Annotated in this window: 76 protein-coding genes and 1 pseudogene (2 of these 77 running past the window's edge); 39 read left to right on the top strand and 38 right to left on the bottom strand. The window is 70.1% G+C overall.

Going from position 1 to position 115,343, the window contains the following annotated elements; all coding sequences use genetic code 11:
- On the top strand, nt 1-6,340 hold the end of the coding sequence (locus DN051_RS03550) for a WXG100-like domain-containing protein (protein WP_246040903.1). Its footprint begins 11,063 nt before the window's first position; only the last 6,340 of its 17,403 coding nucleotides appear in the window; its start codon lies beyond the left edge, outside the window; its stop codon occupies nt 6,338-6,340.
- A gap of 106 nt (nt 6,341-6,446) precedes the next feature.
- On the opposite strand, the gene DN051_RS03555 is transcribed toward DN051_RS03550, so the two are convergent.
- The 8 genes from DN051_RS03555 to DN051_RS44865 all read right to left on the bottom strand — a co-directional run bounded on the left by DN051_RS03555 (nt 6,447) and on the right by DN051_RS44865 (nt 16,496).
- The gene (locus DN051_RS03555; RefSeq protein WP_112437949.1) at nt 6,447-7,658 is read right to left on the bottom strand and encodes a serine hydrolase domain-containing protein; all 1,212 of its coding nucleotides are present in this window, start codon (nt 7,656-7,658) and stop codon (nt 6,447-6,449) included.
- Between the two features lie 346 nt (nt 7,659-8,004).
- Entirely contained in the window at nt 8,005-8,925 is a 921-nt protein-coding gene (locus DN051_RS03560) for an NAD(P)-dependent oxidoreductase (RefSeq protein WP_162624829.1), read from the bottom strand.
- An 82-nt stretch (nt 8,926-9,007) separates the two neighbouring features.
- Entirely contained in the window at nt 9,008-9,547 is a 540-nt protein-coding gene (locus DN051_RS03565) for a flavin reductase family protein (RefSeq protein WP_112437951.1), read from the bottom strand.
- 100 nt (nt 9,548-9,647) lie between these two features.
- A complete protein-coding gene (locus DN051_RS03570) occupies nt 9,648-12,620 on the bottom strand; it encodes an AfsR/SARP family transcriptional regulator (RefSeq protein WP_234389074.1) in 2,973 nt (990 codons plus the stop codon).
- A gap of 107 nt (nt 12,621-12,727) precedes the next feature.
- Nucleotides 12,728-13,588 (bottom strand): cupin domain-containing protein, encoded by an 861-nt coding sequence (locus DN051_RS03575; protein WP_053763329.1) that lies wholly within the window; start codon nt 13,586-13,588, stop codon nt 12,728-12,730.
- A gap of 150 nt (nt 13,589-13,738) precedes the next feature.
- Entirely contained in the window at nt 13,739-15,271 is a 1,533-nt protein-coding gene (locus DN051_RS03580) for a 4-hydroxyphenylacetate 3-hydroxylase N-terminal domain-containing protein (protein WP_053763328.1), read from the bottom strand.
- A gap of 314 nt (nt 15,272-15,585) precedes the next feature.
- Nucleotides 15,586-16,170 (bottom strand): carboxymuconolactone decarboxylase family protein, encoded by a 585-nt coding sequence (locus DN051_RS44860; RefSeq protein ID WP_053763327.1) that lies wholly within the window; start codon nt 16,168-16,170, stop codon nt 15,586-15,588.
- Nucleotides 16,171-16,232: 62 nt separating this feature from the next.
- Nucleotides 16,233-16,496 (bottom strand): hypothetical protein, encoded by a 264-nt coding sequence (locus DN051_RS44865; protein WP_162624830.1) that lies wholly within the window; start codon nt 16,494-16,496, stop codon nt 16,233-16,235.
- Nucleotides 16,497-16,959: 463 nt separating this feature from the next.
- Here DN051_RS44865 and DN051_RS03590 point away from each other — a divergent pair, with 463 nt between their 5' ends.
- The 4 genes from DN051_RS03590 to DN051_RS03605 all read left to right on the top strand — a co-directional run bounded on the left by DN051_RS03590 (nt 16,960) and on the right by DN051_RS03605 (nt 22,444).
- A complete protein-coding gene (locus DN051_RS03590) occupies nt 16,960-17,766 on the top strand; it encodes an SDR family NAD(P)-dependent oxidoreductase (protein ID WP_053763325.1) in 807 nt (268 codons plus the stop codon).
- Nucleotides 17,767-17,884: 118 nt separating this feature from the next.
- Nucleotides 17,885-19,441 carry a Re/Si-specific NAD(P)(+) transhydrogenase subunit alpha gene (locus DN051_RS03595; RefSeq protein WP_112437953.1) on the top strand — a complete coding sequence of 519 codons (1,557 nt, stop codon included), beginning with the start codon at nt 17,885-17,887 and terminating at the stop codon, nt 19,439-19,441.
- 23 nt (nt 19,442-19,464) lie between these two features.
- Entirely contained in the window at nt 19,465-20,892 is a 1,428-nt protein-coding gene (pntB, locus tag DN051_RS03600) for a Re/Si-specific NAD(P)(+) transhydrogenase subunit beta (protein ID WP_199314972.1), read from the top strand.
- Between the two features lie 133 nt (nt 20,893-21,025).
- Nucleotides 21,026-22,444 carry an FAD-binding oxidoreductase gene (locus DN051_RS03605; RefSeq protein WP_112437954.1) on the top strand — a complete coding sequence of 473 codons (1,419 nt, stop codon included), beginning with the start codon at nt 21,026-21,028 and terminating at the stop codon, nt 22,442-22,444.
- 166 nt (nt 22,445-22,610) lie between these two features.
- On the opposite strand, the gene DN051_RS03610 is transcribed toward DN051_RS03605, so the two are convergent.
- The 4 genes from DN051_RS03610 to DN051_RS03625 form a co-directional block, all read right to left on the bottom strand.
- On the bottom strand, nt 22,611-23,906 hold the full coding sequence (locus tag DN051_RS03610; RefSeq protein ID WP_199314877.1) for an MFS transporter: 1,296 nt from the start codon (nt 23,904-23,906) through the stop codon (nt 22,611-22,613).
- A gap of 253 nt (nt 23,907-24,159) precedes the next feature.
- The gene (locus tag DN051_RS03615; RefSeq protein WP_162624832.1) at nt 24,160-25,536 is read right to left on the bottom strand and encodes an NADP-dependent succinic semialdehyde dehydrogenase; all 1,377 of its coding nucleotides are present in this window, start codon (nt 25,534-25,536) and stop codon (nt 24,160-24,162) included.
- A gap of 274 nt (nt 25,537-25,810) precedes the next feature.
- The gene (locus tag DN051_RS03620) at nt 25,811-26,521 is read right to left on the bottom strand and encodes a GntR family transcriptional regulator (protein ID WP_053763321.1); all 711 of its coding nucleotides are present in this window, start codon (nt 26,519-26,521) and stop codon (nt 25,811-25,813) included.
- 6 nt (nt 26,522-26,527) lie between these two features.
- A complete protein-coding gene (locus tag DN051_RS03625; protein WP_112437956.1) occupies nt 26,528-27,031 on the bottom strand; it encodes a VOC family protein in 504 nt (167 codons plus the stop codon).
- A gap of 131 nt (nt 27,032-27,162) precedes the next feature.
- On the opposite strand from DN051_RS03625, the gene DN051_RS03630 reads away from it, so the two are divergent.
- The 6 genes from DN051_RS03630 (at nt 27,163) to DN051_RS03655 (ending at nt 35,117) form a co-directional block, all read left to right on the top strand.
- Nucleotides 27,163-29,352: an alpha-ketoacid dehydrogenase subunit alpha/beta gene (locus DN051_RS03630; protein WP_053763319.1), complete on the top strand. Its 2,190-nt coding sequence runs from the start codon at nt 27,163-27,165 to the stop codon at nt 29,350-29,352.
- Nucleotides 29,345-30,664: a dihydrolipoamide acetyltransferase family protein gene (locus DN051_RS03635; protein WP_112437957.1), complete on the top strand. Its 1,320-nt coding sequence runs from the start codon at nt 29,345-29,347 to the stop codon at nt 30,662-30,664. Before DN051_RS03630 ends, DN051_RS03635 begins: the two co-directional genes overlap by 8 nt.
- Nucleotides 30,665-30,824: 160 nt before the next feature.
- Nucleotides 30,825-31,577 (top strand): helix-turn-helix domain-containing protein, encoded by a 753-nt coding sequence (locus DN051_RS03640; protein ID WP_112437958.1) that lies wholly within the window; start codon nt 30,825-30,827, stop codon nt 31,575-31,577.
- Between the two features lie 145 nt (nt 31,578-31,722).
- Nucleotides 31,723-32,487, top strand: a complete 765-nt coding sequence (locus tag DN051_RS03645; RefSeq protein ID WP_112437959.1) for an FAD synthetase family protein — start codon at nt 31,723-31,725, stop codon at nt 32,485-32,487.
- Between the two features lie 234 nt (nt 32,488-32,721).
- Nucleotides 32,722-34,122, top strand: coding sequence for a M24 family metallopeptidase (locus tag DN051_RS03650; RefSeq protein ID WP_053763315.1), 1,401 nt, complete (start codon nt 32,722-32,724; stop codon nt 34,120-34,122).
- Between the two features lie 266 nt (nt 34,123-34,388).
- Complete coding sequence (locus tag DN051_RS03655; RefSeq protein WP_112437960.1) at nt 34,389-35,117, top strand: isochorismatase family protein; 729 nt, start codon at nt 34,389-34,391, stop codon at nt 35,115-35,117.
- A gap of 234 nt (nt 35,118-35,351) precedes the next feature.
- Here DN051_RS03655 and DN051_RS03660 read toward each other — a convergent pair whose 3' ends face one another.
- The 3 genes from DN051_RS03660 to DN051_RS03670 form a co-directional block, all read right to left on the bottom strand.
- Nucleotides 35,352-37,292 carry an FHA domain-containing protein gene (locus tag DN051_RS03660; protein ID WP_053763314.1) on the bottom strand — a complete coding sequence of 647 codons (1,941 nt, stop codon included), beginning with the start codon at nt 37,290-37,292 and terminating at the stop codon, nt 35,352-35,354.
- A 227-nt stretch (nt 37,293-37,519) separates the two neighbouring features.
- The gene (locus tag DN051_RS03665) at nt 37,520-39,481 is read right to left on the bottom strand and encodes a serine/threonine-protein kinase (RefSeq protein WP_112437961.1); all 1,962 of its coding nucleotides are present in this window, start codon (nt 39,479-39,481) and stop codon (nt 37,520-37,522) included.
- Nucleotides 39,482-39,957: 476 nt separating this feature from the next.
- On the bottom strand, nt 39,958-42,069 hold the full coding sequence (locus DN051_RS03670; protein WP_162624836.1) for a SpoIIE family protein phosphatase: 2,112 nt from the start codon (nt 42,067-42,069) through the stop codon (nt 39,958-39,960).
- A gap of 525 nt (nt 42,070-42,594) precedes the next feature.
- Here DN051_RS03670 and DN051_RS03675 point away from each other — a divergent pair.
- The 3 genes from DN051_RS03675 (at nt 42,595) to DN051_RS03685 (ending at nt 46,309) form a co-directional block, all read left to right on the top strand.
- Complete coding sequence (locus DN051_RS03675) at nt 42,595-44,271, top strand: FAD-dependent oxidoreductase (protein WP_112437963.1); 1,677 nt, start codon at nt 42,595-42,597, stop codon at nt 44,269-44,271.
- Nucleotides 44,272-44,843: 572 nt separating this feature from the next.
- A complete protein-coding gene (locus tag DN051_RS03680; protein ID WP_053763193.1) occupies nt 44,844-45,746 on the top strand; it encodes a scabin-related ADP-ribosyltransferase in 903 nt (300 codons plus the stop codon).
- A 95-nt stretch (nt 45,747-45,841) separates the two neighbouring features.
- Nucleotides 45,842-46,309, top strand: a complete 468-nt coding sequence (locus DN051_RS03685; RefSeq protein WP_162624838.1) for a hypothetical protein — start codon at nt 45,842-45,844, stop codon at nt 46,307-46,309.
- Here DN051_RS03685 and DN051_RS03690 read toward each other — a convergent pair.
- Nucleotides 46,304-48,757 (bottom strand): SpoIIE family protein phosphatase, encoded by a 2,454-nt coding sequence (locus tag DN051_RS03690; RefSeq protein ID WP_112442026.1) that lies wholly within the window; start codon nt 48,755-48,757, stop codon nt 46,304-46,306. The two genes, DN051_RS03685 and DN051_RS03690, sit on opposite strands and share 6 nt — an antisense overlap.
- An 841-nt stretch (nt 48,758-49,598) precedes the next feature.
- Between DN051_RS03690 and DN051_RS47735 the strand changes: the two genes are divergently transcribed.
- A complete protein-coding gene (locus tag DN051_RS47735; protein WP_425471722.1) occupies nt 49,599-51,434 on the top strand; it encodes an eCIS core domain-containing protein in 1,836 nt (611 codons plus the stop codon).
- 75 nt (nt 51,435-51,509) lie between these two features.
- Here DN051_RS47735 and DN051_RS03700 read toward each other — a convergent pair whose 3' ends face one another.
- Nucleotides 51,510-54,347: an AfsR/SARP family transcriptional regulator gene (locus DN051_RS03700; protein ID WP_246040904.1), complete on the bottom strand. Its 2,838-nt coding sequence runs from the start codon at nt 54,345-54,347 to the stop codon at nt 51,510-51,512.
- Nucleotides 54,348-55,302: 955 nt separating this feature from the next.
- Between DN051_RS03700 and DN051_RS03705 the strand changes: the two genes are divergently transcribed.
- Complete coding sequence (locus DN051_RS03705; RefSeq protein ID WP_053763189.1) at nt 55,303-55,800, top strand: sigma-70 family RNA polymerase sigma factor; 498 nt, start codon at nt 55,303-55,305, stop codon at nt 55,798-55,800.
- 122 nt (nt 55,801-55,922) lie between these two features.
- Here DN051_RS03705 and DN051_RS03710 read toward each other — a convergent pair whose 3' ends face one another.
- The 12 genes from DN051_RS03710 to DN051_RS03765 all read right to left on the bottom strand — a co-directional run bounded on the left by DN051_RS03710 (nt 55,923) and on the right by DN051_RS03765 (nt 69,742).
- Nucleotides 55,923-57,206, bottom strand: a complete 1,284-nt coding sequence (locus DN051_RS03710) for an NADase-type glycan-binding domain-containing protein (protein WP_112437966.1) — start codon at nt 57,204-57,206, stop codon at nt 55,923-55,925.
- A complete protein-coding gene (locus tag DN051_RS03715) occupies nt 57,203-57,754 on the bottom strand; it encodes a phage tail protein (protein WP_053763187.1) in 552 nt (183 codons plus the stop codon). Before DN051_RS03715 ends, DN051_RS03710 begins: the two co-directional genes overlap by 4 nt.
- Nucleotides 57,751-59,703 carry a putative baseplate assembly protein gene (locus DN051_RS03720; RefSeq protein ID WP_053763186.1) on the bottom strand — a complete coding sequence of 651 codons (1,953 nt, stop codon included), beginning with the start codon at nt 59,701-59,703 and terminating at the stop codon, nt 57,751-57,753. The genes DN051_RS03715 and DN051_RS03720 overlap by 4 nt, the downstream gene beginning before the upstream one ends.
- 5 nt (nt 59,704-59,708) lie before the next feature.
- Nucleotides 59,709-60,116: a GPW/gp25 family protein gene (locus DN051_RS03725; RefSeq protein ID WP_053763185.1), complete on the bottom strand. Its 408-nt coding sequence runs from the start codon at nt 60,114-60,116 to the stop codon at nt 59,709-59,711.
- On the bottom strand, nt 60,116-61,969 hold the full coding sequence (locus tag DN051_RS03730) for a VgrG-related protein (RefSeq protein ID WP_112437967.1): 1,854 nt from the start codon (nt 61,967-61,969) through the stop codon (nt 60,116-60,118). The genes DN051_RS03725 and DN051_RS03730 overlap by 1 nt, the downstream gene beginning before the upstream one ends.
- Nucleotides 61,970-62,006: 37 nt before the next feature.
- On the bottom strand, nt 62,007-62,744 hold the full coding sequence (locus tag DN051_RS03735; protein ID WP_053763183.1) for a CIS tube protein: 738 nt from the start codon (nt 62,742-62,744) through the stop codon (nt 62,007-62,009).
- Nucleotides 62,744-63,181, bottom strand: a complete 438-nt coding sequence (locus DN051_RS03740) for a phage tail protein (RefSeq protein ID WP_112437968.1) — start codon at nt 63,179-63,181, stop codon at nt 62,744-62,746. The genes DN051_RS03735 and DN051_RS03740 overlap by 1 nt, the downstream gene beginning before the upstream one ends.
- A gap of 51 nt (nt 63,182-63,232) precedes the next feature.
- On the bottom strand, nt 63,233-63,364 hold the full coding sequence (locus DN051_RS47230; RefSeq protein ID WP_281289056.1) for a hypothetical protein: 132 nt from the start codon (nt 63,362-63,364) through the stop codon (nt 63,233-63,235).
- Nucleotides 63,365-67,024: 3,660 nt separating this feature from the next.
- A complete protein-coding gene (locus DN051_RS47520; protein ID WP_324612397.1) occupies nt 67,025-67,180 on the bottom strand; it encodes a DUF6760 family protein in 156 nt (51 codons plus the stop codon).
- Complete coding sequence (locus DN051_RS03755) at nt 67,177-67,641, bottom strand: hypothetical protein (protein WP_053763180.1); 465 nt, start codon at nt 67,639-67,641, stop codon at nt 67,177-67,179. Before DN051_RS03755 ends, DN051_RS47520 begins: the two co-directional genes overlap by 4 nt.
- Nucleotides 67,641-68,084 (bottom strand): phage tail protein, encoded by a 444-nt coding sequence (locus tag DN051_RS03760; protein WP_053763179.1) that lies wholly within the window; start codon nt 68,082-68,084, stop codon nt 67,641-67,643. The genes DN051_RS03755 and DN051_RS03760 overlap by 1 nt, the downstream gene beginning before the upstream one ends.
- 113 nt (nt 68,085-68,197) lie before the next feature.
- Entirely contained in the window at nt 68,198-69,742 is a 1,545-nt protein-coding gene (locus tag DN051_RS03765; RefSeq protein WP_053763178.1) for a phage tail sheath family protein, read from the bottom strand.
- Nucleotides 69,743-70,009: 267 nt separating this feature from the next.
- Here DN051_RS03765 and DN051_RS03770 point away from each other — a divergent pair, with 267 nt between their 5' ends.
- Nucleotides 70,010-71,434 (top strand): RICIN domain-containing protein, encoded by a 1,425-nt coding sequence (locus DN051_RS03770; protein WP_112437970.1) that lies wholly within the window; start codon nt 70,010-70,012, stop codon nt 71,432-71,434.
- Nucleotides 71,435-71,594: 160 nt separating this feature from the next.
- On the opposite strand, the gene DN051_RS03775 is transcribed toward DN051_RS03770, so the two are convergent.
- Entirely contained in the window at nt 71,595-72,044 is a 450-nt protein-coding gene (locus tag DN051_RS03775; protein ID WP_112437971.1) for an MEKHLA domain-containing protein, read from the bottom strand.
- A gap of 244 nt (nt 72,045-72,288) precedes the next feature.
- On the bottom strand, nt 72,289-73,986 hold the full coding sequence (locus tag DN051_RS03785; RefSeq protein ID WP_112437973.1) for a DUF885 domain-containing protein: 1,698 nt from the start codon (nt 73,984-73,986) through the stop codon (nt 72,289-72,291).
- Nucleotides 73,987-74,145: 159 nt separating this feature from the next.
- Between DN051_RS03785 and DN051_RS03790 the strand changes: the two genes are divergently transcribed.
- The gene (locus DN051_RS03790; RefSeq protein ID WP_112437974.1) at nt 74,146-74,916 is read left to right on the top strand and encodes a GNAT family N-acetyltransferase; all 771 of its coding nucleotides are present in this window, start codon (nt 74,146-74,148) and stop codon (nt 74,914-74,916) included.
- Between the two features lie 61 nt (nt 74,917-74,977).
- Here DN051_RS03790 and DN051_RS03795 read toward each other — a convergent pair whose 3' ends face one another.
- The 4 genes from DN051_RS03795 to DN051_RS46360 form a co-directional block, all read right to left on the bottom strand.
- The gene (locus DN051_RS03795; protein ID WP_112442028.1) at nt 74,978-77,104 is read right to left on the bottom strand and encodes an ATP-binding protein; all 2,127 of its coding nucleotides are present in this window, start codon (nt 77,102-77,104) and stop codon (nt 74,978-74,980) included.
- An 11-nt stretch (nt 77,105-77,115) separates the two neighbouring features.
- Nucleotides 77,116-77,739, bottom strand: a complete 624-nt coding sequence (locus DN051_RS03800) for a Pvc16 family protein (protein ID WP_112437975.1) — start codon at nt 77,737-77,739, stop codon at nt 77,116-77,118.
- A gap of 52 nt (nt 77,740-77,791) precedes the next feature.
- Nucleotides 77,792-78,421 carry a response regulator transcription factor gene (locus DN051_RS03805; RefSeq protein WP_234388695.1) on the bottom strand — a complete coding sequence of 210 codons (630 nt, stop codon included), beginning with the start codon at nt 78,419-78,421 and terminating at the stop codon, nt 77,792-77,794.
- 77 nt (nt 78,422-78,498) lie between these two features.
- Nucleotides 78,499-79,146: a hypothetical protein gene (locus tag DN051_RS46360; protein WP_079000535.1), complete on the bottom strand. Its 648-nt coding sequence runs from the start codon at nt 79,144-79,146 to the stop codon at nt 78,499-78,501.
- A 534-nt stretch (nt 79,147-79,680) separates the two neighbouring features.
- Between DN051_RS46360 and DN051_RS03815 the strand changes: the two genes are divergently transcribed.
- Nucleotides 79,681-80,694 (top strand): aldo/keto reductase, encoded by a 1,014-nt coding sequence (locus DN051_RS03815; protein ID WP_053757455.1) that lies wholly within the window; start codon nt 79,681-79,683, stop codon nt 80,692-80,694.
- Nucleotides 80,695-80,761: 67 nt separating this feature from the next.
- Nucleotides 80,762-81,178 (top strand): SRPBCC family protein, encoded by a 417-nt coding sequence (locus tag DN051_RS03820; RefSeq protein WP_053757456.1) that lies wholly within the window; start codon nt 80,762-80,764, stop codon nt 81,176-81,178.
- A gap of 18 nt (nt 81,179-81,196) precedes the next feature.
- Here the strand turns inward: DN051_RS03820 and DN051_RS03825 are convergent, their stop codons facing one another.
- Nucleotides 81,197-81,961: a GNAT family N-acetyltransferase gene (locus DN051_RS03825; RefSeq protein WP_112437976.1), complete on the bottom strand. Its 765-nt coding sequence runs from the start codon at nt 81,959-81,961 to the stop codon at nt 81,197-81,199.
- Nucleotides 81,962-82,664: 703 nt separating this feature from the next.
- Here DN051_RS03825 and DN051_RS03830 point away from each other — a divergent pair.
- The 8 genes from DN051_RS03830 (at nt 82,665) to DN051_RS03860 (ending at nt 90,562) form a co-directional block, all read left to right on the top strand.
- The gene (locus DN051_RS03830) at nt 82,665-83,357 is read left to right on the top strand and encodes a type 1 glutamine amidotransferase domain-containing protein (RefSeq protein ID WP_112437977.1); all 693 of its coding nucleotides are present in this window, start codon (nt 82,665-82,667) and stop codon (nt 83,355-83,357) included.
- 180 nt (nt 83,358-83,537) lie between these two features.
- On the top strand, nt 83,538-84,917 hold the full coding sequence (locus tag DN051_RS03835; protein WP_053757730.1) for an NADP-dependent succinic semialdehyde dehydrogenase: 1,380 nt from the start codon (nt 83,538-83,540) through the stop codon (nt 84,915-84,917).
- A gap of 268 nt (nt 84,918-85,185) precedes the next feature.
- Nucleotides 85,186-86,214 carry a helix-turn-helix domain-containing protein gene (locus tag DN051_RS03840; protein ID WP_079000599.1) on the top strand — a complete coding sequence of 343 codons (1,029 nt, stop codon included), beginning with the start codon at nt 85,186-85,188 and terminating at the stop codon, nt 86,212-86,214.
- A 195-nt stretch (nt 86,215-86,409) separates the two neighbouring features.
- Nucleotides 86,410-86,997 carry a TetR/AcrR family transcriptional regulator gene (locus DN051_RS03845; RefSeq protein WP_246040906.1) on the top strand — a complete coding sequence of 196 codons (588 nt, stop codon included), beginning with the start codon at nt 86,410-86,412 and terminating at the stop codon, nt 86,995-86,997.
- A gap of 220 nt (nt 86,998-87,217) precedes the next feature.
- The gene (locus tag DN051_RS03850) at nt 87,218-88,042 is read left to right on the top strand and encodes an alpha/beta hydrolase (RefSeq protein ID WP_246040908.1); all 825 of its coding nucleotides are present in this window, start codon (nt 87,218-87,220) and stop codon (nt 88,040-88,042) included.
- Between the two features lie 185 nt (nt 88,043-88,227).
- Nucleotides 88,228-88,749, top strand: coding sequence for a helix-turn-helix domain-containing protein (locus DN051_RS03855; protein ID WP_112437979.1), 522 nt, complete (start codon nt 88,228-88,230; stop codon nt 88,747-88,749).
- 191 nt (nt 88,750-88,940) lie between these two features.
- Nucleotides 88,941-89,096, top strand: coding sequence for a hypothetical protein (locus DN051_RS44870; protein WP_159053975.1), 156 nt, complete (start codon nt 88,941-88,943; stop codon nt 89,094-89,096).
- Nucleotides 89,093-90,562 (top strand): FGGY-family carbohydrate kinase, encoded by a 1,470-nt coding sequence (locus DN051_RS03860; protein ID WP_053757733.1) that lies wholly within the window; start codon nt 89,093-89,095, stop codon nt 90,560-90,562. Before DN051_RS44870 ends, DN051_RS03860 begins: the two co-directional genes overlap by 4 nt.
- A gap of 73 nt (nt 90,563-90,635) precedes the next feature.
- Here the strand turns inward: DN051_RS03860 and DN051_RS03865 are convergent, their stop codons facing one another.
- Nucleotides 90,636-91,658, bottom strand: a complete 1,023-nt coding sequence (locus DN051_RS03865) for an alcohol dehydrogenase catalytic domain-containing protein (protein WP_234388710.1) — start codon at nt 91,656-91,658, stop codon at nt 90,636-90,638.
- Between the two features lie 929 nt (nt 91,659-92,587).
- Between DN051_RS03865 and DN051_RS03870 the strand changes: the two genes are divergently transcribed.
- The 8 genes and pseudogenes from DN051_RS03870 to DN051_RS03905 all read left to right on the top strand — a co-directional run bounded on the left by DN051_RS03870 (nt 92,588) and on the right by DN051_RS03905 (nt 106,153).
- Entirely contained in the window at nt 92,588-96,154 is a 3,567-nt protein-coding gene (locus DN051_RS03870; RefSeq protein ID WP_246040911.1) for a S8 family serine peptidase, read from the top strand.
- Nucleotides 96,155-96,556: 402 nt separating this feature from the next.
- Complete coding sequence (locus tag DN051_RS03875; protein WP_053757734.1) at nt 96,557-97,300, top strand: 3-oxoacyl-ACP reductase family protein; 744 nt, start codon at nt 96,557-96,559, stop codon at nt 97,298-97,300.
- Between the two features lie 101 nt (nt 97,301-97,401).
- A complete protein-coding gene (locus DN051_RS03880) occupies nt 97,402-97,845 on the top strand; it encodes a GntR family transcriptional regulator (protein ID WP_053757735.1) in 444 nt (147 codons plus the stop codon).
- Nucleotides 97,842-98,351: pseudogene (locus DN051_RS47740) on the top strand (ATP-binding cassette domain-containing protein); the annotation flags it as partial. The gene DN051_RS03880 and the pseudogene DN051_RS47740, both read left to right, overlap by 4 nt.
- A gap of 392 nt (nt 98,352-98,743) precedes the next feature.
- On the top strand, nt 98,744-99,700 hold the full coding sequence (locus DN051_RS03890; protein ID WP_053757737.1) for a transporter: 957 nt from the start codon (nt 98,744-98,746) through the stop codon (nt 99,698-99,700).
- A gap of 100 nt (nt 99,701-99,800) precedes the next feature.
- Entirely contained in the window at nt 99,801-100,604 is an 804-nt protein-coding gene (locus tag DN051_RS03895; protein WP_112437980.1) for a class I SAM-dependent methyltransferase, read from the top strand.
- An 18-nt stretch (nt 100,605-100,622) separates the two neighbouring features.
- The gene (locus DN051_RS03900) at nt 100,623-102,269 is read left to right on the top strand and encodes a glycosyltransferase family 39 protein (protein WP_112437981.1); all 1,647 of its coding nucleotides are present in this window, start codon (nt 100,623-100,625) and stop codon (nt 102,267-102,269) included.
- Nucleotides 102,270-102,403: 134 nt separating this feature from the next.
- Complete coding sequence (locus tag DN051_RS03905) at nt 102,404-106,153, top strand: S8 family serine peptidase (protein WP_162624840.1); 3,750 nt, start codon at nt 102,404-102,406, stop codon at nt 106,151-106,153.
- 89 nt (nt 106,154-106,242) lie between these two features.
- On the opposite strand, the gene DN051_RS03910 is transcribed toward DN051_RS03905, so the two are convergent.
- A complete protein-coding gene (locus DN051_RS03910; protein WP_053757740.1) occupies nt 106,243-107,223 on the bottom strand; it encodes a TrmB family transcriptional regulator in 981 nt (326 codons plus the stop codon).
- A 144-nt stretch (nt 107,224-107,367) separates the two neighbouring features.
- On the opposite strand from DN051_RS03910, the gene DN051_RS03915 reads away from it, so the two are divergent.
- From DN051_RS03915 to DN051_RS03925, 3 genes are all read left to right on the top strand, one after another.
- Nucleotides 107,368-107,724: a hypothetical protein gene (locus DN051_RS03915; protein ID WP_112437983.1), complete on the top strand. Its 357-nt coding sequence runs from the start codon at nt 107,368-107,370 to the stop codon at nt 107,722-107,724.
- 709 nt (nt 107,725-108,433) lie between these two features.
- Nucleotides 108,434-112,405 carry a non-ribosomal peptide synthetase gene (locus tag DN051_RS03920; protein ID WP_425471723.1) on the top strand — a complete coding sequence of 1,324 codons (3,972 nt, stop codon included), beginning with the start codon at nt 108,434-108,436 and terminating at the stop codon, nt 112,403-112,405.
- Nucleotides 112,405-115,343, top strand: partial view of a non-ribosomal peptide synthetase gene (locus DN051_RS03925; RefSeq protein WP_112437984.1) — the 5' portion only. 6,151 nt of this gene lie beyond the right edge of the window; the window shows 2,939 of its 9,090 coding nt (coding positions 1-2,939); it begins with the start codon at nt 112,405-112,407; its stop codon lies off the right edge, out of view. The genes DN051_RS03920 and DN051_RS03925 overlap by 1 nt, the downstream gene beginning before the upstream one ends.

Raw genomic sequence — 115,343 nt, forward strand, 5'->3', positions numbered from 1 at the left:
CAACGAGAAAGTCACCGCCGAGGCCATCGACGCGGTCCGCGGGAGCCTCGCCCGTGCGCTGCTCCACGACCGCAACGAGGACCTCCTCGACGCCCTCGCCCTGGACGCCGCGGACACCTTCACCAAGGAAGAACTGGTCCGCGCTGGGGTCGAGTTGACTCCCGAGCAGCAGGCCGAGTTCGAGGCCTTCGGCCGACTGCCGCAGACCTTCTGGCCGTCCCCGGCGCAGCGGGTGGCGCTGGCCGGCATCGCCCTGGCCCGCCCCTTCGCGAGCGAGCCGCGCCAGGACGGTACCGCGGCGGACCCGAGCAGCCCCGCCCCGCCCGAGCGCCGCGCGGGCGACCACGGCGGCGCCGACCTGCTGCCCGCACTCGCCGCTCGGGTCCTCGGTACCCCGCTCACCGTGGTGACCGGACAGGGCCACGAACAGATCTTTCTGCCGCACGGGGGCGACCCCGCCACCGTCGATCGGGCCGCCGACCCGGTCCTGTTCGCCGCCGACGGCTTCTTCCACGCCGCCCTGCCGCCGGGCACGCCGCCCCCCGTCGCCACCCCGCTGCGGCCTCCGACGACCACCTCCGACACCGGCTCGAAGGGCAGGGAGGGTTCGGACGGTACGGACGCCGGAACGTCGGGCACGGCCACCCTGCCCCTCGTCTCCCGCCAGGAGACCACGAGACACGCCGCCCGCCGCAGCCACGCCGCCCCGCCGTGGTTCCCGCCGACGGACAGCGGCGTCCCGCGCTACCGTCTCGCCGGGGACGGCGTCCTCACCGCACCCGACGGCGCCACCTACACCCAGGGCGCGCACACCGGCCGCGGCAACGGCTTCTTCGGCGCGCTCTCCACGGCCCTGCGGCACGCCGCCGAACAACCCGGACTGGAAAGCCGTACAGCATCAAGGCTCCGCCTTCGCGCCGGAACGTCACCCACACAACTGATGCGCCTCAACGGCCTTCCCGGCGCCCCGGCCCAGCGCGACTCACTCTTCACGCCCCCTCCCCTGCCGCGCCGCCCCGGCGCGCCCGCGCCGAGCCGCGAAGCCCGTGACATCCATCTGCGCCGCCACCTCTCGGCAGCCCCGTGGGGCCCTGAGGCCGACCGCGCCGTGGCCGAGTGGGCAGCCGCCGCGACCGGCGTCACCGTCACCCTGATCGAGGAGAACGGCACCGCCCACACCTACCCGGGCCCCTCCGGGGACACCGGCCCTCACCTCAGACTCCGGCGCCGCGGCAGCGACTTCGTGCCGCTGATCCTCCGCCGCCCGGCACCCGAGCCGAAGACGCCGCAGACGAAGGACACAGCGGAGCAGAAGCCGGCCCCGCCACCCCAGACCAACGAGCAGCAGGCCACGGAAAGCCTGCTCGACGCCCCCGTCGACACCGCTCTGCCGGTTCCGACCGTGGCGCAGCAGAACCCGGTGGCCGTTCCCCTGTCCCCGTCCCCGGCATCGCCGACCGGCAGCGCTCTTCCGGGCCTCCCGGGCGAGGAGGAGGCGTACGAGCTGAGCACGCTGTCCGGGGCCGGCACCACGATGGACACCGGATCGGATTCGGACGTCGAGATGGACCTGGTCTCCGACACCGAGGGTGATCACGCGGACGTACCGACCGACCCGGAGGAGGAGTTCGCGGCCGAGTTCGCCCGCCTGTTGAGCGAGCTCGAGCCGCGGGCCGACGCGCTGCTGGACGTGGTCCGACGACGCAACGCCAGGCTGGGCGGCTTCCCGGACACGGCGTTCGACGGCGCCTTCACCGAGCACGCCGGCATCGGCCTGCCCGAAGCCCTGGACCAGGCGGAGCGGGACAACCGGCTCCAGCCCGATGACTACGAGGCGTTGCGCGAGGCGCTCGGCCTGGGCACCGGAGGCCCCTTCACGCAGACACGTCCGACCGGCACCTCGCAACGGGACCGCGAGGTGACGCTGCGGATGCTGGACCGGGTGGCCCGCCTGGTGAAGGAAGCCCTGCGGAAACCGGACCGCGCCGCGGACGCCCAGGTGACCCCGCACATCGCCGTGGGCCTGCTGCCGGACGGTTCCCTCGGTATCGCCGGCAACACCGGCACGAAGGCGCTCACCCCGGCGGAGGCCGACCTGGTGCGCGAGGAACTGGCCTGGTTCGTATCGGGTCAGGAGCCGGGAGGCACACGACGGCAGCAGGAACTGGAGAAGTGGTCCCGCGACGAGGAGTCGCACCGACAGTGGTCGGCACATCTGGCGGAGCGGCAGCGCGAACTCGAACACCGGTCCGAGGAACAGGCCGAGCTGCACACCCGGCTGAATGAGCAGTACGAGTCAGGTGTCTGGAACGACCGGTTCCAGCAGCAGTGGGACGCCCTGCTGCTGGACGAAACGGCAGCCGATCAGGACTGGCACAGCTTGGCGCAGGAACAGCGGCAATGGCAGAGCGACGAGCGGTGGCTGGCGAATCGCCGCCCCGGAGTCGCGCGTGAACTGCGGGACCACACGAAACTGCGGGCCCTGGCCACCGGCTGGTACCGGCTCTACCACCCCGACTCCCCTGAACTCGAAGTCGTCCAGCGGGCGTTGGCCAACCCGCGCATCCTCAACGTCGCCGGCCAGGACGGGAACCTCACCGCCGCACCGTACGGCTCCGAGCACGGCGAGCTCACCCTGCTCGGGCACTGGGTCGCGCACTGGGAGAACCACCCCGGCGACCCGAATGCCCCCCAGACGCTCCAGCTGGGCGGGTTCAAGATGGCCTGCGCCGCCTGCGACCTCGCCTATCAAGCGGTCAACCAGCACCTCGGAAGCACACTCGGCTACCGGGTCGAGGCGTCCGGCACCCACGGAATCTTCTTCCCCGGCTGGCGCATGCCGCAGTGGATGCGCCTGCGGCCCGCGCTGAGCGACCACATCAGCGACAACGCGGAGAGCATCGGCGCGTACCTCGACGAAAACGCAGTGCTCCGAGGTGAGACGACGCCGAACGAGAACGCGCAGTATCCCGACACTTCCTCCTCGGAGTACGAATCCGGCGAGGAAGAACTCGACACGGACGACATGGCCGACTCCTCAGCGTCCGCCACGGGCGCGGTGGGGCCGCGGCTGCCACAGCCGGCTCCCGCCGAACCGTCCCCCGAGGCGGAGACGGACCCGGGGACGGCGACACCCGAGCCCCAGGACGCGGAGCCCCCCAAGCCGGTCCTGAAGGGCCCGAGGGACACCCGGCCTCGGTTCGTGGTGCGGTCGGGCTTCGACGCCCGGCGATTCATCTACGACGGAAAGCCGGTCACCGACCTCACGGTACGCATCGCGATACGGGGCCCTGAGGGAGACGCCGCCCGGGTCCGCCAACAACTCGACGCGGGTGTCCTGCAGTTCCTCAACGACCCCGGACACCGGCTGCCGAACGGCGACCGTCTGCACGTCACCGTCGAACACGTCGCCCTCTCCGACTCCCCGCACCTCACCGTGGACCTCGCCGACCGCGACCGGGCGATGGACCAGAACACCTGGTGGACCGACGCGGACCCCGTCGAACTGGTCCACGAACTCACCCACCAACTCGGCCTGCGCGACGAATACCGCGACACCACCTCCCCCCACCGCCCCCACATCCCCGGCAGCCTCCTCGGCGCCCTCCACGACAACCCCGAAGACCCCACCCTCACCCCCGCCGGCCTCCGCGAACGACACCTCGCCCTGCTCGCCACCCTCATCGGCGACCTCACCCCCACCCCACAACACAGCCAGACCTGGGACACAGCACGCACCACCACCACACCCGTCACCCGCCGATCCCTCTGGATCGACCCCATCTCCCTCCCCCAACCGACCGACAACACCACCACCGAGATCCCCGCCCGCACGCGGCAGAACCCCGACACCACACCCACCACCACACCGGAACCGACCCTCACCCCCTTCAAATCCGGCAACTTCGAATTCACCAACCTCAACCACACCAACGAGAAGTACCGCGACAAGGCCGTCCGCATCATCGATCTGCTCCGCAGGCACGACACCATCCGGGACTACATCGGCACACGCCCCTGCCGCATCACCCTGCATCTCCGCACGACCGAGACCCCGGCCGACGTCACGGACCTGCTCCAGGACGGCGTACAGATCAACCTGGCCAGCTACTACTTCGAGAAGTACGACATCGGCTACATCATGGGCATGCTGGCCCACGAAATCGGCCTGCACCCCCTCGCCACCCGGAACTCCGAGATCCTCGACGAGGAGGCCATGTTCCAGGACACGCCGCTGGCCGTTCCGGGGCTGTCCGACCTTCAGGACCCGCGCTTCATGAACACCACGGGAGCCGGTCAGGCCGACCACATCATGGCCGCCTACACCAGCAGCTCAAGGCACCGCATCTACCGCAACATCGTCCTGGACATGGCCCACACCCTCGCCGAGGACGCACAGTCCCACGAAGAAGGCGCCAAGGCCCAAGACGTCACCGACCTGATCGACTGCTACCTGATGGACCTGGCCACGATCGCCGTCAGCAACGACAGACGCAAGGACGCCGCCTGGGAGCCCAACTACACCGCCAAGGTGTACAACGCCTACAAGGAGCTGTTCGCCGCCCGGTTGGCGCAGAACAGCCCGGTGCGAAGTCTGCTGCCGTCGGACAAGAGCTGGTACAACGTCACCCGCAATTTCGTCGGACTCGGCAGCAGCCTGGTCTTCAAGAACCGGGGCGACAGCATCCAGCGACCGACGTCGCAACAACAGACCAGTGGCAGCACCGGCGAAGCCCGGCCTCGGCTGCCCCAGCCCGACACCGCCTCGGTGGCGCACACCCCGCCTCCCGGCGAGCCGCGGCCTCGGCGTCCACGCGACCGCCGCCCCAGGTTCGTGGTGCGGTCGGGCTTCGACGCCCGGCGGTTCACCTATGCCGGTGAGCCGGTCACCGACCTCACCGTCCGTGTCGCGATACGCGGCACGGACGCACAGGCCACGCAGACCTTCGACAAACTCGAAACAGGCGTCTTCGCACACCTCAACGACCCCGGACACCGGCTGCCGAACGGTGACCGTCTGCACGTCACCGTCGAACACGTCGCGCTCTCCGACTCCCCGCACCTCACCGTGGACCTCGCCGACCGCGACCGGGCGATGGACCAGAACACCTGGTGGACCGACGCGGACCCCGTCGAACTGGTCCACGAACTCACCCACCAACTCGGCCTGCGCGACGAATACCGCGACACCACCTCCCCCCACCGCCCCCACATCCCCGGCAGCCTCCTCGGCGCCCTCCACGACAACCCCGAAGACCCCACCCTCACCCCCGCCGGCCTCCGCGAACGACACCTCGCCCTGCTCGCCACCCTCATCGGCGACCTCACCCCCACCCCACAACACAGCCAGACCTGGGACACAGCACGCACCACCACCACACCCGTCACCCGCCGATCCCTCTGGATCGACCCCATCTCCCTCCCCCAACCGACCGACAACACCACCACCGAGATCCCCGCCCGCACGCGGCAGGACCCCGACACCACACCCACCACCACACCGGAACCGACCCTCACCCCCTTCAAATCCGGCAACTTCGAATTCACCAACCTCAACCACACCAACACGACCTACCGCGACAAAGCAGTCCGCATCATCGAGTTGCTGGGTGAACACCCGACGATCCGCGACTACATCGGTAGACGTCCGTGTCGCATCACACTCCATGTCCGTACCAGGGAAACCCCCGCCGACGTACGCGATCTGGACGCCGACGGTGTGCAGATCAACCTGGCCAGCTACTACTTCGAGAAGTACGACATCGGTTTCGTGATGGGCATGCTCGCGCATGAGATCGGTCTGCATCCTCTGGCCTCCCGGAACACGGACATCACCGTCGAGGAGCGAGGGCTGGAGGACATGCCGCTGCCGGTGCCGGGCCTGCTGAACCTCAGCACACCGCGCACCATGAGCACGGAAGGCGCCGGCCAGGCCGACCACATCATGGCTGCTTTCCCGAGCACCACGAGGCACCAGATCTACCGCCGGATCGTCGTGGAGATGGCCGAGGTACTCGCGCGCGAGGCGCGGAGCGGGGCGGGGAGCACGAAACTCGCAGACGTCACCGACCTGTTCGACTGCTACCTCATGGACCTCGCGTCCATCGCGGTCACCAACGACCACCGGATGAGCGCGGCGGCGGAGCCCGGCTACACGGCCAGGGTCTACAACGCCTACAAGGACCTGCTCCACGCCGAACTGTCGGCGGCCCCGGCGCTGCGGGCCCTGCTCCCCTCGAACAAGAGCATGTTCGGCGTGATCAACGATTTCCGGCGCATCGGTACCTACATCGCGATCAACAACCGCGGCGACAGCATCCAGTCGGTGCCGACGGCCTGAACACAGAGACGCGCCCCCGCCCACCGCGGGAGGAGTGCGGTGTGCGGGGGCGCGGGCACATCGGCCAGTGACCGGAGTACGATCACTCACCCATCAGGGTGGCCGATCAGGGGCGGACCACCTGAGGAGCTATGTCCTCGGTGAAGCCCTCGCCACCGGACGGCGCGAACTTGTCGGCCTTGGCCACGCCCTTGCCGCAGAACGAGGCTTCCAGCGTGCCGGCGAGGACCGTGTTCACGGTCCCGTTGTTGGAGGTGTTCGCCATGGACGTCATGCTGCGCTTGCCGTCGGCGGTGGTGAATGCGTACGTGTAGTAGCCCTGGACGGTGCCCGTGTGGCCATACACCGTCACGCCGCAGGAGAGCTTGCGTCCGCGCAGGCCGAGCCCGTACGACTGGGTGCCGTCCGAGTTGACCGGAACCATGCTCATCATCTCCTGCAACTGCGTCTGCGGCACGAGCTTGCCGGAGACGAGGGCGGAGAAGAAGCGGTTGAGGTCGACGGAGTTGGAGATGACCGCTCCGGCCGACTGCGCCCACGACACGGTCTGCTCCGTGGAGTCCACCAGCGGCAGCGTGGTGTCGTCCTGGCGCAGGTAACCACGCGCGTAGGAACCCGAGATGGTGATGTTCGGGTGCACGTACGAGGTGTTCTTCAGCTTCAGCGGCTCGAAGATGCGCTGCTGGTACTGAGTGGCCATCGGCACGCCGGTGAGGTGCTCGATCAGCTGGCCCAGCACCACGAAGTTGGTGTTGGAGTAGCTGTAGGCCGCTCCCGGCTCGTTGTTCACCTTGTGGGCTGTCGACAGGTCGATCAGCTCCTGGTAGGTGAACACCTTGTTCCGCACGGACTCGAAGCCCGGAACGGTGTAGTAGAACATGTCGTTGGTGTAGTCCCACAGACCACTGCGGTGACTGAGCAGGTGCCGCACGGTGATGCGGTCGTCCGGCAGCGCCTTCGGCAGGTAGTCGTTCGCGGAGGCGTCGAGGTCGATACGCCCCTCGGCGACCAGCTGCATGAGCACCACGGTGGTGAAGCTCTTGCTGACGCTGCCGACCCGGAACCGGCGGTCGGCGTCCATCCCGGTGCCGGCGGCGGTGTCCGCGCGTCCCGTCGAGATGCGGTAGCTGGAGTTGCCGGAGTCGATCCGGGTCAGGGCGCCGGGCGCCCCGAGTGCCAGAGCCTGCTTCTGCACGTCGAGGACTGCGGTGACAGAAGGGTTGGGAAGGGAAGAGGTGGCTGCGCCGGCCGGTGAAGCGGCCAAGGTGGCCAACGCGGCGGAGCCTGCGAGCACGATGCTCACGGTCTTGATGCGCATCCGATTCTTTCTGGTATGAGATCGGTTCAGCGCCGCCCGGCCCGATGACGTCGCGAACGACCGTCACTGCGAAGGGAACCGAGCGACCGTCGTACAGAGCCTCTGCGTTCACTCGTGCAAGGGCGCTGCGGCGGCACCGACTCCAGGCGGCGCTTGATGCATCGTAATACTGTGACACCGTGTTGCTTGTAAATGGCACCCACATCGCGTGGAGTTCCACCCGGCCGGGTCTCTGAACGATCCAGGGAACGTGACCTCTTCCGTCCCGATACAGGATGATTCGGGATGCGGAGCCGAAACGCGCCCCGGGGCACGGGGATTACCGCTCGGTGACCGAGCGATGCCGTCAGACGGACGCCTGGCCCGCCTCCCGCTGAAGCCGGATGAGGAGAGCCATGAAGTCCAGCTCGCCCAGTCCGGTCGACATGCACGCCTGAAGCAGTTGCTGGACGACACCGGTGACCGGAAGCGGGACGCCACCGGCCGACGCCGCGTCGAGGGCCATGTCCAGGTCCTTGCGCATCAGCCGCGAACTGAACGTCGAGGTGTAGTCGTCCGCGAGAAGAGGAGCGATCTTGTACTTGACCAGCGGCGACGCGACGGCCGAGGCTCCGACGACCTCCAGCAGCTTGTCCCGCCGTACGTCGTGGGCCTCGGCCAGGGCGACGCACTCGGCCAGCAGTTCGGCCGTCCCGGCGACCATGAGGTTGAGCGCCAGCTTGATGATCCTGGCTTCGTCGCCCTCACCTACGTAGAACAAATGGGGACCGATGTCGCGAAGGAGGCTCTCGTTGGACGTGAAGACGTCCTGATCCCCCGAGGCGACGATGGTGAGATTGCCGGCCCGCACCACACCCGGGTTTCCGCTCACCGGAGCGCGCAGGTAACCGACGCCGCCGGCCGCCGCGGCGGCGGCCACGTGACCGGACACCTCCGCCGAGACGGTGCTCATGTCGATGAGGGTCTTCCCCCGGCCGTCCGCCGAGTGCACAAGCCCGCCGTGCGGTGCGAGCGCGACCTCGGCCAGGGCGCGGGAGTCGGCGAGCATCGTGATACACACGTCGGACCGGGCCCACGCGTCGGACAGCGCGTCCAGCTCGAACGCGCCGGAGGCCACCAGACCGTCGGCCCTGCCCTTCGACCGATTCCACACGCTGACCTTGTGGCCCGCGCCGATGAGCCGTTCGGCAATGGCGAATCCCATCTGACCGAGACCCAGCACGGATACGTCCACGTTCTTCTCCTGGGGGGTGAGGGTGCGCGACATGCGCACGGGATTGTTGATGGCGACCGGACCGTCAGCGCGCAGTGACACGGACGACCGGCCCGGGTGCCGGGACGGGGCTCCGTTACAGCGATGCCGCCAACTGCCAGTCGTACGCGAGCTGTGCGTGGGAACTGAGATCGCAGAGGCTGCCGAACTTCCCGCCGAAGTACACGAGCGGGTCCGCGTCGACGGAATAGCCGCAGCTGACGACCTGGCCGACGAATATGGTGTGGTCGCCCCCGGCGAACTCTTCCGTCACATCGCAGGCGAAGTGGGCGACGGCGTCCTCCAGCACCGGAAGGTCGTGGTCGGTGCGCAGCCCCAGACCGGCGAACTTGTCGTCGCACCGGCTCGCGAACCGGAGCGCGTGGCCCTCCTGGCCCTGGGAAAGGACGCTGACCGCGAAGACTCCGGAGTCGGAGATCGCGTTCCGCGTCGCCAGGGTGTTACCGACGCACACCAGCAGCATCAGCGGATCCAGCGACACGGACGCGACAGCGCTGGCCGTCATCCCCGCGGGTCCGTCGGGAGTCCTGGTGGTGATGATCGTGACGCCGGTCGTGAACCGCGACATTGCTCCGCGAAAGATGGTCTGCATCTCCAACGCGCTCGATGCACTCATGATGCCCTCCGTTGCCTGTAACGAGATGGCTGAGCATTTCCTGTCACCAGGTGGTCGAGTGTGTCCGACGACGTGTTTACCGACGGGAAATCGGCCGGTGCTAACGGCGCAGCTGCATGACCAGCCGGCGGACCTCGTCCGACGGCGGCACTCCGAGGTCCCGCATCCGCGCGATGTACCGCTGGTAGAGCGCGAGCACCCCGTCATCGCTGCCGCTGGCGTGCGCCAGCCGGATGGCGAGCTGCCAGGCCTGCTCGCGATACGGATCCTCGCGCAGCACGATGTCGACCAGTCCCTTCGCCTCGCGATAGCGGTTCATGCGATACGCGAGCTTGGCTGCGTCGATACGGGCCGACAGGAAGGTCTCGGCCAGGGCCACGCGCCGTTCGGTCACCCACTCACCCGACATCGTCGCCAGATAGGGACCCCGCTCGGCACTGCTGAGGGCGCGTGACAGCGTCTGGAGACGGACCTCCCCGTCCTGTCTCCCGGCCTGCGCGATGAGGTCGACCGCCCGTTGCGCCGACCCCATGGCCACCGCGGGTCCGACCAGTTGAAAGACGTCCCCGTCCTGTGCCGGGCTCAGTCCCTCGGGCAGCACCTCCCGGAGCCGGTAGAGCGCCTGCCGCAGATAGCTGCGGCCGGCCGCGTCGTTGCGGCCCCCGAAGAGCGCCCCGAGAAGGTCCTCTCGGGTCGCTCGGCGATGGGGTGTCCAGAGCAGGTAGCTGAGGAGTTCGAGACTCTTCGTCAGCCGGGGCTGGGACACGTTTCCGTCGACGGTGAGGACCGGCTCACCGAACTCCTCCAGGACGAGCCGGGGCGTGCTGACGTTCACCCGGATCGGATGCTGGCCCGAGAGGGCCGCGAGGACTTCGTGCCAGGGCGACATGCGGCTGGACTTGGTGTCCGCGGCCCTCGCCGCGACCGAGGGTACGTCCGACAGGGCCGTCAGCAACAGGTGCTGTGTGCCGTGCGTCGTGGCGGAGACCATCGCGAGGTCGGCCGTGGCGTCGGACTCGTCCTCGAGGCCGAGACGCCACTGCGCCTCGGAGAGGTAGACGGCGGCCGTCGGCAGATCGAGATGGCGGTCTCCCGACTGCATGCTCCGAAGGCATTCCGTGAGGTGCTGGTACCCCTCGGCGTCCCGGTTCTGGAACAACAGCGACAGGCCCGTCCACAGCTGCCACGACTCCCGTGTCAGGGTGTAGTCCGAGGCTCCGTTGGCGACCGCCTCCGCCAGCACGCGGTCGGCCCGTCGGGTGTCACCTTCGAGGCGCAACCACGTCTTGGCTTCGACGAGCAGGCTCATGTTCTTGTAGACCTTCGAGCCCGTCGACGCGATGAGTTCCCGCCCCCGCTGGATGGACGCGCAGGCCTCCTCCCCGCGGCCCAGGTCCAGCATGAGGTCGACGGCGTCGACGGCGTGCAACCAGACCGGCTGCGACGAGCCGCGGCGAGGCTCGAACATCGACATCGCGGCATCCAGCCGCCCCGTGACCCGCAGCGCGGCCACGACCCAGGGACCGCCGAGTATCGTGCGCCACGGATCGAACGACCCCGGATCGTCGAGCCCTTCGAGGCGACCACGCAGGAACGCCAGCCGCATCAGCAGCCCGTCGAGCGGGCTGGACGGAGTGGTCGAATACTCGGGGAAGGGCGGCGGCTCCTCACCGGTGGCCAGCGCCACCAGCGTCTGCGCGATGTTCCTGTTCCGGCCGGGCGGCAGCTGCTGGGCGATGGAGCGCGCCTCCTGGATCCGCCCGTGGTGCCAGAGGCACCAACAGGCCAGGACGTGGGCTTCCTCGCATTCGGGGGTCTCCGGCTCGGGAAGCCAGTCGTATCCATGGCGATCGACGAGCTCCACGCCGCGGTCGCACTGCTCGAGCGCGAACGCGACGCGCAGGATGACCGATCCGATCTCCGGAGTCGGGGTCCTGGCCAGTGCTCCCAGAGCATCGAGCCAGCGTGCCGCCGGCGCGAAGTCCATCCGCGCGACAAGGCTGGGCAGGGTCGCGGCGGCCAGCCGGCCGGCGGCCTCCAGGTCGCCCAGCCGGAGCAACTCGTCCACGGCTTCCTCGTGCGCGCCGCTGGCGATCAGGACCTCGGCGTACCTTCGACGGACCGCGTCGAGCGTCCTGGCGTCCTCCCGTTCCAGGGCCTCCAGCAGGAAGTCGCGGAACACCGGGTGCGGGGTCATACGGGTGCCGTCCGCGGACCACGTCACCGGCAGATGCCGGGCACGCAGGCCTGCCATGACCTGCGCCGCGTTCTCCTGGCCCAGGGCTCGGGCGCCCTGGGCCGACACCTCCACCATCAGACTGGTGTGGAGGAGGAAGGTGCGCTCGACCAGCGAGAGCGAGTTGAAGATGTTCGCGGCGACGTACGAGCGCAGCGAGTCGGGGTCCAGCTCGTGGGACCGGGCGTGCCGCCAGCCCTCGAACAGCACACCGGTGACCCAGCCGCCCGTCGCCGCGACCGCCTGAGCCGGGTGCACGTCGTCGCGCCCCACGTTCCGCAGGGCCGCGGCGGCTTCCTGCGCGTCGAAGGAGAGATCGCCCTCGACCAGCTCGCCCACCCGGTCGCGCTCACTCGTCGAGCCCGGGTCGAGGCGGACGTCGACGCGTGAGACCAGTACCAGGTTCACTCCGGGCGGCAGGTAGCGGGCGAAGGACGACAGCACCGCGATGCAGGTCTCGTCGGGCGCGATGCGTTCCACGTTGTCGCACACGACGATGAGCCGGCTGCCCTGGAGGCTCTCGGCCAGCAGGCCGGCCGCCTCACCGATGTGGAGACTGCTGCTCAGGGCATCGGACGCCACGTCCGCCGCCCCTGGGACGGCGCCCTCGACTGCCGCCTCCAGGTACACGAGCAGGCGGCCCGCCGCCTGCTCCGTACCGTCGAGTGACAGCCAGGCCACGGGCCTGTCGAGGTCGCGGACGGCCAGTGCCACCGCCGTGGTCTTGCCGGCGCCGGCGGTCGCGAAGACATTCACCACGGTGTGACGGTCGAGCAACGCCTGCAACCGTTGGCTGAGCCTGTCGCGTACGACGATGTCCTTCGCCGGCTCCGGCATGGCCAGCTTCCGTCTGATGATCGCCCGATGCTGTCGAACCGGCGCCGTCGAGTCGCTCGGTCGATCGGGAGGGGAGTCACCCATCGATCGTCGCGCCTCCGTGATCCTCAGTGCTCCTCCGGGAGCTTACGCCAATCGTCCGGGAAGAAGAATGCGTCTGACGTGGGAGGAATCGGCGATTGGACCTCGACCCAACGCGCGGGTTCGTCCCGCTCGTTGACGAAGCCGTGCGTGCCGTCGGTGCCCACCCACACGAGGTCCCCCGTCTGGATGACCTCGTCCTTGCCGTCCAGGGTGCCCCGCATCCCACCCGAGGTGAAGTAGTAGATCTCCTCGAACGGGTGGTAGTGGACCTTGGCGGCCCGGCCCGGACCGGACTTCGGCGCGATCTCGCACACGAACACGGTGTGATGCTGGGCCCCCAGGAGCTGGTCCACCATCATCCTGACGCTGATGTTCTTGATGTTGGGGCCGTGGTAGCCGGGCATCGACAGCTGCGCGTAGGGCGCCATGTCGGAGTCGTCGAAGTGCCCGACGAAGCGGTGCCGGGGATCCGTCTCGGACGGGCGCCCCAGGTTCTCACCCGGGGAGGCTTTGGCGGAGATGCGGCTGCGGGCTCCGTCGAACGTCGGCGGCTTCGGTGCGCGCACCCCGATCCACGTCAGTCCCTCGTCGCCGGCGGACAGCGCGTGGGCGACGCCGACGGGTGCCACACCGTAGTCACCGGAGCCGAGCTCGTAGCGCACTCCGGCATAGGCGGCCTCGCCGGTTCCGCCGGTGATGACCCACGACTCCTCGAACGGGCAGCGGGTCCAGCCCGTCGTCGCTCCCGGAGCCAGCTGGTAGAGGCTCACTTCGAGGTGAGCGGCTCCGTGCTCGTGTCCGACCAGCAGCGCCTGCTGAAGACCCGGTATGCCCGGGACGTCGGAGAACTTCCGCTCCGACGCGCGTGAAATGTAGTAAGCCATGCCGGCCTCTCCGTCCTCCCGCAAAGGTGCCCCGTCGGCATCCTTTGCCCGGTGTCTGCTGATCGTCTTCGGGACTCGGCCCGAGGGAACGCTGAGGACGGGCGGTTCGTGACCGATCGCGGGCACGAACCGCCCTGCGCCGCGGAGGGCTCAGCGGACCAGTGAACCGCCCTCGGTGCGAGCGCCGTCGAGGCGCCGCGCGTACTCGGCCTGCTCGGTGTAGGCGGTGACCTCGGGGGCCTTGGCCTCTCCGAGTCCGCAGACCTTCCGGGCGAGCTGGGTGAGCGGCCCGGAGGGCGACAGCTCCGACCGCTTCATGGTGAGCATCCGGGTGCCGAGCATCGGCGTGCCGTTGAACTGCTCGAAGGTGCTGATCCGGTCGCCGAAGTCGGTGAGGAAGAGGTCACGGATGACGCGCGAGATGCGCATGCGGTCGTAGGGGTCGCCGACCGCGCCCGACTGCAGCGGCGCGAGCCAGTCGTGCAGCTCGGGGTTGTTCCACTGCTCCTCGGTGGGGAACAGCAGCGAGGCACGACCGGCGAGGTCGATCACCTCGTTCCGCATCTCCGAGTACCTCTCCAGGTAGTACGACCGGCCGAAGTCGAAGAGCAGGACGTTCGGCTTGTAGAGCCCGGCCGGCGAGATGAACCCTTCGGTCTCGGAGGCGATCACGTGGGCTCGGATCGTCTGGTAGAACTCGACGAGACGCGCCAGGCGTGCCTGGACCGGCGGAAGCTGGTAGGTGCCGAGGTGCTCGGTCATCAGCATCGCGACGCCGGCCATGAGCTCGGCCCGCACCATCGTCCGGATGAGCGCCTCGTAGTGCACCCAGTCGAAGATGCGCTGCGGGTACAGCGAGGCGTGCTCGGGGCTGCCGATGTGGAAGACGTGCTCCCACGGGAGGAAGACGTGGTCGAAGATGACGGTGCACTCGAGCTCGTCACCGGCCGACGCCAGCGGGTGGTTCTCGGGGTCGTCGCGGACCGTCGCCTCGCGGGAGACCATCGTGACGCCCGGGGCGTTGGCCGGACACGCGGCGTAGATGACCTGTTCGCTCTCGATACCCGGGCGGAAGAAGACGCCGATGTGGATGTAGTCGGCGAACGGCGTACCGGTGCTGACGGCCTTGACACCGTTGACCACGATGCCGTCGTCACGGGTCTCCACGACGCGCAGCGCGGTCTTCGCCGCCTCCTGCCTGGACCGGTCGACCTGGGGGTCGATGAAGGCGAATGCGCAGTTGAGGTCGCCCTCCTTCACGAGCTCCAGGAAGCTCTTGATGCCCACGGTCAGGTCACGCCCGCCGGTGCCCACGGACTGCTCGCTCCACGGCGTCGGGTCCTCCTCGTAGGTGACCAGGCCGTAGTTGTTCGCGCACGGGGTCCGCCCCGAGGAGCCGGCGTCGAGTTCACGGACGATCGTCTCGAGGTAGATGCGCTTGCGGCGCAGACCCTCGGCGTCCGTGTGCTTGAACCACATCATCGAGCGACGCTCTCCGTCGTCGTCGACGAACGTCATGACGTCCTGGAACTCGGGGGCGTGGTGCAGGTCGTAGAACTTCGCGATACGCTGTGCTTGCGCTCTGGTTTTCGGGTGCGTCGTCACGTCGTCGACGCGGTCACCTCCGACCCAGACAACGCGCCCATCCCTGAGAGACTCCAAGTAGTGGTCGCCAGTTCGCATTAAATTCCACCTTTTCCTGTTCACCGAAGACCGTGATGCACGGCCTGTTCTGGCCGGGCCGTCAGTCAAGTTCCATTCGACGGAATGTCTCTGGGAAGCTGCCACGAACCCGTTTGTGACTTGCCCTCAAGGCGTTGGAAGCCGGGAAATCGGAGCCACGATCGGCCGACCGATCGGAAATGGCTCAATTCGAATCGACGAAAGCGCATCGTGCCCAGAAAGTGGGGCTCGCTTCGTGGTTGATTCCTTCGAGGTTAGCCGCGCGTTGTTAGTGGGGCGTTAACCGCGGCGTAACGCCCCTGTCGGCCCGGCCTTCAGATCCGGGAGTCCACCGGTGCGGGCGGCGCCGGCATGTCGAGCTCGAAGGCCATGACACGGTGGAAGCGCGAGAGGGCGTTCCACATGCTGATGCACATGACGAGCTCGACCAGCTCCGCGTCGCTGAACACCCGCTGCGCCTCGTCGCGGACTCCCGTCGACACACCGGTCGGGCCGTCCGCCACGGGGACCTTCGGAAGCTCGATCGTCATTTCCTCGGCCAGCTGCAGAGCCAGCCGCTCCCGCTCGGTGAAGCCCTTGAACTCCCCGTCGGCGACGGCCGCGAGTTCGTCCACCTCCACTCCCTTGGCCAGGGCGGAGGTGCTGCGGTGGCTCGCCGTGTAGCGGCAGTGGTTGAGCACGGCGATGCGTACGGCGACCAGGTCCTTCACCCGGCCGTCCAGGGCGCCGGCCCCGTTGAGCCGCCCCAGGAAGGGCAGGTAGGTGGCGAGCAGTCCGGGGCTGTTCCCGATGCCCGCCCACGTGTTCAGCACTTCCCCGTACGTTTTCACGGCCTGTTCGAGAACGGGCTGGTCGGCCGCGGAGAACTGCTCGGCCGTGAGGAGGGGCACCAGTGACATGAGTTGCCTTTCGACGGGTCCTGCCTGGAAGTGGCCGGCTCGATGTGGGGTGCGGGGACGGACTACTGAGAAGTGGCGGTGTCCGCGCGTTCGGTCCGGTGCCGTGGTGGTGCGCCGGCCCTCCGCAGGCCGATCGCGAGCCCCAGCGTCGCGTTGAGCCACGGCACCAGGAACGTCAGCGCGATCCGGACGGCGAGCACCCAGGTGAACGGGCCCTCCCGGACCTGCGAGAACAGGTTGACCATGAACAGAACCGACCCGACGGTCAGGGCGGCGGCCATCGTCTGCGCCAGCGCCCTGCCGCGTACGGCACCGCGCAGCGCCACGCTCCATGCGACGGCAGGAGACTGAGGCCGAGGGTCTTGCCCCGGCCGGCTCGTCGCGTCCTTCACCGCCCCGGACGTCATGTGACGATCCGTCTCGGGGCGTCGATACTGCGGACGCGCTCCCGGATCGGCTGGTCCGCGGCCTCGCCGTGCGCGGGTCGATGACTCCGCGGTCGGGGTGGGACCGAGCGTGAACCCGGCCGCGTCCCCGCGGCCGTGATCAACTGCCCGCGTCCGCCATGGAATACTTCGAGGTCCCGGACCTCCATCACCCATCCCCCTTCGCCCTCGGAGCCGGCTGAGTGCAGGCAAGTGTGCGACGGGGACCGTTAACCGCCGGGAAGGCCCGAAGTAGCCGAACAGCCCGCTTGTGAACCCTCCGTTAACCGCGCTTGCCGTGGTCTCGCCGCGTCGGATCGACTCTCCGCAGCAACGAATGAACCGCTGACTGGAGGAGCCGAACATGGCTGGTTGGAACTTGGAGGGCCGCACGGCTTTCGTGACCGGTGGCAGTCGGGGCCTGGGCTTCGCCATCGCCCAGGCGCTGCTGGACCGTGGCGCCAAGGTGGCGATCGCGGCCCGGGACGAGGCCGCCGTGAAGGCCGCGGCCGGTCGTCTGACCGCCGGGACCCGAGCGGAGAACGTGCTCCCCGTCGTCGCGGACGTCACGGACGCGGACTCCGTCAACAGCGTGCTGGCCGAGGTGCACGCGTGGCAGGGCGCCCTCGACATCGTCGTGAACAACGCGGGGCCGCAGCTCACGCCCTCGCCGCTGGAGACGATCGACGAGAAGAACATCGCGTCGGCCTTCGACACCAAGCTGATCGGGTACGTTCGCGTCGCTCAGGCGGCTCTGCCGCTGCTGAGCCGCACCGGCAGCGGCAGCATCGTCAACGTCGTCGGCGCGACGGCGCACATGCTGATCCCCAACGCCGGTGCCACCGGCATCGTGAACGCCGGCGTGGTCGCGCTCACCAGCTACCTGGCGTCCGAGGGCGCTGCCAACAACATCCGGGTCAACGCGATCTCGCCCGGAATGACGAAGACCGAGGGCTGGCTCACCAAGACCGAGGCCATGGGCCAGCAGCAGGGCAAGAGCCCCGAAGAGGTCCGGGCCGGCATGGCCCAGGGGCTCGGCATCCGCCTCAACCGCTGGGCCGACCCGGCCGAGATCGGCGCCGTGGCCGCGTTCCTGGCGTCCGACGACGCCTCCTACGTGACCGGTCAGGTCCTGCGCGTCGACGGCGGGATGACCAAGCCCGTCGCCTGATCGCAGGCCGCCCGGCGAGCGCCATCCAGGCACGCAGTCGCCTCGGATGGCGCTCCTGGTTTGCCCACCTGGGCATCCGCCGAGTGCTCTGGAACATAGACAGCCTGGAGTGTTGGGAATGCTGATCGGAATCGTGAGCGAAGCCCGCAGTGGCGAGACGCGGGTTGCCGCGACTCCCGCCACGGTGGTCCAGCTGGTGAAGCTGGGGTACGAGGTCGTGGTCGAGCCGGGTGCTGGTGTGTTGTCGAGCTTCCCGGACGACGCGTATGCCGAGGCCGGCGCGAGGGTGGGAGACCCGCTGGCGGCGGACGTCGTGCTCGGCGTGAACGCCCTGACGACATCGCAGTTGGACGAGTTGAAGCCGGGTACGACGGTCATGGGCATCATGAGCCCGGCGTTCGACCCCGAGTTGGTCGAGGATCTGGCGACGCGGCCGATCACGGCGCTGGCGATGGACGCGGTGCCCCGTATCTCCCGCGCGCAGTCCTTGGACGTGCTGTCCTCGATGGCGAACATCGCCGGATACCGCGCGGTGGTGGAGGCGGCCCATGTCTTCGGCCGCTTCTTCACCGGCCAGGTGACCGCCGCGGGCAAGGTGCCGCCGGCCAAGGTGCTCGTCTGCGGCGCCGGGGTGGCGGGTCTGGCCGCGATCGGAGCGGCGGGGAGCCTGGGCGCCGTCGTGTACGCGACCGATCCGCGGCCGGAGGTCGCCGACCAGGTCAGGTCGCTGGGCGGCGAGTACCTCTCGGCCGAGGCCGCGGACTCCGCCGAGGTGGAGGTGTCGGCGACGGGTTACGCCAAGGAGATGTCGGACGACTACAACACCCGTGCGGCGCAGCTGTACCGCGACCGGATCACGGAGATGGACATCGTGATCACGACAGCGCAGATCCCGGGCCGGTCGGCGCCCACGCTGATCACGGCGGACATGGTGGCGTCGATGCGACCGGGCAGCGTGATCGTGGACATGGCCGCCGCGACCGGCGGCAACGTCGAGGGCACGGTCCGGGACGAGGCCGTGGTCACCGCCAACGGCGTGACGGTCATCGGGTACACCGACCTTCCCGGCCGCCTGCCCGCGCAGGCCTCCCAGCTCTACGGCACCAATCTGGTCAACCTGATCAAGCTGATGACGCCGGACAAGGACGGCCTGCTGGTGCTGGACTTCGACGACGTGGTGCAGCGGTCGATGACCGTGGTGCGCGACGGCGAGTCGACCTGGCCGCCACCGCCCGTCCAGGTGTCGGCCGCTCCGGCGGCCGCCCCCGCGACGGCATCGCCCGCCGTGAAGCCGGTGGCCGCGCAGGCGCAGCCCATGTCGACCCGGCGACGGTCCACGATGGTCGGCATCGGTGCCACCGTGCTGTTCCTGTGCGCGGCCCTGTCCCCGGCGGCGCTCCTCGGGCATCTGACGGTGTTCGCGCTGGCGATAGTGATCGGCTACTACGTGATCGGGCACGTGCACCACGCCCTGCACACGCCGCTGATGAGCGTGACCAACGCGATCTCGGGGATCATCGTCGTCGGTGCCCTGCTCCAGATCGGGCACGATGACACGCCGAACGGCACGGTGGTCATGGTGCTGTCGGCCTTCGCGATCCTGCTGGCCTCGGTCAACATCGTCGGTGGTTTCGCAGTGACCCGCCGGATGCTCTCCATGTTCTCGAGAAGCTGAGGCGACCCCTGATGACTGAACTGATGACTGTCGAGACCACCGCGGCTGCCGCGTACATCGTCGCCGCCCTGCTGTTCATCCTGGCGCTGGCCGGGCTGTCCCGGCACGAGAGCGCCAAGGCCGGCAAGACCTTCGGTATCGGCGGCATGGCGGTGGCCTTGGCCGCGACCATCGCGCTGGCAATCCACCAGGACATCTCCGGACTCGGTCTGGCGCTGATGATCGGTGCCATGGCGGTCGGTGCCGCGATCGGGCTGTGGCGGGCACGCGTCGTCGAGATGACCGGCATGCCCGAGCTGATCGCGCTGCTGCACTCCTTCGTGGGTCTGGCCGCGGTCCTGGTGGGCTGGAACGGCTACCTGCACGTGGAAGCGACGCTGAACGGCCCGGTCAGCGCCGAGGTCGAACTCCTCGAAGCCCAGCAACTGCTCGGGATCCATTCCGCCGAGGTGTTCATCGGCGTCTTCATCGGCGCCGTCACCTTCACCGGCTCGATCGTGGCGTTCCTCAAGCTCTCGGCGCGGATCAAGTCCGCCCCGCTGATGCTGCCCGGCAAGAACCACCTCAACCTCGGTGCCCTGGCCGCGTTCGCGGTGCTGACCACATGGTTCGTCGTCGACCCCGCGCTGTGGCTGCTGATCGCCGTCACGGTCGTCGCGCTGCTCCTTGGGTGGCACCTGGTCGCCTCGATCGGCGGCGGCGACATGCCGGTCGTCGTCTCCATGCTGAACTCGTACTCCGGCTGGGCGGCCGCCGCGTCGGGATTCCTGCTGGAGAACGACCTGCTGATCATCACCGGCGCCCTGGTCGGCTCCTCGGGCGCCTACCTGTCCGCCGTCATGTGCAAGGCGATGAACCGTTCCTTCATCTCCGTGATCGCCGGCGGATTCGGCATCGAGGCCGCCGCGGCCGACGACAAGGACTACGGCGAGCACCGCGAGATCACCGCCGAGGGGGTGGCCGAGCTCCTCGGGACGGCCAACTCGGTGATCATCACTCCCGGCTACGGCATGGCCGTCGCCCAGGCCCAGTACGGCATCGCCGAGCTGACCCGCAAGCTCCGGGACCGTGACGTCGACGTGCGCTTCGGCATCCACCCCGTGGCGGGCCGGCTGCCGGGCCACATGAACGTCCTGCTCGCCGAGGCCAAGGTCCCCTACGACATCGTGCTGGAGATGGACGAGATCAACGACGACTTCGACGACACCGCCGTCGTCCTCGTGATCGGCGCCAACGACACCGTCAACCCCGCCGCAGCCGAGGACCCCGGCTCACCCATCGCCGGCATGCCCGTCCTCCAGGTCTGGAACGCCGAGAACGTCATCGTCTTCAAACGCTCCATGGCCTCCGGATACGCCGGCGTCCAGAACCCTCTCTTCTACCGCGAGAACTCCGCCATGCTCTTCGGCGACGCCAAGGACCGCGTCGAAGACATCCTCCGGGTCCTCTGACACCGGCCCCGCCGGATTCGGCGATCATCCCCCCCCCAGTCCCCATTCACCCCGTACGTCCCCTTGCACCTGTCGTACATCTCATTGCACCTCTCGTACATCCCTTTGTACGTCGCTGAAAAGGAGTCCCCCCATGAGCGCGTCCACCGAACCCCGCACTCACTCCGACTTCCCCGCCGATTTCCGCGGCACGATCCTGCGGCCCGGCGACGACGAGTACGACACGGCGCGTGCCCTGTACCAGGGCCGCGCCGCGGACGAGGGCCCCGCGCTGATCGCGCGGTGCTCCGACGAGGACGACGTCGCGGCCGTGCTCCGCTACGCCTCGGCCCACAACGTCCCGGTGGCCGTGCGCGGCGGCGGGCACGGCTCGGACGGCTACGCGATGCCCGGTGGCGCGCTGGTCGTCGACCTCTCGGGAATGCGGTCGGTCACGGTCGACCCGCAGACCCGGGTGGTACGGGCCCAACCGGGCGTCAAGCTCGGCGAGATGGACGCCGCAGCGCAGGAACACGGCCTGGCCGTACCCGCCGGGACGGTCAGCAGCACCGGCGTCGCCGGGCTGACCCTGGGCGGCGGCATCGGCTACCTGATGCGGCGCTACGGCGCCACCGTCGACAATCTGCTGGCCTGCGACATGATCACCGTGGACGGGCGCAAGGTCCGCGCCGACGCGACCGAGAACCCCGAGCTGTTCTGGGCGCTGCGCGGCGGAGGCGGCAACTTCGGGGTCGTCACCTCGCTCGAGTACCGGGCCCACCCGGTCGGTCCCGAGGTCGTCGCCGGAAAGCTGATCTTCCCCATCGACCAGGCCGCCGAGGTCCTCGGCAAGCTCGCGGTGCACGGTGCCACCGCCCCGCGGGAGTTGGGCCTGCTGGTCGCGATCGCCGACGCTCCCCCGCTGCCGATGCTGCCGGAGGACGTGCACGGCAAGCCGGTGCTGATTCTCGTCGTGGTCTACACCGGGGAACCGGACACGGCCGACGAGGTCGTCCGGCCGCTCGCCGAGCTCGGCCGGCCGCTGGCCGACCTGGTGGGGAGGACCACGTGGGTCCAGGCGAACAGCATGCTCGACGCCGTCGCCCCGTACGGCATGCGGATGAACCTGCGCGGCGGCTACCTGCCGGCACTGACCGACGACGCCGTCGACGTACTGCTGGAGCACGTGGCCACCCTGCCGGCGAACCCCGGTGACATCTACTCCATCAACATCTCGTTCATGGGCGGGGCGATCTCCGAGGACGTCGACGAGGACGCCACGGCCTTCTCCCGCGCGGGAGCGGCCTGGCTGTGGGAAGCCATCTGCAAGTGGGACGCCCCCGAGTCCGACGCGTCGTACGACCAGTGGGCGACGACACTCACCGAGGCGATGCAGCCGCACGCGCTGACGAACGGCTACGCCAACCTCTCCGACGACCTGGGCGAGGAGTGGCGGCGCGGAGTGCACGGCAGCGAGGCCAAGCACCAGCGGCTGCGTGCGGTCAAGGCCGCCTTTGACCCGCAGAACCTGCTCCGCTTCAACAAGAACATCGCGCCCGCGACCTCCGACTGACCGCACACCGACCGGCCACACCCTGAAGGGGCGTCACACGAGCGGCTCGCCGTGTGGCGCCCTTCTGCACGTCGCCGTCCGGTTCCCGGGGGTTGCGGGCCCGGTGCGCACAACCGCCGCAGGAGTACCTGCCGGTGCGCCCGGGCTCCGCACACGTGGTCCGGATCTACGCGATCTGCCGGCCCCGGGTCTCGGGGAGAGCCAGCACGCCGACGATCACCAGGACGTACCCCAGGGCGCCGATTCCCATGGCCGCCTTCAGTCCGAAGACCGCGGAGAGCACACCGACGAGGTAGGGGAAGAACGCGGCGACGCCGCGGCCGAAGTTGTGGGCGACGCCGACACCGGCGCCGCGCACACGGCTGGGGAACAACTCACTGAAGAACAGCCCCGAACCGGCCAGCAGACCGCACGCCGCCATCCCCAACGGCACGCCCAGCACCAGCAGCAGGCCGTTGGCCCCCTCCGGTATCCAGGTGTACGCGACCACGCACACCACACCGCTGACCGCGCACAGGACGTACGTCTTGCGGCGGCCGATCCAGTCGTGCAGGTACCCGGCGCCGGCGTAGCCGAGGAAGCAGCCGACGATGATCACCGAGAGGTAGCCGCTCGTGCCGACGACCGTGAGGCCGCGTTCGGTGCGCAGGTAGGACGGCAGCCAGGTGAAGATGGCGAAGTAGCCGCCCTGTGCCCCGATCCCGACCAGCAGGGTCAGAAGCGTAGTGCGCCGCAGGTCGCTGCGGAACAGCGCGACCAGTCCGCTCCACGCGGAAGCGGCGGTGTCCTCCTTGGCACGTCGCCGGTTCTCCTTCGAGGCGTCGGAGTCCTTGACGTTGCGCCGGATGAAGATCAGCGCGAAGGCCGGGAGGATGCCGAGGACGAACAGGTAGCGCCAGGCGTCCGGGCCGGCATGGCTGAAGATGACGGAGTAGGCGAGGACGGCCAGGGCCCAGCCGACCGCGTAGGAACTGGCGACGAATCCCATGATCCGGCCGCGGTGCCGGGCGGGGGCGATCTCGGCGATCAGGACCGCGCCGGCCGCGAACTCACCACCGAAGCCGAGGCCCTGGAGCCCTTTGAACAGCAGCATCTGACCGTAGTTCTGGGCCAGTCCGGACAGGGCGGTGAAGACGGCGAAGGTCGCGATGGTGATCATCAGGACCCGCACGCGCCCCACCCGGTCGGCCAGCATGCCCGCCAGGGCTCCGCCCACCGCCGAGGCCAGCACGGTCACCGTCACGATCAGGCCCGACTCGGTCGCGGTGAGCGCGAACGCCGCGGCGATGGACCCGAGGGCCAACGGCAGGGTCATGAAGTCGAAGGCGTCCAGGCCCCATCCGGCGGATCCGGCCCAGAACGCGGGCCGGTGCTCACGCGGGATGGCGCGGTACCAACCGGGACGGGTCGGTTCCGGGGACGCGCTCTTCGTCGGCACGGCGGACGGCGGTGCTTCGGTCACAGGGTTCTCCTGAGGTCGTTCGCGAACGGACGGGAATCCCATGAGGGCTCTGCCGTGAACGGGCGGCGAGCCGGGGGTGTCGAGGCATCGGGCCCGTTCGCAGCCGCCCGGCGCCCTCGAACCAGATAGTCATGGGCACGACAAGCCGGGGCCTACGGCGCCCCGGTTCGGAGGATGGCGGGACGGCGGCGCGCCGGGAGCCGATCGGCGGCTCAGCCCGGCGCGCCGCGTCCGAGAAGACGGACGGTGTGCGTCAGCGCTTCCAGACCGTCTTGAGGTTGCAGAACTCCCGGATGCCTTCCGCGGCGAGCTCACGGCCGATGCCGGAGTCCTTCACACCGCCGAAGGGCAGTTCGGGGTAGGAGACGCTCATGCCGTTGACGAAGACGGCACCGGCCTCGAGACGGCCGATCAGGTGACGCTCCTCGTCGGGGTCCGCGGTCCACACCGACGAGCTGAGGCCGAAGGTGGTGTCGTTGGCGAGCTCCGCGGCCTGCTCGACGCTGTCGACCCGGTGGACCACCGCCAGCGGCCCGAAGGCCTCCTCGCCGTACACCCGCATCGCCGGGGTGACCTCCTCCAGCACCGCCGGCTCGAAGAACCACCCCTCGGTGCCCACCGCGGACCCACCGCACCGCAGGACGGCGCCCTTCGCCACGGCGTCCTCGACCAGCTCGACGAGCTCGCGCCGGCCGGACTTCGTGGCGATCGGACCGATGTCGGTCTCCTCGTCGAGCGGATCACCGACGGTCAGCGCCTTGGTGTCCGCGACAAAGGCCTCGACGAACTCGTCGTACACGTCCGTGTGGACGATGAACCGCTTGGCCGCGATGCAGGACTGACCGTTGTTGATGGTGCGCGCGGTCACGGCGGTGCGGGCCGCGGCGCGGACATCGGCCGAGGGCAGCACGATGAACGGGTCGGACCCGCCCAGCTCCAGCACCACCTTCTTCACCTCGGAGCCCGCGACCGCCGCGACCGACCGGCCGGCCGGCTCGGAGCCGGTCAGGGTGGCCGCGGCCACGCGCCGGTCACGGAGCACCGACTCGACACCGGCCGCGCCGATGAGCAGGCTCTGGAACGATCCGGCGGGGAAGCCCGCCCGTTCGAAGAGGGTGTCGAGGTACATCGCGGACTGCGGCACGTTCGAGGCGTGCTTGAGCAGGCCGACATTGCCGGCCATCAGCGCCGGTGCGGCGAAGCGGATCACCTGCCACATCGGGTAGTTCCACGGCATCACGGCGAGAACGACGCCGAGCGGCGCGTACGTGGTGTAGGCGGCCGAAGCGTTGACCTTGCCCGGGTCGGCGAGCGGCTGGTCGGCGAGCAGGCTTTCGGCGTTGTCGGCGTAGAACCTCATCGCGTGCGCGCACTTGAGGACCTCGGCGCGGGCCTGCGCGATCGGCTTTCCCATCTCGATCGTGAGCATGCGCGCCGTCCGGCCGGCGTCGGCCTCGACGAGGTCGGCGGCCGCCTGCATCCACCGGGCGCGGGTGGCGAAGTCGGTGGCCCGGAGCGTCGCGGCCGCGGCTTCCGCCCGCGAAAGCCGCTCTTCGACCTGTTCCTTCGTGAGGGCGGTGAACTCTTCGATGAGCTCACCGGTGGCGGGGTTTACGGTGGCGATGGGCACGGCGCTCTCCTCGTGGCGTGGGCACCAATGAGTCTCGATTGGATCCATCGTAGGGTTCACACTGAGTGTGCACTAGGGTCCATCGGCGCAAACACTGTTCATGGGCGCCCAGTTGGATACATTTCAGTTTCTTGTCGCTCGGAACCAGAGCGACGCGTTCAGCACTTCGGCCGTACGGAGGAAGTCCCGGACCGGTGCGGCGGAGGTGTCCGACAGGGCCCCGGACCTGGCCGCCGGGATTCCCGTCCCGGCCGACGGAGTTCCGGACGTCCGCTCAGGAGGTTGCGGACTTCCCGCCCGCTTCGTCGACTGCGACGAACAGCTCCGGGTGGGCGGTGAGTTCGACTCGGGTGCGGCGGATGTGGCCCGCGAGGTAGCGCTCACAGTCCTCGGGATCGCGCCGCCGCACGGCGTCGAGGATCAGCCGGTGCTCGGCGTTGACGATCATCGCCCGGTCAGGATCGGCCAGGATCATGAACGCCCGGCGATAGTGCTGGGTGGAGTTCCACAGACGCTCCGTCATGGCCAGCAGATGGACGCTCGGGCAACCCGAGTAGGACGTCATGTGGAAGTCGCGGTCCAGCAGCAGGAACCGATTGACGTCGCTCTGGTTCTCGATCTCGTCCTGGATGCGCTCCAGGCGGGTCAGCTGCTCCTCGGAGAGATGGGACAGGCTCTCGGTCAGAGTCAGCGGCTCCAGCCGCTCGCGCATCCGGTAATAGGTGTTGACCTCCTCGAGGCTGAGCACGGGAACCCGCGCCCCGCGATTCGGGAACGACTCGGTCAGCCCCTCGGACTCCAGGATCCGCAGCGCTTCACGGACCGGAATCCGGCTCGCACCGAGGCGCGCCGCGAGTTCGTCCTGACGCAACCAGGTGCCGGGCTTCAGATCACCGGCGAGGATCTCACCGCGGAGGATGCCGGCGATGTGCTGACTCCTGACACTGTCCGACCCGCGCGGATCGCGAGCGTGCGCAGGACTCAAGTGCGGTCACCTCTGGAACTCTGACGGAGCGCGGTCGTATGCCTTGCCGTCAGGATAGGACACCAGCTCAAACTGCATCCCCCAAGGTGAGAGGAAGTAGACCCACCGCTGTCCCTCCGACGGCCCCGCGCTCACGGTCGGCTCCCCCAGAACGGGGACACCCTTCGCCCTCAGGTACGACACGGCGTCGTCCAGGTCCTCGACGTACAGCGCGACATGGTGGCCGCCGACGTCGCTGTTGCGCGGGACGGCGGTCTGCTGCTCCTCCGCCTGGTACTCGAAGACCTCGAAGACGGCCTGCTCCCCGCACCGGTAGAACCGCAGCTGACGCATCACGGTGCGCGCGTCGACGTTCAGGTGCTCGGCCATCCAGTCGCCCGCGGAGCCGAACGGGCCCAGTGCGTACATGTACTCACACCCCAGGACGTCCACGAGCCACGCGTGCGCCTGTTCCAGGTCCGGCACGGTGAATCCGATGTGGTCGAGGCGCTTGAGACCGGGTAGAGCCATGACTTCCCTCCTTTGGATCCAAAGTGTCTTCATAGTGGCGCCATCTCCGCGGAAAGTCGAGCTGCATCTTGTTATTGGATCCAATCTTGTGGCAGGGTCGTCGCACTCCGGTTGATTGAAGGGGGCTCCCGATGCCTGCCGAACACACACTTGAACCCAAGGCCGCATGGTCGGAGTTCGTCGTCACCCGGGACGACTGGGACGCCGCGGCTCCGGACCTCCTGACAGGTATGTACAGCCAACTGGTGCTGATCCGGGCCTTCGAGGAATACGTCCTGGAGCTCGCCGCGGACGGGCTCATCCACGGCCCCGCGCACTCCAGCATCGGACAGGAGGGCGGCGCTGTCGGCGCGTGCTTCGCGCTGACGTCCGACGACACCGTGAACGGGTCTCATCGTGGCCATCACCAGTTCCTGGCCAAGGCACTGGCCCATCTGTATCCGAAGGGCCTCGACCCGACCAAGCCCTTCCCCGAGGACGTCCGGGCCCTGCTGCTGCGCACCCTGCGCGAGATCTGCGGACTGGACCAGGGCTTCAGCCACGGACGGGGCGGCAGCATGCACCTCCAGTGGCACGAGGCCGGCGCCATCGGGACCAACGCGATCGTCGGCGGCGGCGTACCGCTGGCGGCCGGGTCCGCGTGGGCCCACAAGAACGCCGGTACCGACGCGGTGTCCTTCACCTTCTTCGGCGACGGCGCGATCAACATCGGATCCACGCTGGAGACCCTGAATCTCGCGGCGGCGTGGTCGCTGCCCGTGTGCTTCTTCGTCGAGAACAACCTGTACGCCGTCTCCACCCACGTGTCCGAGGTCACCGGCGAACCCCGGCTGTCCGGCCGCGGTCCGGGCTTCGGCATCCGGAGCTGGAAGGTCGACGGCATGGATCCGCTGGCCGTGCACCTCGTGACGCAGCAGGCCCTCGCGCACATGCGCAGCGGCAAGGGTCCGACGGTGATCGAGGCCGACGTGTACCGCTACTTCCACCAGAACGGGCCCTTCCCCGGCTCGGCGTTCCGGTACCGCACCAAGGAAGAGGAAGCCCAGTGGCGGGCCCGCGACCCGATCGACACGCTGGCGGGACACCTGGTGCGGCGCAGGATCCTCACCAAGAAGGCGGTCACGGAGGCGGTCAAGCGCGCCACGACCCTGATGTCCGAACTCGGCGACGTCCTGCTGGAACCGCGGCCGGACGGCAAGCCGGGTGAGCGGCGCATCGTGCCTGCGGAGTGGCCGGACCCGGCGTTCGTCGACGAAGGCATCCGCGGGGACCTGTCGGAACTTGCCGGGATCGAGTTCACCGACACCGAGGACTTCGACGGTGCCCTGACCGACGTCAAGTTCGTCGGCGCCGTCGCCGGTGTGATGGGGCGCCGCCTGGAGACCGATCCTCGCGTGGTGGTGATGGGCGAGGACGTGCACAAGCTGAACGGCGGAACCAACGGCGCCACCCGCGGCCTCAGCGAGGCCTTCCCCGACCGGGTGATCGGGACCCCCATCTCGGAGAACGCGTTCGCCGGCCTCGGCGGCGGCATGGCGCTGGACGGCCGGTTCCGACCGATCGTCGAGTTCATGTACGCCGACTTCATGTGGGTGGCGGCGGACCAGTTGTTCAACCAGATCGGCAAGGCCCGCCACATGTTCGGCGGTGAGGGCAAGGTGCCGTTCGTGCTGCGCAGCAAGGTCGCCATGGGGACCGGGTACGGATCACAACACTCGATGGACCCGGCCGGCATCTTCGCGACCGCACCCGGCTGGCGCATCGTCGCGCCGTCCACGCCGTTCGACTACGTGGGCCTGATGAACACGGCCCTGGCCTGTGACGACCCGGTCGTCGTTCTCGAACACGTGGATCTGTACAACTCGACGGGTCCCGGACTGCCGGACGACTACGACCACCACCTCCCCGTCGGCAAGGCGGCCGTACGCCGCGAAGGCTCGGCACTGACCATCCTGTCGTACCTGGCGATGACCCCGGCCGTGCTGGAAGCCGTCGCGGAGACCGGGGTGGACGCCGAGGTCGTCGACCTGCGCTGGCTGGACCGGGCCAGCCTGGACTGGGACACCATCGCCGGATCGGTCCGGAAGACCAACAACGTGCTCATCGCGGAGCAGGGCGCCGTCGGCACCTCCTACGGCGGCTGGCTGGCGGACGAGATCCAGCGCCGGCTCTTCGACTGGCTCGACGCCCCGATCGAGCGGGTGACGGGTGGCGAGGCGTCGCCGAGCATCAGCAAGGTCCTGGAGCGCGCGGCGTTCGCCTCCACGGAGGAAGTCGTCGCCAAGCTGCGCGAGATCTCCCGGGAGCAGAACAATGGCTGAGATCCTGCGCATGCCCGAAGTGGCCGCCAACACCCCCGAGGCGGTGCTGCAAGCCTGGAACGTCGGTGTGAACACCCCTTATGCGGCGGGCGAACCGATCGTCACGGTGGAGACCGAGAAGGCCGTGGTCGAGGTGGAGGCCGAGAGCGACGGTGTGCTCCTGCGGCTCCTGGTGGACGCGGGCTCGACGGTGGCGGTGGGTGAACCGATCGCCGTCTGGGGGAAGACGGACGAGCCCGCGACCGAGGTGGACGCCGTGGTGGCCTCGCTCGGCGCCGGACCGGCGCCGGCCGCCACCGCCTCGGCACCGGTGCAGGAAGCACCGGCGACGCCGCCGGTCACGGCCGCCGCCGCGTCCGCCGAGACGGCGGCGCCCCACGCGGCCCGACCCGCCACGACGCCGGCCGACACGGCACCCGACCGGAGCGAGCGCATCTTCGCCAGCCCCCTGGCGCGCCGTCTCGCCCGCGAGTCCGGCGTCGATCTGAGCTCGGTGGTGGGCAGCGGCCCGCACGGACGCATCCGGCGCTCCGACATCGAAGCGGCCATCGTCAGGGCGCCCGAGCCGGAGGAAACCTCATCCGCCGAAGCCCCCGCCGAGATCGGGAACGTCGGGACACCGGCAGCGGCTGCGCGCTACGTGGACGTGCCCAACACACGGATGCGGGCCGCCATCGCCAGGCGGCTGACGGAGAGCAAGCAGAACACGCCGCACTTCTATCTGCGCGCCGGCGCACGTGTCGACGCCCTGCTGGAACTGCGGAAGCAGATCAACGCCGACCACGGCGTGAAGGTGTCGGTCAACGACATGCTCGTCAAGGCGATCGCGTCGGCCCACGCACTCGTCCCCGCGATGAACGTGCAGTGGAACGACACCTCCGTCCGGCACTTCTCGGACGTCGACATCTCCGTGGCCGTGGCCACCGAGGGCGGTCTGGTCACCCCGGTGATCCGCGGCGTGGACTCCCTGTCGATGGGCGGTGTCGCCACCGCGACGAAGGACGTGATCGCCCGCGCGAAGGAACGCCGGCTCCGGCAGGACGAACTCGAAGGCGGCACGATCACGATCACCAACCTCGGCATGTACGGCACCGAGGACTTCGCGGCGATCATCAACCCGCCGCAGGCCGCGATTCTCGCCGTCGGCGCCGCGCGGCAGGAGGCGGTCGTCGAGGAGGGTGCGGTCACCGTCGCGTCCGTCCTGCGTCTGACTCTCGCTGTCGACCACCGCTCGGTGGACGGCGCCACCGCGGCCGAATGGATGCGGGCGTTCGTCAACGTACTCGAACATCCCCTCCGAATCCTGGTGTGAGCGGCGACGAAACCGCAGGAGAGGTCGGGTCGGCGGACACGACCGGGCAGGGCCCTGTGCCCCCGGTCGGTGTCCGCGGGCCTGTCCGCGGTGTTCGCCTACACTGAACACGCACGAGGGCTTCTTCCGAAGCACGGACCGCAGGACCGACGGAGGTGGCGTGAGCAGCGCCGAGGACAGATCGCCATCGCAGTCCGCTCCGGCCGCCGACCTGATCGGACCGACGGTCCGTGCGGCCCGTGAGGCCCAGGGCATGTCGCTGCGGGAACTCGCCCGCAGGATCGGTGTGTCACCCAGCTTCGTCTCCCAGTTGGAGCGCAACAAGGCGAATGCGAGCGTCAGCACGCTGTACGCACTCGTCGATACGCTCGGCCTCTCCCTGGACCAGCTGATGGTGAAGGAGCCGGCTTCGACGGCCGGCTCCGGCTCCGGCGAGACGAGGACGCCGGGCACCGCTCCGCTCGACCGCATGCGGGACACCGGGCGTGTGGCGCTGTGGCCCGCGGTGGAAACGCCGATGCAACCGGCGGGCACCCGCGCCCGGATCCAGTTTCCAGGAGTGGTCTGGGAGCGCCTGACGCAGGCGTCGGATCCTCTCGTCGACTTCCTGCACGTGGAGTACGCGCCGGGCAGTTCTTCCTGCGCCCCCGACAACATGATGCGTCACGGGGGCCGGGAGTACGGCTATGTGATCGCCGGACGCATCATGGTGCAGATCGGCTTCGACCACTACGAACTCTCCTCCGGCGACGCCGTCACGTTCGACTCGATGACACCTCATCGCCTGAGCAATCCGTTCAGCGAGCCGTGCCAGGCCGTCTGGGTGGTCGTGGGGCGGCGCGGCGACGAGCGCGGCCACGACGCGCCCGCGCCGCCTCCCGACATCACCCACCTGCCGTCGATGCCGGCCTGACCCGGCCGCGGCGCGACGGACCGGGTCGACGCCCGCTGCACACCGCCACCACCCTGTCCCGCCTGGCGCTTTCCCCTTGGTTAACGGTGCGGGGCGCACACTGCCCTGCGCTCAACCTGCTCTCAGGGTGAAGGAGGAACGGGTGATGGAGGTCGTCAACCTCGAAGTGCCCCATGGGAGCGGGGGTGTCGGTGGTCGCCGCCGCGCCTCTGGGGCCCGCCCGCCCGCCAAGGTCGCGATCGGGACCTTCGACGGCGTTCACCTCGGTCACCGGCAGGTCCTCCACGAGTGCGACACGGTGCTGACGTTCGATCCCCACCCGATGTACGTGCTCGAACCACGCCGGGTGCCGAGTCTGCTGAGCGATCGACGCCACAAGCTCCACAAGCTCGGTGCCCTGGGGGTCCGGCGGGTGGCGATCGTCCCGTTCGACCGCGCCTGGTCGCGTGTCCCGGCCGAGGAGTTCGTCGAACGCGTCCTGATCGACCGGCTCGGCGCGGAGTTCGTCAGTGTCGGCGAAGGCTTTCGATTCGGTGCCCGGGGGTCGGGGACGACAGCCACCTTCGACCGGTACCCCGGGCTGACCACCCGGGTCGTCCCCCTGGTCACGCGGGGCCCGGCGGGGGAGCCGATCTCGTCGACGCGCATCCGCCGGCTGATCCTCGACGGCGAAGTCGAGCTGGCCGCCGAGTTGCTGGGGGGCTGCCTCACCCTGCCCGCGATCGTCGGCGACGAGGGCCGGTTGCTGATCTCGTCCCGATTCGCGCGCCCCGGACCCGGCTTCTATTTCGGGTACGTGGACGGCCGCTACTGCGGGATCCGAGTGCGCCAGGACCACACGGTCGCATTCCTCGGGACGACGCGGACCGGCACGCCCGTCGACGTGACGTTCGTGAAGCGGGCCCGGTAGGCGGAACCGAAGCCTCTTCCCCCCTGTTCAGCATCACTGCACGACTGTCAGGACTCCACCGGTGGCACTCCACAGGAACCCCACCCATAACGACCGAGCGGTGCCGCACAGTTGACGTGGCGCACCCTCGGGTGTTCAGTAGCACTGAACGTTCTGTTTCACGCGCGGATCGGATGAACTCGGCGCGCGTGCCCCTCCATTACCCGCGGCTGTCCGCTTGGCAAAGGACTTGTGATGGCGATTCCGACGTTTGGGCCCAACGCGGTCGACTGGGAAACCCGCATCGACATGAACAGGCTCCGCGACGAGCGGCTGGCCCGCCTCCGCGCGTCGCTGGAGCAGTCCGACGTCGGTGCCGTCCTGGCATTCGACTTCTCCAACATCCGCTACATGACGTCGACACACATCGGCACCTGGGGCATCGACAAGATGATCCGGTTCTCCCTGCTGGTCAGGGGAGGCGAGCCGATCGTCTGGGACTTCGGCTCGGCCGCCAAGCACCACCAGCTCTACAACCCCTGGCTGGACTACTCGAACGCCCACGCGGACGGCGATCCGCACGGAGCGCACCACGGAGCCGATCCCCGCAACCCGAGCGGCGCCCGCGCCGGCATCTCGACCTTGCGCGGCGCCATCAACCCGCTGGTGGGAATGGCCGACTCCGTCGCCCAGAAGATCAAGCGCGAGCTCGAACTCTACGGCCTTCTCGGTGAGCCCCTCGGCGTCGACGTGATCGAGCTGCCGGTCCTGGCGGCCCTCCAGAACGCGGGCATCACGGTGGTCGACGGCCAGCAGGTGTTCCTGGAGGCCCGGCGCATCAAGACCCGCGACGAGATCAGCCTGCTCACCCACGCCTGCTCGATGGTCGACGCCGCCTACGAGAACCTCTACGAGTTCCTGCGGCCGGGCGTGCGCGAGAACGAGTGCGTGGGTGTGGTGGCCAAGACCCTCTACGACCTCGGCTCGGAGTTCGTCGAAGGCGTCAACGCGATCTCCGGCGAACGGTGCGCGCCCCACCCCCACGTCTTCTCGGACCGGATCGTACGGCCCGGAGACCCGGCGTTCTTCGACATCCTGCACAGCTACAACGGCTACCGCACCTGCTACTACCGCACGTTCGCCGTCGGCAGCGCCTCCTCCGCCCAGCGCGACGCCTACACGCGGTGCCGTGAGTACATGGACGAGGCGATCAGCCTCGTCCGGCCCGGGGCCACGACCGCGGACATCGTGTCGGTGTGGCCGACGGCGCAGGAGTTCGGATTCGCCGACGAGGAAGCCGCCTTCGCGCTTCAGTACGGTCATGGCGTCGGCCTGTCGATCTGGGAGAAGCCGGTGTTCTCCAGGCTGGTCTCCCTCGAGCACCCCGAAGTGATCGAGGAGGGCATGGTCTTCGCGCTGGAGACGTACTGGCCGTCGAAGGACGGCTGGGGCGCGGCCCGGATCGAGGAGGAGCTCGTCGTGACCGCGGACGGCTGCGAGGTGATCACGAAGTTCCCGGCGGAGGAGCTTCTCGTCGCCGGCCGGCGCTACTTCACCGTCTCGGGGCCGTTGTCGACCGAGCGCGACTCGCAGTCGCATCTCAACACGGTCGCCGGGACCAAGTCCCTCCAGCACGACGCGTCCGCCGGCATCTGACCGGACCCCGGCCCGCGTTGTCACCCTCAGGGGCTGCCCGGTCCGGCCGTCGGCGGACGGCCGGACCGCTCCCGCGGCACGTACCGCCCGGCGTTCGGGACGGTGAGTGCCATGGACCCCAACACCCCCTGAAACAGCTGTATGTCACATCTTCATGGGCTGCCCGGTCTCTCCGTACGAGACCCATCTCCACACGGAGTTGCGCCTGCTTCCACGCGCTGCCGACAGCGCAGTGCCCGAGCAGCCGAAGAAGAGGAGTGACCGCGGTGCATTCGCCCAACGCCGGCCCCCACGACGCGCTGACCCCGGAGAACGCCGTCGTACTGCTCGTCGACCACCAGCTCGGGTTGATGCAGCTCATCGACGACATGTCTCCGGAGACTGCGAAGAACAACGTCCTCGGGCTGGCCCGCGCGACCAGGACTCTCGGCCTGCCGGTCCTCCTCACCACCAACCGCGACGAAGGTCCGAACGGGCCGCTGCTGCCCGAGCTGGCCGCCCTGTTCCATGACAGCGAGGTCATCCGCCGCCCCGGTGTCGTCAACGCCTACCGCTGGCCCGCTCTCCGCGAGGCCCTGGAGGCCACCGGCCGCAAGAAGGTCGTCGTCGCGGGCGTCACGGACGCGACGTGCCTGATCGCCTCCGTCGACCTGGTCCAGGACGGCTACGAGGTGCACGCGGTCATCGACGCGTCCGGCACCGAGGCCTCCGGCCAGACCGTCCGGGAGACGGTCGTGGCGAATCTTTCGCAGGCCGGAGTGAACATCAAGACATGGTTCGGTGTGGTGGCCGAACTGATCGCCGCCCGGCACCGCGACGAGGCCCAGGGACGGCAGGTCGCCACCGACGCCGTGCACGACCACCTGCCCGGCGGGGACCGTCTCCTGGACACCGACATGGCGCATGTGACCGGGCGGACGGCCGTGCCCGCGTGGTTCGAGGACGGCGAGTCCGAGCCCACCGGCCGTACGCAGGCCCTGGGTCCTCAGAAGTGACCGGGTGACGTGGGCCCGTCAGGCTCCTCCGACCGATGGCCCGCGCGAGGCGCTCCTCGCGCGGGCGGCACGCGTCCGGTCGCGAGGGGCGGAGCTGCGCGCGGGCCGGGCACTGCGGCGGCTTCGCGCCCGGCTGCGGGGCCGGGCCTTCGTACCGCCCCGCAGCCTTCCTCACTCCACCGGCCCGGTGTCCGGCCCCGCCGGACCTCCGGTCACGAGCGGGGGTCCCCCGGGTCACGCCGGGTCGAGGGCCTCCGGCTGCCGCGGTCCGGTCCCCTGGCCGCTCACGCGCGGATCCGTGGGACGGGCGACGAAGACCGGCGACTCCGACTGGTAGAAGATGTCGATGTCGGCCTCCTCACCGCTGACGATCAGCGTGTCCCAGGCACCGCTCTCCTGCAGGGTCCGCAGGGTGGACGGAGCGAGGGTGGACAGATGGCTGTACAGCTCCTCGTCGTCGGGCATTCCGGGCAGACGGGGAGCGAGTCGTTCGCGGATGGCGCGCATCCGGTCCATCAGGAGGTCCAAGTCGGGTCGGCCGACCTCGGCTTCGGCGGCGGCCCCGTCCTCGCCCATGCTGCGGGCGATGATGTCCTTGATGGCACGGGTCACGCCGACTTCGTCGGTGGTGACCATGGCGTTCCAGGCCCGGCTCTTGTGGCGGTACTGCAGCATGGACATCGCCGCCTCGTGGCGGATGAAGTCGGCGTCGCGCAGTGGGCGGCCCCGCCAGACCCGGCTCAGCGAGCGGGCGAGCGAAGCGGCCGAGGCGAGACCGCTGTTGAGGCCGCGTCCGGGCCAGAAGTGAATCGCGTTCGCCGCGTCGCCCAGCAGGAAGCCGTAGGTTCCCGGGGTCGTGGCGGTGGGGCGGGTCAGCTGGGCCGTGAACCGGGGCCGCTGCACCATGTCCAGCCGGAACGACGTGATGGCGGTGAGGTCGTTCTCGGGGACGCCGAACAGCCGCAGCCCCTCCAGGATCCGCTTCCACAGCGGCGAACCGCGCAGCAGGGCCGGCAGGAACAGGGTGCCGTGGGTCGGGCAGACGAACTCGTTGTCCTCGTGGCGGCTCATCAGGCAGGGCCGGGCGGCGATGCACTCCTCGAAGACCTGCCGGACGGGGTCGATGCCGATGACGTTGTGCGCTTCCTCGCGGGTCAGGCGCATGTTGAGGAAGCCCTCGCCGCGCAGCGAGTTGAGCAGGAACCGGTTCTGCGCCACGGTCAGCAGGACGCTCATCGGATCCGACAGCCGGGACTTGACCCGCAGTCCCAGCACCACGTCCTGGAGGTGCTCCCCGTCCAGGGAGTAGATCGAGGCGTCGGCCGAGCCGAACCGGTCGGCGAAGTGCTCGCGGGTTCGGGACCTGCCGCCCTCGCTGATCACCAGCACGTGATCCTGCGCGAGCCGGTGCTCGTGCTCCTTGGGGTCGAAGTGCTTGGGCACGAGGTGGATCGCGGACTTGGCGTTCGCCAGTTCCAGCAGCTTGTCCTCGATGTAGGCGATCCGGATGTTGCGAGGCGGGCGGCCGTCCACGGAGTCCGGTCCCACGGGCCACATCTCGGAGTATCCGCCCGCGGTGAACAGCGTCGACTGCATCTCCTCGGTCAGCGCGAGGTACTGCCGGCTCTGGACGGTGACGACCTGCTGACGGCGGACGTTGCCGTGCGACTCGTCCTTCCAGACGACGGTGGAGCCGTTCCTGATCCACCGGCCGTCGTAGACGGTGATGGACACCTTGCCCGGCAGCGCGCTCTCCAGCAGCAGGGCGAAGGCGAGGCCCACGGGACCGCCGCCGGTCACGGTCACCCGCAGATCGCCGGGGTTGGCCGAGTTGTCGGCGCGCAGCATTTCCAGCTGGGAGAGGTCCATGACCGTCTCCATGGCCTCCTGCGTCTCGAACAGAAAGGTCTCGTCGCCGATGCGTATCGAATCGCCGGTCGCGAGAACGTGCCGCGTGACGCGCCGTTCGTTGACGAAGGTTCCGTTCCTGCTGTTGCGGTCGTAGAGGACGAACGCGCCGTCCTCCGGAAGGATCTCGGCGTGGAGACGAGAGGCGCTGGTGCTGATGATGATGACGTCGTTGTCACTTTTGCGTCCGAATCGAATCGGAGCGCCGCCCAGAACCACACTCTGACCGGTGAAGGGACCCGTGCGTCCCACGATGACCGACGACACAGAAACTCCTCGCGAAAGTCTCGGGTACCGGAGGAATCTCCGCACCCTGCGGTTGACCCGCTGCAGAAGTGACTCATGTGCCACCCCTCAGAACACCGATGCCGCGGGTTCACTTGACCGGTGATGCCCGAGTCCGACCATGACTGGTCGGACTCGTACTGGTGGAAGTATGACGGATGCAGGGGCTTGGCACTGCCGTGCTGTACCAAGCCCCGACTTCCGGTGAATTAGTGGCCTTTCGCCGCGTCACACGTCACCGAGAACGGCACGGAGTTGGACACCGCGTCGAAGGGCGACTTGATCTCCACAGCCATGTCGCTGCTCAGCGTTCCCTCCCGTGCGTACGTCGACAGCCGCACGGTCTCCTTGTGGGTCGGAGAGCTGTCCTCCCGGAACGCCAAGGTCCGCCACTGCCGGTCGATCACGGTCCCGTTCGACGAGACCCACCGGTAGGAGAACTGGACGGGCAGTTCGGAGACCTTGAAGGTCGCGGTGAACACGGGGGCCTGCGAGTCCGCCGGAGGGCAGTCGCCGACGTAAGTGGTCGCCGAGCCCGTCACGGTGACCGAGACAGGCTCCTCGTTCTTGTCGTCCGGACCGCTGCCGGCCGCTTCCGTGGCGGTGTCCCGGGCCTGCCCCGTGGGCGTGGGTGAGGCGTCGCCCTTCTCGCCGTCGCCGCGGTCCATCAGCGCGTAGCCGATGCCTCCGGCGAGCACGACGACCGCGGCTGCTGCCGCCGCGATCACATAGCCGGTGCGCCGGCCCTTCCGGGCGGGGCCGGAACCCGGCTCTCCGGCACCGATCACCTGCTCGGGTGCCGCCGGGGAGTGGAACGCCGGGGCGGCGACCGTCGGTTCGGACATCGACGGCGGCGCCCCGAAAGCGGAGGGCGACTGCGCGGTGGCCTCCGCCGGGTGATGCGGCGCGGTGGAAGAGGAGGGCGCGCCGGGGGCGGCAGGGCCCTGCGCGGTGGGCGCGTTCGAGGTCTCCGCCGGAGCGCCCGGAGTCGGGGAGCCCGACTCCGCCGTGGCCGTCTGTGCGATGCCGGGGACTCGGGGCTGTCCCGGGGCGGTGTCGCCCGCTGTGGGCCTGGCTCCGTCGGCCGTGGGCGCCTCGGCCTTCGACGTCGTCTCGGGTTCCGGGACGGGCAGGCGCGGATCGCGGATGACCGTACCCGCGGCTGCGGCGGTGGGTGCCTCGGCCGATGCCGGGGGGACGGTCTCGTCGAGCGGCGACACAGCGGTGGGCTGCCCGACCGCGGTCTGCTGCACGGTGGGCCGTACTTCCTCGGTCGGCGAGGGCAGTCCGACGGTCGGCGAGGGCACGGTGGAACCGGAGGCAGCGATGTCGGCCGCGGCCAGGCGCAGTTCCTCCCCGGCCTGTTCGGCTGTCATCCGAACGACGGGGTCCTTGTGCATCAGACCCTTGATCACGGAGGCGAGGGGTCCGGCCCGGTGCGGCTCGGGCAACTCGTCGTCGACCACCGCGCGCAGGGTGGCCAGAGCACTGGTCCGCCGGAAGGGCGAACGGCCCTCCACGGTTGCGTAGAGGAGCGCGCCGAGGGACCACAGGTCCGATGCGGCGCCGGGGTTCTGGCCCAGGGCCCGCTCCGGTGCCAGGTACTCGGGGGAGCCGACGACCTCGCCGGTCATCGTCAGCGCGGTATCCCCCTCCACGGCGGCGATGCCGAAGTCGGTGAGCACGACCCGGCCGTCGTCGGAGAGCAGGACGTTGCCCGGTTTCACATCGCGGTGCAGCACTCCCGCGTCATGCGCCGCGCGCAGCGCGGCCAGCACCTCGGCACCTATGCGCGCGGCTTCCCGCGGTGGGAGGGCACCCTGGGAGACGATCGCGTCGGCCAGCGAGCGGCCGCGGACGAACTCCATGATGATCCAGGGCCGGCCGTCATGGGTGGCCACGTCGTGGACGGTCACCACACCGCGGGAGCTGATGCGCGCCGCCGCCCATGCCTCCCGCTCCAGGCGGGTGTACATCCGCTCGACCTGCACCTCGGCCAGCCCGACGGGAGCACGTACCTCCTTGACGGCGACCTCGCGATGCAGTGACTCGTCGCGGGCGCGCCAGACGACGCCCATTCCGCCCTCGCCGAGCCGGGACAGCAAGCGGTAACGACCGGCGACCAGTCGTTCGTCACCCGAGTCCGGCGACGCCTTGTCCTGGTGGTCCATTGGGGCCCTACTCCCTGTCTTCCATGACCGGCTGAGGAGTGGCGACTCCCGTCCAGGTGGCCTGCCGGGCCGTCCCCCGCCCCAATCTTCTTGCTGTCTGCGCCGTTCGCCGACTTCACCAGCGGCCCAACGACGTTTCCGACCGCCGGGACACAAACGAAGTCGCCGAACCTTCCTGCCGAGGTGGGCTTCCTTCGGTCCACGGACGACAGGACAACGCGCACCGGACCTCACCTGCCGCCCCTGAGTACTGTCCGGAAGGGCAGACGAAGTGTCCGTGCGGCTGTCCACGAAGGCAACACACCGCGCAACAGTATGATCAAAGGCCTGATGTTCGTAAAATCCGCGCCGGGTGCCCGTACTTGACCACACCTCTCGGAAAGCCGTCGCACGACGGCCGGCCCGGGGCGGGGCGGGACACCCGCCGGGTGCAAACGCCCGAGGGCAGCGCCGCACGACGAGAGCCTGACCGCGGCTCACGTCGCCGTGTGGATCAGGAGCATGGCGATGTCGTCGGTACGCGGGACGCTGCGCAGGCCGTGGTGCAGGAGCGTGTCGATGAGCGCTTCCAGGTCGTCGTCCCGCGCCCGGGCGAATCGGTCGGCGAGGGACACGATGGCACGGTTGATATCGGCGCCGGGTACTTCGACGAGGCCATCGGTGTACAGGGCGATCGTGGTGCCCGGGGGCAGCGGGATCTCCACGGTGGAGTACTCCGCGTCCGCGGTGACGCCGAGCAGCGGGCCCGCGGGAAGTTCGAGGATCTCGGTGCGGCGGTCGGGGTGGCGCAGCAGGGGTGGCAGGTGGCCGGCCGTGGCCAGACGGGCGCTGCCGCCGGCCAGGTCGAGATGTACGTAGAGGCAGCTCGCAAACAGTCCCGAATCGAAGTCGTACATCACCTGGTTGGTGCGGGCCAGGAGTTCGTCGGGCCGCATGCCCGCCATGGCCTGTGTGTGGACGGCGGTGCGGAGTTGGCCCATGAGGGCGGCGGCCTGGACGTTGTGGCCCTGGACGTCGCCGATGGCCGCCGCGGCACTGGCGGGGCCGCAGCGGATGAGGTCGTAGAAGTCACCGCCGACATCCATGCCGTGTCCGGCGGGGAGATAGCGGGCGGCGGTCCTCAGTCCTGGGACGTCGGGCAGCCTGTGGGGCAGAAGTCCGTTCTGAAGGGTGCGCGCCAGATTGTCCTTGGCGTCGTAGAGGCGGGCCCTGTCCAGCGCCTGGGCGATCAGTCCCGCCACGGACACGAGGAGGTTGCGCTCCGTCGGCGGGAAGTGCCGCGCCTGATCGTAGGACAGCACCAGGATCCCGACGGGACGACCGCAGATGAGCAGCGGCAGGAACGCCCACGCGTCCCTGTCGCCGTAACGGACGGCGTCCGGGTAGGCGCGCTTGAACTCGGCGAAGCTGGTGAAGAACAGGGGCCTGTGACTGGTCAGCGCTCGCGCGGGCGGACTGCCGGCCGCCAGGGACTCGCCGTCGAAGCGGGCCATGAAGGCCGCGCTGTATCCCTGGTGGCCGACGACCCGCAGCCGTCCGTCGTCCGCCGTCATCAGGGCGAGGCCCGCCGCGCCGAAGGCCGGCAGGAGCTGGTCCCCGACCTTGTCCGCGACGTCTTCGACCCGCACCGTCTCGGTGAGGCTCGCCGCCAGATGCATGAGGTGGTAGATCGTGGTGGCTTCCGGTGGCTCCGCGAGGGATCGAACGGGTTGCTCGGTCCCGGCGGACGATGCGGTCCGGAAGGGAACGATATGGACACTGACGCCGGTGTCATCGGGGTAGAGCTGGAAGGACAGTCTCAGATCCGGTGAGCGCCGGGCGGTGAAATGGGTGGGCCGGCGGCTGATGACGGTGTCGCGGAATCGGTCCTCGAAGGTGGGATCGCCGAGCCACTGCAGGCGCTCCCACGGGCAGGCGTCCAGCAGGTCGACGGCGGGCGCGCCGAGCAGGTCGGCCGCCGTGTCGTTCAGGAAGGTGATCCGGCCTTCCAGGTCCAGTGACACGGCGCCGGGCAGACGGACGGCGAAGTCGTAGGCGGCCAGGGCCTCGGCCCGGTCCGGAGTGCGCAGACGTACCGGTTCCAGAAGCACCGGCCGGATCCCGGGAAGGAGCGGGTCACCGCTCTTCGCCCCGCGCTGAAGCACGAGGCCCGCCTGCCGGCAGAAGGTGTCGAGGACTTCGCTCTCCTCCCGGCGCAGGTGCGTGGAGTGCGACGACGGCCACAGCAGGCAGACCGTACCGAGAACGGCGTCACCGACGATGATCGGAGACGCGGCCACGGTGTGGTCGGGCACCACAAGAGCGAGCCTCGGATAGTTGAGGGCCATCTCCTCGGAGCTGCCGACCCAGACCAGGCGCCTCTCCCGCGCCGCTTCGGCCGCGGGGATCGACTCCTCCATCCTGATCCGGGACCACGGGGCGGCGATGCCCCAGGGGGACCCGTAGAGCATCGCCAACTGAAGAACCGGTTCCCCCGGCGGCAGGAGGAACAGCATGCCCCCCGAGGCACCGGCGTCCTGGACCAGACCGCGGAAGAGGGTGGCCAGGTCGTCCCAGTCCCCAGCGGGACCGGAGGCAGCAGAAGACACGCCTCTTCACCGACCTCCCAGAGCCCCCGGGCGAACGACGCCGGCACCGTGCCGCGGCCGCCTTCCGCGGAAGACCGCGACGGCCGCCCCGCCGCGACCGGCCGTGGGGCCGCGACCCGCACTCATGGCACTGGATCCGCACCTGATGCCGTCCTGGCCGTCCGTTCCACCCGTTCCGGTGGCGACAGCACCGGACCCATCACATCGCGTGAGATCCATACACGGACAATAGCCAGCGAACCCGGCGCGGGCACCCGGTGCCGGGCCTGCGTCAAGGACGGCCTGCCGGGTGGATCACCGGCCCTGGCTCGCCTCGACCGGGCCGGATCCGGCCCGGTCCGCCGCTCGTCCTGCGCCGGGCTCGTCCGGATCAGGTCGCGCACCTCAGCCGCCAGGCCGCGCCATGCGGAGGCCTTCGGGTTCGACATAAAATTCTTCGAGCAGGACCTGGCGCAATGACAATGGGGAATATCCGGCGGGCAGGCAACCCGACCCTCTCATTTCGGCGAATGGGCGGTGGGCCATATGGTGAGCGACGATGGACTGACGGTAGCGACGGAGGACGACAGCATTTTCCCGAAGCTGCCCGAAGACCAAGTGGACAGCGTGCGGTCTTACGGGAAAGTGGAACGCCTGGAGCCGGGCCAGATCCTCTACAGTCGCGGTACGACGGATTTCGACTTCTATCTGGTCCTGGACGGAACAATTGATATCTACCAGGACGGCAGCCCCGGCGACTCGCCCCAGGACCGAATAATCACCGTCTACACCGGTGGGCAATTCACGGGAGAACTGTCACTGCTGAATCGGCAGAAGTCGCTCGTGGAGGCGGTGGCACGCGAAGAGTGCACGGTCATCCGTCTTCGGCCGTCGCAGCTGAGGCGGTTGATCGCCAATGAGCCGAAGCCGGCTCGCGTCATTCTGCGGGCATTCATCCTGCGGCGCCTCAGATACATCCGCATGGGTCTCGGCACCGTCCTGCTGGCCGGGCCCGCCGCTTCCAGCGACATGCTGCGGATCCGCAGCTTCCTGGAACGCAACGACTACCCCGTACGCCAGGTCAGTCCCGGAGACCCTGATTCCGACGAGGTACTGGGCGACTACGGAGTGGACAGTACGGTTCGCTGGCCGCTGGTGATCTGCAAGCCGGGCTCGTTCATGCAGAACCCGACGACTTCCGAGATCGCGGCCTGCCTCGGCCTGAGGGAGACGATCAGCGACGTCGGCACGGTGGACGTGGCGGTGGTCGGTGCGGGGCCGGCGGGCCTGGCCGCTGCCGTCTACGCGGCGTCCGAAGGACTCAGTACGGTCGTCTGCGAGTCCACGGCGCCCGGAGGCCAGGCCGGCACCTCTTCCATGATCGAGAACTATCTCGGGTTCCCCCTCGGTATCAGCGGGCACGATCTGGCCGCTCGCGCCCAGGTCCAGGCGAGGAAGTTCGGCGCGCGCATCGCGCTGCCCCGCACCGTGGAGAAGATCGATTGCAGCCGGTCTCCGTATCTGCTCCGGTTGAGCGACGGTGAGGTGCTTGCGGCTCGTACCGTCGTCGTCGCCACCGGCGCGCACTACCGGCGCCTCGACCTGCCGGAACTCCCGCGCTTCGAGGGGAACGGCGTGCACTACGCCGCCACCGCCCTGGAAGGATCCTTCTGTGTGGACGAGGACGTGTTCGTGGTCGGCGGGGCCAACTCCGCCGGACAGGCAGCGGTCTTCCTGTCGCAGAGCGCGGCCCATGTGCACATACTCGTCCGCGCCCAGGCCCTCTCCAGCTCCATGTCCCAGTACCTCCTGACCCGTATCGAGGCCTCGCCAAAGATTTCCGTGCACCCTCGCAGCGAGATCACCGAACTGCGCGGCGACGAACATCTGAAGGCGGTGCGGTGGCGGGACTCCCTCAGCGGCGACATGAAGGTGAGCCCCACGTCCAGCGCCTTCCTGATGCTGGGGGCCGTTCCGAACACGGGGTGGCTGGACGGCAGCCTGGAAACCGACGCCAAGGGCTTCATACGTGTGGGCGCCGACGTGTCCGACACATCCGGCTTCCCTCCGGGGCGCCTGCCGAGCGGAATGGAGTCGAGCGTCCCGGGAGTGTTCGCGGTGGGCGACGTCCGCTCGGGCTCGGTGAAGCGGGTCGCGTCCGCCGTCGGAGAGGGCTCCATGGTGGTGTCCGCCGTCCATCTCGCACTTGCCGACATGGGATGAAGCTGTCCTTGTCGTCCTCGGTGACCGACCACACGGTCGCGGGGCAGGTCCGCGAAGGCACGATCGGCTGACCGTCCGGGCACCTTCTCCGCGCCGCGACTTCAGGTGAAAGAGCATGTGACTGCCGGGAATTCGACGGGTGACACGTCGCTCGGGACGGTTCTTGCAGTCACTCGGCACGGTGATTCGCGCCCCGAAGGCATTGGTCCGGGACGGCTCGGCGGCGCTCCGGTGCCGAGACAACCACGCTGACCTGCGGGCGAGCGTCGGCCCGCGCGCCTCCGAGAACGACCGCCCATGGTGCCCGGCCGGTTGAACCCGGGTCCGACGGCCGATGTCCGTGCCGCCGGCCGTGCGATCACCTCCGGCGGCCGCACGGTCCTCGCACGCTCCGCTCCCCGCGTGCGTGAGCCCGCCCGACTCGGCAGGATGGCCCGCGTCGCGCACCGGCGCCGTGCCACATCAACGCCGCACCGCCGAGTCGGAGTTCGGCCCCCTCACCGAGTGGCCGGGTCGACATCGCGTGCTCGGTGCCCAGGTGATCACCTTCCACGACGCCGAAGGAGGCAGGTATGCGCGCCCAGTGGGGTGAGCGAAGGAAGCGGTCCGGCGCGGAGGTGCAGCGGTCCGTCCGTGCCTTTGGCTCCGCCGACCGGGACGAACTCCTTCTCCGACTGCAACGCGCGGCCGGCAACACCGCCGTGACGCGGGCCATCCAGGGGGCTCGGTATGCAGGCAACGGGAGTTCGCCCTCTGTGCAGCGGGTGTCACTTCAGTCGACAGCCCAGGACTTCTCCGACGTCGAAGACACCCTCGCCAGCGATTCTGATTCCGACGGCGGGTACGAGAGCATGGCCGACCTGGACCAGGCGCGACGCCAGTACCCCGGCCGCCTGACCACGGACCGGGCCCAGCCCGCGGCGGGTTTCGGGCGCAGCCGCTACGGAATCCATCCGGCCGATCTCCCCACCCTGCGTCACGACAAGCAGGGCCGACAGGCACCACGTATCGCGTACCGAGCCGACAGTGAACCGCTGTACCGATGGGACACCCGCACGCCGGACGCGATCTTCCCCGAGGGCTTCAAGTCGTGGAACGTGAAGCTTCCGAACAGCTTGAGGTCCTATCAGAAGACGCTCAAGGAGTCGCGTCGGTCCGCCCTGGTCAGCGCCACCCGTTCGAATGACGGATACATCCCCGAGTGGGCCATCCGCCAGGATGGACTCGCACTCCGCTACACGATCAGAGCACCAGGCGGCATGGACCTGGTCGAAAGCCTCGGGACCGTGGCCTTCCATCAACAACAGGAGGTCGCCTTCTGGAAGGGCATCAGGCCGGAATTCATCGAGGGCGTCGATATCTACCGTGTCACCGGGACCGGCGCGAACCGGTCCCAGACGCACCTCCAGTCCATGCCCAATCCCCGATTCGGGGTTCCGCAGCGTGATCCCGACGCCATGGACGTCGACTCGTAGCACCGTGGCCGCCGGTGGAGCCTCCGCGCTCCAGCCGCCGCACAACCGGACCGACCGGCCGGCACGCCGGTGCACACACACCGAAGGGAGCCCAGGTGCGTAGAGCGCTCATATTCGCCGCCCTCGCCGCTACTGCGGTGAGTGGTGCGGCAGCGGCGTTGTACGCGGTGGCGTCGGACAGCACCGACCGGGACACCGGCACACCGCCCGGTCGCGACGTGCGGGTCGGCGCAGTGTGCTCGGCCGACTTCACGTTCTCCACCGAGGTCTCCTGCGGCCTGGTGGGCTTCGGTGACGTCCGCTTCCACTGCCGCGACGACGCACATACCGCACCCTGCCCCAGAACCCGGTCGGTCACGCTCGAGAACACGGGCAGCACCCGCGTCCGACTGGTCACGATCAGCGGCTCGCGACCGGGCGAGCGGCACGAGGTGGTGTCGCGGGCCCTGCTCCCCGGCGCCCGCGCGGTCGTCGCACCCCGCGCAGGCGACACCCATCTCTACGACATCGTCCTGCGCACCCCCGGCGGCAGCGCACGCGTGAAGATCACGGCCGTCTCATGACCGCACGCCCGGACCGCGCACTGCATCCCCCGCTCGATGGAGCTCGGGAATGCTCTGCTCCACCCACACGGTCTTGCCGTCGTCGGTGTACCGGGTCCCCCAGCGCTCGGAGAACCTGGCGGCGAGCAGCAGCCCCCGGCCGCCCTCGTCGGTGATGCGGGCATGCCGCAGCCGCGGAGAGGTGCTGCTGCCGTCGGAGACCTCGCACGTCAGGACGTGACTGCGGATGAGGCGCAGGTTCAGGGGCGGCTTGGCGTAGCGGATGGCGTTGGTGACCAGTTCACTCGCTATGAGTTCCGTGGTGAACGCCGCCTGGCTCATGCCCCACGTCGTCAACTGCCCGGTGACGAGCGACCGGACCCTGGAGACCACCGACGGATCACTGGGCAGGTCCCACGACTTGACCCGGGCCGAACTCAGCGTGTGCGTCCGCGCGACCTGTACGGCGGCGTCTTCGCGGGGACGGTCCGGGATCAGCGCTTCGATCAGCATCCCGCACGCCTGGCGCACGGTTCCGGAGAAGCCGTCCAGCAACTCGGTCACACGCTTGCGGACCTGGGCATCGGACCGTTCCTGGCAGAAGCCCGGCGTATACATGACCAATGTCGAGTTGTCGGGGAGGTCCAGGTCGGTCCTCTCGAAAGGTCCGCCGGAACCGCGCAGGACGGCACCCGTGGGACGGTCCAGGGCGGCGACGGTCCCGTCCGGCTGCACGAGCACCGGCCAGGGGTGGCCCGCGCTGGCGACCGAGCAGCGCCCCGACACCGGGTCGTAGATCAGGTACAAGCACGTCGTGAACGCCTCGTCGGCGTCGTCGGACCGCCCGGCGTCCCGCACCTGCGAGGGATGGTCCGTTCCGTCGCCGTTTCCCCCGCTGAACCGACGTGCCAGGTCGTCGAGTCGGGCGAGCAGTTCGTCCGGCTCCAGGTCCAGGTCCGACAGCGTGTGCACGGCCGCGCGCAGGCGCCCCGCGGCCGCCGCGGTCTCCAGGCCTCGGCCGGGCACACGGCCCGCGACGAGAGCCACCCGCGCTCCGGAGAGGGCGAGGACGTCGACCCAGTCGCCGCCGCTGCCCGCCTGCGCGTACTCGTGCGCCGCGTCCAGGGTGTCCCGGGGCGGGAGGCCGTCCGAACGCATGGCGTGCTGCAGCGCCACCAGGGAGTTGCGCTCCCGCAGGTACCGGCGGGCGTTGTCGAGACAGGCCGCGGTGCGCAGGGCCAGTTCCGCGGCCAGCGTCACATCGTCTTGTTCGAAGGGCCTGCGATCGCCCCAGCGACAGAACATGGCGAGCCCGAGAGCCCGGCTCTGGACCACCAGGGGTACGAGCATCAGGGAGTGCACCAGGTGCCGGGGAGCCCGCAGGCCCGCGAGCAGACGGCGCCCGAGGGCACTGCGCGGATCGATGATGCGCGGCTCGAGTTCATGGAGGGTCTCGGCAGCGTTCGCCGGTGGGCGGACGCCGTCGCAGACGCCGGCCGCCATGAGCTCCGCGTCGTCCCGCGACCGGCAGGCCGCGCGCCGCAGCACGGTGTCGGGCCGTACGGGGCCGGGCTCGAGATCCTCTCCGGCGAGGACCGGCTCGAGCACCTCCACCGCCATGCTGTCGGCCAGCCCCGGCACGGACACCTCGGCCAGGCCCCGGGTGGTGTCCAGCACGTCGAGGCTCGAACCGATCCGCTTGCCGGCCAGCGCGAGCACATTCAGCCGCTCCCGCGCCAGGTGGTGGTCGGTGACGTCCACGGTGGCGTCAGCGAGGCCCAGCACCCGGCCCTGCTCGCTCACCAGCGGAAAAACGGAGGCCGACAGGACGTGCTCGTGCTCAGGGTCTCCTGGTGGACGCATCCGCTTCTCGACGCCGATGGCCGGCCGTCCCGTCGCGAGCACCTGCTCCATCACCCGCTCCATGTTCTCCACGTCGGCACTCGGCCACACCTCGGCGGGACGTCTGCCGACTGCTTCCGCGACCGAGGTGCGCTCCATCCCTTCGGCCGCGGGGTTGAACCGGATGATCCGCAGCTGGGGGTCGAGGAGGTACAGACCTACGGGCGAGACCGTGAAGAGAGTCTCCAGGAGAGCGTGGTCGAGTTCCGCCGTCGAGGTCGCCCGCCCCGCGGGGGTGAGCGTCACCTCCCACCGTGCCCCCTTCTCCCCCGCGCCCGCACGACGGACCCCGATGCGGCACGGTACGAAGGCGCCGTCCGTGCGTCGCAGCCCGACGAGGACGTCGTCCTCGGCAGCCTCCGGCGGTACGAAGGGGTCGGCACCGTCGAGCGGGTCCACCACCGGCCGGCCGAGCATCGCGTCCGCGGGTCGATCCAGCAGCCGTTCGGCTGCGGAGTTCCATCCGACCACCACACCGCCGGCGTCGATGAGGACGCGGGCCCGGTCTTCTGCGGCCGGATCCACCCGGTCGTGGCCACCGCGCTCAGTGGCATCGGATGCACCCATCGTCATCAGCTTTCATCGGCCTCAGAACTCGGTACATCCCAGTGTCCACCGATACGGACGCCTACGACATCGGAGCCGGCCCTGACCAGGGGCATCGCGTACGGGTACGCCGGAGCGGAAGGATCGCGCGGGTGCCGCGCCCGCCGGCGAATCCGCGTCTCGCGCGCGGACGGCGTCGAACGGGCTGTGCCGGGGCGTACATCGGGTGCCGGCGGGACGACGGGCAACGACACCCGATGGACGGGGAAGCGGCGCGACGGGCCAGGGGGTGGTCCGCCGCGCCGCGCTCAGGGTGGGCCCCGTGTGCCGCCCGATTCGACGACGTGGACGGGCGTCGTTCCAGCCGGCAGGCCCGGCAAGGTCCCTCTGACCTGCGGGCGCATCCTGCTGACACCGAGGTGCCCGAAGGGGGCGAGGGTGACGTCGTCGGCAGTACGCGTGCAGTCCCGGCACGGGTGTGTCGCCCGGTGGGGTGTCGGGCCGCCACCCCCGCGCGGGGACCGGTGCACGACAAGAGTCTGGCCGCCCGGCGCGGTGCCGCGCCACGGCCACCCGACAGGCCTTCCGGGCAGGCCACGCGGACCGCGCGGTCACGATGACCGGGGACGCCGCCCGCGCGCCGCCGCACCGGCCCGTCAGCAGTGGGCCGCGTGGCCACATGGCCTCCCGCACGGCCGCGGGAAACTGCCCGGTTGCCTCTGACGCCCCGGTGGCCGGGTTTCTACGGTGATCGAGCGCCCACCTTCACCACCTGGTACGTGCCCCCGGCGGGAACCCGTCCTGCGGCTGCGTCGGGGGTTCCGGGCCCCGTGTGACCACCGACGGCAGAAAGGCGGGCCTCGTGCGCGCTCGCACCCCGCAGCAGGATCCCTTGGAGAAGACGGCATCACCTCAGGCCGTCAGCCCGCACGCACCGTCGGCCGGCGCACAGCACGTCCTGTCCCCGCACCGGCTTGCCGCCCTGCAGCGGACCGCGGGCAACTCGGCCGTACAACGCCTGGTCGACGAGGCCCGGAACCCGCACGCGGCACCCGGCTCCGACATCCCCGTCCAGCGCAGCAGCGTCCACCAGGTGCTTCGCGCCGCGGGCCGTCCCATGGACCCTGCCACGCGCGAGGACATGGAGGCTCGTCTCGGGGCGGACTTCTCCGACGTTCGCCTGCACACCGACACGGCCGCCCAGCGGTCGGCGGCCGACGTCGGTGCCCGCGCCTACACGTCGGGCAACCACATCGTGATCGGCAGGGGCGGCGGCGACAAGCACACTCTGGCTCACGAGCTGACCCACGTGCTCCAGCAACGCCAAGGCCCCGTGGCGGGCACCGAGACCGGTGACGGCCTCAGCGTCTCCAGCCCCTCCGACCGCTTCGAACTGGAGGCGGAGGCCAACGCGGTCCGTGTGATGTCGGGCCGCACCGGCAACGAGCCGAGCGCGGTGGACACACATCACGGGGCGACCGGAGTCCGGGGTCAGAGAGCGCACTCCCCGGCGTCCCGGCTGTCACCGTCGGCGGGGACGGTGGTACAACGCACCCCCGAAGACGACCTGACGGACGATCCGAAAGCGTTCCTCAGCCACTCCGCCGTCTCCATGGACTTCCAGAAGGGCATGAATGAGCGAACCCGGGATCTCCGAAGACTGGACTACGCGGCCTTCGTGAATCAGATGATGAACTGGGAGCGGCACTGGTTCGTCCTGGTCCTCGACCCCAGACGCAACAAGGAGGGCAAACCGGCGTACTACCTCACACCTGCCGTGGAAAAGTACTGGCAGGCTTTCCCCGACGCGGCCGTCTTCGAGTCGGTGAACCCGTCCGAGCTGCCCCAGGTGCTGGACGACAGTGCCTACCTGGCCTCTTCCTACGTTCCGTACTTCAACCGCGGCAGCGGTGCCGATCACGAAGCGACTGTCGGACATACCCGGGTGCGCCGGAACGCCAGAGGCCAGGGTGCTCGCGGATCCGAGTTCGTCTTCACCGCCACGATGAACGGATGCGCCTTCGCCGTGACCGGCGACGCACAGGACGACCACTTCACGGCATGGCACTACCAGTCACCCGGCACCACCAGCAACGCCCCGCACGCCAGCGCGTTCCGGCAGGAGCGCTCGCCCACCGACTGGTTCGACGTCACGGAGTACCACAGTACGGGCCAGCAGCGCTTGTTCGAGGCGACGAACGTCCTCTGGCAGGGCCCGTCGGGCTGGGAGATCCTGAGCCAGGAGAACAGCGTGCACCCCCTCGACATGAGCGACGCGCAGATCGAGAACTTCAAGAGCCGCGCACTGCACCTCGACGGCGGCCATGAGGTCGCCTACACGAAGAACATCTACACGGGGCTGCTAAAGGATCAGTCGGACCGTTTCCACCGATCATGGGGAAGGGACACGACCGTTGAACTGGAGAAGAACGTCAGGCAGCCCGTGATGACCGCCCTGTCGCAGGAGATGATAGGCATCGGCGAGGCAGCCACCTTCGAAGCGCTCGCCAAGGTCGCACGCGATTGCCGGAACGCGCGGATCACCACCGTGGAGAACGTTCGCAGGTGGCTGGCCGAGCATCAGGTCGGCGACAAGCAGCGGAGCAACGCCGAGTACGCCCTCGGCGCCTTCGCCAACGGCTCCTGGCTCCAAGGGCTGGAGACAGAGGCGACCGCACGGGCCGGTGGCGGGGCGTGACCCTCCGGGCCCGGACGGGCCCGAAGGGTGATGCACACCGGCGGGTCACCGAGGCCAGTCAGACACCCGTCGGCGTCACCCGTCCGCTTGCCCGATCCTCGTCCGGATCTCCTCGGCCCGCCGATGCCCCAGCGTGTCGAAGACGTCCAGAGCCTCGTTCCACGCGGCTCGCGCGTCTCCTGAACGGCCCATGCTCCGATACGTGTCGCCGAGCCGGCCGAGTGTGTCGGCGCTGCCGTACAGGACGTCGATACTGCGGTAGCGGGCGATGGCCTCGCGATAGGCGTCCACGGCCTGCTCGTACTGACCGAGCTGGTGGTGGGCGTAGCCGATGCTGTCGTGGGTGTCCGCGGAGCCGCACACGTCGGAGGCCGCTCGGTGAAGGGGCAGGGCCTGCCGGCAGTGCACGAGGGCCTGCTCGTACTGTCCGAGCAGGGCGTGGTACCAGCCGACGGCGTTGAGGGAGCGTGCCGTGGTCGCGGCGTCGCCGCCTTCACGACTGAGTTCCAGTGCTCGTTCCGCGTGGCCGAGCGCACCGGGGATGTCACCGAGCCGTTCGGCGAGCCAGCCTGCCTGCCTGTGGGCCTCGCCGCTGATGGCGGGATCGCCCGTCGCGATGAACAGTTCCGCCGATCGGGCCATGTGCGCCTGGGCCTCCTCCACCCGGCCGAGGGTGGCCGTCGCCCTGGCCAGTCCACGGCGGATGCACGCCTCGCCGATGGGGTCCCCGAGGCGCAGCACCGCCGTCAGAGCGACCCGGTGGGTCCTCTCCACCTCGCTCCACCGGCTCTGGCGGTCCAAGTACTGTTTGGTGACCCAGGCCAGCCGCCAGGTGTAGGCGTCGTGGCGTGGGTCGGCGGAAGCCAGCCCGATGCACTCGACGAGGGTGGCGTGTTCGACGTCGAACCACCGCTTGGCCGCTTCCGCACCGCCCGCGCCGCCGAACTCCTCCACATGAACGCCCGGCAGCACGGGCAGCAGGTCGATGTCGTCCCGGCCCGATCGGAAGAACTGTCGCGCGTTGTCGGCGCTGTGCAGACAGTGGTTGAGCAGCCTGAGGCGCGCCGCGTCGCGTTCCTCCCGGGTTTCGGTGGCGTCCACCAGTTCCGAGGCATAGGCGCGCAGCAGGTCGTGCAGGGCGAATCGTCCGGGTGAGCGTTCCTCCACGAGGTGCGCCTGGATCAGGTCGGCGAGCAGATGTCGTGTGTGGGGGACGGGAAACCCCGCGAGGCTGGCGGCGGCGGTCAGGGCCGTGTCGGGGCCCGGGTGCAGCGCGAGGAGCCGGAACAGACGTGCGGCGCCCGGGGACAGAGCGTGGTAGGAGCAGGAGAAGGCGGCCCGCACGTCGGCCGCGGCGTCACCGCTGCGGAAGGCGTCCAGACCGCCCACGCTGTCGTGCAACTCCCTGGCCAAGGTGGTCAGCGGCATGGCGGTACGTGTTGCCGCGCGTGCCGCCGTGATGGCCAGGGCGAGTGGCAGCCGGGAGCACAGGGCGACGATGTCCGTGACCGCTTCGGGCTCGGCCGCCGTTCTGGACTGTCCGAGACGACGGGCGAGGAAGTGCCGCGCCTCCGGTTCGGAGAGTACGTCCAGATGCACCGGCAGCGCGCCGTCGACGGCGACCAGACCGGCCATCTGGTGGCGGCTGGTGACGATGACCAGGCATCCGGGGGCTCCCGGGAGGAGGGGCCTCACCTGGGCCGCGTCACGCGCGTTGTCCAGCAGCAGCAGCACGCGTTTGCCGGCCAGCCGGGTCCGGTGCAGGGCCGCCAGCGCGTCCACGTCCTGCGGCAGCTTTCCGGCATTGGCGCCCAGGGCTTCCAGCACCGTACGCAGGGCCCGCTCGGAAGAGACGGGAGGCCCCCCGGGGTCGAAGCCGCGCAGGTTGAGGAAGATCTGGCCGTCCGGGAAGTCGTCGGCGACCTGGCGGGCCCAGTGGACGGCGAAGGCGGTCTTCCCGACTCCGGCCATGCCCGTGACGACACTCACGCCGGTGTCACCGTTCCTCACCAGGCCTGAGGCCTGGGACAGTTCGGCATCGCGGCCCACGAAGGCAGGGAGGCGGGCGGGGAGTTGGGCCGGGGTCGCCGCGCCGGTGCCCTCTTCGCGGGCTTCCACCGGCTCGGTACGGGCGGGGGTCGCCGGGGCGAGCAGGTCGCCGTCGGCTCTCAGCACACGTTGGTGCATGGCCTGCAACCCGGGTCCGGGGTCGACACCGAGCTCGTCGGCCAGGAGCAGCTGCGCCTCCCGGTAGGTGGCCAGTGCCGCGGCCTGCCGCCCCGACCTGTACAGGGCCAGCATCAGCAGTTCCCGGAAACGCTCGTCGAGCGGATGGTCCCTGACGAGACCGACCAGGGCCCCGGCTGCCTGCACGTGCGAGCCCAGTTCGATCTCGGCCCACATCAGCATCGCCTCGGCGGACAGCCGCTGCTCGCCGAGCCTGTGCCGCTGAGCGTCCGCGTAGTCACCCTCGACACCCGACAGGGCCGACCCCTGCCACAGGTCGAGGCTCTCCCTCAGGTGCTCCGCGGCCTCCTTCACGTTCCCCGCTTCATGGGCTGACTCGGCTCGCTCGAGCAGCCTTTGGAAGCGGCCCAGATCGACATCGTCCGGGGAGACGGTGAGCTGGTAACCGCGCCCCACGGACCGGAGCACGGACGACACGGCTTCACCGAACGGGTCGAGCACCTTGCGCAGACGGTGGACGTACGTGCGCAGCGTGCCGGACGCCGAAGCCGGCGCACGTGTGCCCCACACCGCGTCGATCAGCTCGCTGAGGGACACCTGCGCGCCCTCGGCCAGCAGCAGCACCGCCAGCACGGATCGCTGCTGAGGTGATCCCAGGTCGACCTCGTCCGCTCCTCGCCATGCCCTGACCGGCCCGAGGACGGAGAATCGCAACTGCTCTGTCACTTCACTTTCCTTAGGGCATGACGGGTCCGGCTCCGTGCGCTGTCCGGACCCGCAGCGTGTGTTCCCGAAGAGGCCCCACCGCGCGGGGCCGGCGCCGCGGCACCCCATGGGCAGGCGGAGGTCTTCGGTGCGGAGGGCCCGCCGCGCGCCGACTCCGGCACGGCGAGACCGAATCGGCCGGACGAGGACGCTTCGACAGCGGTGCGGAGGCGGCGGGCGAGGGTGCGCAGGGCCGAGTGGCCACGGTGCGCCGCGATCACCGTGCTCGACCCGCCGTTGCGGGCGGAAACGGGCGCCGGCCCGCATCGCTCGTGCTGGTGGTTCACGTACAGCGGGACGTCCGGGCGGTCCCCGCGAGCACCGAAGGTTTTCCCCTCGGCCGCGGCATGCGAGGAGGCGGGCGACGGGTCGGCCGGTCGAAGAAGGTTCTGATGCAACATCTATGCGTCGGGGGTCCGCTTCCAGAGCCGGTTCGGCCGTGGACAACCGGTCTCACGGTGGTACGCCGGTGCGACGTCTGCCGTCATGCCCACGGAAACCACCTTGCTGTGCTGCTGTGCGACTGCTCGGCACCTCACGGCGGACGCGACCGCGTCGGCCGCCGAGCCGAGGCTGCTTGATTGCACTATCGCCGAAGTCACGGCCACGGCATAGAACGGAGGCGCCATATTGCCTGATTGCCTGGATCGGCGAGACATCGCCCCGCACAGGGGACTGGTTCTTGAACTCCTGCGACCCGCCCATGGAATGAGAACGCCATGCGGATCGAAGAGCGGCGCCGTCATGGGATTGATGAGCCTTTTCCCCTCGCATCAGCGATTAGGGTTGTTCTCGAGCCGCAGCGCCGCCCGATTCCGTCCGTCTGAAGTCGGACCCTCCAGCGCACATCGCCGCCCTTGAGTCCGGGCCGCGGCCGATCCACCACCTCCGACAACGGACGAGAACCGCTATTCACATGAACGCGTCCCAGCCATCGGCATTCGAGAAACTGATATCGAGCCACGAGAAGTGGCTTCACGCCTATGTCGAACGTGTCGTGAACGACCGTCACGCGGCCGAGGACATCGTGCAGGAGACCTTCCTGCGGGCGTGGCTGCACGCCGACCGGCTGCGTATGTCGGGGTCGGTGCACGGCTGGCTCCGGGTCGTGGCCCGTAATCTGCTGATCGACAGGATCCGTATGCCGGTGACGCATCATGAGTTCGCGGGCACGGACGGCTTGGAACTCACGCAGGACGATCATGCGGACACAGTGCATTACCGGATGGAAGTCACGCGTCTCCTGCGGAATGTTTCCGAGGAACACCGTGCCGTACTGTTGCACCGATATCTCTACGGCAGGTCCGTTCAGGAAACCGCACGTGCGCTGGGAGTACCGGAGGGTACGGTGAAATCCCGGCAGCACTACGCGCTGGAGAGTCTGCGCAGGACCTCCGGTGAATTCACGCTCTGAACGCCGGACGCAGGGGGCCGGAACGGCCCGGGCGCGCGTCGGCCGAAGCCGACGCGCGCCGGGCGGACGCCTCATCAACGCCGAAGGGCGGATGCGTCACGAGAACGGATCTCGCGGGTGCCTCACGAGCGACCGAACATCTCCACTTCCGCGATCGCGACCTGCTTGTCGTCGGCCGAGCCGTAGGCACTGCGAACGATCATGGCGACCTGGACGACGTCGTCCATCTCCGCCTCGACGACCTGCACACCGCCGTCGGCGAGGGTGTAGTTCCTGACGGTGCTGCGCCCTCGGGAGTCGGTGATGAGCACCTCGACCTGCTCCGGCCGGGCCTGGGAGCGGTCCTCGACCCGCTCCGAGGCACCCGGCGTGATGATCACCTTCTCCAGCGCGACCGGCTTGCCGTAGTTCGCCTGGAGGTACTGACCGGAGGAATCGCCGGAGTATCCGGTCCCCCACCAACTGTTGCTGACTCCGTCGAAGGCCGCCTGAGCGGGGTGCGCTGCATCGGCGTTCGAGGCGCTCACAGCCGTCGGCGGCAGCGGGGCCGGGTCACTGAAGTGCTCGTTGACCTCCCGGATCACGACGGGGGTGAGGAACGCGGCGCCGACCAGAACACAGAGGGCACCGGCGATGACCAGCACCCGCTTCCACGGGATGCGGGGACGCCAGCCCGCCGGACGCTGACCCGAGGACGGCGCTTCGGCGCGGAGCACCCCGGACAGCGGCGTGCCGTCGTTGCGGCAGAACAGCCGATCCGGCCGGTTGTCCACACCGCACCGCGGACAGACGATGCCGCTCTCGTCGTCGGCCCGCGCGGCCCGCACTTCGGGTCGCGCCGGTACGGGCCGACCCGGCAGTACGGCCCCCACTCCCTCCTCCGCGGACTCGGCATCGGGCACCGGCACCAGGAGCGCCCTGGCCCGCTGCCGGCCGGCGTCCGCCGCGTCGCCCGCGTCGTCCTGGTCGCGCTGCGACGAGGCGGCCCGGCCGGCAGCGGGCGAGGCGGTGCCGCCGGCTCCCCCGTCGCCCGCCTCCGGCGCCGGTGTCGGCCCCCCGGCGGGAGGCCCTTCACCCGACCGTCGCTCGGCCGCGCTCTCCTCGGATGCCGCGGCGCTCTCGGGCGCCGTCGGCGGCTTCGGGCCGGATGCGACGGGCTCCTCCTCTCCGTCGGCACGGGAGACCGTCTCCGACGCCCCGGGCCGCGGGCCGGCCGCCGCCGATGTACGCCCGCGGTCCGCAGCCTCCTCCTCGGCAGCCCGGGACGGCTCGGAAGCGGCCTCCGGGCTCGGCGCCGTGTCCCAGTCGATCAACGTGCCGCACACTTCGCAGAACGACTCCCCGCCCCCGGGGCCGCGCGTCCCGCACACCGGGCAAAGGCCGTCGGCCGTCGCCTTCTCGCTCATCGGTTGTCAGACCTTTCCTTCAATACCTCAACGGTGAACGGCACATGGACCGGACGGGCCGCGCCGACCAGGGACTCCAGGCGGCGTACGTCGAACGCCGCGGGGTCGGGAACCCGCACCACCACCCGCAGGAAGGGCACCGGCTCGCCGGGAAAAGCACCCCGGGGACGGGGCGACCACGTGGCCCCGCCGCTCTCCGTGATCTCCGGCGTGACGCCGAAGGCCAGCCGGACGGCGGCGGCGAGCCCTTGGGCCGTTCCTCGGCGACGGTGCATCACCATCGCCGCTCCGACCGCCTCGCGGCGGACCGGCTCCGAGGTCAGGCCCTGCAGTTCGGCGCCGACCCACTCACCGATCCAGTCGAGGAAGTCGACGGGTGCGAGTCCGGCCCGGAAATACGCGTCCAGGCAGTCCAGGACGGTGAGCACGGGACCCTGCATCGTGTCCAGCCCGTCGGCGAACACCCCGGCGAACGTGTCCTCCGCGTAGACACCGGGAAGCTGGTCGCGCAGCGGATGAGGAGAGGCCGGATGGAAGGTGCTCATCATGCCCCTATCACACGGATGCGATGGTCGTAGGAGAACAGCAGCGCCGAGTCCGTCAGGTCGATACGGTCCGTCCGCTCACCGCGGCGTCCTGTCAGCGGATCGGCGGGGCACAGTTCGACGTCGTCGACCAGCTCCACCCCGGGGACCCGTTGCAGCGCGGCGAAGACCTCGCCCGACCGGAGGGAGCGGCCGAACGGCCAGCCACGGCCCTCCGCCCCACCCGTCAGCGGATCCAGATAGGCGTACAGGGAGTCGAGCGCCGCCGCCCGCACCTCCTGCGCCGACACGCTCCGGTACGCGTGCAGCGTCGCCGTCACGGACACCCCCTGGTAGTACGGCGGTCCGACCGCCAGCCGCGTTCCCAGGGGCCGCCGCTCGTCCAGATGCCGGGTCACGCGCTCCAGCAGATCGTCGGTGGGTACGAGTTGCTCGAAGCGCAGCCTGCCCCCGGCGTCCGGCACCGCGTTCGGCACCACGAGTACCCGGACCGCACCCACGCCGTCCGTCTCGGGGTCGGCCGCCACGCAGAGAATCCGGGCGGTCTCGGGCGCGGCCTGCCGCGCGAGCTCCTCGTAGTCCCGCGCCGTGACGGCCCGTTCCTGTGCCCGCAGCGCGATCGGCGCCCGGACCTTGGCCTCCGCCACGCTCTCCCCGTCGACACCGCCGCCGGCGGCCTCCCGGTTCTCCACCCTGGCGATGTACGGGATCGAACTGCGCAGCACCTGCAACTGGGCGCGCGAGACATTGCCGTGCCGCCCGCCCCCCGTCCGGTAGCGCACGGCCCGGACCGCCGCGCCCTTCGCGGGCACGGCACCGTACTGCCGCATGCTCCCGTCCGGCTGCCGCACGCACGGCCCGAAAGAGATCTCGCCGGTCGTCGCGTCCACCGTCAGATGCCGGTCCGACGGCCCGGAGGCAGCGAAGTCGGACACGACCTGCCATCCGCGCCACCCGTCCCCCTCGGTCACATCGATCTCGACCAGCGGGTCGTCGGCGATGATCGGCGCCTGGCCGAGCTGCATCCGCTGGCCGGGGGCTCCCGAGGACTCACCGAGCATCTCGTCACGTACCTCGACCGCGTGCACCGCGCGGACCGTGCCGCCGATGGTGTAGGCGGAAGCCGCTCGCACGGTGGGGGTCGCGGAGTAGAAGGGCTGGTCCCGCTCGGGCTCCAGGACCCGGCACCGAAGCCAACCCGCCTCGTGCTGGCCGAGTTGGGACAGCGTGTGCCCCGCGGGCACGTGCAGGACGACCTCACCGGCCCGGTTGAGGCCGCCGGTGGTGTCCTCGTCGACTTCGCACAGCTCCCATCCGGTGGCCGTGCGCGCCTCCCAGGCGAGCGGCGGCTGACGTGGGTCCACACCCACACCGTCGACCTGGCTGTCCAAGGTGAGCACCACCGCACAGCCGGGCACGGCGGCGGACAGTCCGAACAGCAGCACGTCCCCGGGCTGCGGCTTCTTCGAGAAGGCAGGCACGTTGGTGTTGCCGAGCACCGCGCCGGTGCGGTCCTGCGGACTTCCCTTGTGCTCCTGGCGCAGCACTCGTTCCAGCGAGCACGACGGGACCCGCAGGTCGCGTTCCGTGGTGAACACGATCGCCTCCTGCGTCTCGGTGCGCATGGTGGCGACCTCGGTGCCGGCGGGCATCAGCACCGGCTCCGGCTGGGCGGCCGACAGCCAGAAGGTGACATCGGCCCGAGCCGCCGACGGCGGAAAGAGCGTCACCCCCAGCAGATCGAGGAACGCGAGGTGGTTCTTGTCCGGTACGCGGTTCAGCCGGTACATGAGCTGGTCGGTCATGTACGCCACGGCCTCGACGAGCGTGATGCCGGGATCGGAGACGTTGTGGTCGGTCCACTCCGGGGCACGCTGCTGGATGTAGCGCTTGGCGTCGTCGACGAACTGCTGGAAGTGCCGGTCGTCGAGATGCGGACTGGGCAGTGGCATCGGGCTTACACGTCGCCTTCACTGGACGGAATCACATAAAAGGGGAAGACCAGGCTGCGAGGGTTGCTGGTCCCACGGATCGCGTACCTGACATCGATGAACAGGACGGACGCGTCGGCGGCGGACGCCGTCACGGCGACCTCGGTCACCTCGATACGGGGTTCCCAGCGCTCCAGGCTGGTGCGCACCTCGTAACTGATGCGGCCCGCGGTCGCCTCGTTGACCGGTGCGAACACCAGGTCGTGCACGGCGCAGCCGAACTCGGGGCGCATCGGACGTTCACCGGGTGCGGTGGCCAGGATCAGACGTATGGCCTCCTCGATCTCCCGTTCGCGACGCACCAGGGCGATGGCGCCGGTGGCGTCGGTGTGCAGCGGGAACGCCCAGCCGGCCCCCACGAACTGTTCGGCCATCAGAACGGCACCCCGTTGCGCAGTGTCAGACCGGTCAGGGTCACCGTCGCGGCGGTGACGTTGGCGTTCGCCGCCGAGGTCAGCGAGATGGCGCCGGCCGCCTTGATGCTGGCGATGCCCACCGCGTCGAGGGAGACCGCGCCGCCGGCGGCCAGACCGACCTTGCCCGCGGCCTTGAGGTTGAGCGCCGCTCCGGCGGAGATGTTCACGGCCCGTCCGGCCGTCAGGTTGAGGTCTCCACCCGCCTTGATGTCGACCCCCCGGGCACCCTGGATGGTGACACTGCCGTCGCTGCGGACGGTGACGCTCGTCTTGTTCTGGTCCAGGTGCACGGTCAGCGAGCCGTCACCGGTCCGCAGTCGCACGCCTTTTGCCCGGCGTGCGTCGTCGAGCAGTTCGACGGCCTGCCCGCTCCGGGAGGCCAGCTTCCGCCAGTTGACGGAACCGCTCGTCGCGTCGACGGCCGGGCTGCCTTCCTGGATACGGGGAAGCTTGTCGACGCCGTTGTAGAGACCGGCCAGCACATAGGGATGTTCGAGGGAGCCCCGGTCGAACGCGGCCAGCACCTCGTCGTTGACCTCCGGCAGGATCAGACCGCCCCCGCGCACACCACCGAACTGCGCGACACGGCACCAGTCGCTCTCGTACGTGTCCGACAGCCAGGGAAAACGCAGTTTGACCCGGCCCATGCCCAGCGGATCCTTGATGTTGCTCACCACGGCGATCACGACACCCGGCATCGCCGGCGCCTCCTGCTGACCCGCGGCCAGACCGTACAGGGAGCGGAACTGACGGCCGCTCACCTGCACCCACGTCGTGTACTTCTCGCCCGACATGAAGACATGCCGCACTCCCGTGACCGTGTACTTCCCCTCGAACGGCGATCCCGCGCCGTTGAGCGCCACCGGAACCCCCGGGCGGAGTTCGGGGTTGCCGTCGATGGCCACCTCCAGCTCCGCGAAGGACCCGGTGACGTCGTCCGCCAGCGCCTGTGCGGCCTGCCGCACCTGCGCCTGGGTGGTGTACGGGACGGCGGTGCCGGTGAGCGAGGCCGACCCGAACGGACGCCCGAGTTCACCCGGTGTGGTGTCCGCGAGAATGTCCTTGCTGGTCGTCGAGGGGGCGTCGGCGGACAGCGGTCGCTTCGTCTGCACGTCCCATCCGCGCACCGAGACCGAGGACACCTGCCCCGCCGCCGTGACGGCCACCCGGCTGTTCGTGGCGTTGACACCGAACTCCAGGACGTACGGGCTCTGCAGGGCCCCAGTGGTGTCCGACGGCGCTCCCGAGGCGGTGCGCAGGGCCGTGAAGTGGAGCTTTCCCTCCTCGTCGAAGTACAGGTGGACGTTGTTCTCACGAGCCAGTCGGGTCAGGAACTCCCAGTCGGTGACGTTGGGCTGCGTCGCCAGTTCGTAGACCGCCTGCGTCGCGTCGACCGTCCCGATCTTCAGGCCGTTCTGGCCGGCGAGGCGCCGGACGATGTCGGCGGCCGTCATGTTCGGGTACCCGGCGACACGGCGGTTGCGGAGCAGACGGTGGCCGGGGTCGTAGCCGCGGACGATCAGCGACTTGCCCAGGCCGTCGGCATCAGCCTCCAGCGCGGTGACCTCCCCCGTGAGCAAGGGGCGTCCCATGGTTCCGTCCGTGTACGGGACGAGTTCCGCCTTCGCGCCGACGGCGAGGGACGGCAGCTGGCCCAGCAGATCGCGTGCGGGGTCGCTGAAGACGAGCCGGAAGGCCGCCGGTACGTTCACACTGGTGTCGATCCACGCGGAGACGAGCCGCCCGGCCACCTGGTCGGGCAGCGGAGAACCGCCGATCTTCACCTGCAGAACGGTCGTATAGGGCTTCATCCTCGGGCCTTCACATCTGAGCCTGCGCGTACGGTCGTCATGCCGGCGAACCGCCTCGCCGTATGTCGTCGGCCATCGGCAGCAGCAACTCCGTGCCCGGACGCAGCCGCATGGGGTCGTCGATGTCGTTGGCCTCGGCGATGGCGCGCCACCGGGTGGCAGCGCCGTACTCGCGCCAGGCCAGGGAGGGCAGGGAATCACCGGCGACCACGCGATGGACCCGCTGGGTCCGCAGAGTGCCGGAGGTCGGGTTCTGCCCCTTCGTCGGTGTCGGGATCTCCCTCAGGGACAGCCGGCAGGTCGCCCGCAGAGGCTCGCCGGTCGGGCTGAACAGGGAGTACGTGGTGTTGACACTCTCGACGTACGCGGTGAACTGGACCGTACTGAATCCGCCCCACGAGAAGCGGACCCACGGCGGCGACGGCCGGTTGGTCGGCAGCGACTGCGGATCCACCTCGCAGCAGGAGAGCAGCTTCTCCACCTGCCGGCGGACACGAGGGCTGCCGGGGGTGGCGGAGGCGTCGAGGAAGACCTCCACGGACAGTGAGGCGGGCTCGGCTCCGGAGAACTCCTGCTGCGCGCCGCGGTCGAAACCGACGGCGCGCTGGGCGTGCCAGGACGCCGAGCGTGAGAGTTCCATCTGGTGCGGGTTGAACTGGAACTCCACCTCGCCGATCCGCCCGCCCATGGTCCGGCTGGATCCGCTCGGCGGATGGTGGATGGCGAGCCGGGCCCGCACGAGACTCTTGTTGGCGCCTCCCATGGCGGGTGACATCAGGCCCCCTGCGCGTCGGTGAAGCCGTGGTGGGCGATTTCCAGAGTCTCGGTCGCGACCGCGGGGTTCGCCGGATCCAGGTCGGGCCCCTGCCAGCGGACCGGCAGCACCTCGACCAGCCCCCACTGGGCGACCACAGAGCCGTCCGCCCGCAGAGCGGCGATCTGACCCGTCGGCCGGGCGATGCCGGTGGCGATGGACGAGATCCAGGCCGCGGCCTTCCCGGTGTCGGGCGTGAGCGGCCGGGTCAGCCGGATGTTGGAGTGGGTGACCCGTGAGGGCAGCTGCCAGACGAACCCGTTGTTGCCGCCCTCTTCTCGCTGCTCCACCTGCACCTCGGAAGCAAGGCCCTCACAGCTGTTGAAGAGACCGAGATCCAGGCCGTCGATCGACAGCCGGAAGAAGACGGTGGAGGCCGGGTCTTGCGGGGTGGGCATGTGATGCGTCCTTGCGTCTTGGGTGGTTCGTCAGGAGGGGTACGGGACGGGTCAGGGTGCGTCGCGGAGACGGCCGAGGCGTTCGCGGTCGCCGCGCAGCTCGGAACGCAGGAGGCGGGAAAGGGGCTCCAGGAGGGAACGGGCGAGTGCGTCCAGCGACTCGGGGGAAAGCGCCGGCGGCACGACGGGACCCGAGCCTTGGGCGGGCCCCGAAGGGCCGGGCGCCGGGAGACCGCGCTGCCCCGAGGGGGCGGACACCTGACGCTGTACGGTGCGGGGCTGCTCCGGCGCGGGCGGCGAAGGCGTGCCGCCCGGCTTCCGCCCGGTGGGCGAGGCGACCGGGCGCGCGCTGGTGGCGGACCTGCTCGAGGGCGCGGCGATCGGCGTCGCGGCTGACGGGCCTGCGGGGGCCCGTTGCACGCTCGTGGAAGCGGATCGCGCCGCCGCGGCCGGTGCCACAGGCGACGCCGCGGGGCGCGTCGACGACGAGTGCCCCACCGCGGGAACGTCCCCGGGCACCGCGCCCGCAACCGGTGCCGACGCGCCGCCGGTCGGCGACAGGGACGTGGCGACGGGTCCTACTGCCCCGGCTCCGGCAGGAGCGGACGGAAGCGGACCGGCTGCCGTCCACCGGGCACTCTCCGGGGAGCGCTTCGGTGCCTCGGGGCCGCTGCCACCCCCGGCTGCCGCCGGTCGCGGTACCGAGGTGAAGAGGGGCTGTACGGCCAGCGGCGGAGGCGGGACCGCGGCGCCTCTGCGCGCCACACTTCCCGCACCGGGCCGGACGGCCGGAAGACGCACCCGCCCTCCGCCGGCCGAGCCACCGCCCTGGTCCGCACCCTGGTCCTGAGAGCGGCCCGCGGCGCGGGCGCCCCGGCCCTCCACCGTGCCCGGCACCACAGCCGGCCGCCGCCCCGGCGAGGTCCGCGGCGAAGGCGTCCCACCGGCGGAACGCTGGACCGGCGTGGTGAGCACCCGCGGCATGGCGGCGGCCGCGGCCGGACGAATGGTCCGCGGCTCGGACCGCCGGACGGAACCGAACGGCGCACGCGGCTGCGGCAGCTTGTGGGAAGCGGACCGCTGGACGGGGGCGGAAGGGGCGACGGGAACGGGTGCCGTGGGCGCGGCGGATGCCCCCCGTACAGAAGGCACGGCTGGTGCGGTGGGCACGGCGGATTCAAGACGTCCGGTGGGTCTGGTGGTTGGCACAGACTGGGCGGGTTCGGTCGGCGGGGCGGGTGCGGCGGACGCCGAGGCTACGGCTGGCTTGGTGGGCAGGGTCGGCAGGGTGGGCGCTACGGCAGGCTTGCCACCGTCGCGCTGTACCGGTGCCGGCGCTGGTGCCGGTGCCGCGGACGACGGTCCGGTGCGAGCGCCCGGGGCCGGGCGGGCCGTTCCGCTCGTGGCGGCGGGCGCGTCCGACGCGCCGGACGGTCCCTGAGCGTCCGAAGCGCCGGACATTGCCGGCCCGTTCGATGCACCGGACTGTGCCCGCCCGCCCGAAGCAATGGGTCCCGAAGCAATGGGTCCGGGCCGACCCGTGGACCCGCCGTGCCCCTGGCCTCCGGCAGCTTCTCGGGGCGCGGCGGCGACCGGTGCCCCCGCCGTGGGCCCCGGCGTCGGAATCGTCGTGGTGCTGCGCTGCACAGGTGTGTCGGCCGGATTCCCGCCGGATGATGTGACGCGGGTGTCGACAGGGTTACCGAACGTGGGCTCAACCGGGCGCGACGGCGGAGCGCCGTTCGAGCTTCCCGGCTCCGCCGCACCGGCACGCGCCCGACGCTGCACGGGCTTGCCCGGTCGGCGGAGCGCGGGCCCGGTAGCTGCCGCCGTCGGCGGACGCGTCGGTTCCGGCACCGGACGAGCGCCCCGTCCCTCGTCGGCGCCGGAAACCGGTTCACGGGCCGTGGCCGACCGGGGCAGCCCTGACGGCGGCTGCTCGGCGCTCACGGCTTGAGGGGCCGGCGCCGGAGTGGCGGCGGCCCGGCTCACTGGAATCGGGGACGTGGCACGCGGAGGAGTGGGAAGGCCGGCGGTCTGCGGGGGGCGAACCGCCGGTGGCGAACTCGGGTCCGCGGGCCGGGCCGCGGTCGCGTCTTCCGGCCGCGACGGCACGGACCCGGCTGACCGCAGGCCCGCCGAAGGGACGGAGGCCGACTCGCCGGGCCGTGCGGACACCGCGCGTTGAACGGTCGGGCCCGTGGTCGACGCCTTGGAGGTGACAGCTGAGGCGACGGTCCGACCGGCCTGCTCGGCGGTCACACCATCACTCACGGGCTCCGATCGCAGCGGGGCACCCAGCCCGAACCGGTTGCCCGGGGCGTGGCCACCCGTCCCGCCCACCCCGCCGACAACCGACGGTCCGTCAATGGCGGAGCCCTGCCCCTCACCAGCGCCCGACCGCTGCACCGCGGCAGCCTCAGGCCCCTCCCCCGACTGCCGTGGCCCCAGCGGTGCGCCGAGGCCGAGGGTGGGCCGCGGCGAACCGGACCCACGGCTCGTCACGGTCGGAGAGCTGCCGGCGTCGTATGTCACCCTCCCGCGGGGGGAGGTGGCGGGACGCCGCGGAACCGGCGCGATGTCCGCGCCCGATGACTCACCGCTGAGTGCCGAGCGCTGCACGGCGGCGTCAGGAGCGACCGCGTCCGCCGTCGCCGGTGGTCGGGATTCGGCCCCGACGGAGTCCGAGCGCACCGGCCGCCGTTCCGGTGTCGCCGGCTCCCCTGCCTCGGCGCCACCATGACCCGCACGCCGCACGCCGGTTGTGTCAGGAGTGCTGGTCGGGCTGGAAGCGGTGTCGGTCACAGGTGCTGTCGGGGGCCTGCCGTGCGAGGTGGTGCTCCGCTGTACGACGGCGGGTGCCGGGGCATGGGAGAGCCGGGTGGCATCGATGCGTCCCGGACGCGTCGCGGGGGCCGTCGGCACGGTCGCGTCGACCGCGGGTTCGGGGACTGCGGAAGCCGCGTGGGTGGTGGATGGGCCCGGCCCCGGCACCGGCGGGTGGGCGGCGTCCGTTCCGAGCCTCGGAGCGTCGGCGTCCGCGCGCTCCGTGACCGTGGGCGCCGCAGCGCCCGGCGGTGAGCTGTGATCGGCCTGACCGGTGACGGCGGTCAGCCGCCGCACCGCGGGGACGGGCGGTGCCGACAGCAAAGGGGCACGCCCGGCGCGCGCCGGTGTCGCCCGGGCCGCACGCTGGACCGGTGTGTCCCGAGGCTCGGCTCGGCCCTCGGCGGAACGCGCGTCCGCGACCGACGCACCGGCGACATGCTGCACCGCCATGTCCCGCGCCGCCGACCCGCCCTCGGGCGCAGCCGAGCGCGTGGACGGTGACGGGGCCGCGGTCACGGCGGGTGTGTGGGGCCGCGGGGCCGTCCGCCCCGGCTGACCGTGTGCCGGGGGCAGGCTCGCGGATACGCCATCGGGTGCGGAACCGGATCCCGCGTGGACTGCCCGCAGGCCCGGCCGCGAAGCCGGTGGTGCCGTCGCTCCCGTACCCCGTCGGGCGCGGCCGTCGTGGGCGGGGCCCGCGCCGAAGTCCTCCCGGCGCGCGCCCTCGTCCAGGACCGGCATTCTCCGCCCCGGGGCCGGTGTGCCTCCGGTCAACGCGGGGTTGCCGTAGGTCGCGAGGTTCCCGGCGATGTTGTGCGACACGACCGGGGACCCGCCGCCCAGCACGCGCTGGACCGGCGCGACGGACCGCCATGCGGAACCGGAGGCGCGCGACGGGGCCGACCCGCCGGCCTGCGGGCGCGCGTCCGCGGAACCGCTGTCGCGGCCCTCGGTGCCCGGCACGGTGCCGAACACCCGGCCCCACACACCTGCCAGGAAACCGCTCATGTCAACTCACCCCTCCGCGCGGCTCACCAATGCTGCGGTCCGCTCCACATAGACCCGGCGATCCGCGTGCTCCAGGTCCAGCAACTCCTCAAGCCCCCAGTGCAGATGGAAGGCGAGGTACGCGACCTCGTCGTGCAGACGGTCGGTCGCGTACGTCGCTATTCCCCCAGGCGGCTCCCGGACAGATCCACCTCGAAGGGCTCCGCGCAGTGCGGGCACGACACCGCCGCCCGGGTGTGTCCCTCCGTGTTGATCTGGCGGTAGAAGTCCTGCAGGAAGGCCAGGTCCGAGGCGAACATGTTCTCCACGATGCCGTCGTGCACGGACGGAAGCGTGCCGAGGCGCGTGACGACCCTGCCCAGCAGGACGACCGAGAGATACGCCGGGTTCTCCTGCACACGCACGTCCCTGAGCGGGACCAGTTCGTCGCGTGCCGTGGACAGGCGCATCGTTCCCGACCGGTGGACGGCGCCCGACTCGTCGACGTACCCACGGGGGAGTTCGAACGAGAACTCCGTCCGAAGGGGTGCCGGCGCCTGGGCCGGAGCGGCGGCGCCGGCCGGTTCCGGATCCGGGCCCCTGGTGCCCGCCTCGGCCACGGTGCGGGCGGCGGTGCGCCTCATCACTCGATGACCAGCTCTTCGAAGGTGATGGTGACCTGCTCGGTCAGCGCGGACGTGTCACCGGCCTTGACTCCGCTGGTCTCCACCTTGCTGCACCAGGCGTTGCGCATGTTGTACCGCTTCACCGGGTTGTTCTGGTAGTCCATCATCATGATGGTGGCGTTCTTGCGGGCGGCGCCCATGTTTCCCGCGATGGAGTCGTTGATCCAGGCGGTGAACGCGGTGGACTCGGTCATCCCTCGGGTGACCGTGCACTCACCGGCCTTCCGCACACCGGGCATCTTCTTGATGACGGGCTTTCCGTCCGCCGAGACCTGCTGGTATTCGATGACGTCCTGCTCGACGGAGAGGCCGCTGACCTCCTGGAGGTACTCGACCATCACGCCGTCGATCTGCAGGCCGAAATTGTGTGAGGCGAGCGCATCACCAGGCTGGAGAGACATGATCTTTCGTTTCTCTTTCTGGAATCAACCGAACAAGGGGAAATGATCAGTGGCAGTGCTGCTGCCGGGGCCGACCCCGCGGCCGGGGGTCGGCGCGGCAGCGACTGGGGTCACTACTCGTTGAGTTCGCCCGTGCCGTCCGAGAACTGGGCCAGCCGGAACACCACGAACTCGGCGGGCTTCACCGGGGCGATGCCGACCTCGCACACCACACGGCCGACCTCGACCGACTCCGGCGGGTTGGTCTCGGCGTCGCACTTGACGTAGAAGGCCTCCTCGGGGCGCGAGCCGAAAAGCGCTCCGGCACGCCACTCGTTGACGAGGAACGCCGACACGTTGCGCCGGATCCGGGCCCACAGGGCCTGGTCGTTGGGCTCGAAGACGACCCACTGGGTGCCGGCGAGGATCGACTCCTCCAGGTAGTTGAAGTACCTGCGCACGTTCAGGTAGCGCCAGGCCGGGTCGGAGGCGGCCGTGCGCGCTCCCCACACCCGGATGCCCCTGCCGGGGAAGGCGCGGATGCAGTTGACGCCAATGGGGTTGAGCAGGTCCTGCTCACCGCGGGTGATCTGAAGGCCCAGGTCGACGGCTCCTCGGACGATCTCGTTCGCGGGTGCCTTGTGCACGCCGCGTTCGGAGTCGTTGCGCGACCAGATGCCCGCCATGTGTCCGCTGGGCGGAACCAGGCGCTGCCGGCCGCTGGAGGGGTCGAGGACCTTGACCCAGGGGTAGTACAGGGCCGCGTGCGAGGAGTCGTACCCCGCGGTGTCCTGGCGCCAGTCCCGGATCTCCTTGGCGTTCATGCCCGGCGGCGGGTCCAGGATCGCCATGCGGTCGCCCATCAGCTCGCAGTGCGCGATCATGCCGAGCTGGACTGCCTTCACCGCGTCCATGTCGAGGGCGCCGCGTTCGTAGGCGACCATCAGGTCGGGAACGGCGACCATGGTGACCGCGTCGAGCGCTTCGAGCCCGCCGAAGCCCGTCCGGTCCGCGGCGTCGCCGAGGAAGTGGCCGCTGGTGAGGCTCTCTTTGGCGGGCACCGGCACAGTGGACTGCGTGGCCGCGAGCGCGATCGTCCCGTTGTCGGGGCGGGTGATCTGCGCGGCGGCGACCGTCTCCTCCACGGTGATCAGCTTGGAACGCTGCTTGACCTGGGTGACGACGTAGTTCCGGCTGCTCTTCTTCGAGGAGACGTCGAAGGTTTCCAGCACCTTGTCGCCGTCCCTGACGGTCAGCGTGAACCGGTCGTCCGGACCCTCACCGGAAGTGGCCGACACCTCGATCCTGGGTGCTCCGCCGAGGTTCGCCCCCTCCAGGGCCACCACGCGGAAAGCGCCGAGGGACGCCTGCCGCTCCGGAGCGGTGAGCGCGGCCCGCTCATCGGTGCCGGTGGCCCCGCCGCCGACACGTACGACGTACGCCGTCGTACCGCCGTTGTTGAAGTACCCGTACACCGCGTGGGCCAGGGCGTAGTCCTCGGTGAAGGCACCGAAGGTCGATGTGTACTGGGACCAGTTGGTCACCAGGACGGCCTCGTTCAACGGCCCGGTCGGTGCGAGGCCCACGAAGGCGGCCACCGAGGTACCGACTCCCTCGATGGGGCGCGATCCACTGGCCACCTCCTCGACGTAGACGCCAGGGGAGAGGTACGTGGGCATAGCGGCTTCTCCTTGTATGACAGCTTCACATCATCGAGCTGTCACCAGCCTGACGTGGGCGGGACCTCTTCGAAACGGCCGTACGACACGCTGTTGGGACAACGGTTGAAGGCCCGTGAGGCCGGGTGAGCGGGCCGGTCGGCGGTGCTGTCACAGTCCTACTGGCCGCCGGTCGTCCGGGCCATGGCCGTACGGCCCCCTGTGCGGCCATCGGACCCTGCCCGGATGCCTCTGGCCGGCCTCGGTGCGCTTCTCGAAGGTAATCGTGTGACCACCTTCACCACCCTCGAACCAAGCTCCGTCGCAGTCGATCCCGGGGCGAGCGAAACCACAACAGTCCGGCTCCGCAACGACGGCGACACCGTGGAGGAATACCGGCTGTCGGTGGTCGGTGATCCGGCCGAGTGGACGCAGATCGCCCCCGACACCCTGCGGCTCTACCCGGGTGACGAAGGCTCGGCCTCCGTGGTCTTCTCCCCGCCCCGCGCCCCGGAGACGGCCGCGGGGGCCGTGCCGTTCGGCATCCTGGTCCAGCCGCAGCAGAACCCGGAGCTGTCGAACGTCGCGGAGGGAGTCCTCGACGTCTCCCCCTACGGGGACATGCGCGCCGAGCTGCTGCCCGTGACCGTGCGCGGCCGGCTGTCGGCTCGGTTTCGGGTGGCGGTGGACAACGTCGGCAACGCACCGCTGTCGGTCGGGATCTCGGGGCAGGACGACGAGGAGGTGCTGGACTTCCGGCCCTCTCCCGAGACGATGGACATCGCGCAGGGCCGGACCCGGCTCACCCGGGTGCGGATCCGGCCGGGCGGGGTGAAGTTCCTCGGGCAGCCCGAGCGGTATCCCTTCGCTCTCACGGTCGAGCCGGCGCAGGACGGTCTGCCGGACCGGGCGGTGCCGGTCCCGCCCGCCCAACTGCGGGGCACGTTCATCCGGCTGCCGCTGTTCCCGAGGTGGCTGCTGGTGACACTGGGGCTGCTGACAGCGGGTGCCACCGTTTTCACGGTGCTCTGGTTCGTGCCGCGGCCCCCCTTGGTGTCGAACGCGGTGGCCCAGCAACTGCCCCCGGCACAGCCGGCGAACGCGCTGCCACCGCCCCCTCAGACGCCGCCGCCGGTTCCCGCTCCACCGCCTGCCGCCGCCTCTCCCTCGCCGGAGCAGTCCGCCGAGCAGGAACAGCAGCAGGACGGCGAGGAAGAACAGGCGGGGGCGGCCCAGGCATCCGCCCCGGCCCAGGACGGCATCGCCACCATCCGCAGCGCCCAGAACGGCCAGGTCCTGGGGCTTCAGGACGACCGGACCGACGACGGCACCGCCGTCGTCCTCGCGGACGACAAGCAGCAACAGGGGCAGGGCCCGAACCCGCTCTGGGTCAGCATTCCCTACGCGGACGGCACCGTGGTGCTCGCGCCGAACGGAACGCTCGGGAGCGTCCTCGATCAGACCGGTGGTGAGGCTCCGGTCGAGCTGCGGACCGTCGCCGGTGGTGAAGCCGCCATCCGGGCGGGCCAGGCGAGTCCTCTACAGCGCTGGCGTCTGGAGCCCGAGTCGGAGGGCATCGTGATGATCGTCAACTCCCAGACGGGTGGTTGTCTCACCAACATGGGCAACAGCCTTCAGGTGCAGGTCCGGCCGTGCGACGACGCGTTCGCCGCCATCCAGCGCTGGCAGCTCGTGGACCCCGTCGCCCCCTGAGCGACTGCACCGCCGGGGACGGCACGGATCCGGCGCCCGGATTCTCCCGGGCCCGGTGGCCCCTCGGACGGCCTCCCGCACCCACGGTGCGGGAGGCCGTCGTCATGTGCGCGGCGCCGGGCGCCCGCCGAGGAGACGGGCGCGGCGGGAACGGGCCCGGTCAGGCCGGGCGCACACGAGGAATCAGAGCCGCCTGCCCGTGGACGGTGGCGGCTTCGTCGACGAGGTTCCAGACGGTCACGTCCTCGATCCAGAACAGCCGTCCGGTCAGCGCTCTCCGTATCCCCGTGTAGCCGGTTCGGTAGCCGTGTTTCGTGACGCCGTCCATGAACTCCCGACGTGCCTCGCGATTCCCTTCGGGCGCCGACATGGCGGACGTCATCCCGACCATGTCGTCGCGTCCGCACTCGAAGAACGACTGGGCGGCTCGGTTCGCGTAGACGAAGCGGGGCTCCGGCGAGGTGTCGTGCACGAGGATGCCGAAGGGTGCCTCGTGGTAGAGCCAGTGCGCCATGTCGACGTCGGCCCTGACGCTCTTCGGGATCATCGACTCTCCCGTCAGCCGGCGATAACTGCCGACCAGCAGTGCAAGGAATTCGCTGTCGTACAAGTCGGGCGGCGATATCACAACAACTCCCGAAGCTCTCACCGAGCACTCGCGAAACGTGCGGCCCGCGCCTCATGGGGTGGGGGGTTCTCGTTCACGGGCATCTCGGCGGGTGGACAGATGTATTTTCAACTTCAACGATAACGTTGTCGCGCCCGGTGCCGTCGAAGGGCGACGGGTGACGGGCGACGGGCGACGGGCGACGGGCGACGGGCGACGGGCGACGGGCGACGGGCGACCGTACGCCCTAGAGGGCGGAGATCTCTTCGACCAGGTCGTCCAGCCCCAGGGAGCCCAGCGAGAGTGCCGCCATGTGCCATGCCTTGAGATCGAAGGCGCCGCCTCGCGCGCTGCGGGCGGCGCTTCTGCCGGCCAGCCAGGCCCGTTCGCCCAGCTTGTAGCCGATGGCTTGACCGGGCCTGCCCAGATAGCGCACCAGTTCACTGTCCACGAAGTCGGCCGTCCGGCCCGTATGGGCGCCGACGAAGGCCTTCGCGAGCTCCGGCGTCCACCGCTCCCCCGGGTGGAACGGGCTGTCCGCCGGAATTCTCAGCCGCAGATGCATGCCGATGTCCACGATGACGCGGTTGGCGCGCATCATCTGGCCGTCGAGATGACCCATCCGCCACTCCGGGTCGGCGTAGAAGCCCAGCTCGTCCATGAACCGCTCGGCATACATCGCCCAGCCCTCGGTGTTCGCGCTCACCAGGCCCGACGTCGCTTGGTAGCGGGACAGCCGCCCGGCAACGTGCGCCCACCGGGCGAGCTGGAGGTGATGACCGGGCACTCCCTCGTGGCACCAGGTGGACACCAGGTCGAAGACCGGGAACCGGGTGCGGCCCATCGTCGGCAGCCAGGTCCGCCCGGGCCGGCGGAAGTCCTCGGAGGGCGCGGTGTAGTACGGCGCCGCGGCCCTGCCGGGCGGCGCGATCCTGACCTCGATCCGTTTGATCCGCTCGGCCAGGTCGAAGTGCGTGCCGTCGAGATCGGCCGTCACCTCGTCCGTCAGCTTCTGCAACCAGCGGCGCACCTCCTCCACGCCGTGGATGGCACGTCCGTGCTCCGCGAGATGCCTGAGCACCTGCCACGGAGTTGCTCCGGGGAGGATCCGGGCGGCCTCGGCGGTCATGTCGGCCCGCAGCCGATGGAACTCCGACCAGCCGTAGGCGTAGGCCTCCGCGAGGTCGGACTCCGTTCCGTTCCAGAACCGGACCCAGCGCGCGTAGCGCTCGTCACCGACGATGTCCGGCGCACCTTCGACGGCGGGAGCGTAGGTGTCGCGGAGCCAGTCCCGCAGCGTGGCGAACGCGAACGTGGCCCGCGCCGCGGCGGCGTCGAGCTCCGCGCGCAGCTCCTGCGGGCCGCCGTCGACCAGCCCCCGGAACCAGCTCGACCGCGCACCGCCGCCGATCCACTGGCCGATCTGGGTGATCACCGCGTCGACCTGCCTGGGCCCCGCCGGCAGCCCGGCGGCGAGACCCTTGTCGAGCGACGCCCGACAGCCGTCCAGGGCGGCGGGAACCGCGCGCAGGCGGGCAGCCATGTCGGCATGATCCTCCGCGGTCTCCACCGGCATGAGCGTGAAGACCTCTCGGATGTTGTGCACGGGCGATCTGAGGTTGCTCACCGCTCTGAGGTGCTCGCCTGCGTCGTGTATCGCGAGTTCCGCGGTGAGACGCTCACGCAGCAGGCGTCCGCAGCGCCGCTCGTCGTCGGTGTTCGCGCCGGGTCGTGTCTCGGCCGCGGCCAGTTGCCGCAGGGTGGTACGGGCGAGCGCCGCCCGTGCCTCGGCTCCGTCGGGGGAAAGGTCCGGCAGGCACCGGGCACCGCCGGGCACGCCGAGATGGGTGGCGAGAATCGGATCGAGGCGCAGCAGGCCGTCGACATGGTCGTCGGCCACGTCACGGGGCAGTTCGTCGGCGGCGGAACTCAGCATGTGCGCCATCGTCGCCTACGGATTTCCGCAGGTCACGCCGGTCTGCTCGAACCGCCCGAAGTCGGCACCCGCACCTGATCGGATGGCGCAGGTGTTCTATGGGAAGCTCCGCGCGGTGTGATCGGTTGGACTCTGTCAAAGCGCACGCGTACCTCCCGGAGTCGATCCATGACACCCCTGAACGACCCCCTCAGACCTGTCGTCCTCGCGTACACGGCGGTCTGCGAGGCCCTGTCGACCGCTCTGAACAACCACTTCCGCAGAGACGCGGACGGCACCGTACTGGCTGTGTCGGGGTCACCGCTCGCCTCGCTGAACGCCGTCGTCAGCCCGAACCCGGATCCGAGTCCGGAGGTCATCGGGAAGTTGGCGGGCAGTGAGTACCTTCAGGGGCTCGCGTGGAGCATTCAGGTGCGTGGTGTGCCCGGGCCGCAGGTCATCGAGGTGGCGGCGGGTCATGGGCTGACGAGTGTCTCCACTGCGCCGCTGATGGTCAGGCGGCCCGGTGCGGGCGAGCCGGCGAGGGCCGGCGGTGACCTGCGGGTGCGTCCCGTGGACGGTGACGAACTGGGGCTGTACGCCGGGATCATGTCCGACGGCTTCGGTGTGCCCCATGAGGCGTTCGCGATGTTCGCCGAACCCGCCCTGGCCCGTACGGAGGGTTTCACCTTCTGCCTCGCGGAACTGGACGGGGTGCCGGTGGGGACCGGGATGGCCGCGGTCACGGGTGACCTGCTGGGCGTGTTCAACATCGCCGTGCTCCCCGAGTACCGCCGCCGGGGCCACGGACTGGCCGTCACGACGGAGATCGTGCGTGCGGGATACGCGGCCGGTGCCACGACCGCGTACCTCTACGCCAGCCCCCTGGGCGAACCCGTCTACACGACTGCCGGCTTCCGCACCGAGGAACTCCTGACGACGTTCACCGCCCCCGCATAGGGCCACGTCCGTCCGACGGGCCGGGTCGCCTGCCCGGTGCGTGGCGTTGCTGCGTACGCGGCTACCAGGTGACCTCGCCCGGGACGAGTCGTCCCGCCTTGCGGTACTCACGCCTCGCCCCGGCGAGCAGGTCCGTCGTGGTGACCTGCGCGCCGCGGCCGACCGCGTTGTAGGCCGCCGTGATGACGGCGCTGCGGATCGAACCGCCCGCGAGTTCGAACTCCCGGGCGCAGCGGTCGAGATCCACACCGTCCGCGCAGGGCACTCCGGCAAGGCTGTGGCGCCAGAGCGCGAGCCGCTGCGCCGGGTCGGGGAACGGGAAGTCGACCACGAGGTCGAGGCGGCGTGTGAACGCTTCGTCGATGTTGGCCCGGAGGTTGGTGGTGAGCAGGGCGATACCGTCGAAGGACTCCAGCCGCTGGAGCAGGTAGGCGCTCTCCAGGTTGGCATAGCGGTCGTGGGAGTCCTTGACCTCCGAGCGCTTGCCGAAGACGGCGTCCGCCTCGTCGAACAGCAGGACCGCGTCGGTGCGATCCGCCTCGACGAAGATCTTCTCGAGGTTCTTCTCCGTCTCGCCGACGTACTTGTCGACCACGGCCGACAGATCGACGATGTACAGATCGATCCCCAGCTCCCCGGCGACGACCTCCGCCGCCAGGGTCTTCCCCGTCCCGGACTCCCCCGCGAACAGGGCCACCACCCCGTGCCCGCGCCCGCCTCCGGTACGCAGCCCCCACTGTCCGAGCACCCGCTCGCGGTGCCGCGCCCGGGTCAGCAGTTCCTCCAACTGCTCGCGGGGTTCGTCGGGCAGTACGAGATCCGTCCATCCCACGGCGGGGCTGACCCGCCGGGCATGCCGGTCCAAGGTGGGAGCCGATTGCCGGCGGGCACCCTGCTGCACATGTGCGGCGCCCAGCGTCTCGCCCTCCAGGGCGGCCAATGAGCGTGCGGTCCGGGCCGCACGGGCGATCTGGTCGGGACTCAGCCGGTACGGCGCCACGGTCGCGGGCAGGTCGAACTCCTCGGCGTCGTCGCCGACATGGGCTTCCCACATCGCCTCGGTGTCGACGCTGTCCGGCGGCGCGTCCAGGCACAGCACCTCGCCGACGGCCGACCAGCGAGGGTCGAAAGAGTCGCTTCCGAAGATCACCACGGGTGTTCCGCGGCCGGCACCCGGGTCCGATGCCCGTGCGACCGACGGCGTCCCGTTCGCCGTGGCCGGTGCGACCGACGGCGATGCGATGTCCGACGCCCGTGCGGCCGACGGCGATGCGTCGCCCGACGCCCATCCGGCGGCAGCTCCTTCCACCATCGCCGTGACCCAGGCTTCGGGCCGCGCCGGCAACGGGCCCAGGACGATCCCGGCTCCGAGCAGTCGTGCCTCCCTGAGCAGCGCGGCGGCCACCCGGTCGGCGTGCTGGTCCTCCTGGCCCGGGGCGCAGCGCAGTACCCGCCGGCCGGCGGCGTGGACTGCGGCGGCGGCGACGGCGAAAGCGCTGCCCTGGCGTTGCTCACGCAGGTGGACCACACCGGGGCCCGCCGCCAGGAGTGCCCCGAGCCGCTTCGCGAACTGTCCCGCTCCCGGGTCGGTCCGGCCGGTGATCTCACCCGGCGCGCCCGCCGGCAGCAGGCGGACCGAGCCGGGCAGTGCGCCGTCGAGTGTGTCGTCCCCGAGCAGATGGGCGATCACCCGCTCCGGGACCCGCAACGCCCGGCTCGGCAGGGGCCGGTCCTCGTCCTCCACGGTGAGCAGGCCGCCCGCGCGCAGTGGGGCACCCGGATGGAACCGGGCCCGCGCCGCCGCCCGCCACGGCGGCAGCCCCGCGAGATCGAGGGCGAGGGCGACGGTGCAACATCGGCGCGTGACATCGTCGTTGAGGTATCCGTACAGCGACTCGAAGTCGCGGTCCACATCCGGGGCGAGGGCGGTGAGCAGGATGTGGATGTCCAGCTCCGTGAGCCCGAATCCTTCGGCCAGGCCCGCCAGCCGGCCGTCGGCGTCGCCGTACAGCCCGTAGGCGTCGTCGTGCCGGACCGCGGGCCGTGCCCGGTCGTCCTGAAGCAGCCGTCCGATGTGCTCGGAAGACAGGAACAGTCCCCGCAGCGGGTCGTCCGCCGACGGATCGTCGGCGCTGCGGGCCCGGACGAGGTCCTGGCACCTTCCTCTGAGCAGCACCAGGCCTTCCATCACGGCGTCGCTCACTGCCCGTCCTTCGGCGTCGGCGGCGCCGAGCCGCCGTCCCGTCCTCGGGAGAGGGCCTGCACCACGGCCACCAGCGGTTCGAGGACCGGCGGCGACACCGCGTAGTCCGGGGAGACCGGCATGGGTGCGACCACCACCACCTCCAGTGACGGCTTGAGTTCTCCGCCGAGGGCCGACCAGATGTCCGCGATGGAACGGGACTCGGCCGGCGGCACGCCGACGGTGAGGGGGACAGCCATGCCGAGGTCCGCCAGCGGTCCGCCGAGGTATTCGGCCGGCAGTGTTTCGTGGGGCAGCAGCCCCATCAGTACGGCGGACAGCAGCCGATGCTCGTCCTCGGCGCGTTTGGTCCACGCCGTCAGCAGGTACGACAGCCGGAACCACCGGGGCGGCTGGCGGCGCCGCGTGACCCTGCCGGACGCGTCGCGCACCGCCACCGCGCCGCGCTCGCGCCGGGCCACCTCCTCCCGTACGTCGTAGAGATACGCGTCCACGGTCGGTGCGTTGCGGCGGGCCGCCCACTCGCGGGTGGGGGCGTCGAACACCACCTCCGCCGCGTCCTTGGGCAGTGCCTGTGCCCGCAGCAGCCGGCGCAGGGCCTCGTCGATCTCGTGAATCACCTGCGCGTCCCCGGGGTGCTGCGCACCGGAGCCTTTGGCACCGCCAAGTCGATCACAGGTATCCCTCCCGCAGCGCGAACGCCACCGCGTGGGCCCGGTTGTGCAGCTGCATACGCGTCATGAGGCCGTGCAGGATGTTCTTGACCGTGCGCTCCGAATAGGAGAGCTTTCCCGCGATCTGCCGGTTCTCCAGCCCGTCGGCGACGAATCGCAGTACCTCGACCTCTCGGTCGGACAGTCCGGTGACCGTGGGCGCCTGGGATGTGCCGCTGCCGTGCCGGCCGAGCTGCATGAGCAGCCGGTTGAGCATGTCGGAGGGCACTTCGCTCTCGCCGCGCGCGGCCGACCGCACCGCCTTGGCCAGGCTCTCGGCGGTCGCCTGGTGCCGCCACACGAAGGTGCGCACCCCGCAGGCCACCGCGCTCAGCACTTCACGCTCCTGGAGCTTGCCCGCCACCAGCACCGTCTCCCGTGACTCGCCGCGCACCAGGCGGCGCAGCATCATGGCGGTGTTGTCGTCGACGCGATCGGCGAGGACCACGGCCACGGAGCGGTGGCCGACGCTCTGCACGGGCCGCTCCAGTACTTCGATCTCGGGCTGTCCCCGCAATAGGCCGGCGAGTCCGGCACGCACGATCGGGTCGTCGGCGTGCAGGGTCACCGTGATCATCTTCGTTGCCATCAATGTCATCAATGTCGTGCCTCACGAACCACGGGCGTGGGACCGGCAGCAGACCGGCCCCACGCCCGACCGAACTGTCAGTCCCTGCTGTCCTTGGCCTTGGTGCCGTCGGGCGCGACGGCGAACCAGGTGCCGCCAACCCCCTCACCCGAGATGTCGCCGGCGGCCGCGTCCTTGGAGAAGCGGTAGACGGGCCATCCCCCGATGGTCACCTGCTGCGTGCCGTCGGGCCTGGTCACCGTGTCGATCTGGTCACGGTGCAGCCCCTGGAAGCGGACCTTTTCGTTGGCCAGGACCGGCGGCCAGGTGACCGCGCAGTCGTCCACGCACGTGGCCTTCGAGGGGTTGGCGGAGTCCGGGTCGAAGCGGTAGAGCGTGAAGCCCTCACCGTCGACGACGGTGTTGCCGAGCCGCTCGTTGCGGCCGAGCTGCACCGTCGCGGGCCAGTAGCCGCCCGCCGGGTTCGTCGACTGCGCGGGCTGGGGCGCCTGGCCGGCAGCCGCTCCGTTCCCCGTGCCGTTCGATCCTGCATTCGGGTCCGCGGCCCCGCTGGGTCCGCCGTTTCCGCCCGCGGCGCCGTTGGGTGCGGCGGCCGACGGCGGGGGCGATGCGGGCGCGCTGGACGCCTGAGACGCAGCTCCGCCGTCGGAGCCGCTGCACCCAGCAAGCAGGAGGACGCTGCTGAGCGCCGCGGCCAGGCCGAGAGATGCGTAGGAACGCGTCATTGAACTTCCCTTGTTGTGTTCATACAAGCAGGTAGAGCGGACGGTGCGTAAAATCAGCGCACCTGATGAACGGCAGCGCGCATGACCAGGCGCCGAAGTGGGCAGTCATGAACCGTTGCCGTGCACCAATGAGCCAACCGCGTGCGCGTTCATGCACCATGGACAGCGTGTTGACGTTTCGTCCACGAATGGTTGACGCGCCGCCGCCCTCGTTGTCCACGCGGGCAGAGCCCGCGATCGTGCGTCCATGGCGAGAAACCCGGCGGGACTTCCCAGGGATGTCCGTCCGTGCCGTATCGGACCGGTGCCCGCGGACGCCCCCACGGCCACCGGCGCCGTCCGGGCCCGGGAAATGGGCCTACGATTCCACATTCATGGCACGAGAATTCTACGAATCCACAGAGGACAGCACTAAAATATTCAGCCGACTTCCCACGGATCCGCGAATTGCAAGAATTCAACGCACCGATGGAATACCCCGGCCCCGGCTCACAACCGCTGCCGCAGTCCACACGCACAAAAGGATCGATACCGATGACGACTCTCGCTGAAATCCTCCCGGACCGGATCGGCTTCGGCACGGCCCCCATGGGCAACATGTTCCGTGCCGTCCCGGACGAAGAGGCGACCGCGACGCTCGACGCCGCCTGGGACCAGGGCATCCGCTACTACGACACCGCGCCCCTGTACGGAGCCGGCCTCGCCGAGATCCGCCTGGGCGAGCTGCTGTCGAGCAAGCCCCGCGACGAGTACGTGCTGTCCACGAAAGTGGGCCGCGTCATCCTCGACGAGGTCGACACCGGCAGCGGGGACCTGGGCGAGAAGGGAGATCTCTTCGCGGCCGGAAGGCCCAACAAGATCCTTCATGAGTGGACCGCCGATGCCACGGAGCGGTCCATCGAGGGCAGCTTGAAGCGTCTCGGCGTGGACCGGCTGGACATCGTCTGGGTGCACGACGTGGCTCAGGACTTCCACGGCGACCAGTGGCTGAGCAAGCTCGAGGAAGCCAGGACCGGCGCGTTCCGTGTGCTGGCCAGGCTGCGCAGCGAGGGTGTGATCAAGGCCTGGGGCCTGGGCGTCAACCGCACCGAACCCATCGAGCTGACACTGGCTCTGGACGAACCGAAGCCCGACGGCTTCCTCCTGGCCGGCCGCTACACCCTCCTCGACCATGAGCACGCCCTCCAGCGGCTGCTGCCCATGGCCCAGGAACGGGGCGTCGGCATGGTCGTGGGCGGGCCCTACAGTTCCGGAATCCTCGCCGGCGGGGCCCATTTCGAGTACCAGGCCGCACCTCCCGAGATCATCGAGCGGGTCAAGCGCATCAAGGAGATCGCCGACCGCAGCGACGTCTCGCTCAAGGCGGCCGCAGTGCAGTTCTCCCTCGCGCATCCCGTGAGTGCCGCCGTCATCCCCGGGGCGACCAGGCCCGACCGCATCGCCGAGGACCTGGCGGCCCTGCACGAGCAGATCCCGGCCGGCTTCTGGCACGACCTTCGGGCGGCGGACCTGGTGAGCCCGCAGGCACCCCTGCCGGGCGGCGCCTGATCCCCGGCCGCACCCCCCTCGTTCCCCCTGCCCAGCAGTCCCCCACAGACGAGCGAGGAGATACGCCATGGCATCCACCACAGCGAGCCGGATCGTCCCGGCCTCCCCGGAACGCGCCTGGCAGCTGATCGGAGGCTTCGGTTCGCTGCCCGACTGGCTTCCGAACATCCGCTCCAGCACGCTGGACGAGGGCGGCCGCGTGAGGAAGCTCCTCACCCGGGACGGCGAGACCATCGTGGAGCGTCTGATCGCGTTCAACGACGTGGAACGCCACTACAGCTACACCATCGTCCAGGCCCCGTTCCCCGTGACCGAGTACCTCGCCACGCTGCGGGTGCACACCGTCGCGCGGGACGCCGGCATCAGCGAGGTGCAGTGGTCCGGTCGTTTCACCCCGAGGGACGTCCCGGAGAGCGACGTCGTCGCCCACTTCACCGGGCTCTACAGCAACGGCCTGGACGCTCTGCACGCGGCACTGAGCTGACACCGGGCGGACGTGGCTCTACACCGGGGCGGTGAACATCGCCAGGAGTTCCTCGGTGCGGAAGCCGGCAGTCGTGTAGACGGGTTCGCCCAGGGGGCTGGCGTAGAGGTACGCGGTCGTGGCACCGGCCGCGTATCCCGCACGCACGATCTCCGTCGTGACGGCCAGCCCGTGGCCCCGGCGGCGGTACTCGGGGAGCACGGCGATGTTGAACACGCCCAGCAGGTCACCCGTGACCGCGGCCATCCCGGTCCCCACCGGCACCCCGTCCAGTTCCGCGAGGTAGAAGGTGAAACCCTCCGTACGGGCCAGGGCGGGTTCGGCGAACATCGCGAACGCCTCATGGGGCACACCGAAGCCGTCGGACATGATCCCGGCGTACAGCCCCAGTTCGTCACCGTCCACGGGACGCACCCGCAGCCCACCGCCGGCCCTCGCCGGCTCGCCCGCACCGGGCCGCCTGACCATCAGCGGCAGACCGGAGACACTCGTCAGCCCATGACCCGCCGCCACCTCGATGACCTGCGGCCCGGGCACACCACGCACCTGAATGCTCCACGCGAGTCCCTGAAGGTACTCACTGCCCGCCAACTTCCCGATGACCTCCGGACTCGGATCCGGATTCGGGCTGATGACCGCGTTCAGCGAAGCGACCGGAGCACCGGATACGACCAGTACGGTGCCGTCCGCGTCTCTGCGGAAATGGCCGCTCGCCGCCAAAGCGTGACGGACGCCCGTGTAGGCGAGGACGACGGGTCCGAGGGGGTCGTTCAGGGATGTCATGGATCGACTCTTCGAGCAAGGAGGGCAGTTCGTGGATCGGCCACCACGGCCGCACGCGCGACGGCTCCGTCGCGGCCGACCCAACTGATCACACGACTCTGCGGCGCGTATAGAACACTGGCGCCACATGCCCGTCGCTGTTGGCACAGCCTGTCCCGCGAAATTCGTGAGCGACCGTGCATCGATATCCGCGCGTGGCACCGCAATGCCATTGAATGGCACGGCCATCCCATATTCACGAACCAGGGATGAATGCGCTCAAATATTTCGCGGTCGGCAGATAGGGCCGCCCCGTGATTCGCCTCCGCTTGACGCACGCGGGACTCGGGGATCTAATGATGTACACAAGTGGACATTTACGTCATGTGATCTCGAAATCCATTCGGTAGAGCCCGAAAAGGCAGATCTCCGTCGGGGCAGCGCCCCGACGTTCGGCGCGACGCGCCGCCCGGGTACACGGATCGCCGTCCGATGCGCTCTCACGCCCGCGCACTGCCGACGACGCCGAGGACGTCATGATTCCCAACAACCCTCACAACCTGGTCCCGCAGCTCGACCGCTCCTTCTGTGCAGTCACGTCCTGTTCAGCCACGCGGTCGGGCGTGCGAACGTGCCCGGCGTCCACCGGCGGGACGAGGCTCCGTGAACCACCCGCACACGCGCTGCGGCTGCGTGGTGCGTCCACCCTTTGGAGGCGGCTTGCATGGCCGAGATTCTGTTCGTGATGACCGGAGCCAGCTACTGGACCCTGAAGGACGGGCATCGGCATCCGACCGGTTACTGGGCCGAAGAGTTCGTTGCCCCGTACAGCGCCTTCTCCGACGCGGGCCACAACATCACCGTCGCCACGCCGGGCGCCGTCGTTCCCGTAGTGGACAGCATGAGCCTGCGGCCCAGCATGGCCGGGGGCGAGGAGAGCGCGCTCCAGCAGGAGGCCGTCATCGAGCAAGCAGACGAGCTCCGCCGTCCCATCGCCGTCAAGGAGGCCGACCTCGACCGCTACGACGCCGTCTACTACCCGGGCGGGCACGGCCCCATGGAGGATCTCTCCCACGACGCCGACTCGGGCCTCCTGCTCAGGCGGGCGCTGGCGTCCGGACGGCCGCTCGGCATCGTCTGCCATGCTCCGGCGGCCCTGCTGGCCACCCGGGACGAGAACAACGACACTCCGTTCTCCGGATACCGCCTGACCGGCTTCACCAACGACGAGGAAGCAGGAGTGGGTTTCGCTCCGGATGCGAAATGGCTCCTGGAGGACGAACTGCGGGCCCTGCGCACCGACTATTCGCGAGGCCCGGTCTGGGAGCCCTACACGGTCGTGGACCGCAACCTCCACACCGGGCAGAACCCCGCTTCCGCGGGCCCGCTCGCCAAGGAACTGCTCGAGGCTCTGTAGCGGGAACCGCACGCGCGCACGCGGAGGGGACGCACCCAGCCGGCCGTCACAGCACCTCGTGGCGGCCCCGACAGGCAACGAACCCACGCCCGTGGTTCCGCCACGTGCCCCCGCCGCGGCTCCGGCTCACGTCCCGCTGCACGACCTCGGGCCCCACCCGATGTTTCCGAGGAGACGGCCATGGCCATCGCCACAGTCAATCCCGCGACGGGAGAGACGCTCAAGACGTTCACTCCGCACAGCGACGCCCAGATCCAGCAGAAGCTGGAAGCCGCTCATCAGTACTGGCTGACCCACCGGTACGACTCGTTCGAGCAGAGAGCGGACCTGATGCGGGCGAGCGCCGACTTCCTGGAACGGGACGTCGACCGTGCGGCGGAGCTGCTGACCACCGAGATGGGCAAGACGCTCGCCTCCGCACAGGCCGAGGTGCGCAAGTGCGTCGAGGGCATGCGCTTCTACGCCGACCGCGCGGCCGAGTTCCTGGCCGACGAACCGCTGGGCGACCCGTCGGTGGTCGGCGCGCGCCGCGCCCTGGGCCGCTACCAGCCCATGGGTGTCGTCCTCGCCGTCATGCCGTGGAACTTCCCCCTGTGGCAGGTGATGCGCTTCGCCGCCCCCGCGTTGATGGCCGGCAACGCCGCCCTGCTCAAGCACGCCTCGAACGTGCCGCAGAGCGCGTTGTACCTGGAGGAGGTCTTCCGCCGCGGCGGGTTCCCCGAGGGAAGCTTTCAGACGCTGCTCATCCCGTCCCGGACAGTGGAGAGCGTGCTGCGGGACACACGGGTCGCGGCCGCCACACTGACGGGCAGCGAGCCGGCCGGCCGGTCCGTGGCAGCCATCTGCGGCGACGTGGTCAAGCACACGGTGATGGAACTGGGCGGCAGCGACGCCTTCGTGGTCATGCCCTCGGCCGACCTCGACGGGGCGGTGGCCGCGGCGGTGGAGGGCCGGACCCGCAACAACGGCCAGTCGTGCATCTGCGCCAAACGGTTCATCGTGCACACCGACGTCTACGACGCCTTCACACAGGACTTCGTCTCCCGGATGAGCGCCCTCACCGTCGGCGACCCCTTCGACCCGGCGACCGACGTCGGCCCCCTGGCGACCGAACAAGGCCGCCGGGACATCGAGGAGCTCGTCGACGACGCGCGAGAAGCGGGCGCCGACATCCTCTGCGGAGGCGAGCAGCCGGACGTGCCGGGCTGGTTCTACCCGCCGACCGTCGTCGCCGGCATCACTCCCGAGATGCGTCTCTACCTGGAGGAGGCGTTCGGTCCGGTGGCATCGCTCTACCGTGCGGCCGACATCGACGAGGCCCTGGAGATCGCCAACGCCACGCCCTTCGGCCTCGGATCGAACGCCTGGACCGAAGACGCGGCCGAGCAGGAGCGGTTCATCACGGACCTGGAAGCCGGGATGGTCTTCATCAACGGCGTGACCGTCTCCGACCCGAACATCCCCTTCGGTGGCGTGAAACGCTCCGGCTACGGTCGTGAGCTGTCCGCGCAGGGAATCCGCGAGTTCTGCAACCTCAAGACGGTGTGGGTGGCCGCGTAGCCGAAACGGGCCGCGCGGCCCGCCGCGCAATGCGCCCGACCGCACACAATCCGTCACGGGACAGGGCCGGTTGTACGCCAGGGCCACCGAATGGCACCACGACGCCAACCGGCCTTGATCATTTCGACAGAAGACCTCGTCGCCAAGTAAAGTCAAACATCTTCAGGTGCGACAACGATGTCACCGACTTCGCAGGCAATCCCATTTCCTGTCGACCGCTCTGCGCTTTCGCCATGAAAATCAATCAGAGCGTCGAAAAGAGGCGCAGATGAGTGACCAAAAGATGGAAGATGTCGCGGACCCGGCACTGAGTCGGGGCCGCACTATTGATTTCAAGACCAATATCAACCTGACGGCTCGGCAGATCCAGGAAACCGAGCACCTTTTCCAGGACTGGGAAGGTGGCCCACTCGCCCACCTGACACGGCTCTCCATCCCCAACCAGTCCGCCTACCCTGGGTTCAAGTTCTCTGCGCGCGGCCATCTCTTTGACGGTCTGCTCTCCGTGAAGGTGTACTGCGATTCCCTGGCGGGGACCTCGGGAAATTATCTGGATCAGGACCCCGTGGTGGCCGATCTGGTGACATCCGGCCGTATCGTCTTCACCGGAAAAGAAGGATCACACACCGTCACGCCCGGCCGGATCTGCATTCGGGACACCAAGGCCTCCTGGGAGTTCTCGTGCGCCCCGGCCACCCACGTGCGGGTCGTGAGGATCCCCCGCCACCTCGTGTTTTCCCGCATCGGTTCGACCAGGGTGCTCAATCAGGCATACCTTTCGGATGTCACCGCGCCTGAGGTCCGGTTCCTGGTGAACTTCCTTGAGTCGATCGAGAAGAGCAGCACCGAACTGGAGCGTTCGACCTCGGCTCAGAGCATTGCGCTGGACGCCTGCGCGACCGTTTTCTCCGGCATGCTCTCCGATAGCTCCGTGTCGGGGATACAGGACCATCCGAATGCAACGGTGCGCGCCGCGAAGAACGTCATCGAAAGGAATCTCGACCGGAACGATCTGTCCCCCGCTCTGATAGCCCAAATGGTCGGGGTGTCACTTCGGACGCTGCATCGTTCCTTCGCGGAATCGGACGACTCGATCATGGCGTTCGCTCGTCGGCGACGCCTGGAGAAAGCCCATGGCGAACTGGTGAGGATGGGCAGCACGGCCAAGGTGTCCGAAATCGCCGCACGCTGGCAGTTCTCCGACGCAAGCCACTTCATCAGGCAATTCAAGGCCTTCTACGGGGCGACACCGGCCGCCTACCTCAGAAATTACGGCAGCGCAGGCAGAACCAGCTGACCGTTCGACTCCGCCCCGCCGGCCGACGTTCACCGGCACCGACCGGTCACGGTATTACGTCGGGACTCATCGACCGGTCAGGACATGGCACCACCACGCGCGGGCACGCACCGTCACCCACGCCACCCGCGCTGGACCGCGCACCCGCGCTCCACGCACACGACACCTGGACAGAACGTTCCATATAGTGGTGGGGTGTCGAAATTGGAGACCGTTCCGAAGGCCGCGCCCAGACCCGCACCGCGACAGCGACTCCTGGATACCGCGAGCCGCCTCTTCTACATGGAGGGCATCCGCGGCGTCGGCGTCGACCGCGTGATGGCGGAGGCCGAAGTGGCGCGCGGATCCTTCTACAGGCACTTCGCGGGCAAGGAAGACCTGGTGCGCGCGTACCTCGAAACCACGGACCAGGGGATCCGCTCGCGATTCCGGCAGGCGCGGGAACACATCGACGACCCGGCGGCGCTGCTGCGCGGTATGGCCGAGGGCATCGGTGACGACCTGTGCGGGGAGGGATTCCGCGGCTGCCCGTTCATCAACGCCGCCGCCGAGTACCCGGACACGTCCAGCGCGGTGCACCAAGCGGTGCTGACCCACCGAACGTGGTTCCACGGCGTCATCCTCGACGCCTTCACCGAACTCGGCGCCGCGGATCCCGAGTGGTCGGCGGCCGCGACCGTGGCCTTGCGGGACGGAGCGATGGTCGCCGGTTACCTGGGGAACCCGCAGTCGGCGCGCACGACGCTGCTGCGTGGCGTCGAAACAGTGGTGGCCGCCCACTGATCCCCGCGGACCGACGTCCGGGACCTGACCCCTGAGGGCGGGCTCCGCAACCGCCGACCAGGCGGCTGCCGGAGCCCGCCCTCGGTCGTGCTCCCCGCGAGCACACCGCCCACCTCCCCTCCTTGTGCGCCACACGTGTGATCTTCGGCCTCGCTTGCCTCCACCCGCACGGCCGACTATCGTCCCAGTAGACAGAACGTTCTATCTATTGGAGCTCACGTTGACCGCCCACCACAACGGCGGTGCCGCCGGCACCGTCGTACTGATTCACGGCCTCTGGATGACGCCCCGGTCCTGGGAGAAGTGGACGCAGCACTACCGAGCGCAGGGCTACGACGTGATCGCCCCGGCCTGGCCCGGCCTCGACGGGGAGGTGGAGGACCTCAGACGTGATCCCTCCGGCATCGCCGGAGTGGGCCTCCAGGAAGTCGTCGACCACTACGCGCAGATCATCCGCGGCTTGGACGACGCCCCGTTCATCATGGGTCATTCCTTCGGCGGCACCGTCACGCAGATCCTGCTCGACCGCGGGCTCGGCCGTGCGGGCGTCGCCATCGACTCCGCGCCGGTCAAGGGGGTGCTCCCCCTGCCGTATTCGACGCTGAAGTCGGCCTGGCCGATCCTGGGGAATCCGGCCAACAAGAACAAGGCGATCGCGCTCACCCCGCGACAGTTCCACTACGCCTTCGCCAACACCCTCTCGGCCGACGAGTCGGCAGCCGCCTACGAGCGCTACCACGTGCCGGGCTCGGCACGCGTCATGTTCCAGGGCGCCTTCGCGAACTTCAATCCCCGCGCCATCACGAGGATCGACTTCACCAACGGACGGCGGGCACCCCTGCTGTTCATCGCCGGAGAAGCCGACCACATCACGCCGCCGAAGGTGAACGAGGCCAACTGGCGCCTGTACCGCAAGTCCACCGCGGTGACCGACTTCCACCGGTTCCCGGGCCGGTCGCATTTCATCGTGGGACAGCAAGGCTGGGAAGAGGTCGCGGACTACGCCCTCGCCTGGGCCACCGAACAAGGCCTGCGGCAGAGCTGATCGGCCCTTGCGTTCGATGAGTCCCCGGCCCGGCGAACACGGGGCGGAGCGCCGGGCCGTGGTGGCACCGCGGAGATGTCACCACGGTCGGCTGAGCGCCGCGCGCCGACGACGCCGAGTCGATGACCACGACGTCATGACGACATGAATGCCGACGATCAGGACGACGCGAGGAAGGTCCCCACATGAGCACTCACGGCCCGGATGAGCCGTCCGACACCGTGAGGAACGTCGGGCGCGCGGCGGAGTTCGACACCGCAATGGATCTGACGTCTCGACAGACCCGGACCACCGATGGCGCAATCCGGGCGTGGGAGAACGGTCCGTTACCGTCAGCACACCGAGAGAACGGGCTGAGCGGCCGTCGAGCGGCCATGGTCCGAGCCGCGAAGGACGCCATCGAAACGAATCTCGACAAGCGCGACCTCTCTCCCGCGATGGTGGCTCGACTGCTCGGCGTCTCCCTGCGCACGCTGCACCGCTCCTTCGCCGCGTCCGACGACTCCATCATGTCGTTCGCCCGTCGGCGCCGACTGGAGGAGGCCCATGACGATCTCATCAGGTCCGGCGCCACGACCGGCATTTCCGAGATCGCGGCGCGCTGGCACTTCTCGGATGCCAGTCACTTCATCCGGCACTTCAAATCCGTGTACGGGACGACTCCGGCCGCTTATCTGCGGAACCACAGCACCCGCTCGCGGAGTTGACCGTGCCGTCCCGCTCCGGGGCAAGTGCGCGCCGTACTCACTGCCCAGCCGGCGGGAGACGTCGTCGGGTCGGCCGTGACACGGCACGGATGACGGCAGACGCTGTGCGACGTAGCGTGCTCGTGTGCCCAGGCCTGTCGCCGGGGCACGAAGGAGACCGCGTCGAGGCAGAGTGACGGAATCGGAGACTCATGCACGCCAGCACCACTGTCCGGCCGTCCTCGGCAGCGCCCCGCCGTGACGGCTCCGACCAGCGCGTGGCCGTCGACGCCGCGGTCTCGACCGGCGCGGCGACCCGGCCCGAGACCGGCGGCACGGTCCACCTGTGCGGAGGCGTGCGAGCATGAGCCATCTCGGTGTCGACATCGGAACCTCCAGCAGCAAGGGCGTCCTGGTCGACGCCCGAGGCCGGGTCCTGGCCAGCGCGGTGCGCCGGCACACTGTCTCCCGCCCCGAGCCCGGCCATGTCGAGATGGACGCCGAAACATGGTGGGCGGAGTTCTGCGCCATCACCCGGGAACTGCTCTCCCACGGCGAGCCGGTGGACACGGTCGGCGTGAGCGGAATGGGTCCGTGCGTTGTGCCGGCGGACAGTGCGAACCGGCCTCTGCGCCCGGCGATCCTGTACGGCGTCGACACCCGGGCGCGTACCCAGATCGCCCGGCTGGAGGCGGACCTCGGCCGCGAAGCGGTCCTCGACCGCTGCGGCAGCGTGCTGTCGACACAGGCCGTCGGGCCGAAGGTGGCATGGTTGGCCGAGCACGAGCCGGATGTGTTCGCCGTGGCACGACGGCTGTTCATGCCGGCGTCCTTCCTCGCCCACAGGCTCACCGGTGCCTATGTCCTCGACCATCACTCGGCAAGCCAGTCCGTACCGTTCTACGACACGCGCGCTCAGCAGTGGTACCGACCCTGGGTGGACGCGGTGTGGCCGCACGCCGAACTTCCCGACCTTCGCTGGCCGGGTGACCCGGCCGGCACGGTGACCGCCGAGGCGAGTGCGGCCACCGGACTCGCGACGGGTACCCCCGTCATCACCGGCACCATCGACGCCTGGACCGAAGCGGTCAGTGTCGGAGCGACGGAGCCGGGCGACCTGATGCTCATGTACGGCACGACGATGTTCCTCGTCGCCACCGTCACCCGGCAGCTGAGGGTGCCCGAGCTGTGGAGCACCGTCGGCGCGTTCCCCGGTACCCGGTCCCTCGCCGGCGGTATGGCCACCTCGGGAGCGATCACCGAGTGGCTGCGCGAACTGTTCGGCTCACCCGACCACGCCGATCTGCTCGCCGAGGCGGCACGCAGCGGCGTCGGCGCGGGCGGCCTCGCGATGCTGCCGTACTTCGCCGGTGAGCGCACACCCATCGCCGATCCCGACGCACGCGGGGTGATCGTCGGCCTGACGGTGGAACACACGCGGGCCGATCTGTACCGGGCCGCACTGGAGGGCACCGCGCACGGAGTGCGTCACAACATCGAGGCCATGCGGGACGCGGGCGCCGGGACCCGGCGGCTCGTCGCGGTGGGCGGCGGCACGCGGGGCGGACTGTGGACGCAGATCGTCTCCGATGTCGTCGGCCTGCCGCAGGACATCCCCACGGTCACGATCGGCGCCGCCTACGGTGCCGCCCGACTGGCCGCGCAGCACAGCGGATCGGCCGACACGGCGCGCTGGAATCCGATCCGTGAGCGGTGTCTTCCCGATGAGGCCGCGGTCGCCGTCTACGACGAGCTGCACACCCTGTACCGGGAGCTGTATCCGGCAACGCGCGAGGCGGCCCACACGCTGGCTCGGTTCCGACGCGGCGGCTGACGGCGCGTCGCGATCCGCGGCTCACGTCGGTGGCCCTCGCCCGGCCGGGGCGAGGGCCACCCAGTGGGTCGGTTCACACGTAGTCGACGACGGCGCGGAACCGCAGTTGACCGGCCAGGAGCCTGTTGTACGCCTCGCCGACCTGTTCCTTCGGGAACACCTCGATCATCGGCTTCACGTCTCCGCGCGCGACGATCTCCAGCGCTTCGGCGAGATACTCCGGCCCGTTGTGAGCGGACCCGATGATCTCGTAGCCGTGGCTGGTCACCGCAAGGGCCGGAAGGGGGAAGGTGTCATCGGCCGAGATCCCCATGAGGATGATCTTCGCCCACGGCCGCAGGCCCTGCATGGCGTCGATGGCGGAGGCGTGGCTCGGTGCGGTGTGCAGCAGCACGTCGGCACCACCCGCCTCCCGCAGTCCGGCGCCGTCCGCCACGACGTCGTCGGCGCCCAGTTCCTTCGCCAGGGCGTGCTTGTCGGGAGAGTGGGTCATCGCGATGACGTGGTAGCCGGCGGCTTTCGCGAACTGGACCCCGAGATGGCCGACACCGCCGACACCGGCGACCGCGACACGCGCTCCCGGGTTCGCTCCGGCGCGCCGGAGCGCGGCCCAGACGGTGTAACCCGCGCAGACCGTGGGCGCCGCCAGCTCGTACGGCAGCCCGTCGGGCAGCAGCACCGTGCCCTCGGCGTCGACCGCGACGAACTCGGCCTGGCCGCCGTCGACGTTGACTCCCGTCAGTACCGGCGCGACGCAGTTGTTCGCGGTGACGAAACTGTATGCGTGCCGCTCCCGGCAGAACTCGCATCTGCCGCAGGCCTTCTGCATGATCGGCAGGCCGACCCGGTCACCCACCTCGCGTGTCGTGACGCCTTCACCGACCGCGACGACCTCTCCCACGCCTTCATGCCCCAGCACCATCGGGAACGGACGAAGTGACAGGACACCCTGGGCGAGCAGGGCGTCGGTGTAACACACCCCGCAGGCATGGACCTTGACCAGGACCTGGTGCGGTCCGGCTGTCGGCTTCGAGACGTCCTGAAGCACCCAAGGGGCATTGGCCTCACTGACGACCGCGGCTTTCATCGTTGCCATGCGTAACTCCTTCACCACGCGCTCAGGAAGGGTTCTGCAGCCGGACGTGATCGCCCGGGAAGCAACCGGAGTCCGGCGCGACGCTCACTGAACCGGTGGCGGGCGTCCCCGACCGGTCACCCCGGGGATCCCCCGCGTCGGGTGTGGACCGGGCCACGCGGGACCAGAACGGTCGCTCTCTCGGCTCTCGGTTCTCTCCTCAGAAGAAGAAATACGTCCGGCGCATCACATTCTCGATCTACTATTACGCGCCTATTCTCATCGCCGGTTTCCCCGATAAATGGTACCGCCAAATACATGGCCCGGCAAGTTCAATTTCAATACCCTCACCGACGACGATGACATTTCCCTTCGCTTTTTGGCGCACATATTCAATTCAGTGATCGTCCCCGTATGCTTCGCCGGCACCGCGCCGGTGGACGTGGCCGGCACCTCCTCCGCCAGTCGGCCCCGCGGATGCCGGCGATCCCACCGCACGGACAACTGCGCACAGCACCGCAGGTCCGGCCTTCGCCGCGTGGTCCGCACCGGCCGTCCCGCCGACGGCCGTCGGCGCCGGCACGCCCCGTCTCCCGCGCACCGGACCGCCGCCCATGGGTCGATATGTGCGCTTCCGCCTGTCGCGTTTATGACATGGCGTCAATACGACAGCCCCATGTGTTGGCGAAGACGCCAGTTGTCCCGATCATTCCTAGAAGCGCGCGCTCCCCCAAAGAATTTTTCCTCAGTTAGGAACTCCTTTGCCTCCATTCTCACGTGGAGGGCGGATCACGGCGCTGGGCATTGCCCTGGCGCTCCTTCCTTCCCTCGGCGCCGTCTCAGCGTCCGCGTCACCACCAGCGTCCACCGGCTCCAAGCCTTCCGCCGACGGGGCGGCGCGCGGCGCCTCCGGTACCGCTCGAACCGTCACTCTGATCACCGGCGACAAGGTGACCGTCACTCCCGGGGCGAAGGGCGCACGCGCCTCCGTGAGCGTGCAGCGTCGTGTGGGTGCCACCGGTTCCGTCGAAACCATCACCGACGCCTCGGGCACGTATGTCGTCCCCGACGAAGCAAAGAGCCATGTCGCCTCCGGCGTCCTCGACAAGCGGCTGTTCAACGTCACCGAACTCATCGCCCAGGGGTACGACGACGAGCGCGCCGCCGGACTGCCGCTGATCGTCACGCGCGACGCGGGAGCGTCGCGGCTCGCCGGCGCGGACCTGCCGGGTGTCGCCGTCGAGCGGCAGCTGACGTCGATCCGCGCCGAGGCCGTGACCGCGGACCGCGCCGAGGCCGCGCCCCTGTGGAACGCCCTGGTCTCGGCGCAGGACACGGCCGGCCGGAAGTCCTCCGACGCTCCGTCCCTGTCCGGCGGCATCGACCGGATCTGGCTGGACGGCAAGGTCAAGGCAGCCCTGGCGGACAGCACGTCCCAGATCGGCGCGCCCCGTGTCTGGGACAAGGGCGCCATCGGTACCGGCGTCAAGGTGGCCGTGCTCGACACGGGTGTCGACGAGGGTCACCCGGACCTGGAAAAGCGCATCGTCAGCAGCCAGAGCTTCGTGCCCGACCAGGACATCACCGACCGCCGCGGTCACGGTACGCACGTCGCCTCGACGATCGCCGGCACGGGCGCCGCCTCGGACGGCAAGGAGAAGGGCGTCGCCCCGGGCGCCGACCTGGCCATCGGCAAGGTCCTCGGCGACGGCGGATCCGGCAACGAGTCGTGGATCATCGCCGGCATGGAGTGGGCCGCCAGGACCGAGAAGGCCGAGATCATCAGCATGAGTCTCGGCAGCTCCGCCCTGCACACCCAGAACGACCCCATGAGCCAGAGCGTCAACCGGCTCAGCCAGGAGACAGGCACGCTCTTCGTCATCGCGGCGGGCAACTCCGGTCCTGGCGAGTACACCGTCAACGCGCCCGGAACGGCCGAGTCCGCGCTCACCGTGGGCGCTGTGGACTCCGCCGACCAGGTCGCCGGGTTCTCCAGCAGCGGCCCCCGGGCCGGGGACGACGGGCTCAAGCCCGAGGTGACCGCACCCGGCGTGAACATCCTCGCGGCCCGATCGCAGCACACCACCGGCGAGGGCTTCTACACCGTCAAGAGCGGCACGTCCATGGCCACTCCGCACGTCGCCGGCGCGGCCGCGCTGCTCGCGGAGAAGCACCCGGACTGGACGGGGCAGCAGCTCAAGGACGCTCTGATGAGCACCAGCAAGGCCACCCCGGACACCGCGGTCCACCGCGGCGGCACCGGGCGGGTCGACGTGTCCGCGGCCTACGACACGCAGATCGTCGCCTCCGGCTCGGTCGACACGGGCCTGATCAAGTGGTCGCGTGACCCGCAGCCGATCGAACGCCGCATCACCTACACGAACCACGGCGACAGCCCGGTGACGCTCCGGCTCACGCTGGACCGCGGCGCGAGCCCGAGCAGCCTGTTCACCCTGGGCGCCGACGAGATCACCGTCGCGGCGCACGACAGCACGTCGGTGAGCCTCGTCATCGACCCGCGCGGTGTGCCCATCGGCGGCCACACCGGACAGGTCGTCGCGCGGGACGGCGAGGGTGCCGTCGTGGCGCACACCGTGCTGAACACCAGAACCGAATCCGAGCGCTACGACCTGACGCTCCGGGCGAAGGACCGCGACGGCCGCCCCATGGCCGGCAACATCACGCTCAAGGGCGCGAACGATCCGTACTTCCAGTACCTCAGGGTGCCGGAGGCCGGACTGACGCTGCACCTGCCGCGCGACACCTACTCCGCGATGATGTACCAGGACGTGCGGGGAGCGCACGGTGCGCACTCCAAGGGCCTGGCTCTGCTGGGTGACCCGGAGGTCGAACTGACCGACCCCAGGACGGTCACGTTCGACGCCTCGCAGGCACAGCAGGTGCGGGCTCTGACGCCCAAGCCGAGCATGCCGACGAACACCAGGGTCGAGTACTGGCGCTCGTTCACCACCACGCAGCCGAAGCCCGGTATGTACGGTGACTGGATACACAGCAATATGATCGACACCGGGTACGACAGCGTCTGGGCGCAGCCTTCCCCGGAGAAGGTGAAGGTCGGCGGCTTCGACTTCACCACGAGGTGGCGGGCACCGCAGACCGCCCTCGAGGTCTCCCAGGGCTCGCGTGACCTGGACGTCCTCGTCCAGACGGGCGCCAAGCCGCTGCCGGACGGCACCAGGAATCTGGACGCGGTCTTCGCGGGCACGGGTACGCCCGCCGAGTACGCCCAGCTGTCCGCCCAGGGCAAGGCCGCGGTCGTACGCCGCAGTTCCGCCGTCTCCCCGAACGAGCAGACCGAGGCCGCCCGTGCCGCCGGAGTGAAGCTTCTCCTGGTGGTCAACGACGGAGTGGGCCGGCTCAGGACCTGGTACGGCGACAGCGACTGGCAGTCATTCGGACCGGTGGCGGTCGCGTCGGTGACGAAGGACGACGGCGAGGCGCTGATCGCCGAGATCGCCGCGTCCTCCCGGGACGAGGTGCGCCTGCGCACGACGGCACACCCCGTTCCCTCCTACACGTACGACCTGGTCAGCCACCACACGGGGAGCATCCCCCAGGATCTGACCCACCGGGCCGACTCACGCAACCTGGCCCGGGTGAACGTCACGTTCGGCCATGGGGAGAAGACTCCCGCCGAGGAGACCCGGGTCGACTACCAGCGTTACGCCTTCGGCGGTGCGTGGAACTTCCCCCCCGAGCCCGTCACACGCGGATCGCGTACCGACTGGGTCTCCACGGGCGGCGGCATCGAGTGGCAGCAGAAGGTGACCGTCGCGAACTCCCTGGTCGAGGTCTCCGAGCCGGTCACCTATCCCTCCCCCGGGACCCATGAGGAGCGGTGGACCACTCCGATCATGCGGCCGCGCATGATCGGCGGCGACCTCCCGACCCGGGAGAACGGCAGTGTGCTGTACTTCGACTCGCCCGCCTTCGGGACGAGCGGCATGGCGCACTCCGGCCGGACCTGGAGCTCGGACCTGTCGCAGCGCACCTCGCTCTACCAGAGCGACACGCTGCTCACCGAGGTCGACTACGACAGCGCGTACGCCTGGGGCCTGTCCCCGGAACCGCTGCCGTACCGGCTCGTGATCGACGCCACCAACAACAGCCCCGCGATGAGCCGTTACTCCACCACCACGCACACCGAGTGGAACTTCGTCTCGGCCGAGGCCGAGAACAAGACCGTTCCGCTGGTGCAGCTCGACTACGGGGTGGACCTGGACGCCGACGGCAGGGCCCGGCGCGGCGCCGACCTCAGCGTCACACCCTCCGTGCTCGGCGCCGCGGAGACCGATGTGTCCGCTGTGCGGGTCGAGGTCTCCTACGACGACGGTGCCACCTGGCACCGTCAGAAGGCGGTACAGCGCGACGGTGTCTGGAAGGCCGACCTCTCGGCGCCTCACTCGGCCTCGTTCGTGTCGCTGCGGACCACCGCCACGGACGAGTCGGGTGGCTCGATCAGCCAGACGGTGATGCGGGCCTACGGCCTGAAGTGATCACCGTCATCCGGGTCCACGGCCCGAGGTGATGTACGGGCCGGTGCCGCGCTCGCCGCGGCACCGGCCCCGCCCGCGCCATGACGGCGCCAGGACCTGGGCCCCGCCCCGTGCGCCGTTTCCCGCGGCACGCGGGGCGTTCGGCTTGCCCCTCGCCCGCACCCGCCTCGCGGGGCATCATGTGCCGTCTCCCCTCGGCCGTGGCATCGCCGGCCGCCTGCACCGCCCGTCCGAAGGACTCACGCGCACCGATCCGCGCGCCCCGAGACGCGCCTCCCGCCGGTCTCGCGCCGACCGCGACCGTCCGATATAGCCTTGAAAATCCGTTTCGGATGCGTCAGGTACTGACAGTCCGCCCTACCGCGACGGTGAGTGCGCGCTCGACATCGCCGGGAGTCCTCCATGAGCCAGCCCCTCAACGGCAAGGTCGCCCTCGTGACGGGCGGGTCGCGCGGTATCGGTGCCGCGATCGTCCGGCACCTCGCGCGGGCCGGTGCCGCCGTCGCCTTCACCTACCGCTCCTCACCGGACCGCGCCGAAGCCCTGGTGCGGCAGATCACCGGTGACGGCGGCACCGCCCTCGCCATCCGGGCGGACGCGTCCGACCGCGCGGCCGCGCGGGCCGCGGTCGACCGGACCGTGGAGCAGCTCGGCGGCCTTCATGTCGTCGTCAACAGCGCGGGTGTCACCGGCACGGGCCCGTTCGAGGAGATCACGGACGACTCCTTCGACCACAGCGTGGCCGTCAACGTGGGCAGCGTCTTCCACACCACCCAGGCGGCCATGAAACACCTGACGACCGGGGGTCGTGTCATCACGGTCGGCAGCATCAACGCCGACCGCATCCACTTTCCCGGCGGCACCGTCTACGCCATGACCAAGGCCGCCGTCGCCGGCTTCACCCGCGCCCTCGCGCGCGAGGTGAGCAGCCGCGGCATCACCGTGAACACCGTTCAACCCGGCCCGGTGGACACCGACATGAACCCGGCCGACGGACCCTTCGCAGGGGTCACACGCCCTCTCATCGCCGCCGGCCGCTACGGCACCGCCGACGAGATCGCGAGCGTCGTCACCTTCCTCGCCGGACCCGACTCCTCGTTCGTCACCGGCGCCACCATCAACGTCGACGGCGGCTTCGCGGCCTGAGTGCCGCCGCGTCGGCACGGCCCCGCGGTGCTCGTGTTTGACATCGCCGCCACCCCTCCACCATGCTTGTACTAATTCATTAATGGAAGCATGCTGAAGCAATGGAAGGTGACGTGGTCGAGTACCGGATCGACCGTGGCAGCGGCGTGCCGGCCTATGTGCAGATCGTCGAGCAGACCGAGCGGGCACTCCGGATGGGCACCTTGAAGGTCGGGGACAAGCTGCCCACGGCCAAGGAGGTGGTGGCGGCGACCGCCATCAACCCCAACACGGTGCTCCGGGCCTACCGCGACCTGGAGCAGGCCGGACTGGTCGAGCTGCGCCGCGGGCTGGGGACCTTTGTGACACGGTCGCTCGCCCGGCCGGGCGCGGAGGACGACTCGCCCCTGCGGCGGGAGATCACCGACTGGACGGCACGAGCGCGGGCCGCCGGGCTGGAACGGGCGGACATCGTCGCCCTGGTCACCGCGGCCCTGGACGCCTACGACAACAAGCAGGACACCCGCGCCCCGGACGACCGGGGCCGCAAGAAGGAGGACGCATGACCGGGCCTGACGCGCCTGACGCACTGCGCGCCACGGGACTCGGATTCCGGTACCGGGCGCGCGGCGGCTGGACCCTGAGGGACTGCGAGTTCACCGTGCCCCGCGGCCGCATCACCGCCCTCGTCGGACGCAACGGCGCCGGCAAGAGCACCCTGCTGCACCTGGCCGGCGGCCTGCTGCGGCCCGAGACCGGGGAGCTTCAGGTCCTCGGCACGACGCCGGGCACGCCTCAGGCCCGTGCGCGGGTCGCGCTGCTGACTCAGGAGAAGCCGCTGTATCCCCGGTTCACGGTGGCGGACACCCTGCTGCTGGGACGGAAGCTGAACTCCTCCTGGCAGCAGGCGCCCGCCGAGCAGATCGTCCGCGAGGGGGACATCCCGCTGCACGCCCGCGTCGGCGAACTGTCCCCCGGGCAGCGCAGCCGTGTCGCGCTCGCCCTGGCGCTCGGCAAGCGCCCCGAACTCCTTCTGCTCGACGAGCCGATGGCCGACCTCGACCCGCTGGCCCGGGGCGAGATCATGGCGACGTTGATGTCCGAGGCCGCCGAGCACGGCACGGACATCGTGCTGTCCTCGCACGTCCTGCCCGAAATGGAGCAGACCTGTGACTGGGTGCTGCTGATGCGGGACGGCCGCATCGAGCTGAGCGAGGACGCCGACGAACTGCGCGAGAGCCACACCGTGCTGACCGGACACGCCGATCAGGACGGCGCCCTGGCAGGACAGGGCGTGGTGCACAGCAGGACGAGCGGCCGGCAGATGACCGCCCTGGTGCGGCGACACGGACCGCTGCGCGGCGACTGGCACGTCGAGCGGCCCAGACTGGAGGACATCCTGATCGGCTACCTCCAGGCCGATGCCCCGGCGCGTCCCGCCCCCGCCGAGCGGACGGAGGCGGCGTGAAGGGCTCACTCTGGCTCGCATGGCGTCAGCAGCGGCTGCTGGTCGGCATCACCGCGGTACTGCTGGCCGTCGCCGCGGCGATCGCCGCGTACTACCGCTCGGGCATGGTCGACGCGCTGCGCTCCGGCCTGTTCGACCACTGCGCTCCCGGACCACTGCAGTGCACGCGGACCGGCAGCGGTCTGCCCCTGCTGCTGGACATCGAACCGCTCAAGTACCTCGGCGCGCTGAACATCGCCCTGCCCGTCATCATCGGCGTGTTCTGGGGCGCCCCTCTGCTGGGCCGCGACCGGGAACTGGGCACGCACCGCGTGGTCCTCACCCAGGAGGTGAGCCGGCACCAGTGGTTCGCGACCCGGTTCGCCGTCGCCGCGGCGGCCACGGTGGTCGTCTCCGGGGTGCTCGCGGCGGTGTTCGCGTGGTGGTGGCGACCGGCCACCGACCGCAGTTACGGCCTGTTCTGGTACGAGAACACGGCCCTGAGCGGGTCCGGTCCGCGCGTCGTGGCAGCCGCCCTGTTCGGCCTGGCGACCGGCACACTGCTGGGTCTGCTGGCCCGCCGGGTCTGGCATGCGATGAGCCTGACCCTCCTGGTGACCGGGGCGGTGACGCTCCTGCTGGACCTCGCACACATGTCACGCCTGCTGGTTCCCCCGAACGTCTACACCAGCGCCGGCAGCGTCCCGAGATCGCTCATGGGCGACAAGTGGTCGGCCGGCGACTACGGCCTGATCACCGCCTCGGGCCGCCAGGACGACGTGCTCAACTGTCCCTTCCCCTCGGGCGACCTGCTCAGGGAGTGCATGGCGCAGAAGGGGTACGTCGGCCGCTTCTACAAGGCCAACCCGGCCGGCGACTACTGGATCTACCAGTGGATCGACGTCGCCGTGCTCGGTGGACTCGCGGCCCTGCTCACGGTCGTGACCGTGCTGCTCCTGCGCCGCCGCGTCTGACCGCGGCGCACCGCGCCACGGTCGATTCCCTCAGCTCCTCCATCCACGTCAACCCCGCCACCCCTCGCCCGGGGTGCTTCAGCACGGAGGTCGCTTCACCATGCCCGCTGACGCCAAGTCGCCCAAGAAGCTGAGCAACAACCGCGCCGCCCTCACCCACAAGATCGGCTACGCGCTCCGGCACCCGGGTCGCGTCAAGCCCTACATCCGCCGGGCCGGCCGGGACGCCTGGCTGCGGGTGAAGCACCCCGACCACGTCGGCTACTACCGGGCCGTGATGGCCTCGGACACCCGCCGCAATCCGGAGGCCGCGGTCGGCAGCAAGACCCACGACCGCTGGCTGGCGCTCGGGCAGATGCAGTTCGACTACCTCATCGAGCACGGCCTGCGGCCCGAACACCGCATGCTCGACATCGGCTGCGGCAACCTGCGCGGCGGCTGGCGCTTCATCACCCACCTCGACACCGGCAACTACTACGGCATCGACATCTCGCCCGACATCCTGATGGCCGCCAAGAAGACCCTCACCGAGCGCCGCCTCCAGGAGAAGCTGCCGCATCTGACGATCATCGGCGACCTCACGCTGGACTTCCTGCCCGGCAACCACTTCGACGTCGTGCACGCCCACAGCGTGTTCTCCCACTCGCCGCTGGAGGTCATCGACGAATGCCTCGCGCACGTCGGCCGCATACTGACCGACACCGGCTTCTTCGACTTCACCTTCGACCGCACCGAGGGCACCGAACACCAGGTGCTGGGCGAGGACTTCTACTACCGCACCGAGACCCTCCTGGAGCTGGCGCGCAAGCACGGTCTGCACGGGCAGTTCATGGAGGACTGGGAGAAGCGCCCGCACGGCCAGTCGAAGATACGTGTCAGTCGCTCGCCGCTTCCCGCCGCCTGACCGGGGCCTGGTACTGACATGAAGTCCCCCACAGTGTCCCCGGGCACCGCGCTCGCCCCGCCCACCGTTGCCACCCCCGCGTCGGACGTCGTCCCACGGCCGCCCGTGCCGCCGCCCGTCGCGGGACCCGGCCCGAGCCGGGCGTTCACGGCAGCGGTGCCCGCGGGCCTCGTGGTCGCCCTGGGCCTGTGGGGGATCACCCGCCAGAACAGCATGTGGCGCGACGAGGCAGCCACCTGGCAGGTCGCCCGCCGCGATCTGCCCGAGATATGGCACCTGGTCGGCCACGCGGACGTGGTCCACGGCCTCTACTACGCCCTCATGCATGTGGTGTTCGAGGTCTTCGGCGACAGCCTGCCGACCTTGCGGGCCCCCTCCGTGCTCGCCATGGCAGCGGCGGCCGCCCTCGTCGCCGACCTCGGCGCGCGCCTGGCGGGCCGATGGAGCGGGCTCGGCGCGGGGCTCGCCTTCGCGCTGGTGCCCGCGGTCCAGACGTACACGCAAGAGGGCCGCCCGTACGCGATGGTCACCGCCATGGTCGCGCTCGCCACCTGGCTGCTGGTGTCCGCCCTGCACAACCCCCGGGCCAGGACCTGGACCGCATACGCACTCGTCGTCCTGCTCGGCGCGCTGCTCAACTGGTTCTCGCTGCTCGCCCTGCTCGCCCACGCCGCCACGCTCGTCCTGGCCCGGCCGGACCGCACCGTCCTCACCCGCTGGCTCCTCGCCGCCGGCACCGCCGTGCTCGGTGCGCTGCCCCTCGTCCTGGCCAGCCAGAGCCAGTCCCGGCAGGTGTCCTGGATACCGCCCGCCGGCCCCGGAACGATGTGGCTGGTCGCGGGCACCGTCCTCGTGGCCGGCGGCTGCGCGCTCCTGCGCCAGGCGCGCGAGCCCGCCGGTCCGACGTCGGCCGCGGCGGGGAATCCGAGCCTGGCCGCCGTGGCCGTCCCGCTCTGCGCCGTACCCCAGATGACGCTCCTCGCCGTCTCACTCACCTGGCGGCCTCTCTACGTCTCCCGCTACGTACTGTTCGCCCACATCGGCCTCGCCCTCATGCTCGGGGTACTGATCGCCGCACTCGCCAGGAGCCTGGCCGTCCGTCCCGCTGTGCTGCTCGCCGCCGCCACCGCACTCGCGTTCCTCGCCCTGCTCCCCGCCGAACGGCAGATACGCAGCGTGGAGAGCCGGGTGGACGACGTGCTGGCCGCGGCCGCGCTGGTGGAAGCGGCGGGTGGGCGGGGCGACGCGGTCGTCTTCCTTCCCTCGGCCCGGCGCGACACCGCCCTGGTCACCCCGAGCGCCTTTGACGGCCTGCGCGACATCGCGCTCGCCGGGAGCCCCGCCGGGTCCGCCACCCTGCACGGCATCGAAACAGCGCCGGACACCACGGCACGCGCCATGCTGCGCGAACGGCGCATCATCCTGATCAGCGACGCGGAGCCCCGTCGCGCCCTGAACGCCCGCGACCGCGCCAAGACCCGCGTTCTGCGTAAGCACTTCGTCGTACGCAGCACGCTGGTCCAGCGCGGCCGGAGCGTCACGGTGTACGAACGCGCCGACGGCCGCGGTGACGGCGGGCCTGCCGCCGACAGGCCGTCGCGCGACGACCGCCTCGGCGCTCCGCCCTCGCCGCGCGTCGACCGCGCGAGGGGCGGACGGCCGTAGAACCGCGGCTCCAACTGCGATGTGTTTCCGGCAGGTTGCCGGTTGGGAAAGCCCTTTCATGACTCTTCCCGAGATCGACTTCGGCGGCATAGATTCTGGCCGACCTGTACATCGATGCAGTCGAGGAAGATCCTTTGACACACGAATCATCCCGAAGAAGGCCCCGCGGGCTGGTGCTCGCGGCCGCCCTCTTGGTCACCGCGGTCACCCCGCACGTGACCGCGTCCGCAGACACCTCGCGGACCGCCCGGCCAGCCGGCACGACCCGCGCCGGCAACGTTGCCTCCTCGGTCATCACCCTGATCACCGGCGACAAGGTCACCATCACCCCGGACGCCGGCGGCGGCCCCGGCACACTGACCGTCCAAGGTGCGGACGGCGAACCCACCGGCGCCCGTGTGCTGACCGCGGGCGGCGACACCTATGTCTACCCCGACTCCGCGAACCCGTTCCTGGCCTCGCTGGACAGCCGCCTGTTCAACGTCACGCGCCTGATGGCCGACGGGTACGACGACGCGTCACTGAAGCAACTGCCTCTCATCGTCACCTACGACGGGGCCGGGGCTTCGGCCACCGCCTTGCGCAAGCGCGGCGACGGCCTGCCCGGCACCGCCACCCGAGTGCGGCCGCTCACCAGCGTCAACGGTGTGGCCCTCGCCGCGGACCGCGCGGACTCCGATGAACTGTGGAGCGAACTCACCGGCACCGGTCCCGGATCCGCCGCGGCAGCGGCCCGGAAGACCGAGGCAGGCCTGCGCGGCGGTGTCGCCAAGGTGTGGCTCGACGGAAAGTCCGAGGCCACGCTCAGCGAGTCCGTCGCCCAGATCGGCGCCCCCGGAATCTGGGCGAACGGCAACACCGGCGAAGGCGTCGAGGTGGCCGTCCTCGACACCGGCTACGACGAGGACCATCCCGACCTCGAAGCCGCCGTCGTGGACTCCGCCAGCTTCGTCCCCGGCGAGAACGTCACCGACCGCGACGGCCATGGCACGCACGTCGCCTCCACCATCGCCGGCAGCGGCGCCGCCTCCGACGGCAAGGAGAAGGGCGTCGCGCCCGGCGTCGACCTGCACGTGGGCAAGGTCCTGTCCGATCAGGGCTTCGGGTACGACTCCTGGATCCTGGCCGGAATGGAATGGGCCGCCCGCGATGCCGGGGCCCGCGTCATCAGCATGAGCCTGGGCAGTGGCGTGAACGCCGACGGCGACACCGTCCTCGCCAGGGCGGTGAACGAACTCAGCGCGGAGACCGGCGCCCTGTTCACGATAGCGGCGGGCAACGACGGCCCCGGCCCGCAGACCGTCCGGTCGCCCGGCACCGCCGACGCGGCGCTGACCGTCGGCGCGGTCGACTCCTCCGACGCCCTGGCCGACTTCTCCAGCCGCGGCCCCCGCTACGGCGACGACGCCCTCAAGCCCGAGATCACCGCTCCCGGCGTCGGGATCCTGGCCGCCAGGTCCCAGTACAGCAGCAACGGTTCCGGTCCCTACATGAGCGCCAGCGGTACGTCCATGGCGACGCCGCACGTGGCCGGCATGGCGGCTCTCGTCGCCGCCGCGCATCCCGACTGGTCCGGCAGCCGCATCAAGGATGCGCTGGTCAGCACCGCCAAGGACACGGGCATCAGCGTGGACGACGGCGGCAACGGCCGGGTCGACGCCACCGCGGTGAACGCGACTCTCACCGCGACCGGCACGATCGACGCGGGCATCCACCCCGCGGGCACCGGCCAGGACCCGGTCCGGTCCACCGCGACCTTCAGCAACACCGGGGACCGGGCCGTCACCGTCGACCTCGCCGTCGACGCGCCGGGCGTCCCCGCGGGCGTCTTCACCGTCGCACCCGGCAAGGTCACCGTCCCCGCACACGGCACCGCCGGCGCCGAGGTCACCACGGACCCCAAGAAGGCCGGCACCGCGCAGCGTTGGACCGGACGGCTCACGGCATCCGCCGACGGCACGGTACTGACCCGCACCGCGCTCGGCGTCAGCACCCGCCAGCAGCACTTCCACGTCCGCACCAAGATCAGCGGCCGGTCCGGCGAGGCGACCGACGGCCTCCTCACCTTCTTCCGCAAGGGCGACGAGTACGCGGGCAGCTACCTCTTCGGCGGCGGCCGGTCCGACGAGATCCTGCCGCCGGGCCGCTACACCGTCTTCGCCGACTTCCGCGTCGAGGGCACCCATGGCGCCTCCTCGGCCGGGTACGCCCGTATGGTCATCCCCCAGGTGGACATCACCGGGCCCACCGACCTGGTGTTCGACGGTACGAAGCTTCGGCAGATCAAGCCGGTCACGCCGCAGCGGACGGAGACGTTCGAGCAACGCCTCGACTACCACCGGGCGTTCGACGACGGGACGTCGGTCACCGAAAGCACGCTCGTCGGTGTCGGGTACGACAGCATCTGGTCAGCACCCGTGGCGGCCGGCAAGGACGGCCGGCAGTACCTCACGGCCCGCTGGCGCAACCAGGAGCCGCTGCTCTCCGTCACCTCCGGCAAGCAGACCTTCGACGACCTGTGGACCATGCCGGGCTCGACCAAGCTGCCCGAGGACGACTACGAACTCGACCTGATCCACCCCGGCGATGGACTGGCCGAGGACTACGAGGGCGTTGACGCCGAGGGCAAGGCCGCGGTGGTGCGCTGGGACTCCGGCGACGAGGACACCGCGGACGACCAGATCAGGGCCGCACAGGCCGCCGGTGTGAAGCTGCTGCTGTTCGTCAACGACCTCGACGGGCGGCTGCGTCAGCCCATCATCCGATCGACGATCCAGGTGGTGGGCCTGTCCCGCACGAAGGGTGAGGAACTGATCTCGCGGGTGGACGCCAGCGCCACGGCGAGCGTGCCGCTGCGCGCGGTCTCCCGCCCGGACACGGACTACCTGTACGACCTCGTCCGCACCTGGCAGGGCCGCATCCCCTCCGATCTGGTCCACGCGCCCTCCGCCGGCCAACTGGCCCGGGTCGAGACGTCGTTCGAGAATCCGACCGGCCTCGAGGTGTACGAGAACCGGTACGACGTCCACCCCTGGACGACGTACCGGGTGGGCACGAACAGGCTGAGCACGGCCGGCGCACACCGCACCGACTACGTCAGCACCGACAGCGGCTTCTCCTGGACCGAGGAAGGCGAACTGCACCTGCACGCCTACAGCGCGTCGGGACCGGTGACCTACCGAGCGGGCGGGACCACGGCCGTGAGCTGGTTCGGCCCCGTGGTGCGGCCGCGCATCAACGCCGGTTCCCCGCAGCCGCTGCGTACCGGCGACACGATCGATGTCACCGTGCCGTCCTGGAGCGACTCCGGAAACGGCCACGCGAACTACAGCGCCTTCGGCAGCGAGGACGTCACCCAGGAGACCGCGCTCTACCGGGGCGAGACGCTGGTGGCCGAGGGGGCCATCGGAGTGACGGCGACCGTACCCGCGCAGAAGGGTGAGTACCGGCTCCTGCACAAGGCGACCCGCAACGCCACCGCCGCCTTCCCGTACTCCACCGCCACCCGCACCGAGTGGGCCTTCACCTCGGCCGCGCCACGCCGATCGGACGACAGCGTGAAACTCCCGCTCGTGCAGCTGGACTACGCCCTGCCGACGTCCACCGACGGCAAGGCGGCACGCAACGCCTCGCTGCTCGTCACACCCACACATCTGCAAGGAGGCTCGAACGCGGCCCTGCGCACCACCAAGGTGCAGCTGTCCTACGACGACGGCGCCACCTGGACCACGGCGCGGCTCAGCGGCAAGGGCAACGGGAAGGTGAGCCTGAAGCTGGGCGCCCCCTCCGCCGCCCGGTATGTGTCGCTGCGCGTGTACGCCGGGGACAGCGGCGGCAACACGGTCGAACAGACCGTGCTGCGTGCCGCGGGCATCGCCCCATGACCGCGATGACCTCCGTGTAGCGACGGCCCGCGTTGCCCTCGGTGAGGGCCCGGCATCCTTGTGCCGATGCCGGGCCCTCACCGGGGTTCTCACAACCAGCCGCGCTTGGCCGCCTGCACTCCGGCCTCGAAACGGCTCCGGGCCCCCAGGCGCTCCATGAGGCACGTGGCCTTGCGGCGGGCGGTGCGATGGGAGACCCCGAGCCGTTTCGCGATCGCCTCGTCGGTGTAGCCCGCCGCGAGGAGCTTCAGAACGGTGGACTCGCTGTCGGTCAGGCCGTGGGCGTCGGGCCGCGACTCGTCGCCCCACGGCCGGGCGCTGTCCCAGATGGTCTCGAAGAGGGCGTCCAGCATGGCCAGGGTCCCCTCCCCGGACAGGACCACTCCGCCGGCCGTGGTGTCATCGCTCTTCAGCGGGATGACCGCCCGCGTGCGGTCGAACATGACCATGCGGGTCGGCAGGGTCGCCACCGTACGCACCTGGCCCCCCTGCTCGACCAGCCAGGTCAGGTACTCCGTCGTGCGCGGACAGTTGCGGGCGCTGTGAAGGTAGACCGTGCGGCAGGAGACACCCCGGTCGGCGAGGTGTTCGTCGAGCCGCTTCGCCGCCTCGAGCGCCTGGACCGACTGCTGGCCCTTCACCAGGGTCATGACCTCGTTCTCCACGCCGCACGCGAGCGTGGCGAGCCGGTCACGGACGTCGTCGATCCCCACCAGGTGCTCGACACCCGCCTGTGTGGTCGTGGAGCGCACATCCGCGAAGTCGGCGATGAGCTGCGCCGCGGCTGCCCGGGAAGCCTCGACGCGCTGCTGCTGAGCGGCCAGGTCCGCCTGCTGACGCTTGAGCAACAGTTCCAGCCCGACTTCGGGTGTGACCGCTCTGAGCCGTCCGGGCTCCTCGAACGAGGGCCTCACCAGGGCCAGCTCACTCAGCTGGTCGAGTCCCCGGCGGATCGCCTCCTGCGGCCTCCCGAGGTGTTCACTCAGAGCGGAAACGCCCAAATCGGGATACATCAGCATGGTCCGGTAGAGAGCTTCGGTGTCCTCGTCCAATCCGAGCATCGACAGCATGAGGGCCCGCCACCTCTTTCCGGGTACTACTCGATCTTGCCATGGAGCTTTGGCCACCAGCACGCTGGCCGATTTGGGCCATGACCACAAACGTACAGCTTGTCCCCGTAGTGCGAACTTGGGGCCTGTCACCACCGTTGACCCATGTATCTCGTCCATGTGCAACTGTCAGGTCCCGGGGACGCGACGTTCCCGGACGTACCGGCACGAGACGTCCTCGCCCTGGCCGTGCCCGGGGACGGGATCGAGCATGTATCGATGCACCCCCTCGCGAAGCCGCACCCCACGCTCGGCATCTGGGTCCTGGCCGCCTCGATGCCCGGCGCAGAGATATGGGCCTCCGCCTTCACCCTGCGCCTGCTCCACCAGCATGCGCTGTTCGGCAAGTGGACCGTGGTACGTGTCGCGGCGCCGTCGCTGGCCCCATTGGTCCGCGGCCCATTGAGGCCACCCGGAAGCGCGCTCCGCACCCCTGAGCCCGATCGACACTGGTCGCGGTGACACGCGGGACGAAGTCCGGACGGAAAACAGGCGTGAGCCGTCACACGCCACGGCTGTGATTCCTCTCACCGCACCGGCCGACTCCGGTCATCGCCCGCAGCCTCGACGCCGGCCCGGTCCCGGCCGAGCGCCTGGTCCGCCCGCGGAGGGCTTCGCCCGAGCCCCACGAGCCGACCGCCCCGTGCCGGCCGGTCAGCTCTCGCATCGCGCCCGCGCGGCGGCTCGATGACAACGGTGGAAACAACGTGTGACGACCCGTGGCGCGCGACACCTTCCCGCGCCTCCACCCACTGATCGACACCACCGACGGCCACCACCGCGGACGGCTTCGTACACATCTGCTGGTGGCACATCCGCTCACCTGCGGCAGACACCTGCTCCCGGCAACGACGGTGCTGCTCCACGCTGCCGCCGTAGGTGGTTCAGGCTCGCTCCGAGGCCGCCGGAAGTCGGCGCTTCCAGGGCAACCCGGCGAGCGAAGTTAAGTATTGACACCCCCTCCGCAAGTGAATCATGATCGCCTCCGTGTCATGGACGCTTCACATCAACTCCACCTGACCAACGGAAAGATGTAACCGACCCGGTGTCCGTCGCCTCCCTGAACACCTCCCCGACACCCGATTCGGGGACCTCGCGTGCACCCTTCGTGACGTCTCCGTTCGCCGCGTTCCCGATCCTCCCCGTCCCACCCCGACAGGAAGGCCAGGCCTTGCCGGTGCAGCACACCCCCGACGCAGTCCGCCTCGCGTTCTCGGTCCGTCCTGCCTCTTTCGCACAGCAGCGCCTGTGGTTCCTGGCCCAGTTGCCGGGCGCGAACGCCGCCTACAACGAGACCCTGGCCTTCGAACTCACCGGCCCGCTCGATCAACACGTGCTCGCCCGGGCGCTCGACGATGTGACGGACCGGCACATGAGCCTTCGCACACGTCTGGTGGCGGAGGAGGGCGGGGTCCGTCAGCACATCGACCCGCCGGGCGCCGGCTTCCTGCTGACCTTCGAGGACCTGACCCGCCTGCCCGACGCCGACGCACATGTGGCCCGTTGCCAACGGGTCGAGGCGGAGCGCCCGTTCGACCTCGCGGCCGGGCCGCTCGGCCGAGGCCACCTGCTCGCCCTGGAACCGCAGCGCCACGTACTGCTCCTCACCTTCCACCACGCCATCTACGACGGTGCCTCGATGAGTGTGATGATGAAGGAGATCGGGCTCCTCTACGAGGCGATACTCACCGGCGCCCCCAACCCCCTGCCCGACGCTCCGGCGCAGTACGCCGACCACGCGCAGGCCCAGCTCGAGGCCGTGCGCAGCGGTGCCCTCGCGGCGCAGGAGGAGTACTGGAAACGGGCGCTGCGGAACGCGCCGCCGGTGCTGGAACTGCCCGCACGAGGGCCGCGCCCGGCGGAGCAGGACTACGCCGGCGGCCGGGTCGTCTTCGAGGTGGACGCCGACGTCACGGCGGACCTGCGCCGTCTGGCGCGCGAACACGGCGCCACCCTGTTCGTGGCCGTGCTGACCGGCTGGGCGATTCTCCTGTCGCGGCTGACCGGGCAGGAGGACATCGTTGTCGGAAGCCCGGTGGCCGGCCGGCGCGGACCGAAGTCCTCCGACCTGATCGGCTTCCTCGTCAACTCGCTGCCCCTGCGCATCGATCTGTCCGACGCCCCCACCGTGTCCGAGGCGCTGTCGCGTACCCGCGTCGTCGTCCGTGAGGCTCTCGCCCATCAGGACCTGCCCTTCGAGCGCATCGTCGAACTGGTCAACCCTCCGCGCAGCGCCTCCCACACCCCCCTGTTCCAGACCATGCTGGCGTGGGTGCCCGACCGGCAGGACGTACTGAGCCTGCCGGGTATGGAGGTCCGGCCGCTGTCGATCGCCGACGCCCCGGCCAAGTTCGATCTCGCGCTGTCCGCGACCGAGTCGCAGGGCCGGCTCACCGGACATCTGGACTACGCGACGGCACTCGTCGACCACGCCACCGCCCGTCGCTGGGCGGCACATCTGCGCCACCTGCTCACCGATCTGGCGCGGCACCCCGAGCGCGACATCCGCAATCTGGAACTGATGGATCCGGCCGAGCACGCCCGGCTGGTCCGCGAGGGCGACGCCACGGAAGCCGTCCCGTCGGACTCGCCGTCGCAGGCGCTGCGCGCGGCCGACGGGATCGCCTCCCTCTTCGAGTCGCAGGCCCGGCAGCACCCCGCCCGGCCGGCCGTGGCCGACCGGGACAGCACCGTGGACTACGCCACGCTCGACCAGCAGGCGAACCGGCTGGCGCACGCCCTGGCCGCCCGCTCCGTACGCCCCGGCGATGTCGTGGGCCTGCACATGCGCCGGACGTGCGATCTGGCCGTCGGCATCCTGGGCATCCTCAAGGCGGGCGCCGCCTATCTGCCGCTCGACCCGCACCAGCCCGTGGAACGCCTGGCCGGCATGGTCGAGGACGCCGCGTGCCCCGTCGTGCTCAGCGACCACGGCCCCGGGGACCGCCCGGAGCAGTGGCTGCACCTCGCCACCGTCGAGGCGGAGGGAACAACGGGAGACCGCCCGCCGGCCGGCGTGGACCGGGCCCAGGACCGGACGGCCTACGTGATCTTCACGTCCGGGTCCACGGGCCGGCCCAAGGGCGTCTGCGTCGAGCACCGCAGTGTTCTCAACCTCTTCGCGACCTGGCAGGACCGGATGGGCGCCGAGCCGGGCGAGGTCGGCTCCGCCTGGTCCAGCATCGGCTTCGACGCCTCGGTCCACGAACTGCTGCTGCCCCTGACCACCGGCGGCGTCGTGCACATCGTTCCCGAGGAACTGCGCGGGGACCCTTCCGCGCTCCTGGGCTGGATGCGTGAGCGCGAGGTCACCCAGTCGTTCCTGCCGCCCGCCTATGTCAAGTGGATCGACGAGGACCCGGCCGAACGGCTGCGGGACCTGCCGCTGCGCAAACTGCTGACCGGCGTCGAGTCCCTGACCGAGGCCGCACTGCACCGGATGACACAGCACCTGCCCGGTCTGCGGATCTGCTTCGGATACGGCCCCACCGAGGCGACCTTGTACAGCACCGCCTACTACGACCCCCGCCCGCTGGAGCGGCCCTGCCCCATCGGCCGGCCGCTGCCCGGCACCCGCCTGTACGTGCTGGACGGCAGAATGCAGCCCGTGCCGCCCGAAGTGGTGGGAGAGGTGTACCTCGGCGGGGCGTCGCTGGCGCGTGGTTATCTCAACCGCCCCGACCAGACCAAGGAACGCTTCCTGCCGGACCCGTTCGTGCCCGGCGCGCAGGTGTACCGCACGGGGGATCTCGCCCGCTGGGGCGACGACGGCCAGGCCCACTACGCCGGACGCGCCGACGACCAGGTCAAGCTGCGCGGCTTCCGTATCGAGCCCGCCGAGATCGAGGCGGCGCTCATGGCGCTGCCCGGCACACGTGAAGCGGCGGTCCTCGTCGACCGAGACACGGCGGGGCACCCACGGCTGGTCGCCGCGGTCGGCCGGGACGGCACGTCGAGCCACCCGGTGCAGGACTGGCGCACGGCCCTCGCCCGCCGACTGCCCGACTACATGATCCCCGCCGTCGTCGTCGAACTGAAGTCGCTCCCCCTCAACCGCAGCGGCAAGGTCGACCGCGCGGAGCTGCTGCGGCTCGCGCGGGAGCGGTCCTCCACCCAGGTCAACACGACCAGCCCCCGGGACCACGTCGAACACGCCCTGTACCGCATCTGGCACGGCATCCTGCTGCACCGCGACATCGGCGTGCGCGACAACTTCTTCGACCTGGGCGGCACCTCCCTCTCGGCCATCAAGATGGCCTATGAGGTGAGTGAGACCTTCGGCCGCCAACTGCCCGTCGCCGAGGTCATGTTGCGGCCCACCATCGAGTCGCTCGGGGCCCTTCTGCGGGAGGACGCCGTCCGACGCGCACCCGGCAGTCTCATACAGTTCCGGCGGGGCACGGGCCCTCGGGCCGTCTGCGTCCATCCCGCCGGCGGCACCGCGTTCTGTTACCTGCCCCTCGCCGCCCACCTGCCCGAACGGGCCGGGTTCCACGGGATCCAGTCACCGGGTGTGAACCCGGGCGAGGAGGTACTGCCGAGCGTCGAGGCCATGGCCGAGGCGTACCTGCGTCTCCTCGGACCGATCGACGACCAGGAACCGCTGGTCCTGACCGGGCTCTCCTACGGCGGCCTCGTCGCGCACGAGATGGGACGCCGGCTGAGCCTGGCCGGGCACCGGGACGTGAGTGTGGTCCTCCTCGACACCCAGGCCACCGACGACGACGCCGCCCGCGCGGCGATCGCCCCGGTCGACGCCGCCGAGTTCCGCGACAAACTCATCAGGTTCAACGGCATGTACCCCGGTATCGACGACGCGCAGGTCGAACGCTACTTCCGTATCTACAACCACAACCGGCTCACGGCCCGCGACCATGTCCCCGCCGCCTCCCCGGCCCGGACGATCCTGGCCCAGGCCGTGCCCGAGGGCACCGACACCGCCTTCCACGCCGAGGTCCGCGACTTCTGGCGGCGCCGTGCGCAGGGCGAGTTCCGTGTCGAGACGATGGAGTGCGACCACTGGGAGATCCTGGAGGGCGCCGGGGCAGCCCGCGTGGGCGCCCTGCTGACCGCCGAACTGCTCCGCCACGAGTCCGGCGCCACCGAGGCCTCGTCGCCCGCCACGCCCGCGCGGGAGGCGTGATGAACCACCCGGCCCCCCTCAGCCCGCTGGCCGACGCGGTCCTGGCGCAGGCCCGCCGCACCCCGCACGCCGACGCCGTCGAGGACGGCGCGCGCACCCTCGACTACACCGAACTCGACCTGCTCAGCGAACGGGTCGCCACCCGGCTGCACTCCCTCGGAGTGCGCCCCGGGCACACCGTGGCCGTCGCCCTGCCCCGCTCCTGGCGACTGGTCTGCGTCCTGCTCGGCATCCGCCGCGCCGGAGCCGGCGTCGTCCCCCTGGACCGGCTCAGCCCGCCCGACCGGCAGCGGCACATCCTGCGGGACAGCGGCGCCGTCGCCGTGATCCGCGACGACGCGCACGCGCCGGACGACGTGCCGGTCGATCTGCTGCTCGCCCCGGAGGAACAGACCGGACCCGCCGCCCCGGCCCTGAGCATGTCCGCCGCCGAAGGTGACACCGGCACGGGCTTCGTCTTCTACACCTCCGGCAGCACCGGCCGCCCCAAGGGCGTGGAAGTCACCGACGAGGGCATACTGCGCCTGGCCCGGCCCGGCTACATCGAGCCGGGCCACGGCACCCGGTTCGCCTCACTGGCCAACCCGGCCTTCGACGCCCTCAGCTTCGAGGTGTGGGCACCGCTGGTGACCGGCGGCACATGTGTCGTCCTGGACGACGCGCAGGTGCAGAGCCCGCACCGGTTCGCCGACGTGCTGCGCGAACGCCGTGTCGACACCATGTTCATCACGGTCGCGCTGTTCAACGCGGTCGTCGAGAAGGTGCCCGACTGCTTCGCCGACGTCGCCCGGGTGCTCATCGGCGGCGAGCAGCTGCACGTCCCCCTGATACGCCGCTGGTACGACGCCAACCCCACCTCCCGTACCGTCCTGCACAACGCGTACGGGCCGACTGAGGCGACCACGTTCGCCCTGTGCCACCCGATCCCCCGCGACTTCACCGGCGACACGATCCCCATCGGTACCGCGCTGCCGGGCACCGGCCTGCTGCTGCGCATCGAGGACGGACGCACCGCCGAGCCGGGCGAGGTGGCCGAACTGCTGCTGTCCGGCGACGCGCTCGCCCGCGGCTACCGCAATCTGCCCGAGCAGACCGAGCGGAGTTTCGTCGAACTGCCCGACCCGGACGGCCGGCCGTGCCGCTGGTACTGCACCGGCGATCTCGTCCGCCGGGACACCGACGGCCGTGTGATCTACGTCGGCCGGGCCGACCGTCAGGTCAAGGTGCGCGGGTTCCGCATCGAACCGGGTGAGGTAGAAGCCCAGTTGCTGGCCCACCCCGCCGTGCGCGGGGCCCATGTGTGCACGAGGCGCGATCCGGAGGGCCGCAACGAGCTGCTGGCCTTCCTCGTGCCGGGCGAGGAGCTGACCTACGACGCCTACGAACGCCACCTCACCACCGCGCTGCCGCCGTACATGCGCCCGCACCACACCCACCTGGTGACCGAGCTTCCGCTGACCGCCAACGGGAAGGCCGACCAGGCGGCGCTGCTGCGCGAGGCCCGGGAGCCGTGGCGCGGCGCCCCGGACCGCGACGTACACATCAGCGCCGAGCAGCGGTCGGTGCTGGACATCGCCGAGGGCGTCCTCGCCGTGACCGGCCTGCGCCCCCACGACCGGTGGATACCGAGTGGCGGTGACTCCCTCAAGGCGCTGCGGTTCCGCTTCGAGATCCTCGGCCGCTTCGGCGTCGACCTGCCGCAGGACGTGGTGCTGCGCGCCGACTTCGCCGCCGTGACGGACGCCGTCCACGCGCCCGACGCGGCAGCGGGCGGCTGTCCGCCCGTACCGGTCGCCACCGGCGACGCGACCGCGCCGGCGACCAGCGAGCAGGAACGCCTGTGGTTCCTCCACCAGCGCGATCCCGCGGACGGCTCCTACGACGTGCCGCTGGTCTTCCGCATCTCGGGCCCGGTCGACGTGTCTGCCCTGCGCCGTGCGGTGCACACGCTGGTCGAACGGCACCCCGCCCTGCGCACCGGCCTGGTGGCCACCCCGCACGGCCTGCTGCAGCAGACCGGTGAACCCTACGACCCCTGGCACCGGCTGGACTCCGACCCGGAGGAACAGTGGCAGGACATCGCGGACCGCTTCTTCGCCCACCGCTTCGACCTCGCCGACCCGCGGATGCTGCGGGCGGCCTGGGTTCAGCGGCCCGACGGCGGCGTGCTCCTGCTCCACCTGCATCACGTGGCCGTGGACGGCTGGTCGCTCAATCTGCTCCTGCGCGACCTCACCGACGGCTACCGCGGCGCGGACCCCGTCCCGGTGTCCGGCATCACGCCGGCCGACTTCGCCCACTGGCAGCGGACCTGGCACACCAGCCCCGCCTACCGGCACCGCCGCGGCGAACTGCTGGCCCACTACGGCGCCGACGGTGAGCCGTCGCCGGCCCTGTCCGCACCCGAGGACACGCTCCGGCCGCAGGCGGGCCTGCTGCGCACCTCCCTCGACCTGGTGCGGCGGACCGCGCTGGACCGCCGCGCCGCGGAACTCGGCCTGACCAGGTTCCAGCTCCTGGTGTCCGCCTTCACCGCGAGTGTGTACGGCGTGACCGGGCAGAGCCGCCCCCTCGTCGCCACCCCCGTGGCGAACCGGCCTCGCCCCGAATTCGCGGACACGGTCGGCATGTTCGCCAACACCGTCCTGCTCGACCTCGCCGCGCGCCCGGGCGACTCCCTCGCGGAGCACCTCGCCGCGCACTCCGGCACCGTCCGCACCGTGCTGGAGGGCCAGGACGTCGCGCTCGCCGACCTCCTGGCCGACCCGGACCTGCGCGAACGCACCCCCCTGTTCGACTACCTGTTCGTGCTGGAGAACACCGAGTTCTCCGCCCTGCGGCTCGACGGCTGCGAGACCCGACCCGAATGGCCGCGGCCCCTGGGCGCCAAGTGCGCCCTCACCCTGTCCGTGGTCGAGCACGAGGCCGGCTTCGACTG

The organism is Streptomyces cadmiisoli (assembly GCF_003261055.1).
Lineage (GTDB): Bacteria > Actinomycetota > Actinomycetes > Streptomycetales > Streptomycetaceae > Streptomyces > Streptomyces cadmiisoli.

Coding starts and splice junctions, on each gene's coding strand:
- DN051_RS03580 (WP_053763328.1), bottom strand. CDS start 15,271: ATGCGAACTGGCGACCACTACTTGGAGTCTCTCAGGGATGGGCGCGTT.
- DN051_RS44860 (WP_053763327.1), bottom strand. CDS start 16,170: ATGTCACTGGTGCCCCTCCTCACGGCCGAGCAGTTCTCCGCGGCCGAC.
- DN051_RS03755 (WP_053763180.1), bottom strand. CDS start 67,641: ATGAGGCGCACCGCCGCCCGCACCGTGGCCGAGGCGGGCACCAGGGGC.
- DN051_RS03675 (WP_112437963.1), top strand. CDS start 42,595: ATGGTGAGCGACGATGGACTGACGGTAGCGACGGAGGACGACAGCATT.
- DN051_RS44870 (WP_159053975.1), top strand. CDS start 88,941: ATGCACGCCAGCACCACTGTCCGGCCGTCCTCGGCAGCGCCCCGCCGT.
- DN051_RS03825 (WP_112437976.1), bottom strand. CDS start 81,961: ATGACATCCCTGAACGACCCCCTCGGACCCGTCGTCCTCGCCTACACG.
- DN051_RS03650 (WP_053763315.1), top strand. CDS start 32,722: ATGGCGATTCCGACGTTTGGGCCCAACGCGGTCGACTGGGAAACCCGC.
- DN051_RS03665 (WP_112437961.1), bottom strand. CDS start 39,481: ATGGACCACCAGGACAAGGCGTCGCCGGACTCGGGTGACGAACGACTG.
- DN051_RS03705 (WP_053763189.1), top strand. CDS start 55,303: ATGAACGCGTCCCAGCCATCGGCATTCGAGAAACTGATATCGAGCCAC.
- DN051_RS03555 (WP_112437949.1), bottom strand. CDS start 7,658: ATGCGCATCAAGACCGTGAGCATCGTGCTCGCAGGCTCCGCCGCGTTG.
- DN051_RS03805 (WP_234388695.1), bottom strand. CDS start 78,421: ATGGCAACGAAGATGATCACGGTGACCCTGCACGCCGACGACCCGATC.
- DN051_RS46360 (WP_079000535.1), bottom strand. CDS start 79,146: ATGACGCGTTCCTACGCATCTCTCGGCCTGGCCGCGGCGCTCAGCAGC.
- DN051_RS03635 (WP_112437957.1), top strand. CDS start 29,345: ATGGCTGAGATCCTGCGCATGCCCGAAGTGGCCGCCAACACCCCCGAG.
- DN051_RS03860 (WP_053757733.1), top strand. CDS start 89,093: ATGAGCCATCTCGGTGTCGACATCGGAACCTCCAGCAGCAAGGGCGTC.
- DN051_RS03715 (WP_053763187.1), bottom strand. CDS start 57,754: ATGATGAGCACCTTCCATCCGGCCTCTCCTCATCCGCTGCGCGACCAG.
- DN051_RS03900 (WP_112437981.1), top strand. CDS start 100,623: ATGAAGTCCCCCACAGTGTCCCCGGGCACCGCGCTCGCCCCGCCCACC.
- DN051_RS03785 (WP_112437973.1), bottom strand. CDS start 73,986: ATGGCGCACATGCTGAGTTCCGCCGCCGACGAACTGCCCCGTGACGTG.
- DN051_RS03680 (WP_053763193.1), top strand. CDS start 44,844: ATGCGCGCCCAGTGGGGTGAGCGAAGGAAGCGGTCCGGCGCGGAGGTG.
- DN051_RS03795 (WP_112442028.1), bottom strand. CDS start 77,104: ATGGAAGGCCTGGTGCTGCTCAGAGGAAGGTGCCAGGACCTCGTCCGG.
- DN051_RS03710 (WP_112437966.1), bottom strand. CDS start 57,206: ATGAGCGAGAAGGCGACGGCCGACGGCCTTTGCCCGGTGTGCGGGACG.
- DN051_RS03830 (WP_112437977.1), top strand. CDS start 82,665: ATGGCCGAGATTCTGTTCGTGATGACCGGAGCCAGCTACTGGACCCTG.
- DN051_RS03595 (WP_112437953.1), top strand. CDS start 17,885: ATGCTGATCGGAATCGTGAGCGAAGCCCGCAGTGGCGAGACGCGGGTT.
- DN051_RS03855 (WP_112437979.1), top strand. CDS start 88,228: ATGAGCACTCACGGCCCGGATGAGCCGTCCGACACCGTGAGGAACGTC.
- DN051_RS03815 (WP_053757455.1), top strand. CDS start 79,681: ATGACGACTCTCGCTGAAATCCTCCCGGACCGGATCGGCTTCGGCACG.
- DN051_RS03820 (WP_053757456.1), top strand. CDS start 80,762: ATGGCATCCACCACAGCGAGCCGGATCGTCCCGGCCTCCCCGGAACGC.
- DN051_RS03565 (WP_112437951.1), bottom strand. CDS start 9,547: ATGAGTGCATCGAGCGCGTTGGAGATGCAGACCATCTTTCGCGGAGCA.
- DN051_RS03875 (WP_053757734.1), top strand. CDS start 96,557: ATGAGCCAGCCCCTCAACGGCAAGGTCGCCCTCGTGACGGGCGGGTCG.
- DN051_RS03605 (WP_112437954.1), top strand. CDS start 21,026: ATGAGCGCGTCCACCGAACCCCGCACTCACTCCGACTTCCCCGCCGAT.
- DN051_RS03840 (WP_079000599.1), top strand. CDS start 85,186: ATGAGTGACCAAAAGATGGAAGATGTCGCGGACCCGGCACTGAGTCGG.
- DN051_RS03740 (WP_112437968.1), bottom strand. CDS start 63,181: ATGCCCACCCCGCAAGACCCGGCCTCCACCGTCTTCTTCCGGCTGTCG.
- DN051_RS03760 (WP_053763179.1), bottom strand. CDS start 68,084: ATGTCTCTCCAGCCTGGTGATGCGCTCGCCTCACACAATTTCGGCCTG.
- DN051_RS03630 (WP_053763319.1), top strand. CDS start 27,163: ATGCCTGCCGAACACACACTTGAACCCAAGGCCGCATGGTCGGAGTTC.
- DN051_RS03575 (WP_053763329.1), bottom strand. CDS start 13,588: ATGGCTTACTACATTTCACGCGCGTCGGAGCGGAAGTTCTCCGACGTC.
- DN051_RS03590 (WP_053763325.1), top strand. CDS start 16,960: ATGGCTGGTTGGAACTTGGAGGGCCGCACGGCTTTCGTGACCGGTGGC.
- DN051_RS03910 (WP_053757740.1), bottom strand. CDS start 107,223: ATGCTGTCGATGCTCGGATTGGACGAGGACACCGAAGCTCTCTACCGG.
- DN051_RS03915 (WP_112437983.1), top strand. CDS start 107,368: ATGTATCTCGTCCATGTGCAACTGTCAGGTCCCGGGGACGCGACGTTC.
- pntB (WP_199314972.1), top strand. CDS start 19,465: ATGACTGTCGAGACCACCGCGGCTGCCGCGTACATCGTCGCCGCCCTG.
- DN051_RS03730 (WP_112437967.1), bottom strand. CDS start 61,969: ATGAAGCCCTATACGACCGTTCTGCAGGTGAAGATCGGCGGTTCTCCG.
- DN051_RS03570 (WP_234389074.1), bottom strand. CDS start 12,620: ATGCCGGAGCCGGCGAAGGACATCGTCGTACGCGACAGGCTCAGCCAA.
- DN051_RS03645 (WP_112437959.1), top strand. CDS start 31,723: ATGGAGGTCGTCAACCTCGAAGTGCCCCATGGGAGCGGGGGTGTCGGT.
- DN051_RS03895 (WP_112437980.1), top strand. CDS start 99,801: ATGCCCGCTGACGCCAAGTCGCCCAAGAAGCTGAGCAACAACCGCGCC.
- DN051_RS03625 (WP_112437956.1), bottom strand. CDS start 27,031: ATGGCTCTACCCGGTCTCAAGCGCCTCGACCACATCGGATTCACCGTG.
- DN051_RS03865 (WP_234388710.1), bottom strand. CDS start 91,658: ATGGCAACGATGAAAGCCGCGGTCGTCAGTGAGGCCAATGCCCCTTGG.
- DN051_RS03790 (WP_112437974.1), top strand. CDS start 74,146: ATGACACCCCTGAACGACCCCCTCAGACCTGTCGTCCTCGCGTACACG.
- DN051_RS03690 (WP_112442026.1), bottom strand. CDS start 48,757: ATGGGTGCATCCGATGCCACTGAGCGCGGTGGCCACGACCGGGTGGAT.
- DN051_RS03835 (WP_053757730.1), top strand. CDS start 83,538: ATGGCCATCGCCACAGTCAATCCCGCGACGGGAGAGACGCTCAAGACG.
- DN051_RS03765 (WP_053763178.1), bottom strand. CDS start 69,742: ATGCCCACGTACCTCTCCCCTGGCGTCTACGTCGAGGAGGTGGCCAGT.
- DN051_RS03735 (WP_053763183.1), bottom strand. CDS start 62,744: ATGTCACCCGCCATGGGAGGCGCCAACAAGAGTCTCGTGCGGGCCCGG.
- DN051_RS03725 (WP_053763185.1), bottom strand. CDS start 60,116: ATGGCCGAACAGTTCGTGGGGGCCGGCTGGGCGTTCCCGCTGCACACC.
- DN051_RS03560 (WP_162624829.1), bottom strand. CDS start 8,925: ATGTCGCGCACCCTCACCCCCCAGGAGAAGAACGTGGACGTATCCGTG.
- DN051_RS03880 (WP_053757735.1), top strand. CDS start 97,402: ATGGAAGGTGACGTGGTCGAGTACCGGATCGACCGTGGCAGCGGCGTG.
- DN051_RS03720 (WP_053763186.1), bottom strand. CDS start 59,703: ATGCCACTGCCCAGTCCGCATCTCGACGACCGGCACTTCCAGCAGTTC.